Source organism: Paracoccus solventivorans (assembly GCF_900142875.1).
Lineage (GTDB): Bacteria > Pseudomonadota > Alphaproteobacteria > Rhodobacterales > Rhodobacteraceae > Paracoccus > Paracoccus solventivorans.
This window is the reverse complement of sequence record NZ_FRCK01000003.1, coordinates 337,820-423,937: the sequence shown is the minus strand read 5'-3', so window position 1 is coordinate 423,937 and position 86,118 is coordinate 337,820. Positions and strand designations below refer to the sequence as shown.

General features: G+C 69.0%; 79 protein-coding genes (1 of these 79 running past the window's edge). 28 read left to right on the top strand and 51 right to left on the bottom strand.

Going from position 1 to position 86,118, the window contains the following annotated elements; genetic code table 11:
- The first annotated feature begins 990 nt into the window (after nt 1-990).
- The 3 genes from BUB57_RS07770 to BUB57_RS07760 are packed head-to-tail and all read left to right on the top strand — an operon-like array spanning nt 991 to nt 3,219.
- Nucleotides 991-1,758, top strand: coding sequence for a pyrimidine 5'-nucleotidase (locus BUB57_RS07770; RefSeq protein WP_084732023.1), 768 nt, complete (start codon nt 991-993; stop codon nt 1,756-1,758).
- Nucleotides 1,759-1,774: 16 nt separating this feature from the next.
- The gene (locus BUB57_RS07765) at nt 1,775-2,014 is read left to right on the top strand and encodes a hypothetical protein (RefSeq protein WP_073064663.1); all 240 of its coding nucleotides are present in this window, start codon (nt 1,775-1,777) and stop codon (nt 2,012-2,014) included.
- Nucleotides 2,015-2,022: 8 nt separating this feature from the next.
- Nucleotides 2,023-3,219: a UbiH/UbiF family hydroxylase gene (locus BUB57_RS07760; protein WP_073064660.1), complete on the top strand. Its 1,197-nt coding sequence runs from the start codon at nt 2,023-2,025 to the stop codon at nt 3,217-3,219.
- A 279-nt stretch (nt 3,220-3,498) separates the two neighbouring features.
- On the opposite strand, the gene BUB57_RS07755 is transcribed toward BUB57_RS07760, so the two are convergent.
- On the bottom strand, nt 3,499-3,957 hold the full coding sequence (locus tag BUB57_RS07755) for an Lrp/AsnC family transcriptional regulator (protein WP_073064657.1): 459 nt from the start codon (nt 3,955-3,957) through the stop codon (nt 3,499-3,501).
- Nucleotides 3,954-4,409 (bottom strand): Lrp/AsnC family transcriptional regulator, encoded by a 456-nt coding sequence (locus BUB57_RS07750; RefSeq protein WP_073064654.1) that lies wholly within the window; start codon nt 4,407-4,409, stop codon nt 3,954-3,956. Before BUB57_RS07750 ends, BUB57_RS07755 begins: the two co-directional genes overlap by 4 nt.
- A gap of 124 nt (nt 4,410-4,533) precedes the next feature.
- On the opposite strand from BUB57_RS07750, the gene ilvC reads away from it, so the two are divergent.
- Nucleotides 4,534-5,556 carry a ketol-acid reductoisomerase gene (gene ilvC, locus BUB57_RS07745; protein WP_073064651.1) on the top strand — a complete coding sequence of 341 codons (1,023 nt, stop codon included), beginning with the start codon at nt 4,534-4,536 and terminating at the stop codon, nt 5,554-5,556.
- Between the two features lie 87 nt (nt 5,557-5,643).
- Here the strand turns inward: ilvC and BUB57_RS07740 are convergent, their stop codons facing one another.
- Together BUB57_RS07740 and dnaE are read right to left on the bottom strand one after the other, a co-directional pair.
- Entirely contained in the window at nt 5,644-5,901 is a 258-nt protein-coding gene (locus BUB57_RS07740) for a DUF333 domain-containing protein (RefSeq protein ID WP_073064647.1), read from the bottom strand.
- A gap of 67 nt (nt 5,902-5,968) precedes the next feature.
- Nucleotides 5,969-9,442, bottom strand: a complete 3,474-nt coding sequence (gene dnaE / locus BUB57_RS07735) for a DNA polymerase III subunit alpha (RefSeq protein ID WP_073064644.1) — start codon at nt 9,440-9,442, stop codon at nt 5,969-5,971.
- 192 nt (nt 9,443-9,634) lie between these two features.
- Between dnaE and BUB57_RS07730 the strand changes: the two genes are divergently transcribed.
- The 4 genes from BUB57_RS07730 to BUB57_RS07715 are packed head-to-tail and all read left to right on the top strand — an operon-like array spanning nt 9,635 to nt 14,222.
- Nucleotides 9,635-11,155, top strand: a complete 1,521-nt coding sequence (locus tag BUB57_RS07730) for an ABC transporter ATP-binding protein (protein WP_073064640.1) — start codon at nt 9,635-9,637, stop codon at nt 11,153-11,155.
- The gene (locus BUB57_RS07725) at nt 11,142-12,218 is read left to right on the top strand and encodes an ABC transporter permease (protein ID WP_073064636.1); all 1,077 of its coding nucleotides are present in this window, start codon (nt 11,142-11,144) and stop codon (nt 12,216-12,218) included. Before BUB57_RS07730 ends, BUB57_RS07725 begins: the two co-directional genes overlap by 14 nt.
- Nucleotides 12,215-13,096, top strand: a complete 882-nt coding sequence (locus BUB57_RS07720) for an ABC transporter permease (RefSeq protein ID WP_073064633.1) — start codon at nt 12,215-12,217, stop codon at nt 13,094-13,096. Before BUB57_RS07725 ends, BUB57_RS07720 begins: the two co-directional genes overlap by 4 nt.
- A 25-nt stretch (nt 13,097-13,121) precedes the next feature.
- Nucleotides 13,122-14,222, top strand: a complete 1,101-nt coding sequence (locus BUB57_RS07715) for a BMP family ABC transporter substrate-binding protein (protein ID WP_073064630.1) — start codon at nt 13,122-13,124, stop codon at nt 14,220-14,222.
- Between the two features lie 236 nt (nt 14,223-14,458).
- Here the strand turns inward: BUB57_RS07715 and dps are convergent, their stop codons facing one another.
- From dps to BUB57_RS07685, 6 genes are all read right to left on the bottom strand, one after another.
- Nucleotides 14,459-15,007 carry a DNA starvation/stationary phase protection protein Dps gene (gene dps, locus BUB57_RS07710; protein ID WP_084732038.1) on the bottom strand — a complete coding sequence of 183 codons (549 nt, stop codon included), beginning with the start codon at nt 15,005-15,007 and terminating at the stop codon, nt 14,459-14,461.
- A 68-nt stretch (nt 15,008-15,075) separates the two neighbouring features.
- Entirely contained in the window at nt 15,076-15,312 is a 237-nt protein-coding gene (locus BUB57_RS07705) for an acyl carrier protein (protein ID WP_073064624.1), read from the bottom strand.
- 138 nt (nt 15,313-15,450) lie between these two features.
- Nucleotides 15,451-16,188: a 3-oxoacyl-[acyl-carrier-protein] reductase gene (fabG, locus tag BUB57_RS07700; protein ID WP_073064848.1), complete on the bottom strand. Its 738-nt coding sequence runs from the start codon at nt 16,186-16,188 to the stop codon at nt 15,451-15,453.
- 61 nt (nt 16,189-16,249) lie between these two features.
- Nucleotides 16,250-17,176, bottom strand: coding sequence for an ACP S-malonyltransferase (gene fabD, locus BUB57_RS07695; RefSeq protein WP_073064621.1), 927 nt, complete (start codon nt 17,174-17,176; stop codon nt 16,250-16,252).
- Between the two features lie 191 nt (nt 17,177-17,367).
- On the bottom strand, nt 17,368-17,790 hold the full coding sequence (ndk, locus tag BUB57_RS07690; RefSeq protein WP_073064618.1) for a nucleoside-diphosphate kinase: 423 nt from the start codon (nt 17,788-17,790) through the stop codon (nt 17,368-17,370).
- 181 nt (nt 17,791-17,971) lie between these two features.
- The gene (locus BUB57_RS07685) at nt 17,972-18,178 is read right to left on the bottom strand and encodes a cold-shock protein (protein WP_073064615.1); all 207 of its coding nucleotides are present in this window, start codon (nt 18,176-18,178) and stop codon (nt 17,972-17,974) included.
- A gap of 192 nt (nt 18,179-18,370) precedes the next feature.
- Between BUB57_RS07685 and BUB57_RS07680 the strand changes: the two genes are divergently transcribed.
- Both BUB57_RS07680 and BUB57_RS07675 read left to right on the top strand, forming a co-directional pair.
- Complete coding sequence (locus BUB57_RS07680; protein WP_073064844.1) at nt 18,371-20,218, top strand: ABC-F family ATP-binding cassette domain-containing protein; 1,848 nt, start codon at nt 18,371-18,373, stop codon at nt 20,216-20,218.
- Between the two features lie 248 nt (nt 20,219-20,466).
- Nucleotides 20,467-20,826, top strand: a complete 360-nt coding sequence (locus BUB57_RS07675; RefSeq protein WP_073064612.1) for an SUF system Fe-S cluster assembly protein — start codon at nt 20,467-20,469, stop codon at nt 20,824-20,826.
- A 388-nt stretch (nt 20,827-21,214) separates the two neighbouring features.
- Here the strand turns inward: BUB57_RS07675 and BUB57_RS07670 are convergent, their stop codons facing one another.
- A complete protein-coding gene (locus BUB57_RS07670) occupies nt 21,215-21,835 on the bottom strand; it encodes a DUF1523 family protein (protein WP_234952013.1) in 621 nt (206 codons plus the stop codon).
- A gap of 173 nt (nt 21,836-22,008) precedes the next feature.
- On the opposite strand from BUB57_RS07670, the gene BUB57_RS07665 reads away from it, so the two are divergent.
- The 4 genes from BUB57_RS07665 (at nt 22,009) to BUB57_RS07650 (ending at nt 26,281) form a co-directional block, all read left to right on the top strand.
- Nucleotides 22,009-22,302 carry an FtsB family cell division protein gene (locus tag BUB57_RS07665; protein ID WP_073064839.1) on the top strand — a complete coding sequence of 98 codons (294 nt, stop codon included), beginning with the start codon at nt 22,009-22,011 and terminating at the stop codon, nt 22,300-22,302.
- 162 nt (nt 22,303-22,464) lie between these two features.
- On the top strand, nt 22,465-23,508 hold the full coding sequence (gene pdhA, locus BUB57_RS07660; RefSeq protein ID WP_073064606.1) for a pyruvate dehydrogenase (acetyl-transferring) E1 component subunit alpha: 1,044 nt from the start codon (nt 22,465-22,467) through the stop codon (nt 23,506-23,508).
- A 15-nt stretch (nt 23,509-23,523) separates the two neighbouring features.
- Entirely contained in the window at nt 23,524-24,933 is a 1,410-nt protein-coding gene (locus BUB57_RS07655; protein WP_073064603.1) for a pyruvate dehydrogenase complex E1 component subunit beta, read from the top strand.
- 13 nt (nt 24,934-24,946) lie between these two features.
- A complete protein-coding gene (locus tag BUB57_RS07650; protein ID WP_073064599.1) occupies nt 24,947-26,281 on the top strand; it encodes a pyruvate dehydrogenase complex dihydrolipoamide acetyltransferase in 1,335 nt (444 codons plus the stop codon).
- A 149-nt stretch (nt 26,282-26,430) separates the two neighbouring features.
- Here BUB57_RS07650 and BUB57_RS07645 read toward each other — a convergent pair whose 3' ends face one another.
- From BUB57_RS07645 to ffh, 10 genes are all read right to left on the bottom strand, one after another.
- Nucleotides 26,431-29,487 (bottom strand): efflux RND transporter permease subunit, encoded by a 3,057-nt coding sequence (locus BUB57_RS07645; RefSeq protein WP_073064596.1) that lies wholly within the window; start codon nt 29,485-29,487, stop codon nt 26,431-26,433.
- Entirely contained in the window at nt 29,484-30,797 is a 1,314-nt protein-coding gene (locus tag BUB57_RS07640; protein WP_073064593.1) for an efflux RND transporter periplasmic adaptor subunit, read from the bottom strand. Before BUB57_RS07640 ends, BUB57_RS07645 begins: the two co-directional genes overlap by 4 nt.
- A gap of 107 nt (nt 30,798-30,904) precedes the next feature.
- Complete coding sequence (locus tag BUB57_RS07635; protein ID WP_073064590.1) at nt 30,905-31,684, bottom strand: division plane positioning ATPase MipZ; 780 nt, start codon at nt 31,682-31,684, stop codon at nt 30,905-30,907.
- Between the two features lie 158 nt (nt 31,685-31,842).
- Nucleotides 31,843-32,064, bottom strand: coding sequence for a 50S ribosomal protein L31 (rpmE, locus tag BUB57_RS07630; protein ID WP_073064586.1), 222 nt, complete (start codon nt 32,062-32,064; stop codon nt 31,843-31,845).
- Nucleotides 32,065-32,075: 11 nt separating this feature from the next.
- Nucleotides 32,076-32,468 carry a 50S ribosomal protein L19 gene (gene rplS, locus BUB57_RS07625; protein ID WP_073064583.1) on the bottom strand — a complete coding sequence of 131 codons (393 nt, stop codon included), beginning with the start codon at nt 32,466-32,468 and terminating at the stop codon, nt 32,076-32,078.
- On the bottom strand, nt 32,465-33,268 hold the full coding sequence (gene trmD / locus BUB57_RS07620; protein WP_234952012.1) for a tRNA (guanosine(37)-N1)-methyltransferase TrmD: 804 nt from the start codon (nt 33,266-33,268) through the stop codon (nt 32,465-32,467). The genes rplS and trmD overlap by 4 nt, the downstream gene beginning before the upstream one ends.
- Nucleotides 33,261-33,773 (bottom strand): ribosome maturation factor RimM, encoded by a 513-nt coding sequence (gene rimM, locus BUB57_RS07615; RefSeq protein ID WP_073064576.1) that lies wholly within the window; start codon nt 33,771-33,773, stop codon nt 33,261-33,263. The genes trmD and rimM overlap by 8 nt, the downstream gene beginning before the upstream one ends.
- 60 nt (nt 33,774-33,833) lie before the next feature.
- Nucleotides 33,834-34,244, bottom strand: coding sequence for a 30S ribosomal protein S16 (gene rpsP, locus BUB57_RS07610; protein ID WP_073064574.1), 411 nt, complete (start codon nt 34,242-34,244; stop codon nt 33,834-33,836).
- Nucleotides 34,245-34,292: 48 nt separating this feature from the next.
- Nucleotides 34,293-34,589, bottom strand: a complete 297-nt coding sequence (locus BUB57_RS07605) for a chorismate mutase (protein ID WP_073064571.1) — start codon at nt 34,587-34,589, stop codon at nt 34,293-34,295.
- A gap of 48 nt (nt 34,590-34,637) precedes the next feature.
- Complete coding sequence (gene ffh / locus BUB57_RS07600; RefSeq protein ID WP_073064568.1) at nt 34,638-36,134, bottom strand: signal recognition particle protein; 1,497 nt, start codon at nt 36,132-36,134, stop codon at nt 34,638-34,640.
- Nucleotides 36,135-36,373: 239 nt separating this feature from the next.
- On the opposite strand from ffh, the gene BUB57_RS07595 reads away from it, so the two are divergent.
- Nucleotides 36,374-36,955, top strand: a complete 582-nt coding sequence (locus BUB57_RS07595; RefSeq protein ID WP_073064565.1) for a peroxidase-related enzyme — start codon at nt 36,374-36,376, stop codon at nt 36,953-36,955.
- Here BUB57_RS07595 and BUB57_RS07590 read toward each other — a convergent pair.
- Entirely contained in the window at nt 36,924-37,733 is an 810-nt protein-coding gene (locus BUB57_RS07590; protein ID WP_073064836.1) for an aldolase/citrate lyase family protein, read from the bottom strand. The two genes, BUB57_RS07595 and BUB57_RS07590, sit on opposite strands and share 32 nt — an antisense overlap.
- Nucleotides 37,734-37,878: 145 nt before the next feature.
- Nucleotides 37,879-39,837, bottom strand: coding sequence for a protein meaA (locus BUB57_RS07585; protein ID WP_073064563.1), 1,959 nt, complete (start codon nt 39,835-39,837; stop codon nt 37,879-37,881).
- 286 nt (nt 39,838-40,123) lie between these two features.
- Here BUB57_RS07585 and ccrA point away from each other — a divergent pair, with 286 nt between their 5' ends.
- Complete coding sequence (gene ccrA / locus BUB57_RS07580; protein WP_073064832.1) at nt 40,124-41,416, top strand: crotonyl-CoA carboxylase/reductase; 1,293 nt, start codon at nt 40,124-40,126, stop codon at nt 41,414-41,416.
- Nucleotides 41,417-41,481: 65 nt separating this feature from the next.
- Here ccrA and BUB57_RS07575 read toward each other — a convergent pair whose 3' ends face one another.
- Nucleotides 41,482-41,784: a hypothetical protein gene (locus BUB57_RS07575; protein ID WP_143159654.1), complete on the bottom strand. Its 303-nt coding sequence runs from the start codon at nt 41,782-41,784 to the stop codon at nt 41,482-41,484.
- Nucleotides 41,785-42,010: 226 nt separating this feature from the next.
- Between BUB57_RS07575 and BUB57_RS07570 the strand changes: the two genes are divergently transcribed.
- The gene (locus BUB57_RS07570; protein WP_073064561.1) at nt 42,011-43,579 is read left to right on the top strand and encodes an ATP-dependent DNA helicase; all 1,569 of its coding nucleotides are present in this window, start codon (nt 42,011-42,013) and stop codon (nt 43,577-43,579) included.
- Between the two features lie 66 nt (nt 43,580-43,645).
- Here BUB57_RS07570 and BUB57_RS07565 read toward each other — a convergent pair whose 3' ends face one another.
- Nucleotides 43,646-44,461, bottom strand: coding sequence for an EcsC family protein (locus BUB57_RS07565; RefSeq protein WP_073064560.1), 816 nt, complete (start codon nt 44,459-44,461; stop codon nt 43,646-43,648).
- A 56-nt stretch (nt 44,462-44,517) separates the two neighbouring features.
- Nucleotides 44,518-45,054, bottom strand: coding sequence for a GNAT family N-acetyltransferase (locus BUB57_RS07560; RefSeq protein WP_073064559.1), 537 nt, complete (start codon nt 45,052-45,054; stop codon nt 44,518-44,520).
- A gap of 138 nt (nt 45,055-45,192) precedes the next feature.
- Between BUB57_RS07560 and BUB57_RS07555 the strand changes: the two genes are divergently transcribed.
- Nucleotides 45,193-45,792 carry a flavin reductase family protein gene (locus BUB57_RS07555; RefSeq protein ID WP_073064558.1) on the top strand — a complete coding sequence of 200 codons (600 nt, stop codon included), beginning with the start codon at nt 45,193-45,195 and terminating at the stop codon, nt 45,790-45,792.
- Here the strand turns inward: BUB57_RS07555 and recO are convergent.
- Nucleotides 45,789-46,709, bottom strand: a complete 921-nt coding sequence (gene recO, locus BUB57_RS16285) for a DNA repair protein RecO (protein WP_234952011.1) — start codon at nt 46,707-46,709, stop codon at nt 45,789-45,791. The two genes, BUB57_RS07555 and recO, sit on opposite strands and share 4 nt — an antisense overlap.
- Before the next feature lie 65 nt (nt 46,710-46,774).
- On the opposite strand from recO, the gene ade reads away from it, so the two are divergent.
- Nucleotides 46,775-48,559 carry an adenine deaminase gene (ade, locus tag BUB57_RS07540; RefSeq protein ID WP_073064557.1) on the top strand — a complete coding sequence of 595 codons (1,785 nt, stop codon included), beginning with the start codon at nt 46,775-46,777 and terminating at the stop codon, nt 48,557-48,559.
- 25 nt (nt 48,560-48,584) lie between these two features.
- On the opposite strand, the gene recF is transcribed toward ade, so the two are convergent.
- From recF to mutM, 6 genes are all read right to left on the bottom strand, one after another.
- The gene (recF, locus tag BUB57_RS07535) at nt 48,585-49,661 is read right to left on the bottom strand and encodes a DNA replication/repair protein RecF (RefSeq protein WP_073064556.1); all 1,077 of its coding nucleotides are present in this window, start codon (nt 49,659-49,661) and stop codon (nt 48,585-48,587) included.
- Nucleotides 49,658-50,776, bottom strand: coding sequence for a DNA polymerase III subunit beta (gene dnaN, locus BUB57_RS07530; RefSeq protein ID WP_073064554.1), 1,119 nt, complete (start codon nt 50,774-50,776; stop codon nt 49,658-49,660). Before dnaN ends, recF begins: the two co-directional genes overlap by 4 nt.
- Nucleotides 50,777-50,877: 101 nt before the next feature.
- Complete coding sequence (gene dnaA / locus BUB57_RS07525; RefSeq protein ID WP_073064552.1) at nt 50,878-52,254, bottom strand: chromosomal replication initiator protein DnaA; 1,377 nt, start codon at nt 52,252-52,254, stop codon at nt 50,878-50,880.
- Between the two features lie 538 nt (nt 52,255-52,792).
- On the bottom strand, nt 52,793-53,062 hold the full coding sequence (gene rpsT, locus BUB57_RS07520) for a 30S ribosomal protein S20 (RefSeq protein WP_073064549.1): 270 nt from the start codon (nt 53,060-53,062) through the stop codon (nt 52,793-52,795).
- A gap of 157 nt (nt 53,063-53,219) precedes the next feature.
- Nucleotides 53,220-53,996: an enoyl-CoA hydratase gene (locus tag BUB57_RS07515; protein WP_073064546.1), complete on the bottom strand. Its 777-nt coding sequence runs from the start codon at nt 53,994-53,996 to the stop codon at nt 53,220-53,222.
- A gap of 108 nt (nt 53,997-54,104) precedes the next feature.
- Nucleotides 54,105-54,950 carry a bifunctional DNA-formamidopyrimidine glycosylase/DNA-(apurinic or apyrimidinic site) lyase gene (gene mutM, locus BUB57_RS07510; protein ID WP_073064543.1) on the bottom strand — a complete coding sequence of 282 codons (846 nt, stop codon included), beginning with the start codon at nt 54,948-54,950 and terminating at the stop codon, nt 54,105-54,107.
- Nucleotides 54,951-55,007: 57 nt separating this feature from the next.
- Between mutM and ubiE the strand changes: the two genes are divergently transcribed.
- Together ubiE and ubiB are read left to right on the top strand one after the other, a co-directional pair.
- Nucleotides 55,008-55,760, top strand: coding sequence for a bifunctional demethylmenaquinone methyltransferase/2-methoxy-6-polyprenyl-1,4-benzoquinol methylase UbiE (ubiE, locus tag BUB57_RS07505; RefSeq protein WP_073064540.1), 753 nt, complete (start codon nt 55,008-55,010; stop codon nt 55,758-55,760).
- Nucleotides 55,761-57,287 carry a 2-polyprenylphenol 6-hydroxylase gene (gene ubiB / locus BUB57_RS07500; RefSeq protein WP_073064539.1) on the top strand — a complete coding sequence of 509 codons (1,527 nt, stop codon included), beginning with the start codon at nt 55,761-55,763 and terminating at the stop codon, nt 57,285-57,287.
- Between the two features lie 240 nt (nt 57,288-57,527).
- Here ubiB and BUB57_RS07495 read toward each other — a convergent pair whose 3' ends face one another.
- The 6 genes from BUB57_RS07495 to BUB57_RS07470 all read right to left on the bottom strand — a co-directional run bounded on the left by BUB57_RS07495 (nt 57,528) and on the right by BUB57_RS07470 (nt 60,826).
- Nucleotides 57,528-58,349, bottom strand: coding sequence for a DUF1217 domain-containing protein (locus tag BUB57_RS07495; protein ID WP_073064538.1), 822 nt, complete (start codon nt 58,347-58,349; stop codon nt 57,528-57,530).
- Nucleotides 58,346-58,747: a flagellar biosynthesis repressor FlbT gene (gene flbT / locus BUB57_RS07490; protein WP_073064537.1), complete on the bottom strand. Its 402-nt coding sequence runs from the start codon at nt 58,745-58,747 to the stop codon at nt 58,346-58,348. Before flbT ends, BUB57_RS07495 begins: the two co-directional genes overlap by 4 nt.
- Before the next feature lie 93 nt (nt 58,748-58,840).
- Nucleotides 58,841-59,206: a flagellar biosynthesis regulator FlaF gene (gene flaF, locus BUB57_RS07485; protein ID WP_073064536.1), complete on the bottom strand. Its 366-nt coding sequence runs from the start codon at nt 59,204-59,206 to the stop codon at nt 58,841-58,843.
- A gap of 71 nt (nt 59,207-59,277) precedes the next feature.
- Nucleotides 59,278-60,111, bottom strand: a complete 834-nt coding sequence (locus BUB57_RS07480) for a flagellin N-terminal helical domain-containing protein (protein ID WP_073064535.1) — start codon at nt 60,109-60,111, stop codon at nt 59,278-59,280.
- A 176-nt stretch (nt 60,112-60,287) separates the two neighbouring features.
- Nucleotides 60,288-60,602 carry a hypothetical protein gene (locus tag BUB57_RS07475; protein ID WP_073064534.1) on the bottom strand — a complete coding sequence of 105 codons (315 nt, stop codon included), beginning with the start codon at nt 60,600-60,602 and terminating at the stop codon, nt 60,288-60,290.
- The gene (locus tag BUB57_RS07470; protein ID WP_234952010.1) at nt 60,599-60,826 is read right to left on the bottom strand and encodes a hypothetical protein; all 228 of its coding nucleotides are present in this window, start codon (nt 60,824-60,826) and stop codon (nt 60,599-60,601) included. Before BUB57_RS07470 ends, BUB57_RS07475 begins: the two co-directional genes overlap by 4 nt.
- 122 nt (nt 60,827-60,948) lie before the next feature.
- Here BUB57_RS07470 and BUB57_RS16280 point away from each other — a divergent pair, with 122 nt between their 5' ends.
- The 4 genes from BUB57_RS16280 (at nt 60,949) to aroC (ending at nt 67,577) form a co-directional block, all read left to right on the top strand.
- Complete coding sequence (locus tag BUB57_RS16280) at nt 60,949-62,151, top strand: flagellar hook-length control protein FliK (protein WP_084732021.1); 1,203 nt, start codon at nt 60,949-60,951, stop codon at nt 62,149-62,151.
- Between the two features lie 9 nt (nt 62,152-62,160).
- Nucleotides 62,161-62,835: a flagellar hook capping FlgD N-terminal domain-containing protein gene (locus BUB57_RS07460; protein ID WP_073064532.1), complete on the top strand. Its 675-nt coding sequence runs from the start codon at nt 62,161-62,163 to the stop codon at nt 62,833-62,835.
- 254 nt (nt 62,836-63,089) lie between these two features.
- Nucleotides 63,090-66,428: a carbamoyl-phosphate synthase large subunit gene (gene carB, locus BUB57_RS07455; RefSeq protein ID WP_073064531.1), complete on the top strand. Its 3,339-nt coding sequence runs from the start codon at nt 63,090-63,092 to the stop codon at nt 66,426-66,428.
- Between the two features lie 24 nt (nt 66,429-66,452).
- Nucleotides 66,453-67,577, top strand: coding sequence for a chorismate synthase (gene aroC, locus BUB57_RS07450; RefSeq protein WP_073064529.1), 1,125 nt, complete (start codon nt 66,453-66,455; stop codon nt 67,575-67,577).
- On the opposite strand, the gene BUB57_RS07445 is transcribed toward aroC, so the two are convergent.
- The 3 genes from BUB57_RS07445 to recA all read right to left on the bottom strand — a co-directional run bounded on the left by BUB57_RS07445 (nt 67,557) and on the right by recA (nt 72,371).
- Nucleotides 67,557-68,351, bottom strand: a complete 795-nt coding sequence (locus BUB57_RS07445; RefSeq protein WP_073064526.1) for a class II glutamine amidotransferase — start codon at nt 68,349-68,351, stop codon at nt 67,557-67,559. The two genes, aroC and BUB57_RS07445, sit on opposite strands and share 21 nt — an antisense overlap.
- Before the next feature lie 142 nt (nt 68,352-68,493).
- A complete protein-coding gene (alaS, locus tag BUB57_RS07440) occupies nt 68,494-71,151 on the bottom strand; it encodes an alanine--tRNA ligase (RefSeq protein WP_073064523.1) in 2,658 nt (885 codons plus the stop codon).
- 149 nt (nt 71,152-71,300) lie between these two features.
- Nucleotides 71,301-72,371: a recombinase RecA gene (gene recA / locus BUB57_RS07435; protein ID WP_073064826.1), complete on the bottom strand. Its 1,071-nt coding sequence runs from the start codon at nt 72,369-72,371 to the stop codon at nt 71,301-71,303.
- 217 nt (nt 72,372-72,588) lie between these two features.
- Between recA and BUB57_RS07430 the strand changes: the two genes are divergently transcribed.
- The 3 genes from BUB57_RS07430 (at nt 72,589) to BUB57_RS07420 (ending at nt 77,617) form a co-directional block, all read left to right on the top strand.
- A complete protein-coding gene (locus BUB57_RS07430) occupies nt 72,589-73,740 on the top strand; it encodes an RsmB/NOP family class I SAM-dependent RNA methyltransferase (RefSeq protein WP_073064520.1) in 1,152 nt (383 codons plus the stop codon).
- Nucleotides 73,741-73,795: 55 nt separating this feature from the next.
- Complete coding sequence (locus BUB57_RS07425) at nt 73,796-75,862, top strand: ATP-binding protein (RefSeq protein ID WP_073064516.1); 2,067 nt, start codon at nt 73,796-73,798, stop codon at nt 75,860-75,862.
- A gap of 132 nt (nt 75,863-75,994) precedes the next feature.
- Nucleotides 75,995-77,617 (top strand): CHASE domain-containing protein, encoded by a 1,623-nt coding sequence (locus BUB57_RS07420; RefSeq protein ID WP_143159653.1) that lies wholly within the window; start codon nt 75,995-75,997, stop codon nt 77,615-77,617.
- A 15-nt stretch (nt 77,618-77,632) separates the two neighbouring features.
- On the opposite strand, the gene BUB57_RS07415 is transcribed toward BUB57_RS07420, so the two are convergent.
- The 9 genes in view from BUB57_RS07415 to BUB57_RS07375 are tightly spaced (at most 59 nt apart) and all read right to left on the bottom strand, a layout consistent with a single transcriptional unit that may run on beyond the window.
- Nucleotides 77,633-78,454: a lysozyme family protein gene (locus tag BUB57_RS07415; protein WP_073064511.1), complete on the bottom strand. Its 822-nt coding sequence runs from the start codon at nt 78,452-78,454 to the stop codon at nt 77,633-77,635.
- Nucleotides 78,455-78,513: 59 nt separating this feature from the next.
- Entirely contained in the window at nt 78,514-79,725 is a 1,212-nt protein-coding gene (locus tag BUB57_RS07410) for a cysteine desulfurase (protein ID WP_073064508.1), read from the bottom strand.
- The gene (locus BUB57_RS07405) at nt 79,722-80,300 is read right to left on the bottom strand and encodes a Yip1 family protein (RefSeq protein WP_159435565.1); all 579 of its coding nucleotides are present in this window, start codon (nt 80,298-80,300) and stop codon (nt 79,722-79,724) included. The genes BUB57_RS07410 and BUB57_RS07405 overlap by 4 nt, the downstream gene beginning before the upstream one ends.
- Before the next feature lie 26 nt (nt 80,301-80,326).
- Nucleotides 80,327-80,815 carry a hypothetical protein gene (locus tag BUB57_RS07400; protein ID WP_073064502.1) on the bottom strand — a complete coding sequence of 163 codons (489 nt, stop codon included), beginning with the start codon at nt 80,813-80,815 and terminating at the stop codon, nt 80,327-80,329.
- Nucleotides 80,816-80,818: 3 nt separating this feature from the next.
- Nucleotides 80,819-82,153, bottom strand: a complete 1,335-nt coding sequence (locus tag BUB57_RS07395; RefSeq protein ID WP_084732020.1) for a SufB/SufD family protein — start codon at nt 82,151-82,153, stop codon at nt 80,819-80,821.
- Nucleotides 82,146-82,907 carry a Fe-S cluster assembly ATPase SufC gene (sufC, locus tag BUB57_RS07390; protein ID WP_073064499.1) on the bottom strand — a complete coding sequence of 254 codons (762 nt, stop codon included), beginning with the start codon at nt 82,905-82,907 and terminating at the stop codon, nt 82,146-82,148. Before sufC ends, BUB57_RS07395 begins: the two co-directional genes overlap by 8 nt.
- Before the next feature lie 57 nt (nt 82,908-82,964).
- Nucleotides 82,965-83,759, bottom strand: coding sequence for an FkbM family methyltransferase (locus tag BUB57_RS07385; protein WP_073064497.1), 795 nt, complete (start codon nt 83,757-83,759; stop codon nt 82,965-82,967).
- A 21-nt stretch (nt 83,760-83,780) separates the two neighbouring features.
- On the bottom strand, nt 83,781-85,307 hold the full coding sequence (gene sufB / locus BUB57_RS07380) for a Fe-S cluster assembly protein SufB (RefSeq protein ID WP_073064495.1): 1,527 nt from the start codon (nt 85,305-85,307) through the stop codon (nt 83,781-83,783).
- Nucleotides 85,308-85,309: 2 nt separating this feature from the next.
- Nucleotides 85,310-86,118, bottom strand: the 3' portion of a protein-coding gene (locus BUB57_RS07375; protein WP_073064493.1) for a cysteine desulfurase family protein. Its footprint extends 238 nt past the window's final position; 809 of the gene's 1,047 nt are visible here — the last part of the coding sequence; the start codon falls outside the window, past its right edge; the stop codon is at nt 85,310-85,312.

Genomic DNA, 86,118 nt, shown 5'->3' with positions numbered 1-86,118 from the left:
CCTACCGCGCCTACCGCGCCCTACCGCGCCCTACCGCGCCCTACCGCGCCCTACCGCGCCCTACCGCGCCCTACCGCGCCCTACCGCGCCCTACCGCGCCCTACCGCGCCCTACCGCGCCCTACCGCGCCCTACCGCGCCCTACGGGTTGCGGCGCTCTCGCGGGATGTCAACACTCGGGCCTGGAGTGTCGCGTCTGGCTCTTCCAGCCACTATGCGCCGCTTTTGAAACGAGGTCTCCGGTCTGCTCCCCGAGCAGCCCCGGACACCCGTTTACGACTGCGCATTTTTCACGCTTCCCTCCGGCGGTCCCACGGGCCGGCGCCGTCACCCCGGATGCCCCTAACGCGACCCATTTTTACGCTAGCCTCAAACGTTTTCCGCTTCCCGGCGGTCCCGCAGGCCGGCGCCCTCGCCGTGAACGACCCGTCACGCCGCCCCATTCTCACGCCTGCCCCACGCCGTGCCTCGCTGGCCGGCGCCCCTGCCCCGAGCAACCCATCACGCCCACCCGCTTTTCCATGCTCCCGCCCATAGAGGAGCGCCCTCTCCAATCTGGACCTCGGAGCAACCGGCGCAGTTCTTCTCGTGACCGCCAATGCCCCGTCCTGCATGAAAACCCGGTGCGACCGGCCCCTCTCAGAGCATTATCTCCGCTAAACCTCGCAACTCTTTCATCTTGCTATAAATATCCCGAAAGCTCCCGAGCAGTAGAAGCAGGAGACGGATCGGAGAACCCCGCGACGCAGTTTCACGGACCAACCCGGCGCACCGTTTTCCACGAGCATGGCCGGCCACGCCCGGCTCCGCCCGCGCCGCCTGAACCGCCGCCGAAAACCTCGACCGCGCGGCTCCTCGCGCTACGGCATCGCCACCCGCCGGGCGATCACCACGCGCCGGGCCCGCCTGCCGACACGGCGAGAGGACAACCCACAGCGCCCGCGTCTTCGTCAGGATTGCCCCCGTCGCCGCGACCGGCTAGCCCGGCAGCATGAGCATCGTTTCCGCACCGCCGCGCCCGCCTGTTCCAGGGACTGCCGCTTCCGATCCCGAGCTGCTGCGCCGCGGCTTTGCCGGGGTGGACTGCTGGATCTTCGATCTGGACAACACGCTCTACGCCCCTGAACTCCAGCTGTTTTCCCAGATCGAAGCGCGGATGACCGCCTATGTCGCCCGGCTGCTGTCGGTGGATGCGGCCGAGGCCAGCCGGCTGCGCGCGCATTACTGGCGCGAGCACGGTACCACCCTGGCCGGGCTGATGGCGCTGCACCGGATCGACCCCGAGCACTACCTGGCCGAGGTGCATGACATCGACCTCGACGCGCTGGCGCCGGACCCGGCGCTGACTGCCGCGCTGTCGGCGCTGCCGGGGCGGCGAATCGTGCACACCAATGCCGATTCCGCCTATGCCGGGCGGGTTCTGGCCCGGCAGCAGCTGGTGTTCGACGCGATCCACGGCATCGGCGAGACCGGTTATCACCCCAAGCCCGACCCGCGGTCCTTTGCCGCAGTGCTGGACGCGCACGGGCTCGACCCCGCGCGCTGCGCCATGTTCGAGGACGATCCCCGCAACCTCGAGGTGCCGCATTCCCTTGGAATGCGGACGATTTTGGTAGGGGACGGCCGCCAAGGCCCCGACGCGCTGGCGGGGCGGGATCCGGGGCGGCATGTGCACTGGCGGACCCTGAATCTTGCCAGCTTCGTCGCGAGTCTTGCCGCCGCCCTTGCCGGCGTGGCAAGTTCGCGGCCGACCCTTTGATCGATCGAGGTTTCCGATGTCCCAGTCCGATTCTTCCGCCGCGGCCGCCGTCAACGACGCCCTGACCGGCGACGAAGACCTGCAGTCGCACGACGAGCGCGTGGTCGCCGGGCGCATCCTGATGATCCTGGCCATGGTGGTGGTGCTGGTCGGGGTGGCGGTGGCGCTGTTCGGCCTGCCGGCGCTGACCATGGCCGCGCTGGCCGCCACGGTCGTCGTCATGGGGCTGCTGATCGCCTACGCGGCCGGATTCTAGGCGCGCCGGTGGCGGCTACGCCGGACACCGTCGATGTCCTGGTCTCTGGCGGCGGCGTCGCCGGGCTGACGGCGGCTGCCGGTTTCGGGGCCGCCGGGCTGCGGGTGCTCTGCGTCGATCCGGCCCCGCCGGTCACCGAGGAAAGCGGTGCCGGCGCCGATCTGCGCACCACCGCGTTTCTGCAGCCCTCGATCGCGCTGTTCCGTCGCATCGGCCTGTGGGATCGGCTGCAGCCCCATGGGGCGCCGCTGCAGGTGATGCGGATCGTCGATGCCGGCGGCGCCGAGCCGCGGCCGCGGCTGACCCGCGCCTTTGACGCGGGCGAGATTTCCGACCAGCCCTTTGGCTGGAACCTGCCCAACTGGCTGCTGCGGCGCGAGATTTCGGCGCGGCTGGCCGAGCTGCGGGGGGTCGAGTTCCGCCCCGGTACCGCCACCGCGGGGCTGACCGCGCGCGAAGATGCGGCGCTGGTCGAGCTGTCGGACGGGTCGCGGCTGCGGGCGCGGCTGGTGGTGGCGGCGGACGGGCGCAATTCCCCCGTGCGCCAGGCGCTGGGGATCGGCGTGCGCACCATCCGTTACGGGCAAAAGGCGCTGGCCTTCGCGGTGACGCACGAGATCCCGCACCAGAATGTCTCGACCGAGATCCACCGCTGCGGCGGCCCCTTCACGCTGGTGCCCCTGCCCGACCGGGGCGGCAAGCCCTCGTCGGCGGTGATCTGGATGGAGCGGGGGGCCGAGACCGCACGGCTGCGCGCCCTGCCGCGCGAGGCGTTCGAGGTCGAGCTGAACGACCGCTCGGCCGGGGTGCTGGGGCGGCTGCAGCTGGCCACCGGGCTGACGGAATGGCCGATCATCAGCCAGATCGCCGACCGCTATACCGGCCCGCGCACCGCGCTGATGGCCGAGGCCGCCCATGTCGTGCCGCCCATTGGCGCGCAGGGGCTGAACATGAGCCTGGCCGATCTGTCGGCGCTGCTGGACCTGATGACCCCGGACCCGGGCGACGCCGCGGCGCTGGCCCGCTATGAGCGCGAGCGCCGCCCCGAGGCGCTGGCGCGGCTGATCGGCATCGACGCGCTGAACCGCGCCAGCATGATGGCGCCGCGACCGCTACGCGACCTGCGGGCGGCTGCGCTGGGGGGGCTTTACGCGCTGGCGCCGGTGCGGCGGGCGATGATGCGGGCAGGACTGGGGACGCGCTGAGGGCGGGGGACCACGCACCCTACCCTTCCGTCAAAGTTTCCGCCCGTACCTCACACACACCCATCCCCACCGTTCCAGCCCGCCGTGCGCGTGGGTCCCACGCACCGTCCCCATCCGTTACAGCTCCCGTAGGGTGCGTGGTCCCCACGCACCCTCCATCCCCACCGTTCCCGCCCACCGCGCGCGTAGTTCCCACGCACCTTCCCCATCCTGCACCGTTCCCGCCATCCTGCCGCCACAAACCACCCGTCGCGTGGTCCCCACGCACCGACGCCCCCCTTATCCCAGCGGGCCGGAGCGGCGTTCCTCGGACAGGACCACGTTGGCCTCGACCTGGCCCACGCCGGGCAGGGTCATGATGCGGCGGCGCAGGATGCGTTCGAAATCGGGGATGTCGCGGGCGATGATCCGCAGCCGGTAGTCGAAGCGGCCCAGCACATGCTGCACCGTCTGCACCTCGGGGATGGCGGTGACCGCGCGTTCGAAGGTTTCCAGTTCGGGGCGGCCCCGCGCGGCCAGCCGGATGCCAAGGAAGACCGAGACGGTGAAGCCCAGCGCGGCCTGATCCACGACGATGCGGCGGCCGGCGATGATCCCGCTGTCCTGCAGGCGGCGGATGCGGCGCCAGACCGCGGGCTGGGTCAGGCCGATCTCGCGCCCGATTTCGGCCGCGCCCAGCGTGGCATCGCGGGCCAGCAGCCGCAGGATGGCAAGGTCGGTGGCGTCGGTGTCCGTCATAGCGCCAGCTCTGCCGTGTCCTTGATGGTCGCGACCAGCATCAGCGGCTCAATGTCGGTGACATGGGGCAGGCCGAGGACGCGGTCGCGGTAGATGCGCTGCCAGTCCTCCATGTCGCGGGCGATGACCGACAGGCGGATGTCGACCGAGCCGAGGAAGGTCTGGATCTCGATCACCTCGGGCAGTTGCCGGGCGGCGGCGGTGAAGCGGTCGAAGGCGCGCGGCTCGGTCTTGTCCAGCGTGAAGCGCAGCGAAACCTCGACCGCATAGCCGAGCGCGCGCCAGTCGATCCGCGCCTCGGTCGCGCGCAGCACGCCGCGTTCGCGCAGCCGGTCCAGCCGGCGCCATAGCGTGGCGGTGGTGACGCCGGCGCGGTCGGCCAGCGTGGCATTGTCGGCCTGCGGGTCGGCGAGCAGGTGGCGCAGGATGCGACGGTCGGTATCGTCGAGCATGATTTTTTCAGTATAAGGTTTATATCCGCATGGATTTCGCAAGTATTCTGCTGATTTCGCGAAAATTGCAACCTCTGCACCTGAGCAGCGCGCTAGAAAGCCACCAGCAACCAAGGAGACCCCGATGCGCGTTTACTACGACCGCGATTGCGACGTGAACCTGATCAAGGACAAGAAGATCGCCATCCTCGGCTATGGCAGCCAGGGCCACGCCCATGCGCTGAACCTGCGCGATTCGGGGGCGAAGAACCTGGTCGTGGCGCTGCGCGACGGCTCGCCCTCGGCGGCAAAGGCCGAGGCCGAGGGGCTGAAGGTGATGGGCATCGCCGAGGCCGCCGCCTGGGCCGACCTGATCATGTTCACCATGCCCGACGAGCTGCAGGCCGAGACCTACAAGAAATACGTCCACGACAACCTGCGCGACGGCGCGGCGATCGCCTTCGCCCACGGGCTGAACGTGCATTTCGGCCTGATCGAGCCGAAGCCTGGCGTCGACGTGATCATGATGGCGCCGAAGGGCCCCGGCCACACTGTGCGCAGCGAATACACCAAGGGCGGCGGCGTGCCCTGCCTGGTGGCCGTCCACCAGGACGCGACCGGCCGCGCCATGGACATCGGCCTGTCCTACTGCTCGGCCATCGGCGGCGGGCGTTCGGGGATCATCGAGACCAACTTCCGCCAGGAATGCGAAACCGACCTGTTCGGCGAGCAGGCGGTTCTGTGCGGCGGGCTGGTCGAGCTGATCCGCATGGGCTTCGAAACCCTGGTCGAGGCCGGGTATGAGCCGGAAATGGCCTATTTCGAATGCCTGCACGAGGTGAAGCTGATCGTGGACCTGATCTACGAAGGCGGCATCGCCAACATGAACTATTCGATCTCGAACACCGCGGAATACGGCGAATACGTCAGCGGCCCGCGCGTGCTGCCCTATGAGGAAACCAAGGCGCGGATGAAGGAAGTGCTGCGCGACATCCAGACCGGCAAGTTCGTGCGCGACTTCATGCAGGAAAACGCCGTCGGCCAGCCGATGTTCAAGGCCACCCGCCGCCTGAATGACGAACACCAGATCGAGCAGGTCGGCGAGAAGCTGCGCGCGATGATGCCCTGGATCTCCAAGGGCAAGATGGTGGACAAGGCGCGCAACTGATCGCGTCGCTGCCGGACCGGGGCTCTGCCCCGGACCCCGGGATATTTACAGACAGAAGATCAAGGGGCGCTTCGGCGTCCCTTTTTCTTACAGGTCGTTGTGGGCGTTCAGCAGCTCGGCGGCGCTGACGGTGCGGCCGGTGGGCAGGCGGCACAGATCGGCGCGGCGGCCCTTGTCCATGCGCAGGATGACGGTGCCGCCGCTGCGCTGGCAGTAATGCGCCGCCGGGTCGACCAGCGCCGCCGCCGCCCCGGTGGCCGGGGGTTTCGGCGCGGGCGTGCCGCAGGCGGCAAGCAGCAAAAGCGCCGGGGTCAGCGCGGCAAGCGGTGTCGGCAGGCGGGTCATGGCGGTGATCCTTTCGTCGTGCGCGGCCCAGACTGCCGCCCCCGGGGCGGCGGGGCAAGATGCGCGGCTATTCCTCGGTCACGTCGATCACGCCCTCGACCGCGCGCAGCGCCTGCCGCATCCGCGGGGTGACCGGGACATTCTCGGCCACCTCGACGTCATAGACGGTGTTGCCGTCGCGCACCCGCATCAGCAGCGGCCCCCTGCCCTTGGCCGAGACCGCGATTTCCGCGCTGGCCTCGCGCAGCCGGTCGAGCACCGCCAGCGCGGTGCGCGCGTCCCCCACCTCGACCGCCAGCTGGCCGGAACCCGCGTCGGCCACCGCATCCTCGAGCGCCTGCACCCCGCGCGCCAGCATCTTGACCTGATCGCCCGAGGGTTCCGCGTTCACGGTCAGCAGCACGTTCATGCCGGGTTCCAGCAGCGACCGATGCGCGTCGAGCACGTCGGAGAACACCGTCGCCTCGTAGAGCCCGGTGGGGTCCGACAGGGTGACGAAGGCATAGCGCGTGCCCTTGGCGGATTTCTTTTCCGCCCGCGCCGCCACGGTGCCGGCGATCTGGGCGACCAGCGGGCCGTCGGCGGCCGCAGCCTCGACCTCGGCCAGCGTCATCGCGTTCTTGCGCTTCAGCGCCGCCAGATAGTCGTCCAGCGGGTGGCCCGAGAGGTAGAAGCCGACCGCCAGCCGTTCCTCGGCCAGCTTCTCGGCCGGCATCCAGACCGGGGCCAGCGCCGGGCGCGGCGGCGGCAGATCCTCGCCGCCCCCGAACAGCGAGGACTGGCTGGACTGCGCGGCCTCTTGCACGGCCGAGGACCAGGCGACCAGCCCGTCCAGCGATTTCAGCACCCGCGCCCGGTTCGGCTCCAGCATGTCGAAGGCCCCGGCGCGGGCCAGCATCTCCAGCGCCCGCTTTCCGATCTGGCGCATGGGCACGCGGCGGGCAAAGTCGTGCAGATCGGCAAAGGGCCGGTCGCCGCGGGCCGCGACCAGCACGCGCATCGCCTCGACCCCGACGTTCTTGAGCGCGCCCAGCGCATAGACGATGCGCCCCTGGACCACGCTGAAGCGGGGCTGGCTGCGGTTGACGCAGGGCGGGATCACCTCGATCCCCATGCGGTCGACCTCGCGCCGATAGATCGCCAGCTTGTCGGTCAGGTGGATGTCGCAGTTCATCACCGCGGCCATGAACTCGACCGGGTGGTTCGCCTTGAGCCAGGCGGTCTGGTAGCTGACCACCGCATAGGCCGCGGCGTGGGATTTGTTGAACCCGTAGTTGGCGAATTTTTCCAGCAGGTCGAAGACTTCGCCGGCCTTCTTCTCCTCCACCCCCTGCGCCTTGGAGCCCTGGACGAACTTGGGACGCTCCTTGGCCATTTCCTCGGCGATCTTCTTGCCCATGGCGCGGCGCAGCAGGTCGGCGCCGCCAAGGCTGTAGCCGGCCATGACCTGCGCGATCTGCATCACCTGTTCCTGATAGACGATGATGCCTTGGGTTTCGGCCAGGATATGGTCGATCGACGGGTGGATGGATTCCAGCGGCCGCAGCCCGTTCTTGACCTCGCAATAGACCGGGATGTTTTCCATCGGGCCGGGCCGGTAAAGCGCCACCAGCGCCACGATATCCTCGATGCAGGTGGGGCGCATCCGGCGCAGCGCGTCCATCATCCCCGAGCTTTCCACCTGGAACACCGCGACCGTGCGGGCGCTGGCGAACAGGCGATAGGTGGGCTCGTCATCCAGCGGGATGGCGTTGATTTCGTCGACGGCGCCCGCGGGGGGCTCGTAAAGCCGGCGCCCGTCGGCCGCGACATGCAGGTGCCGGCCGCCGGCGCGGATCAGGTCGACGGCGTTCTGGATCACCGTCAGGGTCTTGAGGCCCAGGAAGTCGAACTTGACCAGCCCGGCCTGTTCCACCCATTTCATGTTGTATTGCGTGGCCGGCATGTCCGAGCCGGGGTCGCGGTACAGCGGCACCAGCCGGTCGAGCGGCCGGTCCCCGATCACCACCCCGGCCGCGTGGGTCGAGGCGTTGCGCAGCAGCCCCTCGACCTGGGCGGCATAGTCCAGCATCCGGGCGACGTTTTCCTCGGCGTCGCGGGCTTCGCGCAGGCGCGGCTCGTCGGCCAGCGCCTTGGTGATGGACACGGGCTTGACGCCCTCGACCGGGATCATCTTGGACAGCTTGTCGCGCTGGGGGAAACCCATGCCCAGCACGCGGCCCACGTCGTGCACCGCCGCCTTGGACAGCAGCGCGCCAAAGGTGATGATCTGGCCCACCTTGTCGCGGCCGTATTTCTCCTGGACGTAGCCGATCACCTCTTCGCGCCGGTCCATGCAGAAGTCGATGTCGAAGTCGGGCATCGACACCCGTTCCGGGTTCAGGAAGCGTTCGAACAGCAGCGAATAGCGCAGGGGATCAAGGTCGGTGATGGTCAGCGCATAGGCCACCAGCGAGCCCGCGCCCGAGCCGCGGCCGGGGCCCACGGGAATCCCCTGCCCCTTGGCCCATTTGATGAAGTCGGCGACGATCAGGAAATAGCCGGGGAAGCCCATCTGCTCGATGATCCCCAGCTCGAAATCCAGCCGTGCGTGATAGTCCTCGACAGTGACGGCGTGGGGAATGACGGCCAGCCGGGCCTCCAGCCCCTCGCGCGCCTGGCGGCGTAGCTCTTCGACCTCGTCATCGGCGAAGCGCGGCAGGATCGGCTTGTGACGGCTGACCGCAAAGGCGCAGCGGCGGGCGATCTCGACGGTGTTGGCGGTGGCCTCGGGCAGGTCGGCGAACAGGGCCAGCATCTCGGCCGCGGATTTGAAGTCGTGGTTGGCGGTCAGGCGGCGGCGGGGCGCGGACTGGTCCACCATCGCGCGTTCGCGGATGCAGATCAGCGCGTCATGGGCGCCGAACATCGCGGGATCGGGAAAATACACGTCGTTGGTGGCGACCAGCGGCAGGTCCAGCGCATAGGCGAGGTCGATCATCCCCCCTTCGCTGGCGGCCTCGGCCGGCATCAGCTGGCCGTTGTCCTGCATGTGGCGCTGCAGCTCCACATACAGCCGGTCGCCGAACATCCCCGCCAGATCGCGCAGATGCGATTCGGCATCCGCCAGCTTGCCCCCCGCCACCAGCTGCCCCAGCGGCCCGGTCGCGCCGCCGGTCAGGCAGATCAGCCCGGCCGAACGCTCGGCCAGCTCTTGCATGGTGACATGCGGGAAATCGCGCGGCGGCGTCACGTAAAGGCAGGTGGACAGCGCCATCAGGTTCATCCAGCCCGCCTGGTCCTGCGCCAGCAGCACCACCGGCGCGCAGGCCGCCCCCGCGTCCAGCGTGATCTGGCAGCCGACGATGGGCTGCACGCCCTCGTCCAGCGCCTTGACCGAGAACTCCAGCGCCGCGAACAGCGCGTTGGTGTCGGTCAGCGCCACCGCCGGCATCCCCTGCTTCGCGGCCATCCCCGGCAGTTTCTTGACGGGAATCGCCCCTTCCAGCAGCGAATGTTCGGAATGGCAGCGCAGGTGGATGAATTTGGGCTGGTCGGTCATGGCGGCGAACCTAGCACCTGCGGGCCGCGCGTGCGAGGTGGCGCGCGCGCTTTCCCTGCGCTATGCGGGCGCGGCGATTTGGCCGGAACCGGCGAAGACAGTCTAAACCGCAGCCGGGGTAATGCGGTGCGGATTGGGCGATTGTGCAAGGGCGGAAACAGGCTAACCTGCCAAAAACACAACGGGGATGGCGTGACTGACGAACTGTTCCGGGCCGAGGGCCTGTCCAAGACCTACCCCGGGGTGCGCGCGAACGACGAGGTGTCGTTTTCCGTCGCCGCGGGGGAAATCCACGCGCTTCTGGGCGAGAATGGCGCCGGGAAATCGACGCTGGTCAAGGCGATCTACGGGCTGATCCGCCCGGATGCGGGGCGGATGTGGCTGGGGGGCGTCCCCCATGCGCCGTCAGACCCCCATGCGGCGCGCGCGGCGGGCGTGGGCATGGTGTTCCAGCATTTCAGCCTGTTCGACGCGCTGACCGTGGCGGAAAACATCGCGCTGGGGATGGATGCGCCGCCGCGCCGCGCCGACCTGTCGCGCCGCATCGCGCAGGTCAGTGCCGCTTATGGCCTGCCGCTGAACCCGGCGCGGCGCATCGAATCCCTGTCGGCGGGCGAACGGCAGCGGGTCGAGATCGTGCGCTGCCTTCTGGGCAATCCGCGGCTGCTGATCATGGACGAACCGACCAGCGTGCTGACCCCGCAAGAGGCCGAGATCCTGTTTGCCACTCTGCGCCAGTTGGCCGCGCAGGGCACCGCGATCCTCTATATCAGCCACAAGCTGGACGAGATCCGCACCCATTGCGACCGCGCCACCATCCTGCGGCAGGGCCGCGTGGTGGGCACGGTGAACCCGCGCGACCATTCCGCCCGCGAGCTTGCGGCGATGATGGTGGGCGCCGAAATGCGGCTGGTCGACCGCTCCGGCCGGCAGGCGGGCGCGGTGGTGCTGACGGTCGCCGGGCTGACCTCGGCCCCCGCGACCGAGGGGACCTCGCTGCAGGATGTCGGCTTCCAGATCCGCGCAGGCGAGATCCTCGGCATCGGCGGCGTCGCCGGCAACGGGCAGGAGGAGTTGATCGCCGCGCTGTCGGGCGAGACCACCGGCCGCCCCGGCACCGTGGTGCTGGACGGCCACGACCTGTCCGCGCAAGGCCCCGAGCCGCGCCGCCGCGCCGGGCTGCTGGCCGCGCCCGAGGACCGGCTGGGCCATGCCGCCGTCCCAGAGATGAGCCTGACCGAAAACGCCATCCTCACCGGCGCCACCCGCCAGCAGCTGCAAAGGCGCGGCGTCATCGACCACCGCGCCGCCCGCCGCTTTGCCGAAACCATCATCGCCGATTTCGACGTGCGCACCCCCGGCCCCGCCACCGCCGCCGGGGCGCTGTCGGGCGGCAATCTGCAGAAATTCGTCATCGGCCGGGAAATCCTGCAGGCACCGCGGGCGCTGGTGGTGAACCAGCCGACCTGGGGGGTGGACGCGGGCGCCGCCGCTGCGATCCGGCAGGCGCTGCTGGACCTGGCCGGGCGCGGCGCCGCGGTCGTCGTCATCAGCCAGGACCTTGATGAACTGCTGGAGCTGTCGGACCGTTTCGCCGCGCTGAACGCCGGCCGGCTGTCGGCGCCGGTCGCGACCGAGGGGCTGACGCTGGAACAGATCGGCCTGATGCTGGGCGGCGCCCATGGGATGGAGGTCGCCCATGTTGCGGCTTGAACCCCGGGCCGCGACGCCGTGGTGGCTGGCCGTCGCCTCTCCGCTGATGGCGGTGGTGGCGACGATGGTGGCGGGGGGCGTGCTGTTCGCGCTGATGGGTTTCGACCCGGTGGCCTCGATCCGCACCATCTTCTGGGACCCGCTGTTCGGCCCCGCCTCGGGCTATTCCCGCCCGCAGCTGCTGGTCAAGGCCGGGCCGCTGATCCTGATCGCATCGGGCCTCGCCATCGGCTTCCGCGCCGGCATCTGGAACATCGGGGCCGAGGGGCAATACATCATCGGCGGCATCTGCGGCGCGGCGGTGGCGCTGGCCGCCTATCCGGCCGAAGGGGCGTGGATCTTTCCGGCCATGGTGCTGGCGGGCGCAGCCGGGGGCTGGGCCTGGGGGATGATCCCGGCGACCCTGCGCAACTGGACGGGGGCCTCGGAAATCCTGGTGTCGCTGATGCTGGTCTATGTGGCGCAGCGGGTGGCGGCGTGGATGGCGTTCGGCCCGATGCGCAGCCCCGAGGGCTTCGGGATGCCCGGCTCGCGCAACCTGCAGCATTACCCCTCGGCCGCGAACCCGGAACTGATGGCGGGCACCGGCGCGCATTGGGGGGTGGTCGCCGCGGCGCTGGCGGTGCTGGCCACCTGGTTCCTGATGAGCCGCCATATTCGCGGTTTCCGCATCCGCGTGGCCGGGCTGGCGCCGCGGGCCGCGCGCTTTGCCGGCGTGCGCCCTGAAACGCTGGTGGCGTTCTGCCTTGGCCTGTCGGGCGCGCTGGCCGGGATGGCGGGGCTCTTCGAGGTCTCGGGCCCCGGCGGGCAGATCACCGACAGCTTCGGATCGGGCTACGGCTTCACCGCCATCATCGTGGCGTTCCTGGGCCGGCTGCATCCGCTGGGGATCCTGCTGGCCGGGCTGCTGCTGGCGCTGACCTATATCGGCGGCGAGCTCGCACAGCTGATGCTGCAGCTGCCCGCCGCCACCGTGCAGGTGTTCCAGGGGATGCTGCTGTTCTTCCTGCTGGGCTTCGACACGCTGACCCGGTACCGCCTGCGCTGGAGGGGAACGAAATGATCGGCTGGACCACCTTGCTGCTGCTGATGTCGGCGGCCACCCCGATCCTGTTCGCCGCCCTGGGCGAGGCCATTGCCGAGCGCTCGGGCGTACTGAACCTGGGCGTCGAGGGGATGATGATCACCGGCGCGCTGGCAGGCTTTGCCGCCGCCCATGCCACCGGCAGCCCGCTGGCCGGCTTTGTCGCGGGGGCAGCCGCGGGGGCGGCGATCTCGCTGATCTTCGGGGTGCTGACCCAGTATCTGCTGACCAATCAGGTCGCCACCGGGCTGGCGCTGACCATGTTCGGGCTGGGGCTGACCGCGATGTTCGGCCGCCCGTACGAGGGCGTGAAAGCACCCTCGATGCCCGGCGGGCCGCTGGGGGTGAACTGGGCGATCTGGCTGGGGCTGGCGCTGGTGCCGCTGACCTGGTTCGTGCTGAACCGCACCCGCCGCGGGCTGATCCTGCGCGGGGTCGGCGAAAACCACGACGCCGCCCATGCGCTTGGCTACAAGGTGCGGCTGGTGCGGCTGGTGGCCATCGCCATCGGCGGCGCCATGGCCGGGATCGGCGGCGCCTATGTCTCGATCGCCACCGTGCTGCAATGGACCGAGGGCATGACCGCCGGCGCCGGCTGGATCGCGCTGGCCATCGTGGTCTTTGCGGGGTGGAGCCCGTGGGGCGTGCTGGCCGGGGCCTGGCTGTTCGGCGGCGTCGCCGTGCTGCAGCTGCGGCTGCAGGCGGCCGGGGTGGCGGTGCCGGTGCAGCTGCTCAGCATGGCGCCCTATCTTGCCACGATCGTCGTGCTGGTGATCATATCCGCGCGGCAGAAATACCGCGGCCGCGGCAGCGCCGCGCCCGGCTCGCTGGGGCGGCCGTTCCACGCTACAAGATGACAACGACCCGACAGAGGAGACTCCGATGAACCGCAGAACCCTTTTGGCCTCGGCCGCCGCACTGGCGCTGATGGCGATGCTGCCCCCCCTGCCGGCACGGGCGCAGGGCACCCCCATCCCCGAGGGCGAAAAGCTCAAGGTCGGGTTCATCTATGTCGGCCCGGTCGGCGACGGCGGCTGGTCCTATCAGCACGACCTGGGCCGCAAGGCGATCGAGGCGCATTTCGGCGACCGGATCGAGACCAGCTATATCGAGAACGTCCCCGAGGGCGCCGATGCCGAGCGCGCGCTGACCCAGCTGGCGCTGGCCGGCAACAAGCTGATCTTCGCCACCAGCTTCGGCTTCATGGACGCGGTGATCAACACCGCCGCCAAGTTCCCCGACGTGAAGTTCGAGCACGCCACCGGCTACAAGCGCGCCGAGAACGTCGCCACCTATGACGCCCGCTTCTACGAAGGCCGCGCCGTCATGGGCACCATCGCCGGGATGATGACCAAGACCAACAAGATCGGCTTCATCGGCTCGTTCCCGATCCCCGAGGTGATGCAGGGCATCAACTCGACCTTCATCCACGCCCGCAAGGTGAACCCGGATGTCGAGCTGAAGGTGGTCTGGGCCTATACCTGGTTCGACCCCGCGAAAGAGGCCGACGCCGCATCGGCGCTGCTGGCCGAGGGCGTGGACGTGATCCTGCAGCACACCGATTCCACCGCCCCGCTGGCCAAGCTGCAGGAAAAGGGCGGCATCGGCTTTGGCCAGGCCTCGGACATGGCGGCGTTCAAGCCCACCCCCCGGGTCAGCGCCATCATCGACAACTGGGAGCCCTATTACATCAAGCGCGTGGGCGAGGTGTTGGACGGCACCTGGGCCTCGCACGGCGTCTGGCTGGGGATCAAGGACGGCGAGGTCGGCATCGGCGAGATCACCGAGGCAGTCCCCGCCGAGGTCAAGGAAGCAGCCGAGGCCGTGCGCGACCAGATCGCCGGCGGCTATCACCCGTTCACCGGGCCGCTGAACAAGCAGGACGGCAGCGCCTGGTTGGCCGAGGGCCAGACCCCCACCGACGAAGAGCTGGCGTCGATGGATTTCTTCGTCGAGGGGATCACCGCCCAGATCCCGCGCTGATCGAGCAGAGGGAATGCAGAAAGGGCGGGCCATCGCGGTCCGCCCTTTTTCGTTCGCCCCGAGCGTAGCGGCCCTTGCAGCGTTGCGACGGGGGGCTGTCTGCCCCGCGCGGCCTGCGGCCTGTCGGGCTCTGCCCCTTGGCTCACTGAAACGGTCCACCGAACCGTTTCCGGGCGTTCGCCAGACCCGAGGATATTCGAGACCGCCCGAAGCCGCTGCCGCGGCCAAGAACTGCGTCAGTCCAGATGCGACTGGATGAACCACAGGTCCTTGTCGACCTGGCGCGAGACCTCGGTCAGGATGTCGGCGCTGTCTGCGTCGCCGGCCTCGTCCACCGTGTCGATTGCGCCGCGCAGCCGTTCACCCAGGGCGCGCATCCGGGCCGACACCTCCTTGAGATGGTCGGCGACCTTGGTCACGTCGGTCGGATAGGGCGGCAGCGCCGTAGCCTTGGCGACCTCCTCAACGGTGCCGACGGCGGTGCCGTCCAGCTGCTGGATGCGCTCGGCCATCGCGTCGACGCCGGGGTCCAGCCGCGCCTTGACCTGGTCCATCAGCTCGTGCACCGCGATGAAATTGGGGCCGCGCATGTTCCAATGCGCCTGTTTCAGCGCCATCGACAGCGCCAGCCCGTCGCTCATGCAGGCTTGCAGTTCGGTGATCGCGGTCTTGCGGGCGTTGTCTTCCAGCCCGGCCAGCTTCACAGCCATCTCGGTCTCCTTGCGGTGAACATCTTCGCAAGGACAACATGGGGTTGCGGCAATGGTTCCACCCGCTGGCCGCATGGCCCCCATGCGAAAACGGCGCCCCCGCAGGGACGCCGTTCGGAAATGCCGGACATGGTGGTCCGCGATCAGGCAGTGGCCTGCTGGATGAACTTCACGGCGTCGCCGAAGGTCTGGATCGTCTCGGCCGCGTCATCGGGAATCTCGATGCCGAACTCTTCCTCGAAGGCCATGACCAGCTCGACGGTGTCCAGCGAATCGGCGCCCAGATCGTCGATGAACGAGGCGGTCTCGGTGACCTTTTCCTCTTCGACGCCCAGATGCTCGACAACGATCTTCTTCACGCGATCAGCGATGTCGCTCATGTCTCGTTCCTCAGTTACGGGCACTCCGCCCGGATGCAGCCGGGCGGACCCGGCGACAAGCCGCGGGCGGGTCCCGACGGCCTTGAAGTGGGGATATAGCAACGCGGTCGTGATCCGCAACCGGTTTCGCGCGCCCCGTCAAACCATCGCCATGCCGCCGTTGACGTGCAGCGTAGCGCCGGTGACATATGCCGCCTCGGTGCTGGAAAGATACAGCACCGCGGCGGCGATTTCCTCGGGGCGGCCCATGCGACCGGCGGGAATCTGCCCAAGGATCCGCGATTTCTGCTCGTCGTTCAGCGCATCGGTCATCGCCGTCTCGATGAAGCCGGGGGCGACGCAGTTGACGGTGATGCCGCGGCTGGCGACCTCATAGGCCAGGCTTTTCGACATGCCGACCAGCCCGGCCTTGGCGGCGGCGTAATTGCCCTGCCCCGGGTTGCCGGTCTGCCCCACCACCGAGGTGATCGAGACGATCCGCCCCCAGCGCGCCTTCATCATCCCGCGCAGCACCCCGCGCGCCAGCCGGAAGGACGAGGTCAGGTTCACCTCGAGCACCTGCGCCCATTCCTCGTCCGACATCCGCATAAACAGATTGTCGCGGGTGATGCCGGCGTTGTTGACCAGGATATCGACCGAGCCCATCGCCGCCGCCGCCTGTTTCGGCAGCGCCTCGACCGCGGCCGCATCGCCCAGATTCGCCGTCACCACATGGGCGCGCGACCCCAGCCGCGCGGCCAGCTCCTGCAAGGGCGCCTCGCGCGTGCCCGACAGCGTCACCGCCGCGCCCGCCGCGTGCAGCGCCGTGGCGACGGCCGCGCCGATCCCGCCCGAGGCGCCGGTGACCAAAGCGTTCTTCCCGGTCAGATCAAACATCGAAAGCCTCATCTTCTGTCTCGAAATATCCCGGGGTCCGGGGCAGCGCCCCGGTCCGGCCTCAACCGTTGAGCGCCTCGATATCCGCAGGCGTCCCGATCGCCCGGGTCACGGCCCCCGGCGCAATGCGCTTGATCATCCCCGACAGCGCCTTGCCGGCACCGATTTCCCAGAACTCGGTGACGCCCTGCCCGGCCATCAGCTGCACCGACTCGCGCCAGCGGACGGCGCCGGTGACCTGTTCCACCAGCAGCTGCCGGATGGCGCCGGGCTGCAGCACCGGCTCGGCGCGGACATTGGCGACCAGCGGCACGGCGGGCTCGTGGATATCGACCCCGGCCAGCGCTTCGGCCATCACGGTGGCGGCGGGCTGCATCAGCGCGCAGTGGAAGGGCGCGGACACCGGCAGCATCAGCGCCCGCTTGGCGCCGCGTTCCTTGGCCAGCGCCGCGGCGCGTTCGACCGCGGCCTTGTGCCCAGAGATCACCACCTGCGCCGGGTCGTTGTCGTTGGCGGCCTGGCAGACCTCGTCCCCCGCCGCCTCGCGGGCGATCTCGTCCACCTGCGCCAGATCCAGCCCCAGGATCGCGGCCATGGCGCCGACGCCCACCGGCACCGCATCCTGCATGGCGGTGCCGCGGATGCGCAGCAGCCTTGCGGTATCGGCCAGGCTGATCGCGCCGGCGGCACACAGCGCCGAATATTCGCCCAGCGAATGCCCGGCGACATAGGCGGCGTCGGTGATGGCAAAGCCCTCGGCTTCCAGCGCGCGCATCGCCGCGACCGAGGTCGCCATCAGCGCCGGCTGGGCGTTGCGGGTCAGGGTCAGGGTGTCGGCGTCGCCTTCCCAGATCAGCGCCGAGAGGTTTTCGCCCAGCGCCTCGTCCACCTCGTCAAAGACGGCCTTGGCGGCGGGCCAGGTCTCGGCCAGCGCGCGGCCCATGCCGATGGTCTGGGCACCCTGCCCCGGAAAGACGAAAGCCCGCATGATCGGTCCCGTAGCTGCTGCATTTGGGCCGGGATAGCCCGGCGGGGGGCGGCATGGCAATTGGAACCGGGGAAAAAACGGGGCTTCGCCCCCGCCGGCCAAGGCCGGCTCCCCCAGGATATTTAAGTGATGAAGAAGAAAGCCGCCCCGTTGCGGGGGCGGCCCTGAAGCTTTCCGGGGATGCGAGGCGGTCAGCCGACCAGTTCAAGCCCCGAGAAAAAGAAGGCGATTTCCTGCGCCGCGGTTTCCGGGGCGTCCGAGCCGTGGACCGAGTTTTCGCCGACCGACAGCGCGAACTCCTTGCGGATGGTGCCTTCATCGGCCTGCGCGGGGTTGGTCGCGCCCATCACTTCGCGGTTCCTGGCGATGGCGTTTTCGCCCTCGAGCACCTGCACCACGACGGGTTCCGAGGCCATGAACTCGACCAGCTCGCCGTAGAAGGGGCGGTCCTTGTGGACTTCGTAGAACTTGCCGGCCTGGGCGGGCGACAGGTGGATGCGCTTCTGCGCGACGATGCGCAGGCCCGCGTCCTCGAACTTGGCATTGATCTTGCCGGTCAGGTTGCGGCGGGTGGCGTCGGGCTTGATGATGGAAAGCGTGCGTTCGATGGCCATGAGATTCCTCGGGTCCGAAGGTTGTTCGATTGGCCGGGCGGCTATCATGCCCCCCGCGCGATGAAAACCCCGTGGCAGCGGGCGCAAGGTGACAACGGCAGGGACGCGAGGTCGGGAATGCAAAAAGGGCAGCCCGTCAAGGCTGCCCCGATCATCGTCGCAGGTCCGTGGACCGCTGCGATCAGACGAACTGGATGTTCGTCGCCGATTCGCGCCCGTCGCGGCCGCTTTCCAGCTCGTAGCTGACTTTCTGCCCGTCGGCCGGAGCGTGCAGGCCCGCGCGCTCAAGCGCCGAGACGTGCAGGAACACGTCGCGGTTGCCGTTTTCCGGCTGGATGAAGCCGAAGCCTTTGGTCGAGTTGAACCATTTCACGGTGCCGTTGGCCATCGTGAGATCTCCTGTCATGTTGCCATCCGCGGAAATGCGATGGCCCGGCGCAGTCAGTCGAAAAGCATACTGAAGCCGGGTAACCGAAGACAGGTAGCAGATAGATAACGTTGCCCGACCTACCTAGGCGCTTTGCGGCGGCAATACAAGCGCCGCGTTGACGAATGCCGCCGGCTGCTGCAATCCCCCCCCATGCTGCGCATCGACGACATCTCCTATTCCATCGCCGGACGGCCGCTGTTCCAGAACGCCAGCGCGGTGATCCCGGACGGGCACAAGGTCGGGCTGGTCGGCCCGAACGGCGCCGGCAAGACCACGCTGTTCCGGCTGATCCGGGGCGAGCTGTCGCTGGACGGCGGCGCCATCACCCTGCCCGCCCGCGCCCGCATCGGCGGCGTCGCGCAGGAATCGCCCGCGACCGGGATCAGCGTGCTGGAGACGGTGCTGGCCGCCGACACGGAACGTCACGCGCTGCTGGCCGAGGCTGCCACCGCCAGCGACCCCCACCGCATCGCGGAAATCCAGACAAGGCTGGCCGACATCGACGCCTGGTCGGCCGAGGGGCGCGCGGCCGCGATCCTGCAGGGGCTGGGGTTCTCGCCCGCCGATCAGGCCCGGCCCACCGGCGATTTTTCGGGCGGCTGGCGGATGCGCATGGCGCTGGCGGGGGTGCTGTTCGCGCGTCCCGACCTGCTGCTGCTGGACGAGCCGACGAACTACCTCGACCTCGAAGGGGCGCTGTGGCTCGAAGGGTATCTGGCCCGCTACCCCCATACCGTCATCGTCATCAGCCACGACCGCGGGCTGCTGAACCGGGCCGTGGGGTCGATCCTGCACCTGGATGACCGCAGGCTGACGCTGTATTCCGGCGGCTACGACAGTTTCGCCCGCATCCGGGCCGAGCGCCGGGCCCTGCAGGCCGCCGAGGCCAAGAAGCAAGAGACCCGCCGCGCCCATCTGCAAAGCTTCGTGGACCGTTTCCGCGCCAAGGCCAGCAAGGCCGCGCAGGCCCAGTCCCGCCTGAAGGCGCTGGCAAAGATGGAGCCGATCACCGCCCCCGAAGAGGCGAAGTTCCACCGCTTCACCTTCCCCCAGCCCGACCAGCTGTCGCCGCCGATCCTGTCGCTGGACGGGGTCTCGGCGGGTTATGGCGAGCGCGCGGTGCTGCGGCGGCTGAATCTGCGCATCGACCAGGACGACCGCATCGCACTGCTGGGCCGCAACGGGCAGGGGAAATCCACCCTCTCCAAGCTGCTGGCCGGGCGGCTGCCGGCGATGGAGGGGGCGGTCGCGCGCTCGTCCAAGCTGCGGGTGGGGTATTTCGCCCAGCACCAGGTGGACGAATTGTCGCTGGACGAAACCCCGCTGGACCACGTCCGCCGCCTGCGCCCGGACGAGGCCCCGGCGCGGCTGCGCGCCCGGCTGGCCGGCTTCGGACTGATGGAGGCACAGGCGGACACCAAGGTGCGTGCGCTGTCGGGCGGGCAGAAATCGCGGCTGTCGCTGCTGCTGGCCACCATCGACGCGCCGCATCTGCTGATTCTCGACGAGCCGACCAACCACCTGGACATCGAATCGCGCGAGGCGCTGACCGAGGCGCTGAACGATTATACCGGCGCGGTGGTGCTGGTATCCCACGACATGCACCTGCTGGAACTGGTCGCGGACCGGCTGTGGCTGGTCGCGGACGGCGCGGTGCGCCCCTATGCCGACGACCTCGACAGCTACCGCAGGTCGCTACTGACCCCCGACGAACCCGAGCGCCCGCGCGAGGCGGCGAAACCCGCACCGAAACGCGCCAGCCGCGACGAGATCCTGGAACTGCGTGCCGAAGTCCGGCGCGGCGAGGAGCGGGTCGAAAAGCTGACCGCCATGCTGGAAAAGATCAGCGAAAAAATGGCCGACCCCGCGCTTTACGACGACCCCGCCGAGGCCGAGAAATGGGGCCGCAAGCACGCCGAGGCGACGCAAGCCCTGCCCCGCGCCGAGGCGCTGTGGCTGGACGCGCTGGAACGGCTGGAGGCGGCTGAGCGGGGCTGAGGCGGCGGTTGCGCGTGGGTGCGTGACCTCGGGGTGGGTTATCCGGGCCGAATGCTGCTGGCCGGATCAGATGCGGGCCTATGACAGCCGCCGCCGCATCGGGTCCACCGGGTCACCCTCCATGCCGACCGGACACGGCTGATCGGGCACCAGCCGGACCGGGCCCGGCCGTCCCGACGCGGGCGCGCGCCCTTTCCTCTGCCTCCCGGACCGCCTATATGCAGCACATGACTTCACCGGAGAATGGCATGACCCAGCCGCAGACAACTGAAGGCGAGCCGCTGATCGCGCCCTCGTCCGTCGACCACCCGCTTTACGAAAGCGTGGTCGAGGCCTGCCGCACGGTCTACGACCCGGAAATCCCGGTCAACATCTTCGACCTCGGGCTGATCTACACCATCGCCATCGACGACACCAACGCGGTGCGCATCATGATGACGCTGACCGCCCCCGGCTGCCCGGTCGCAGGAGAGATGCCGGGCTGGGTCGCCGATGCGGTCAGCGCGCTGGCCGGCGTGCGCCAGGTCGACGTGGACATGACCTTCCAGCCGCCCTGGGGAATGGAAATGATGTCCGACGAGGCGCGGCTGGAACTGGGCTTCATCTAAGCCCTGCACTCTCGCGCCACACCACCACAGAAATCCCGCACCGTCCGACGGCCCGTCGCTGCCACCTCCGTTCCCGGCGGCAGGCAACCCCAAGCGGCTTGCCTCCCCCGCGACCATTTTAGCCACCTCCGGCGCAGGCGGCCTGCCTCTCCCGCGCCAGCGTCTTCTTTCTGGTCTCAACACCCATCCGCCCGGCGATAAATCTCGCGGCCGCTTGCCCAGGCCCAACGTGCCTTCCCGCACCAGCCGCTTCTTTCCGGCTCAAATACCCATAGCCCCAGCGACGCAAACCCCGCGCTCGCCCACTTAAGCCCCGCACCAGCCGCTTCTTTCTGGCCCAAATACCCATCGCCCCAGCGACGCAGGACCCGCGCCGCCCATGGCCGCGTTAGCGGCCCAGCCAGCGCCGGAACCGGCCCCGCATCCGGTCGGCCCGCGCCTCGGCCCGCTCGACCGCCGGCTCCAGGCGGCGGGCGGCAAAGCGGTTCCACCGGCTCCAGAACAGGAACAGCGCCAGCCCCATCACCGCCAGGATCACCATCGCCAGCCAGTTCATCGGCCGGTCCTGCGGTCCCGCCACCGGGCGGATCGAGATCGCGTTCGGGAAGATGGTGATCAGGTCGTTGCGCCAGCCATAAGAGGTGATGCTGACCCAGCGCGGCTGCCCGGCGGTCGAGCGCATGTCCCCCGCGATCGCGTGCAGGTCCGAGCTGTCGTATTTGAAATACGGCGGCCAGATCAGGCCGGTGTCCTCGTTGCGATAGACCCGGGGGCGCCCGTTCGGCCGCACCGTGTCGATATAGCGCACGTCGCGCCGCCCTTCGGCGGTCTCGACCGCGCCGGTAGAGGCCGCGGCGTAGAAGATCCGGTTCCAGCCCAGGTCGGTCAGCTTGTTGTAGGTGTTGGTGATCCGCACCGTGTCGCGGCTGGGCAGCGAATAGTCGAGGAACAGGAACAGCAGCACGCCGAAGGCCACCCCCAGCACCACCTGGATGTTGCGCATGGACATCGCCTCTCCTTGCATCTTGCCTGCCCGGGCACTCTACCGGCCCCGCCCCCGGGGCGCGAGCAGGAATGTCGGGGAGTGCCGCCGGGTTCCGCCGCGGCCCCGCGGGGGCGCGTCGCGGGCAATTCCCCTTGCCCGTCCGCCGTGGCAGGATGGCGGAAAACGGACCCGAGAACATGAACCGAACCCTGCCCATCGGCGCGCTGGTCTATGTGCTGCTTGCGCTGCTGCTGTCGCTCTACTTCGCCTTCGCCGCCGTGCAGGGCCCCTCGGGGATCCTGCGCCGGGTCCAGCTCGAGGCCGAGACCGCGCAGCTGGTGGCCGAGCGCGACGCGCTGGCGGCCGAGGTGGCGCGGATGAAGAGCCTGACCCGGCGGCTGTCGGACGAATACCTCGATCTCGAACTGCTGGACGAACGCGCCCGCGACGTGCTGGGGCTGGTGCGCGGGGACGAGCTGATCGTCCGCTGATCCCGCGGCGTCCTGCCGCGTCTCCGCCAGCGTTCTCTGCCCATCTTCGCCGGCCACGCCCCCGGGCGCAGAATGCGCCTTGCGCCCGGCGAAATCCCGATTCTAAGATAGTTCAACGCTGAACCATTTTTTCGGCAGCATCCACGAACCCGGAGAACGCAGATGGCGAGAAAACCGGCCGAGACGGCCCAGCCCCCGCAGCAGCCCAATGTCTCACGCGACGAGCTGCTGAAATACTATCGGGAAATGCTGCTGATCCGGCGATTCGAGGAAAAGGCCGGCCAGCTTTACGGCATGGGGCTGATCGGCGGGTTCTGCCACCTCTACATCGGGCAAGAGGCCGTGGTGGTCGGGCTCGAAGCCGCCGCGAAAGAGGGCGACAAGCGCATCACCAGCTACCGCGACCACGGGCACATGCTGGCCTCGGGGATGAAGGCGCGCGGGGTGATGGCGGAACTCACCGGCCGCATCGGCGGCTATTCCAAGGGCAAGGGCGGCTCGATGCACATGTTCAGCCGCGAAAAGCATTTCTACGGCGGCCACGGCATCGTCGCGGCGCAGGTGCCGCTGGGCGCAGGGCTGGCATTTGCCGACAAGTACAAGGGCAACGACAACGTCACCTTTACCTATTTCGGCGACGGCGCTGCCAACCAGGGCCAGGTCTACGAGACCTACAACATGGCCGAGCTGTGGGAACTGCCGGTCGTCTTCGTGATCGAGAACAACCAGTACGCCATGGGGACCAGCATGAAGCGGTCCACCAAATCCACCACGCTGTTCGGCCGCGGCGAGGCCTTCGGCATCCCCGGCGAGCAGGTCGACGGCATGGACGTGCTGGCGGTCAAGGCCGCCGGCGAAAAGGCCGTGGCCCACTGCCGCGCCGGCAAGGGTCCGTATATCCTTGAAATGATGACCTATCGCTATCGCGGCCATTCCATGTCCGACCCGGCGAAATACCGCACCCGCGAAGAGGTGCAGAAGATGCGCGACGAGCGCGACCCGATCGAACACGTCCGCCAACTGCTGCTGCAGGGCGGGCACGCGGCCGAGGACGACCTCAAGGCGATCGACAAGGACATCAAGGACATCGTGAACGATTCCGCCGATTTCGCCCGCGAAAGCCCCGAGCCACCGCTGGAAGAGCTGTGGACCGACATCTACGCCGACGACGTGCCGCAGCAGTCGTCGCAAGACGTGAACGCCTGAGAGAGGGGCTGACAGATGGCAACCGAAATCCTGATGCCCGCGCTCTCTCCGACGATGGAGGAAGGCACGCTGGCCAAATGGCTGGTGAAAGAAGGCGACACCGTGAAATCCGGCGACATCCTCGCCGAGATCGAGACCGACAAGGCCACGATGGAGTTCGAGGCGGTGGACGAGGGCGTGATCGGCCGCCTGCTGGTGGCCGAGGGCGCGCAGGGGGTCAAGGTCAACACCCCCATCGCCACGCTGCTGGCCGAGGGCGAATCGGCCGACGCCGCGCCCGCGCCCGCAGCGGAAAAACCGCCTGCCGAGAGCGAGGCCAGCCGCGACAAGGCGTCCGAGGCGGCCGAGGCGCCCGCCCCCGCCCCCGCCGCCGCCAAATCCGCGGTCGAATCGGTTCACACCCCGGAACCCGACGAATCCCCCGACTGGCCCGAGGGCACCGAGCTCAGGCAGATGACCGTCCGCGAGGCGCTGCGCGAGGCCATGGCCGAAGAGATGGAGCGCGACGAATCGGTGTTCCTGATGGGCGAGGAGGTCGGCGAATACCAGGGCGCCTACAAGATCAGCCAGGGGCTGCTGGACCGTTTCGGCCCGCGCCGGGTGGTGGACACGCCGATTTCCGAACATGGTTTCGCCGGCATCGGTGTCGGCGCCGCCTTTGGTGGGCTGCGCCCGATCGTCGAGTTCATGACCTTCAACTTTGCCATGCAGGCCATCGACCAGATCGTGAACTCGGCCGCCAAGACGCTGTACATGTCGGGCGGGCAGATGGGCTGCCCCATCGTGTTCCGCGGCCCGAACGGCGCCGCCGCCCGCGTCGCCGCCCAGCACAGCCAGGATTACGCGGCGTGGTATGCGGCGATCCCCGGCCTCAAGGTCGTGCAGCCCTATTCCGCCGCCGACGCCAAGGGGCTGCTGAAGACCGCGATCCGCGACCCGAACCCGGTGATCTTCCTGGAAAACGAGATCCTCTATGGCCGCAGTTTCGACGTGCCGGTGCTGGATGATTTCACCGTCCCCTTCGGCAAGGCCAAGGTGGCGCGCAAGGGCTCTGACGTGACCATCGTCAGCTTCGGCATCGGCATGGCCCATGCGCTGGAAGCGGCCGAGAAGCTGGCCGAGGGCGGGATCGAGGCCGAGGTGATCGACCTGCGCACCCTGCGCCCCATCGACTATGCCACGGTGCTGAAATCGGTGCAGAAGACCAACCGCTGCGTCACGGTGGAAGAGGGCTTCCCCGTTGGTTCCATCGGCAACCACATCAGCGCCTGGCTGATGGAAAACGCCTTTGACTGGCTGGACGCGCCGGTGATCAACTGCACCGGCAAGGACGTGCCGATGCCCTATGCGGCCAACCTTGAACGGCTGGCGCTGATCACGGCCGACGAGGTCGTGCAGGCCGTCCGCAACGTGACCTATCGGTAAGGGGGCGCGAGACATGGCAACCGAAATCCTGATGCCCGCGCTTTCCCCGACGATGGAGGAGGGCACGCTGGCCAAATGGCTGGTGAAAGAAGGCGACACCGTGAAATCCGGCGACATCCTCGCCGAGATCGAGACCGACAAGGCCACGATGGAGTTCGAGGCGGTGGACGAGGGTGTGATCGGCAAGATCCTGATCGCCGAGGGCACCCAGGGCGTCGCCGTCAACACCCCCATCGCGGTGCTGGTCGCAGAGGGCGAAAGCGTCGAGGATGTCGGGGGGGCAAGTCGCCCCTCCGCACCCAAATCCGAGACCGCGGCGGACGCACCCGATGAAAAGCCCGCTGCAAAACCCGATGCCGCAGCCCCGGCCGCGGGCAAGGCGCAGGCACCTGCAGCCACGGCAAGGGACAAGGGCAACCGCATCTTCGCCTCTCCGCTCGCGCGGCGGATCGCGGCGGAACGCGGCATCGACCTTGCCGGCATCACCGGCAGCGGCCCGAAAGGCCGCATCGTCAAGGCCGACGTGGAACAGGCCCAGCCCGGCGCGGCCAAACCCGCCGCCGCCGCCGAGGCCCCGAAACCCGCCGCAGCCCCGGCGGCCGCAGCCGCCGCCCCGCAGGGCATGGGCTACGAGACCGTGCGCAAGATGCTGGAAGGGCGCGAGACCACCGAGATCGCGCTGGACGGGATGCGCCGCACCATCGCCGCGCGGCTGTCCGAGGCCAAGCAGACCATCCCGCATTTCTACCTGCGCCGCTCGGTGAAACTCGACGCGCTGATGGAGTTCCGGGCGACGCTGAACGCGCAGCTGGAATCGCGGGGCGTCAAGCTGTCGGTCAACGACTTCATCATCAAGGCCTGCGCGCTGGCGCTGCAACAGGTGCCGGCGGCGAATGCGGTCTGGGCCGGCGACCGGATCATCCAGCTGAAACCCTCGGACGTGGCGGTCGCCGTCGCGGTCGAGGGCGGGCTGTTCACCCCGGTACTGAAGGACGCCCACCAGAAAACCCTGTCGGCACTGTCGGCGGAAATGAAGGACCTCGCCGCCCGCGCCCGCTCAAAGAAACTGGCGCCCCATGAATACCAGGGCGGCAGCTTCGCGATCTCGAACCTCGGCATGTTCGGGATCGAGAACTTCGACGCGGTGATCAACCCGCCCCACGGCGCCATCCTCGCCGTCGGCGCCGGCATCCCCACCCCTGTGGCCGAGGGGGGCGAGGTCGTGATCCGCAACCTGATGTCGCTGACCCTCTCGGTGGACCACCGGGTGATCGACGGCGCGCTTGGCGCGGAACTGCTGGCCGCCATCATCGCCCATCTGGAAAACCCGCTGGGGATGCTGGCCTAGACTGACAAGGGCGCCGCACCCCGGCGCCCCCGTTTCTTCCTTGCCCCAAGGCATGTGAGCCCCGGCAGCCGCCACACCCGCGCCGGAATAGCCCCTTCTTCCTTGCCCGAATATCGCCGGGCGGCGCGAAGCGCCGGGGGCAGCGCCCCCTACTCCGCCGCCGCCTCGGCGGCCCGGTTCAGTCCCAGCCGGCGCCCGATCCAGCCGCCCAGCCGCGCCTGCGCGCCATGCAGCAGTGAAAACAGCGACGGCACGAACAGCAGCGACAGCAGCGTCGACAGCAACAGCCCGCCGATCACCGCCACCGCCATGGGCGAGCGGAACTCGGACCCCTCGGCCGTGGACAGCGCCGAGGGCAGCATCCCTGCCGCCATGGCGATGGTGGTCATGATGATCGGGCGGGCGCGCTTGTGCACGGCGTCGAGGATCGCGTCGCGCTTTTCGGCGCCCCGCTCCATCGCCTGGACCGCGAACTCGACCAGCATGATCGCGTTCTTGGTGACGATGCCCATCAGCATCAGGAAGCCGATCACCACCGCCATGCCGATGGCGTTTCCAGTGATGTAAAGCGCCAGGATCGCGCCCCCGATGGCCAGCGGCAGCGACAGCAGGATGCTGATCGGGGTGACGAAATTATGAAACAGCAGCACCAGCACCACATAGACGAACATCACCCCCGCCCCCATGGCGAGGCCGAAGGCGGAAAACACCTCGCCCATGATCTCGGCATCGCCCGAGGCCTGGAACTCGGTCCCCGGCGGCAGTTCCAGCTCGGCCTGCGCCGCCTGCACCTGCGCCGCGACCGGGCCCAGGATCGCGCCATCGGCCAGGTTCGCCGACACGGTGGTGCGATAGCGCTGGTCATAGCGGGCGATCTGGGTGGCGCCGGCCGACAGCGTGACCTCGGCCAGGGCGCCCAGCGGCACCTGCCCGGCCGAGGACGGCACCCGCAGGTTGCGCAGCTCCATCAGGTCGCCGCGCGCCTGTTCGTTCAGCCGCACCATGATCGGCACCTGCTCGTCGCCGGCATTGAACTTGGGCAGGTTCGATTCCGCATCCCCCAGCGTCGCCACCAGCAGCGTCTGCGCCATGGCGGCGGTAGACACGCCCAGCTGCGCCGCCACCCCTTCGCGCGGGGTGATCTGGATTTCCGGGCGTTGCAGCGCCGACGACGAGGTGACGTTTTCCAGCTGCGGCATCTCGCGCATCCTTGCCACCAGCAGCTCGGCCGCCTGCGCGGCGCCGTCCTCGGTGTCGCCCATGACGCTGACGGTCAGGTCGTTGCCGCCGGCCTGATTCTGGAAATTGAGCCGCACGTCGGCCACGTCGGCCAGCATCTGCTTCAGCCCGGCCTCGATCTCGGCCTGAGAGCGGTCGCGGCTGGCCTTGTTGCCATAGTTGATCATCAGCCGCGACTTGGTGGGCTCGGACGTGCCGCCCATGACAAAGACCGACTCGACCTCCGGGATGGTGGCGATGCGGTGCGACAGGGCGCGCATCACCGCCTCGTTGTCCTCGACCAGCGATCCGGGGGGCAGCTCGACCTCGATCTGGCTGCGGCCGACGTCGCCCTCGGCGATGAACTCGGTCGGCAGCAGCGTGGCGGAATAGATCGAGCCCGCAAACACCCCCAGACCCAGCAGCAGGGTCAGCCCGCGGTGGCGCATGGTCCAGCCCAGCACCCGCATCAGCCCGCGCATCGCCACCCCGTCGCCCGAGCTTTCGGCGTGGCCGCCGCCGCGGATGAAATAGGCGGCCAGCATGGGCGTGATGATCCGCGCCACCAGCAGCGAAAACAGCACCGAGACCGCCACCGTCAGCCCGAACTGCTTGAAATACTGCCCGGCGATCCCGGACATGAAGGCCACCGGCGCGAACACCGCCACGATGGAAAAGCTGATCGCGATCACGGTCATGCCGATCTCGGCCGCGGCTTCCTCGGCCGCCTGATAGGGCGGGCTGCCCTCGTGCATGTGGCGCACGATGTTCTCGATCTCGACGATGGCGTCGTCGACAAGGATGCCGGTCACCAGCGTGATCGCCAGCAGGCTGATGCCGTTCAGCGTGAACCCCAGCCACTCCATCACGAAGAAGGTGGGGATCACCGACAGCGGCAGCGCTGTGGCGGCGATCAGCGTGGCGCGCCAGTTGCGCAGGAACAGCAGCACCACGATCACCGCCAGCGCCGCGCCTTCGTACAGCGTGTGCATGGCGGTGTCGTAGGATTGCAGCGTATAGGTGGTGGCGTCGTCGATCAGGGTAATGCGCAGGTTCGGATAGCGCGCGCCCAGTTCCTCCAGCCGCGCCTTGGCGTTGTCGCCCGCCACCAGGTCCGAGGCGCCCGAGGCGCGGTAAACGCCGAACGCCACCACCGGCTCGGCCCCCAGCAGCGCAAAGCTGCGCTCGTCGGTGGCGCCGTCGCTGACCGTGCCCAGCTGGTCCAGCCGCACCGTGCGTCCGCCGGCGATGGAGATGGGCGTGCCGGCCAGCTGCGCCACCGTGTCGGCGGACCCCAGGGTGCGGATGGAATATTCCCGCCCCGCCAGATCGCCGCGGCCGCCGCCCATGTTGATATTGCGCTGCCGCAGCTCGGACGACACCTCGGCTGCGGTCAGCCCGTGCGCCAGCAGCCGGTCGGGGTCCAGCGCCACCTCGATCTGGCGGTCGGCGCCGCCGATCCGCTCGATCGATCCGATGCCGGGCAGCGCCGACAGCTCGCGCGAGATCACGTCGTCGACGAACTTGGACAGCCCTTCCAGCGAGCGCGAGGGGTCGCTGACCGCATAGGTCAGCACCGGCATCCCGGTCACGTCCAGCCGCCGCACCAAGGGCTCGGTGATCGATTGCGGCAGGTCGGCGCGGACGCTGGCCACCGCGTCCTTGATGTCGTTCAGCGCCCGGTCGCTGTCGGTTTCCAGCTCGAACTCGATGGTCAGGCTGGCAGCCCCGTCCGAGGCGGTGGCGCTGACATGGCGCACCCCCTGCACATTGGCGATGGCATCCTCGATCGGGCGCACCACCTGCGAGGTCAGCTCCGTCGGCGCCGCCCCGGGCTGGCCGATGCTGACCGAGATGATCGGCAGATCCACGTTCGGCATCGCCGTGACCGGCAGCCGCATGAAGCTGACCAGCCCCAGCACCACCAGCACCATGAAGATGGCGATGGGCGGGACCGGATGGCGGATCGACCAGGTGGAAAGATTCATGGCCGCGCCCCGGTCTCGGCCGCCTGCGCGGCAAGGGGCGCCGCGGCTTCCGAGGCGGTGGAAGCCTGCTCCCCCGGGGTCCCGGAAGCGGCGGCGGGCCGGGTCTGGCCGGGATTGTCCGCCATGGCCCCGTCGGGGGGCGCATCCTGCGGCTCGGTCGTGGCGCTCACCCGGTCGCCGCTGCGGAAGAACGCGCCGGCGCGGGCGATCACGGTCTCGCCCGCGGCCAGCCCTTCGGCGATCTCGCGCTGGCCCTGCCACAGCAGCCCGGCGCGCACGGCGCGGGTTTCCACGACGCCGCCCTCGACCACCTGCACCCGCTCGCCCGAGGCGTCGGCCAGCACCGCGGTGGCGGGGACGGTCACCGCCTCGCGCCGCTCGGTGACGATGTCGCCGCTGACGAACAGCCCGATCAGCAGCCGCTCATCCGCGGGCAGCTCGACCCGGACCAGCCCCAGCCTTGTGGTGGCATCGACCGCGGCGGGCAGTTGCCGCACCCGCCCGGTGATGCGGCCGACGCCGGCCACGTCCAGCTCGGCCGCCTGGCCGAGGCGCAGCGCGGGCAGCGCGGTCTCGATCACCTCGCCCTCGAACTCGATCGAGCCGTCGGCGATCAGGGTGAACATCGGCCCGGCGCTGGCGGTGGCGATCGCGCCGATCTGCGCATTGCGGCTGGAGACGCGGCCCGCCACCGGGGCGGTGATGCGGGTGCGGTCGACGTTGATCTGGGCGATGTCGCGGGCGGCGCGGGCCTGCGCCGCGGCGGCGCGGGCGACCGCCAGCCCCTCGCGCGAGCTGATGGCGGCGGCGCGGGCGCCGGCCTCGGCCGCGATGGCCTGATCCAGCGCCGCCTGGGTGCCGCTGCCCGACTGCCGCAGGCTGCGGGCGCGTTCCAGCGCGGCCACGGCCTGGGTCAGCGCGGCCTCGTTGCTGGCGATCTGGCTTTCCGCCTGCGCCACCCCCGCGGTGGCGCGCTGCAGTTCCGCGTCGGCCTGCGCCAGCTGCGCCCTGAGCGTCACGTCGGACAGCAGCGCAAGCTCCTGCCCCTGCTCCACCCGGTCGCCGGGCTCGGCGCCAAGGGTCAGGATCTCCTGCCCCTCGATGCGGGGGGTGACCTGCACCACCTCGCGCGCGACCAGCGTGCCCGACAGCGGCACCCGCGCCTGCACCTCGGCCCGCACGGCGGGGGCGACGGTGACGGTGGGGGCGGTCGCCTCGGCCGCGGGGGGTGCGGGCGGGGGGTCACCCATGGCCAGCGCCGTCCCCGGCCCCAGCAGGGCCAGCGTCAAGAAAAAGGAAAAGCGCCGCATGGTCAAAGGCCCTGATAACATCGCTGCCACATAAGCAACGCCGCCGGCTGCGACAACGTGCCATGGCAAGCCGGTGATCGGCGCCGTGAGCTGCGCCGGGGGCGCGGCTAGACTTGCACCTTGACGCCCGGCAGGCGCAATTCCGCCAACAGGTCGCGCAGTTCCTGCCGGGCGGCGATGTTCGACATCGACAGCTGCTGGGTGCCGATGTCGCGCAGGTCCAGCAGGGTCAGCCCGCGGGGAAACAGCTCGCGGTAGATCACCCGCTCGGCGAACCCCGCCGCGACGCGGAAGCCGATGCGGCGCGACAGCCGGGTCAGCGCCTCTCCGACCCGGCGTTTGTTGTGCATTTCGGTGGTGCCCAGCCGGTTGCGCAGCACCACCCAGTCGATCGGCCCGGCCCCCGCCTGCCCGCGCAGCTGCCGCGCCGACCAGACCATTTCCGAATAGATCGAGGGCCCCAGCACCTCGCCCTCGGGCGACATCCGCGCCAGCAGGTCAAAGTCGATGAAGCTGTCGTTCATCGGGGTGACCAGCGTGTCGGCCAGCGTATGCGCCATCTGGCTGAGCTTCGTATGCGAGCCGGGGCAGTCGATCACGATGAAGTCATGTTCGGGGTCCAGCGCCCCCACCGCCGCCGACAGCGGGTCCACGCCCTCGACGTCGCGGGGCAGTTCGCCCAGCGTGGGGGTGGGCAGCGCGATCCCCTCGCGCGCCAGGAACGCCATGCGGTTTTCCAGATAGCGGCCGAAGCTGCGCTGGCGCACATCCAGGTCCAGCGCACCGACGCGGTGCCCCATCCGGGCCAGCGCGGTCGCGATATGCATCGAGGTCGTGGATTTCCCCGACCCGCCCTTTTCATTGCCGACGACGATGATATGCGCCACGAATCGCCTCCGCTTGCCGGCGCAATCTAGCGGCTGCGCGCCCCCGAGTCATGGCCGCGCCGCGATTGAGCTGTGGACAACCCGCGAGAATGTCTCGAAAAACCAATGCAAAACGCCGCCCGGCAAGGGCGGCGTCGCTTTTCCTGCAACAGTCGGGATCAGAAGCCCAGACCGGCGTATTTGTTCTTGAAGCGCGAGACGCGCCCCCCGGTGTCCATCAGCTTGGCCGAGCCGCCGGTCCAGGCGGGGTGCGAGGTCGGATCGATGTCCAGCGACATCGTGTCGCCCTCTTTGCCCCAGGTCGAGCGGGTCTGATAGGTGGTCCCGTCGGTCATCTTGACGGTGATCATGTGATAGGCGGGGTGGATTTCGGCTTTCATGGCGCGCGACCTCAGGCTTGGGCGTCGGCCTTGGCGGCCTTCGGCTTGTAGTTGGACATCTCGGCGATACGGGCGGATTTGCCGCGGCGCTCGCGCAGGTAGTACAGCTTGGCGCGGCGGACGCGGCCACGGCGGACGACCTCGATCGATTCGACGTTGGTCGAATACAGCGGGAACACCCGCTCGACCCCTTCGCCGAACGAGATCTTGCGCACGGTGAACGAGGCGGCCAGCGTGTCGCCGCCGCGGCGGCTGATGCAGACGCCTTCGTACATCTGCACGCGGGTACGGGTGCCCTCGGTCACCTTGTAGCCGACGCGCACGGTGTCGCCGGCCTTGAAATCGGGGATGGTCTTGCCGAGAGCGGCGATCTGCTCGGCTTCCAGCTGGGCGATCAGGTTCATCGCATTTCGTCCTTGTCATGCTCGCGGCGGTCCCGCGATTGGTCTGATGCGCCCGAGAGCTGCGTCCTTCGGTCCGGGTCCACATGCCGTCCGGCATATGCCCGCCACAGGTCGGGGCGGCGTTGCTTGGTCAGGCTTTCGGCCTGTTCTTCCCGCCAGCGCGAGATTGCCGCGTGATTGCCCGACAACAGCACGTCGGGGACCCTGCGACCCTCCCATTCGGCGGGTTTCGTGTATTGCGGGTGTTCAAGCAGGCCGTGGGCAAAGGATTCCTCGGCCAGAGAATCCTGATTCCCCAGCACGCGCGGTATAAGGCGGACCGTCGCGTCGATCAAGACCTGAGCGGCGATCTCGCCCCCGGTCAGGACGTAATCGCCGATGCTGATTTCCGTGACGTCATGGGCGTCCAGCACCCGCTGGTCCACCCCCTCGAACCGGCCGCAGATCAGCGTAACGCCGGGGCCCTGCGCCAACTCGCGCGCCAGCGCCTGGGTCAGCGGGCGGCCGCGGGGCGACAGATAGACCACCGGCAGTTCCGGTGCGGCGGCTTTCGCCGCCTGCAGCGCGGGGCCCAGCACATCGGGGCGGATCACCAGCCCGGCGCCGCCGCCGGCGGGCGTGTCGTCCACATTGCGATGCCGGCCCAGGCCGAAATCGCGCAGCTGGATGGTGCGCAGCGCCCAGATCCCGTCGGCCAGCGCGCGGCCGGTCAGCGACAGGCCCAGCGTGCCGGGAAACGCCTCGGGGAACAGGGTGACGATCTGCGCGGTCCAGGGGGCCGCAGGCGCGGGGCTATTCATCGCTGTCCGGCGGATCGGCGACGATGCGCCCGGCCGCGACATCCACGGTCGGCACCGCCGCGCGGGTAAAGGGGATTAGCAGCGCGCCCCCCGGCCCCTGCACGTCCAGGATATCGCCGGCGCCGTGGTCGTGGATCGCGCGCACCCGCCCCAGCACCGCGCCGCCGGGGTCCACCACCTCGAGCCCGATCAGGTCGGCATGGTAGAATTCATCCTCGGGCAGCGCCGGCAGCGCCGCCCGGTCGGCCCACAGCGTCGCGCCCTTCAGCGCCTCGGCCTGCTCGCGGGTCTCGAGCCCGGACAGCCGCGCGGCCAGCCCGCCGGTGACCGGGCGGGTCAGCCGCACCGTGAAGCGGCGCGTGCCGTCCTCGGTCGCAAGCGGGCCATAGGTGGCGATGTCCTCGGCGGTGGTGCAGAAGCTTTTCAGCCGCACCTCGCCACGAACGCCGAAAGCGCCGGCGATGGCGCCGACGCAGACAGTTTCAGCCTTGGCGCCTTCGGTCATGGGCGGCCTTTCGCTGGACAGACGGGCTGCGGCGGGACCCTGCCCCGCCGCAGCCAGGGATCATTCGCTCGCGGCTTCCTCGGCCGGAGCTTCGGCCGGGGCGGCCTTGGCTTCCTCGGCGGCGGCGCGGGCGGCCTCTTCGCGGTCGAGGCGCTTCTGCGCGCGCTCTTTCGCGGCCTTGCCCGGCTCGCCCTTCTTCAGGTTCTGGCGCTCGGTCTTTTCCTTCACGCCGGCGGCTTCCAGGAAGCGCGCCACCCGGTCGGTCGGCTGCGCGCCGTGGCTCAGCCAGTACTGCACCCGGTCAAGGTCGATCTTGACGCGGTCTTCCGAATCCTTGGGCAGCAGCGGGTTGTAGACGCCCAGCTTTTCCAGGAAGCGGCCGTCGCGCGGCATCCGCGAATCCGAGGCCACGATGGCGTAATGGGGGCGTTTCTTGGACCCGCCACGGGCGAGACGGATTTTCATGGCCATTTGGTTGTTCTCCTTTGGAAATGGCGTGTTGCGACGCGCGGGCGCGCCTCAGGACTGAAGGATCTCGTGGTGCCGGATCACCTCGGCGATCACGAAGTTGAGGAACTTGCGCGCGAACTCGGGGTCGAGATCGGCCTCGCGCGCCAGCCGTTCCAGCCGCTCGATCTGCTGCGCCTCGCGCGCAGGGTCCGAGGGCGGAAGATCATGTTCGGCCTTGAGCCGGCCGACCGATTGCGTGTGCTGGAACCGCTCGGCCAGCGTATAGACCAGGATCGCATCCAGCCGGTCGATGCTGGCGCGATGTTCCCGCAGCAGGGCGGCGGCGCGGTTCTGGGCGTCACTCATCCAGGGGCTCTCTTGCGGTTGCGGATTGCGCGGTCATGGGGCGGGCGGTCATTTCTTGCCGAACAGCCCCGAGAGCCCACCCGGCAGGTTCATGCCGCCCAGCTGCCCGCCCAGGCCCCGCGGGTCCTGCAGCATCTTCGCGGCCTCGGCCATCTTGGCCGGATCGGCCTCGGCCAGATCGGGCAGCCCGCCGCCCTTGCCGGACATGGCGCGCATCGCCTGTTTCAGCATCGCGCCCTTGCCCATCTTGCTGACCTTTTTCATGGTGTCGGCCATCTGCCGCTGCATCTTCAGCAGCTTGTTCAGCTCGGCCACCTCCATGCCCGCACCGGCAGCGATGCGCTTCTTGCGGCTGGCCTGCAGCAGCTCGGGGTTGGCGCGTTCCTTCTTGGTCATCGAGTTGATCAGCGCGATCTGCCGGCGCAGCATGGTATCGTCGATCCCCGCCGCCTCGGCCTGTTTCGCCATCTTCCCCATGCCGGGCATCATGCCCATGATGGACTGCATCCCGCCCATCTTCTGCATCTGCTCCAGCTGGTTGCGCAGGTCGTTCATGTTGAACAGACCCTTGGCAAACCGCTTCATCATGCGCTCGGCCTGCTCGACCTCGAGCACCTGCTGCGCTTTCTCGACCAGCGCCACGATGTCGCCCATGCCGAGGATGCGGCCCGCGACCCGCTCGGCATCGAAGCTTTCCAGCGCGTCCATCTTTTCGCCAAGCCCGACGAAGCGGATCGGCTTGCCGGTGATCTGGCGCATCGACAGCGCCGCGCCGCCGCGGCCGTCGCCGTCCATCCGGGTCAGCACCACGCCGGACACGCCGACCTTGGCATCGAACTCGGTCGCGACGTTCACCGCATCCTGCCCGGTCAGCCCATCGACGACCAGCAGCGTCTCGCGCGGGTTCACCACGTCGCGGACGGCCTGCACCTCATCCATCAGCACCTGGTCGATATGCAGCCGCCCGGCGGTGTCGAGCATGTAGACGTCATAGCCGCCGAAGCTCGCCTGCTGACGCGCACGGCGCGCGATCTGGACGGCATTTTCGCCCGGCACGATCGGCAGCGTGTCGACGCCGATCTGCTGGCCCAGGATCGCCAGCTGCTCCATCGCGGCGGGGCGGTTGGTGTCGAGGCTGGCAATCAGCACGCGCTTTTTCTCGCGCTCGGTCAGGCGCTTGGCGAGCTTGGCGGTGGTGGTGGTCTTCCCCGAGCCCTGCAGACCCACCATCAGGATCGGCGCGGGGGGCGTGTCGATCTTCAGCGTGTCGGGGGCGTCGTCGCCCTGCAGGGTGCGGATCAGCTCGTCATGGACGATCTTGACCACCTGCTGGCCGGGGGTGATCGACTTGGTGACCGCGGCCCCGGTGGCCTTGGCGGTGACCGCGCGCACGAAGCTGCGCACCACCGGCAGCGAGACGTCGGCGTCCAGCAGCGCCTGGCGCACCTCGCGCATGGCGGCGGTGACGTCATCCTCGGTCAGGGCGCCCTGCCGGGTCAGGCGGTCGAAGACGCCGCCAAGACGGTCAGAAAGGCTCTCGAACATCGCGACCTCCGGCTATCGCCGCATCAAAACCAGTATGGCCCCCGTGGGCGCATCCGCGCTGACGGGGGGCGATCCCCGAACAGGCGGGGACCGGAAGGATGACCTTCCGGGGAATCCGGGTGGACATTTCAGATCGCGGGGCCAGAGTCAACCTTGCCTGCGCAGATGGGGGCGCAGATGGGGGCTCCGCCCCCGCCGCGTTGCGGCTCCCCCGGGGTATTTGAGCCAGAAAGAACACCATGAACCCACCGATCAGCCGCTTTGCCATCCCGAATCTGCGCGCCCTGCCCACCGATATCCAGGAAATGATCCGCGCCGTGCAGGAGAAATCCGGCTTCGTGCCGAACGTGTTCCTGGCGCTGGCGCACCGCCCGGCCGAGTTCCGGGCCTTCTTCGCCTATCACGAGGCGCTGATGGACAAGGACGAGGGCCTGTCGCGGGCCGAGCGCGAGATGATCGTGGTCGCCACCAGCGGGCTGAACCGCTGCCAGTATTGCGTGGTGGCGCATGGGGCGATCCTGCGGGTGCGGGCCAAGGATCCGCAACTGGCCGACCGGCTGGCGGTCAACTGGCGCAAGACGCCGCTGAGCGACCGCCATTACGCCATGCTGGATTATGCCGAGCTGGTGGCAATGGAGGCCGAGAACGTCACCCAGGACGATTACGAGGACATGATCGAGGCGGGCTTCACTCCTGACGAGATCTGGGACATCGGCGCCATCGCCGCCTTCTTCGGCATGTCGAACCGGATCGCGAACATGGCGGACATCCCCCCGAACGAGGAGTTCTTCATGCTGGGCCGGGTGCCGCGCCAGCAGTGACCCGCTCGCGCAGGGCCTTGCCGGCGCTGGCGGCGCGGCGCAGCGCCCCGGCGAGGGTGATCACATCGATGGCGGTGGCCACGAAGCGTGCGCCCTCGGCGATGGCGCGGCTGGCGTTCGGCTCGTCGGTCCAGATGATGCCGGGGGCCTTGCCCGCCGCCGCGATCCGCCTTGTCGCGTCCGAGATCGCCGCCAGCACCTCGGGGTGGTCGAGCTGGCCCAGATACCCCATGTCCGCCGACAGGTCGGCCGGGCCCAGGAACACCCCGTCCACGCCCTCGACCGTCAGGATTTCGTCCAGCGCCGCCAGCCCGGCGCGGGTCTCCACCTGCACCCCCAGCCAGATCTGCGCATCGGCCGTGGCCAGGTAATCGGGGATCCCCGAAAACCGCGAGGCCCGCGCCAGCGCCGAGCCGACCCCGCGCATCCCCCGCGGCGGATAGCGCACGGCGCGGACCAGCGCCTGCGCCTGCGCGGCGCTGTCCACCATCGGGATCAGCAGCGACTGCGCGCCAAGGTCCAGCGCCTGCTTGATCGCCCAATCCTCGCCCATCGGCAGCCGCACCACCGGGCTGCTGCCCGAGGCCTCGACCACGCTCAGCTGCGCGAGGATCGAGCGCAGGTCGTTCGGCGCGTGCTCGCCGTCGATCAGCAGCCAGTCGAAGCCGGCGGTGGCGGCGATCTCGGCGGCATAGGGGTCGGCAAGGCCCAGCCAGGCGCCGATCAGCACCTCGCCTGCGGCAAGCCGGGATTTGAAATTGTTCTGGGGGGCGGGCATCTTCAGGCTCTGCTGGTGGAACGCCGGCAGCATGGCCCGCGCCGTCTCCCTGCACAAGCGGGCTTCTTTCTGGCCCAAATACCCATGCCGCCGCGCCGCAAGGGCCAGCGGCGACACCCTGCCGCCGCTGCGCCCAGGCGCCCGTTCAGGCGGCCCGCGCCTCGGGGTCCACCAGCGCCACCAGATCCATCATGATCCGGTTCAGCTCGAAATCCTTGGGCGTATAGACCCGCGCCACCCCCATCGCGCGCAGCTGCGCGGCGTCGTCCTCGGGGATGATGCCGCCGACGATCACCGGGATGTGGCCCAAGCCCGCCGCGCGCATCCGCTCCATCACGTCGCGGACCAGCGGCAGGTGGCTGCCCGACAGGATCGACAGCCCGACCACATGCGCATGCTGTTCCTGCGCGGCCGCGACGATCTCGGCCGGGGTCAGGCGGATGCCGTCATAGGTGATGTCCATGCCGCAGTCGCGAGCGCGGAAGGCGATCTGCTCGGCGCCGTTGGAATGTCCGTCCAGCCCCGGCTTGCCGACCACGAACTTCATCCGCCGCCCCAGCCGGGTGCTGACCGCATCCACCGCCTCGCGGATCGGCTCGAGCCCTTCGGTCCGGTTCGAGGGCGAGGGCGAGACGCCGGTGGGGCCGCGGTATTCGCCGTGGACCGCGCGCATGACGCCCGCCCATTCGCCGGTGGTGGCCCCGGCCTTCGCCGCCGCGATCGAGGCGGGCATGATATTGCGCCCCTCTTGCGCGTCCGCGCGCAAGCGCGACAGCGCGGCCTCGACGGCCGCGTTGTCGCGGGCCTGGCGCCAATCGTCCAGCCTTGCGATCTGGTCCTGTTCCACCGCCGGATCGACGACCAGGATGCCGCCGTCGCCCGAGGTCAGCGGCGAGGGCTCGCCCTGCTGCCAGCGGTTGACGCCGACCACCACGGTCTCGCCATCCTCGACCCGGTTCAGCCGGGCGGCGTTCGATTCGACCAGCCGCGATTTCATGTAGTCGATGGCCGCGATGGCACCACCCATCTCGTCCAGCAGCTTGAGCTCGGCGCGCGCCCCGTCCTTCAGCGCCTCGACCTTTGCGGCCACCGCCGGGTTGCCGTCGAACAGGTCGCCGTATTCCAGCAGGTCGGTCTCATAGGCCATGATCTGTTGCATCCGCAACGACCACTGCTGGTCCCAGGGGCGCGGCAGGCCCAGCGCCTCGTTCCAGGCCGGCAGCTGCACGGCGCGGGCGCGGGCGTTCTTCGACAGCGTCACCGCCAGCATCTCGATCAGGATCCGGTAGACGTTGTTTTCCGGCTGCTGCTCGGTCAGGCCCAGGCTGTTGACCTGCACCCCGTAGCGGAAGCGGCGGTATTTCTCGTCCTCGATGCCGTAGCGGTCGCGGCAGATCTCGTCCCACAGCTCGGTAAAGGCGCGCATCTTGCACAGCTCGGTGACGAAGCGGATGCCCGCGTTCACGAAGAAGCTGATGCGGCCGACCATGGCCGGGAACGCCTCGGGCGCGACCTTGGTTTTCAGATCGTCCAGCACCGCGATGCCGGTGGCCAGCGCATAGGCCAGTTCCTGTTCCGGCGTCGCCCCGGCCTCTTGCAGGTGATAGGAACACACGTTCATCGGGTTCCATTTCGGCAGCTGCTGCGCCGTATATGCGGCAACGTCGGTAATCATCCGCAGGCTGGGCTTGGGCGGGCAGATATAGGTGCCGCGCGACAGGTATTCCTTGATGATGTCGTTCTGCACCGTGCCCTGCAGCTTCGAGACATCCGCCCCCTGCTCTTCGGCCACTGCGATATAAAGCGACAGCAGCCACGGCGCGGTGGCGTTGATGGTCATCGAGGTGTTCATCTGCTCCAGCGGGATCTGGTCGAACAGCGTGCGCATGTCGCCCAGATGGCAGACGGGAACGCCGACCTTGCCGACCTCGCCCCGCGCCAGCACATGGTCCGAATCATAGCCGGTCTGCGTCGGCAGGTCGAACGCCACCGACAGCCCGGTCTGCCCCTTGGCGAGGTTGGTGCGGTAAAGCTGGTTGGACTTCGCGGCGGTGGAATGGCCGGCATAGGTGCGGAACAGCCAGGGTTTGTCCTTGGGGGCCACGGCGAATCCCTTTCGCAAGATTCTTTCGGTTGGGGTCAGTTAGCGGACATAATGCTGCGCCGTCAATTCGCTGCGGCGCGGCACTGCTCTTGCGTGACGGCGGGAGCCTCCGGCGGGGATATTTGGGCCACGATGAAAGCCGCGCTCTCAGGACGCGGCGACGAGAGGGACATAATATTGCGCGACCTATGCGGGACACTATTGCAATGTTGCGCGCGGCTCTTTAGCGATTGGGACCGGACGCCGCGATTCTGCGCTGCGGCATGATTACGCAAGGACTATGGCCATGGCCCTCGACAACCCCAGCCCCATCGCCCCCTATGACGCACCGCAAAAGGATCTCTACGAAATCGGAGAGATGCCGCCCCTGGGCCATGTTCCCAAGCAGATGTACGCTTGGGCGATTCGCCGCGAGCGGCATGGCGAGCCCGACAAGGCCATGCAGGTCGAGGTCGTCGACACCTGGGAGATCGACAGCAACGAGGTGCTGGTGCTCGTGATGGCCGCGGGCGTCAACTACAACGGCATCTGGGCGGGGCTGGGCACGCCGGTCAGCCCCTTCGACGGGCACAAGCAGCCTTATCACATCGCCGGCTCGGACGCCTCGGGGATCGTGTGGAAGGTCGGCGACAAGGTGCGCAACTGGAAGGTCGGCGACGAGGTCGTGATCCACTGCAACCAGGATGACGGCAACGACGAGGAATGCAACGGCGGCGACCCGATGTATTCGCCCAGCCAGCGCATCTGGGGCTACGAGACCCCGGACGGCAGCTTCGCCCAGTTCACCCGCGTGCAGGCCCAGCAGCTGATGCCGCGCCCGCGCCACCTGACCTGGGAGGAATCGGCCTGCTACACGCTGACGCTGGCCACCGCCTATCGGATGCTGTTCGGGCACGAGCCGCATGAGCTCAAGCCCGGCATGAACGTGCTGGTCTGGGGCGCCTCGGGCGGGCTGGGGTCCTTCGCGATCCAGCTGATCAACGCCGCCGGCGCCAACGCCATCGGGGTGATCTCGGAAGAGGACAAGCGCGAGTTCGTGATGAACCTGGGTGCCAAGGGCGTCATCAACCGCAAGGATTTCAACTGTTGGGGCGCCCTGCCCAAGGTCAACAGCGAGGAATACAAGCAGTGGTTCAACGAGGTCCGCAAGTTCGGCAAGGCGATCTGGGACATCACCGGCAAGGGCAACAACGTCGACATCGTCTTTGAGCACCCGGGCGAGGCGACCTTTCCGGTGTCGACCTTCGTCTGCAAAAAGGGCGGCATGGTGGTGATCTGCGCCGGCACCACCGGCTTCAACTGCACCTTCGACGTGCGCTACATGTGGATGCACCAGAAGCGCCTGCAGGGCTCGCATTTCGCGCATCTCAAGCAGGCCTCGGCCGCGAACCGGCTGATGCTGGAACGCCGCATCGACCCGGCCATGTCCGAGGTGTTCCCCTGGGCGGACATCCCGCAGGCGCATCTGAAGATGCTGCGCAACCAGCACAAGCCGGGCAACATGGCGGTGCTGGTGCAGGCGCCCGAGGCCGGGCTGCGCACCTTCGAGGACGCGCTCGAGGCCGGCCGCAGGGGCTGAGCGCCCATCCCCGGAACGCGGAAGCGCGCCCCTTTTGGGCGCGCTTTTCGTTGGTGCGGTGCGGCTCAGTAATTCCCGGGCGGGTCGCTGGACGGGAACGAGGCGTCGCTGGCCTCGTCCACCGCGTCCCAGCGCCGCGGCGGGTCGCGCATGGCGCCGCGCCCGGCGGGGCGGACGAAATCGCAGTCCTCGGTCGCCTCGCCCTCGGCCGCGGCCTTGTCGGAAATCGCCGCCAGCCGCCCGCGCCGATGCAGCCGCCGGTGCGAGTGGTGCCCCTTACGGCAGAACATCGCGGCGGCCCAGCCCAGCACCCCGGCCAGCGCCACATAGGGCAGGATCGAACCGGCCCGCTCATGGTGATGTGTCATCTTGCTTTGCTCCGTTGCAGCCCGGCGGCGCCCTGCGGCAACCGCGGTCGCGACCCCAACGCGCCCGGCCGCCGCGCGGATCCACGCAGCCACTGCCGCCGGCGCTTTCATCGTGGCCCAAATATCCCCGCCGGAGGCCCCGGCCGCGCCACCCTGCGGGCCGCCCCCGCCTGTTCCCCGAATGCCGCCGCTTGGCCCCACCCGCCGCCGCGGCTAGGATGGCGCGATGCAGCCGACGCTTCGCCTCGACGCCCCCGCCGAACGGCCCGATCCGCCGTCGCTTTCCGCCGATCAGGCCGAGGCCTGGGACCGGCTGGCCGAGGCGCTGGCCGCCGCCGGCGTGGACCTCATGTCCGAGGAAATCGTGCCCCCCGCGCCCGGCAAGGCGCAGGTGCTGGCGGTGCTCGGCAAGGCGGGGTCGGGCAAGACGCTGCTGCTGGCCGAGATCACCCGGGCGCTGGTCGCAGCCGGGGTGCATGTGGTCAGCGGCGATTACGAGGGCAAGCGCCGCAAGGACGCCCGCAGCGTGGCGATTCTGGCGCCCACCAACAAGGCGGCCTTTGTCCTGCGCACGCGGGGCGTGCCCGCCACCACCATCCACCGGATCCTTTATACTCCGGTCTACGATCCCGAATACGAGCGCCTGGCCGAGTGGCTGGCCGGCACCGGCGAGCGCCCGGTGATCGCGGCGCTCAGCGACGAGGCGATGGACCGGGCGCTGCTGTTCTATCAGCAGCACGGCTCGATCCCCGGGGCGCTGGCGGCGGCGGGGCTGCGGGGCTCGGATTTCATCACCGGCTGGAAACGGCGCGAGGACCCGCTGGACATCGGGCTGATCGACGAATCCTCGATGCTGGACGAACGCCAGTTCGAGGATCTGCGCGAGATCTTTCCGCTGCTGGTGCTGTTCGGCGATCCGGCGCAGCTGGCCCCGGTGGGGCAGTCGGGACAGATGGTGTTCGACCGGCTGGCGGCGCCTCAAAAGCTGATGCTCAGCCGTATCCACCGGCAGGCGGGCGACAGCCCGATCCTCGACCTCGCCCATGCGTTGTCCGACCCGGCGGTGGATTTCCCGGGCTTTGAACGGCTGGTGCGTGACGCTGCCAGCCGCGACGACCGGGTGGTCTGGGCGGAACGCATGGACAGCGACCTGATGGCGCGCTCGCCCGCGCTGGTCTGGCGCAACGCCACGCGGGTGCGGCTGATCACCGCCTTTCGCGCCGCCCATGGCGCGCCGGGCGATGCGCTGCTGCCGGGCGAGCCGCTGGTCTGCGACGGGATCGAGCTGCCGCTGAAGCACCGCAAGAAGCGCATCGATCTCGAGGCGCGCGGGCTGATCAAGGGCGCGCAGGTGATCTATCTGGGGCCGGGCAAGAAGCCGGGGTTTTCGCGGCTGCACGTCATCGGCGTCCCCGAGCCGCGGCTGTGGGCCGCCAGCATCATCAAGATCGAGACGCCGGACGTCGAGGAACCCTTCATCCCCTATGCCGCCCGCATGGGCGCGGCCTTCCTGCACGGCGCCGCGGTGACGATCCACAAGGCACAGGGCTCGCAATGGCCCGAGGTGCAGCTGTTCGGCCCCGACATCTCGGCCGCCGCCTGGGCGAACCGGACCGAGGCCGGGCTGCCGCTGTGGAAGCGGCTGGCCTATGTCGCGATCACACGCGCGCAGGAGCGGCTGTTCTGGGTCACCCGCGCGGCGCTGGCGCGGCCGAAATCGGGGCTGTCGGTCAGCGACCTGACGGTCGAGGCCGCGGCGCTGGAGCTGGCGGCGCCCGAAGCCGCGCCCGAATGAGCGTGGCGCGGCCGGAGCCTCCGGCGGGGATATTTTCGCCACGATGAAAAGCGGGAAAGACCGGGATCAGCCGCGAGCGGGTTTGTGCAGTGCCTTGCCGCTGCGTTGTTCCATGCGGTCGACCAGCGCCTCGGTCAGGGCCTCGCGCGGGATGCCGGTTTCGCGCGCAAGCCGCAGCAGCCCGAAATGCACGCGGGCGATTTCCTGATAATATCCGGCAAAGGCGAAGTTGATCGAGGCGCCGGCCACCGCACCGAACACCGGCGTCGCCTGCGCCGCCAGCTTCTGGCCCAGCACCGCCGCCAGCCGCGGCGCGATGCGCGCGATCAGCCCCTGCACGGTCTGGCCAGTGATCGTCACCTTGGCCGCCAGCAGCCCCAGGTCGGTGCCGTCGTCGTCCGACATCGGCCCGGCGGCGGCAAAGACCCGGATCGCCTCGATCCGGGTTTCCTCGGCGTCGGGGTCGAAGCCGTGTTCGGCGGCGATTTCCAGGATCGCGCGCAGCAGCATGGACACGGTCAGCGGCAGTTCCACCATCGCGCCCGGCAGCCCGGCCGCGCCGCCGGCGGCGCCGGAGACGGTCGTCGCCAGCCGGTTGAACCAGTCGCCGCGGTCGCGGACATAGTGGCGCGAGCGGCTGGCCGCGTCGAAGGCGCGGTTCAGCGCCGCCAGGGTGATCCCGTCCAGACGGTGGCGCACGAAGCCCGGCAGCCGGTCCAGCAGCCCCTGCGCGCCGCCGCCGATGCTGACCAGCAGATCCATCACCAGCCCGCCGGCATCGAGGTATTTCCCGGCCAGCCGGTCGATCTGCAGATGCACCGAGGGGTCGTCGATCGGCGGCAGGATCGCCTGCCGGGGGATGGTCGTGGGCGTGGCTGCCATGGGTCCGTCCTTGCTTGGCGCGACATTTCCACGGAAACGCGCCCCGCCCGGCGCTGTCAAGCGCCCGAGGGGCAGGCGTTCGCGGCCGCGGTCTCGCGCGTGACCGTGCCGCGCAGGTCAACCCATGCGCCGGGTTCCAGTTCCAGCCCCAGCACCCGGTCGGGGTTGGTGGGCGGCGGCATCTCGACCCCCTCCAGCCGCGAAAATCCGAAGCGGCTGTAATAGGGCGCATCGCCCACCAGCATCACCCGCTGCCAACCCATCGCCGCCGCGAGCGACAGGCTTTCGCGCATCAAGAGCCCGCCCAGCCCCTCGCCCTGCGCGGTCGGGTGGACTGCGACCGGGCCCAGCAGCAGCACCTTTTGCCCCGCCACCCGCACCGGCCAATAGCGGATCGCGGCCAGTAGCACGCCCGCGCTGCCGTCGCCGTCACTGGTGCCGGCGCGCAGGGTCAGGCACAGCTCGCGCACCGGCGCCACGCCTTCGCGCAGCCGATAGGACGACAGCGCCGTCCGCCCCGGTGCGAAGCACAGGTCCAGCAGGGCCTCGACCTCGGGGGTGTCGGCGTCGGTTTCGGGGGACAGGCTATACATCGGACCTTTGCGCCGCGGATCGGGCGCGGGCTTAACACCCTGCGCCCGCGCAGGAAAGACCGCGCCGGGTGCTTGCCCCGGGGCCGCGATGTCCCCATCATGCGCTCCCCGCCCTCTCTCCAGCGAAAGGCCGCATCCATGTTCTATCGACCCGAGGCGGGGCACGGCCTGCCGCACAACCCGTTCAACGCCATCATCGCGCCGCGCCCCATCGGCTGGGTGTCGACGCGCGGGCGGCAGGGGGACAACCTCGCGCCCTATTCCTTCTTCAACGCCACCGCCTATGTACCGCCGCAGGTGATGTTCGCCTCGACCGGGGACAAGCCGGACCGGCCGGGCACCAAGGACAGCGTGGCGCAGATCGCGGAAAGCCGGGTGTTCTGCATCAACATCGCCGACGGGGCGCTGAAGGACGCGATGAACGCCAGCTCTGCCCGGCTGCCGGCGGGGGTGAGCGAGTTCGAGGCCGCCGGGCTGACGGCGGCGGATTGCGAGACCATCGACTGCCCGCGGGTAGCCGAGGCGGCGGCGAGCCTGGAGTGCCGGATGACCAGGATCATCCGGCTGGCGGGCAAGGCCAACCACATGGTGCTGGGGGTGGTCACCGGCATCCACCTGCGCGACGATTGCGTGGTCGAGGGACGGTTCGACCTGCGCCGCACCGGCTGGCTGTCGCGGCTGGGCTATCGCGACTACGCCATTACCACCGAGCTGTTCGAGATGCAGCGCCCGGATTAGGCGCCGCTTTCCGGGCTCCCTGTCCCCAGCCGGGCCAGCAGCCGCGCCCTTGCAGGGGGCAGTGGTCGGCCCACCTGCCCCTCGGCCAGCCGCGCAGCCAGGAAATACCCCGTCAGCGCCAGCGCCTCGGCCAGCCCCCCTGCCCGCTCAGGCCCGCCGAGGATCGCGGGCAGGGGCAGCAGCCGCGGCGCCCATTCCCCCGCCGCGGCCCCTGTCACCGCATGGCCGGTGCGGGGGGAAACCCAAGCCAGCCCCTCGCGCGCGCCGCTGACCGCGCAGCGATCCAGCGACAGACCGAACCCCAGCTCGTCCAGCAGCAGCAGCTCCCACCGCAGGTAATCGGCGGCCCAGGGCGTGGTTTCTTCATCACCGAAATATCCTCGGGGCTCTTGAGCGCCCGGGATAGGAGGCGGATCAGAAAACAGCCCACGAGGCTGTTTTCCCGCCGGATGGTTCGGTGGACCGTTTTCAGCGAAGCAGGCCACGGAAGTGGCGCGGGGGGCAGACAGCCCCCCGGCTCCGGCCGCACCATCTGGCACCGCGGTTCCTGCTTCGATCGCGTCCAGCAGGGCCTCGGTCGCGTCGGTCAGCCGCGGGTGCGGGTCGCGTTCGGGCAGCGCCCAGCGGATCAGCGCGGTGATCGCGTTCAGCCCGGCCAGCGCATCGGCATCGGCCATCAGCCCCGGCCGCGCCCGCGCGGGTTCCGCCGAGAAACTGCCCAGCTGGTCGTCCAGCCGCGCCCGCCAGCGCAGGCTCAGCCGGTTGCCCGGTTGCAGCATGGCGGCGCGCTTGACGCTGGCCCCGCCCGGCACCACCCCCGAGATCAGCCCGGCATCGCGCGCCAGCACGGTCAGGATCACCGCGTGTTCGCCGTGCCTGCGCCGCGCGATCACGGTTGCCTCGCCCTGCCACTCCATCCGTCTTTCCTTCCGGTGCCGCCTGCCGCAATCTGGGACATTATCCGGCGAAGAAAGGGCGCGCGATGTTGAAATCATGGATCGAGGCACAGGCGCGGCTGGTCGAGGTCGCCGCGGGACGCGCCCCCGCCGACATGGTGATCCGCGGCGGGCAATGGGTGAACGTGCACACGCGCGAGGTGCTGGCAGGTCACGACATCGCCATCGCCGACGGGCGCATCGCCTGCGTGCTGGCGGATGCATCAGCCAATATCGGCCCCGACACGCAGGTGATCGAGGCGCAGGGCCGCTACATGATCCCCGGGCTGATCGACGCGCATATGCATGTCGAATCGGGGATGCTGACGCCGGCCGGTTTCGCCGCCGCGGTGATCCCGCACGGCACCACCACCATCCTGCACGACCCGCATGAGATCGCGAACGTGATGGGGTTGGAGGGGGTGCGGCTGATGCGAGACGAAAGCCTGCGCCAGCCGATCACCATGCTGACCCAGATGCCCAGCTGCGCGCCCTCGGCCCCCGGGCTGGAAACCACCGGCCACCCGATCACGGCGGGCGAGGTCGCGCAGGCGATGGGCTGGGAAGGCATCGTGGGTCTGGGCGAGATGATGAACTTTCCCGGCGTGGCGGCGGGTGACCCGGCGATGCTGTCGGAAATCGCCGCGACTCGCGCCGCGGGCAAGGTGGTCGGCGGGCATTACGCCAGCCCCGACCTGGGGCGCAGCTTTGCGGCCTATGTCGCGGGGGGCGCGGCCGACGACCACGAAACCGTGGCCGAGCATCAGGCCATCGCCCGGGTGCGGCAGGGGATGGGGGCGATGCTGCGGCTGGGCTCGGCCTGGCACGACGTGGCGGCGCAGATCACCGCGATCACCGAAAAGGGGCTGGACCCGGCCGGCTTCATGCTGTGCACCGACGATTGCCACGCGGGCACGCTGGTCCACGACGGGCATATGGACCGGGTGGTGCGCCATGCCATCGACTGCGGCTGCGACCCGCTGATCGCGATCCAGATGGCCACGATCAACACCGCCCGGCATTTCGGGCTGGAACGAGAGCTGGGCTCGATCACCCCGGGGCGGCGGGCGGATGTGATCCTGAGCAGCGACCTGCGGGCGCTGCCGGTCGAGCTGGTGATCGCGCAGGGCCGCGTGGTGGCGGAATCCGGGCGGCTGCTGGTCGACTGCCCGCAGATCGACTGGCCCGAGGCGGCGCGCAACTCGGTGCATCTGGGGCGCCGGCTGGCGGCGGCGGATTTTCGGGTGCCGGCCGCGGGCAACCGCGCGACGGTGCGGGTGATCGGCGTGGTCGAGAACCAGGCCCCGACACGGGCGCTGACCGCCGATCTGCCGGTCCGCGACGGGGCGGTGCAGCCCGAGGGCGACTTGGCGCGGATCGCGCTGGTGGAACGCCACCGCGGCACCGGCGGCGTGGTCAACGGATTCGTGCAGGGCTTCGGCTATCAGGGCCGGATGGCGGTGGCCTCGACCGTGGCGCATGACAGCCACCACATGATCGTCGTCGGCACCTGCGGCGACAATATGGCCGCGGCCGTCGCGCGGCTGGGCGAGCTGGGCGGCGGCATCACCGTGTTCCGCGACGGCGTGGAGCTGGCACATGTCGCACTGCCCATCGCCGGGCTGATGTCCGACCGCCCGGCCCCGCAGGTCGCCGCAGCCGCGGAAGCGGTCAACCAGGCGATCCGCGACTGCGGTTGCAGCATGAACAACGCAGTGATGCAGCATGTGCTGCTGGCGCTGGTGGTGATCCCCGAGCTGCGGATTTCCGACCTGGGGCTGGTGGATGTGACGCGGTTCGAGCTGGTCGATGTGGTGATGTCGTCGGCGTAGAATGGGTATTTGAGCCAGAAAGAAGCTATTCCTCGGTCGCCACTGAGGCGCCGCCGTCGCGGTGGATCGACAGGTAGCGGGCGCGGGGGCCGAAGGCGGAAAACAACTCGCGCCCGGTGCTGGTCAGGAAGGATTGTGCGGGTAGCGCGGTGATTTCATCGTAAAGCGCGGCGCGGCGGTCGGCGTCGAGGTGGGCCGCGACCTCATCGAGCAGCAGCACCGGGCGCTCTGCCGCCAGCGCGCGGGCGTTGGCGAGGATGAGGGACAGCAGCAGCGCCTTTTGCTCTCCGGTAGAGCTCAGCGCGGCCGGCATGTCCTGCGGCCCCCAATGCGCGCCCAGATCGGCGCGATGCGGGCCGGTCAGGGTGCGGCCGGCGGCCATGTCGCGGGGGCGGGTCGCGGCCAGCCGCGCGGCGATGCTGTCCGGGTCGGGGTCGTCGGCGTGGCCCTCGCCCGGCAGCAGCGCCAGCGTTGCGGCGGGAAAGCCGGTAGCGGCGCTAGCCTGCGCGGCGTGGATGCGGTCCAGCGCCGCCAGCCGGTTCGCGGTCAGCTCTGCCCCCGCCTGCGCCATGCGGGTTTCCAGCGCCCGGAACCAACGGTCGTCGCGGATCTCGTCGCGCAGCAGGCGGTTGCGTTCGCGCATCGCGCGCTCGTAAGCCAGCGCGGTTTCCGCATGCGAGGGGATCAGGCTCAGCGTCAGCCGGTCGAGGAACCGCCGCCGCGATTCGGGCGGGTCGGTCCACAGCCGGTCCATCGCGGGGGTGACCCAGATCAGCCGCAGCAGCCGCCCCAGCGCCACCTGCGGCGCGGGCTTGTCGTCGATGGTCAGCTTGCGCGATTCGCCGGGACTGGCGCCGGTTTCCACCTGATGGTCGCCGATCACCGCCCGGATCCGCCAGCCCGCATCCGGCCCCTGCCGCGCCTGATCGCCGGGGGCGGTATTGCGCAGGCCGCGGCCGGGGGACAGCATCGACAGGGCTTCAAGGATATTGGTCTTGCCCGCGCCATTCGGGCCAAAGATCGCCAGCGGCCGGTCGTCGAGGTCCAGCCCCAGCCGGGGCCAGGACCGGAATTGCGCAAGCTCCAGCCGGGTGAGCGTCACACCCGCATCGGCATCACGACATAAACCGCCGATTCGTCCCCGCCCTCGCGGATCAGGGCGGCGTCGCCCGAGCCGTTGAACAGGAACACCGCGTTCTCGCGGTCGATCTGGGCGGCGATTTCCTGCAGGTATTTGGCGTTGAAGCCGATCTCCAGTGGCTCGTCGGCATAGGCCACGGCCAGTTCCTCGTCAGCCGCGCCGGCATCGGGGGCGTTCACCGACAGCACCAGCCGATCCTCGTCCAGCGCCAGCTTGACCGCGCGCGAACGCTCGCTGCTGACGGTGGCCACCCGGTCCACGGCGCGGGCGAAATCGGCGGCATCGACCTCGAGCCGGCGGGTGTTGCCGCGCGGGATCACCCGGCTGTAGTCGGGGAAGGTGCCGTCGATGACCTTGGAGGTCAGGGTGATCGTCGGCGTCGCAAACCGCACCTTGGTTTCGCCGACGGACACCGCGATCTCGGCCTCATCGTCGTCCAAGAGCTTGCGCAGCTCGGCCACGGTCTTGCGCGGCACGATCACGCCGGGCATCGATTCAGCCCCCGCGGGCAGGGCCGCATCGACGCGGGCCAGCCGGTGGCCGTCGGTCGCCACGCAGCGCAGGGCCCGGCCGCCCTCGGTCTCGGCCACATGCATGTAGACGCCGTTCAGGTAATAGCGGGTCTCTTCGGTCGAGATCGCAAACCGCGACTTGTCGAACAGCCGCCGCAGCACCGGGGCGGGCGCCGCGAAATTGGCGGCGTATTCGGTCGAGGCCATCACCGGGAAATCCTCGCGCGGCAGCGTCGCGAGGTTGAAGTTCGAGCGCCCCGCCTGCACGGTCAGCCGCGCGGTGGCGGCATCGGCGGCGATGTTGACCAGCGCCCCGTCGGGCAGCTTGCGGGCGATTTCGTTCAGCAGCGCCGCGCTGACCGTGGTGGCGCCGGGGCGTTCCACCATGGCGGGGGCGCGGTCCACGATTTCGGTGTCAAGATCGGTGGCGCGGAAGCTGACGCCATCCGCCCCCGCCTCGATCAGCACGTTGGCCAGAATCGGGATGGTGTTGCGGCGCTCGACCACCGACTGGGCCTGGTTGGCCGCCTTGACGAGCACCGCGCGTTCGATCGAAAATTTCATGGTTCCCTGGCCCCGTCTGTCGTCAGCGCGCCGATGCCGGCCGGCAGGCGCGCGCGCCACGTTCCGTCAATGCGCGGCGGCGGTCAAGCATTTGCCGAGCCTTACATCTCGAGCGCGCGGCGCAGCAGGTCGATATCCTCGGCCATGCTGCGATCCTCGCGCCGCAGCTCCTCGATCTTGCGCACCCCGTGCATGATCGTGGTGTGGTCGCGCCCGCCGAAGCGGCGGCCGATTTCCGGCAGGCTGCGGCTGGTCATCTGCTTGGCCAGATACATGGCGATCTGCCGCGGCCGGGCCAGCGTGCGCACCCGCTTGGGTCCCACCAGATCGGACAGGCGGATGTTGTAGTGTTCCGCCACCTTGCGCTGGATTTCCTCGACCGAGACCTTGCGGTCCGAGGCGCGCAGGATGTCGGCCAGGCTTTCCTGGGTCATGTCCAGGTCGATGTCGTGCCCGGTCAGGCTGGCAAAGGCGAACAGCCGCTGCAGCGCCCCTTCGAGCACGCGCACGTTCGAGGTGATGCGGTGGGCCAGAAACTCCAGCACCCCGTCGCAGAGCGTCAGCCCCGGATAGGTGGCGCGGAACAGCTCGGTCTTGGATTGCAGGATCGACAGGCGCAGCTCGTAATCGGTGGGGTGCAGGTCCACGATCAGCCCGCAGGACAAGCGCGAGCGGATACGTTCCTCCATGTCCTTGATCTCGCCGGGGGCGCGGTCGGCGGAAATCACGATCTGCTTGCCCTGGTCGACCAGCGCGTTGAAGGTATGGAAGAACTCTTCCTGCGTGGAATCCTTGCCGGCGATGAACTGCACGTCGTCGACCATCAGCAGGTCGACGGTGCGGAACAGCTCCTTGAAGTTCATCACCGTGCGCTCGCGCAGGGCGCGGACAAAGCGGTACATGAACTGTTCGGCCGACAGGTAGAGCACCCGCGCCTCGGGGTCGCGGGCCTGGCGTTCGCGGGCGATGGCGTGCATCAGGTGGGTCTTGCCCAGCCCGACGCCGCCGTAAAGGAACAGCGGGTTGAAGGTGACGGGGCCGCCCTCGGCCACGCGGCGGGCGGCGGCATGGGCCAGCTCGTTGGGCTTGCCGACGATGAAATTGTCGAAGGTGAAGCGGGAATCGAGCGGGGCCGACATCTCGTCATCGCCCATGATGCCGCGGGCGGGGACACGCGCCGCGGGCTGTTCGGGCGCCGGTGCCGGCGAAGCGGAGGCGGCGGGCGCGGGGCGGGCGGCGCCGGTGGCGATGGTGAAGTTCAGCCGCTCGACCTCGGCGCCCTGATTGCTGAGCGCGTCGAGAATCGGGCGGGCATAGTGGCGCGACACCCAGTCGGACAGGAACCTGGTCGGGCAGGCGATGTCGGCAGAGCCGCCCTCGATCGCGCGCAGATCCAGCGGTGCGATCCAGGTCGCGAAATTATGCGTCCCCACCCGCGCCTCAAGCTCTGACCGCACGCCCGCCCATAGTTCGTTCATCGACTTGTCCCTTCTGTCCCCGGTTCCCGCCGTTGCATCGGCAGGACATGCGGCCGCCCGCGGCAGGGGACGAGCGGAACAGAACCATCCACGCGCGCCCCGGGCTGCGGGGCGCGAGCCGGGCCTTGCGGCCCCGTCGGTCTGTTCCCGGGTCGGCCGGTCCGGTGGCAGCCGGATCGACCTGCGGCGCGCCGCGACGGCCCGGTGGCAGCCGGAACGTTGCGGCTGGCGCCTGCCCGGACGCGGCGAAATGGCCTGTCCGGGTGATCGCCCCCTGTCGCGAGTGAATCGCTGCGACAAGGCTAGCGGCAAGCGCGGCGGGGCTGCAACCGAACTATGCGCTTGACAGCACCTTTGCGCCCCGAATCTGCGCGACTGTGGCAGATGGGTGATTTTCCAGTTTTTACAGGAATTTGGACGGCTTCCACAGGACGGAAAGCCCCATGAAAAACGCCCCGGAACAACCGGGGCGTGCTGGATATTCCGGCGCTTCCGGCCCGTCGAAAGGGCCGTAAATCCGGGGCCGCAGAGGGGTGAATCAGGCGGTGGTCATCGCCTTCACGCGGGCCGACAGCCGCGACATCTTGCGCGCGGCGGTGTTCTTGTGGACCACGCCCTTGGTCACGCCCCGCATCAGTTCCGGCTGCGCCGCCCGCAGCGCCTCGGCCGCGACCTGCGCGTCACCGCCGGCGATCGCTTCCTCGACCTTGCGCAGGAAGGTGCGGATGCGCGAGCGGCGGGCCTTGTTGACGGCGGTGCGGCGCTCGGTCTGGCGGGCGCGTTTCTGGGACTGGGGGGTATTGGCCATGGGTGTTCGTTTTCTCTGTCGGTCTGTTGCGGTTGTGTCTGTGCGCAAAAGACCCGGCAAACCGCCCCAAAAGGAGCGGTGCTGATTCTTGCCTAAGCGGGCCCACGCGCATGTCAGCGGGGCCTATAGACCAGCCCGCGCCGAAAGGAAAGCCCGCTCAGCGGTCGCGGAACTGCGCCTCGCGCTTTTCGGCGAAGGCGCTCATCCCTTCCTTCTGGTCCTCGGTCGCGAACAGCGCGTGGAAGGCGCGGCGCTCGTACAGCAGCCCCTCGCGCAGGGTGGTCTCATAGCTGCGGTTCACCGCTTCCTTGGCGACCATGGTGGCCACGGCGGATTTCGAGGCGATCTTGCGCGCCGCCGCCATCGCCTCATCCACCAGCTTGTCGACCGGGACCACGCGGCTGACCAGGCCGGAACGCTCGGCCTCGGCCGCATCCATGAAACGCCCGGTCAGGTTCATGTCCATCGCCTTGGACTTGCCGACGAAACGGGTCAGGCGCTGGGTGCCGCCGATACCGGCGATCACGCCCAGATTGATCTCGGGCTGGCCGAACTTGGCGTTTTCCGCGCAGATGATGAAGTCGCACATCATCGCCAGCTCGCAGCCGCCGCCCAGCGCGTAGCCCGCGACCGCGGCGATGATCGGCTTGCGGACGCGGTTGATCCGCTCGATCTCGGGGCCGAACAGGTCGCCGGTCAGCACGTCCACATAGGATTTCGCCGCCATTTCCTTGATGTCGGCGCCGGCGGCAAAGGCTTTCTCGCTGCCGGTCAGCACGATGCAGCGAATCGCCGGGTCGGCATCGGCCGCCGTCACCGCCGCCGCCAGCTCGGAAATCAGCTCACCGCTGAGCGCGTTCAGCGCCTCGGGCCGGTTCAACCGGATCAGGGCGACTCGGTCGTTGTTCTCGACGATCAGGGTCTGATAGGCCATGCGAAACTGTCCCTCGGGTTAGGCGGCATCGCGCGCTTGTTACCAAAGCCCACGCCCGCGTGCCAGCCGGTCGATGCCGCGCCAGCGCGCGGGGGCCGACGCGCAGGGTCAGTGCTGGCACTGCGGGCAGAACCAGCTCGACCGGCCCGACTGCGCAATCCGGGCGATCACGCCGCCGCAGCCCGGGGTCGGGCAGGCCCCGCCCTCGCGCCCGTAGACGCGGAACTCGTGCTGGAAATACCCCATCTCTCCCGAGGCCTGCCGGTGGTCGCGCAGCGAGGAGCCGCCGGCCAAGATCGCCTCGGCCAGCACGTCGCGGATATGGCCCCACAGCGGTGCGATCTCGCCCGCGGCAAGCGCGCCGCCGGGGCGCGCGGGATGGATGCCGGCGCGAAACAGCGCCTCGCACACATAGATATTGCCCAGCCCGGCGACGATGCGCTGGTCCAGCAGCAGCGATTTCACCGGCGCCTTGCGCCCCGCAAACGCCGCCGCCAGCACGCCGGGGGTGAAGTCCTCGCCCAGCGGTTCCGGCCCCAGCCGGGCCAGCAGCGGGTGATCCTGCCCCGGGCGCACCAGATCGACCGCCCCGAAGCGGCGCGCGTCGTTCAGCGTCACGGTAACACCCGCATCCGTGGTCAGCACCAGATGGTCGTGCTGCGCGCGCAGGCTGGCGTCGTGGTGGAACCCGCCCAGGATCCCGCCTTCGACCCGGATGCGGCCGGACATGCCCAGATGCAGCAGCATGGCCGCATCGCGGTCGAGGTCGATCAGGATGTATTTCGACCGCCGCCGCAACCCTTCCACCCGCGCGCCGGTCAGCACCTGCACCAGATCCGGCGGCATCGGCCAGCGCAGGTTGGGGCGGCGCTGGTCCACCCGCACCAGCCTGTGGCCGGTCAGATGCGGCTCGAGGCCGCGGCGCACGGTTTCCACCTCTGGCAGTTCTGGCATTTCCCGGCTTTCCGCTGCATGGTGCCGCCCGGACCGGCGACCCTGGATGGCAGACCTATGAACGACAAGGCGCGTAATCAAACCCATTTCGGCTTCCGGCAGGTCGCAGAGGATGAAAAGGCCGGGCTGGTGCACGGGGTGTTTTCCCGCGTCGCCTCGAAATACGACGTGATGAACGACCTGATGAGCGTCGGCATCCACCGGATCTGGAAGAACGCGATGATGGACTGGCTGGCGCCGCAGTCGGGCCAGCATCTGCTGGACGTGGCGGGCGGGACCGGCGACATCGCCTTTCGCTTTCTGGGCCGCGCACCGGGGGCGCGGGTCACCGTCTGCGACATGACCGAATCGATGCTGGTCGAGGGGCGCAAGCGCGCCGAGGCCGGGCGGCTGGCCGACCGGCTGGCCTGGGTGACGGGCGACGCCATGGCTCTGCCCTTTGCCGATGCCAGCTTCGACCGCTACACGATCAGCTTCGGCATCCGCAACGTCACCCGCATTCCCGACGCGCTGGCCGAGGCCCATCGCGTGCTCAGGCCCGGCGGCCGGCTGATGGTGCTGGAGTTTTCGCAGATCCCGGTGCCGGCGCTGCAATGGGCCTATGACCGCTATTCCTTCAACGTGATCCCGCCGCTGGGGCAGCTGGTGGCGCAGGACCGCGACAGCTACCAGTATCTGGTCGAATCGATCCGCCGCTTCCCCGACCAGCAAACCTTTGCCGCGATGATCCGCGACGCCGGGTTCGAGCGGGTGCAGTATCGCAACCTGTCCATGGGAATCGCGGCGCTGCATTCGGGCTGGAAGCTCTGAATGCGGGGACCTCACAACATCTGGCGGCTGATCCGCACCGGCGCGACATTCCAGCGCACTGGCGCCATGGGGGCGGCGCTCGACGCGATGAACGCGCCCGCGCGGGTGCGGGCGGCGGCGCGGCTGCTGGGCTGGCCCTTCGCCTGGCTGGGCTATCGCGGCGACCCCGACCTGCCGCCGATCACCCGGGCGCTGACCGCGCTGGGGCCGGCCTATATCAAGTTCGGGCAGATCCTCTCGACCCGGCCCGATGTGGTGGGGGTGGAAATGGCCGGGCATCTGCGGATGCTGCAGGACCGGCTGCCGCCATTCCCCGACGAGATCGCCCGCGCGCAGATCGAGCAGGATCTGGGCGCGCCGGTGGCGACGCTGTTTTCCGAGTTTTCCCCGCCGGTGGCGGCGGCCTCGATCGCGCAGGTGCACCGGGCGCGGCGGGCGGACAGCGGCGCCGAGGTGGCGGTCAAGGTGCTGCGCCCCGGCATCCTGGCCGATTTCCGCCGCGATCTCGACGCCTTCCACCTGGCGGCCTCGCTGATCGAGTTCCTGTCGCCCTCGTCCCGTCGGCTGCGGCCGCTGGACGTGGTGGGACATTTCGAATCGGTGGTGCTGGGCGAGCTGGACCTGCGGCTCGAGGCCGCCTCGGCCTCCGAGTTCGCCGAGAACACTCGGGGGGACGAAGAATTCGCCGTCCCCCGCCCGCATTGGGACCTGAGCAGCCGCCGCGTGCTGACCAGCGACTGGGCCGAGGGCATTCCGATGTCGGACGTCGCCGCGATCCGGGCCGCGGGCCACGACACCAGCCGCATCGCCGCCCGGCTGCTGCAGCTGTTCCTGTCCCACGCGCTGCGCGACGGGTTCTTCCACGCCGACATGCACCAGGGCAACCTGCGGGTGGCGGCGAACGGCGACATCGTCGCCTTTGACTTCGGCATCATGGGCGAGATCGACGAATACACCCGCCGGGTCTATGCCGAGATCCTCTATGGCTTCATCCAGCGCGATTATCACCGCGTCGCGCGGGTGCATTTCGAGGCGGGCTATGTGCCCTCGGACCGCAACATCGCCCAGTTCGCGCGCGCCCTGCGGGCGGTGGGCGAGCCGATCTTCGACGCCGATGCCAGCCGCATCTCGATGGCCAACCTGCTGGCCTATCTCTTCGAGGTGACCGAGCGTTTCGGCATGGCCACGCGGACCGAGCTGATCCTGCTGCAGCGGACCATGGTGGTGGTCGAGGGCGTGACCCGCACGCTGGACCCGCAGATCAACATCTGGGCGACGGCGCGGCCGGTGGTCGAGACCTATATCCGCAGCAACATCGGCCCCCGCGCGCTGCTGCGCGATGGTCTGCGCGTGCTCGAGGCGCTGGGTCGGCACGGGCCCCTGCTGCCCGAGATCGTGGACCGGCAGATGGACCACCTGTCCCGCCCGCAACCGCTGCCGGTAGTCGTGGACCGCCGCCCGCCGCTGTGGCTGGTGGCAGTCGCGCTGCTGTCGGCCGGAACCGCCCTGGGTGCGCTGCTGTCCTGACGGGGGGCGCCCGGGCCGGCGGGTGCCCCGTGTGCGCCCGCTGACCGCTGCACGTAGCCGCCCGGCACCGCTGCGGTCGATCACCGCTGCGCGCCTATTCCCTCGCTCACTCCGCGCCATTGCGCGAGCCGTTGAACCGTCAAGCGGGGCTGCCTCAGTCAAGTCCTTTATCCCCGCGCAATTTCTACACGCGCCCGCTGGCAACAGCCCCGCATCGTGCAGCCTTCCCCCCTTCCTGCTTCAGCCGTAGCGGTAGCCAGGCAGGCCCGTGGCGGAGCGGCCGGCGCTGCTCGACAGCAGCAGCAGCGCCGCATTGTAGGAGGATTGCGCCGGGCTGACCGTCTCGGCACGGATCAGGAATCTCTGGATGATCTTTTCCAGATTCGCCGGCTCGGCGAAGACGGAGGGCGAGCCCGAGCCGAACAGCCCAGCGGTGCGCTGCTTCAGCTGCTCAAGCTGCTTTTCCACCGGGAAATTGGTGAAATCGGAGGTCAGGCCCAGCGCGCCCTCGATCACCTTCCGCAGCGGTGCCGAGCCCAGGATGTTGTACCAGCGGATATTATCCGAGGCCGCGGATTCGCCGATCTTGGCCAGTTCCCTCTGCGCATTCATCGCCAGGCGCAGATTGCCGTCGACGGTCCCCACCCGCCGCTCCAGCTCAGCGGCGACATGGCGCTCGGCGACTTCATCGGCCAGCTGCTGGTCCGGCCCCGCACCGGAGCCGAAGCCGAAAGCCTGGGCGAGCGCGAGATAGCGCTTGTCCCCCAGGCGGTTGGCAAGGCTCTTGGGATCGCTCAGGTCCGATTCGAGCACCTTGCGGATGAAGAAGCGATTGTTGATGTCGTCCTCGAGGCCAAAGGCGCTCAGCGCGGCGTTGCGCAGCCGGTAATCCGCCACCAGCGCCTCGGCAGTCCCGGTGCTGCCCAGCCGTTCGCGGACATAGGCGACATCGCGGGCGACGGCAGGTTCCCGCGCCACCAGCGATCGCTGCAGATCGCCGGTGCGCTGTAGCAGCCGCCAGCCTGCATAACCGCCCTGCCCGACAACCGGCTGGAAGATCATGACAGATGCGCGAACAATCGCGCCTCCCGCGGCAACAGGCTGCGCAGCTGGCGAAGCGCGCGGTAGATGTTGCCGTCGATCACATCGGCGGTGGCACTGTTCAGGGCCAGCCGGCTGTCACGGTCGTCGAAGACCTGCGACAGCTGCTCGATTCCGCGCAGCAGATTGCGGCGTCCCCGGGTTTCGTCCACGTCCCCCGACAGCATCAGCTGCGCGTCGTAGCAGACTCGCGCCACGGGGGTGGAGACGTCATCGGGGTGGATGGCCTCCTTCAGCCGCAGGATACTGGCATTGGGGGTCTTGATCGAGATCTTGCAACGCCGGTCCCCGTTCTCGATGACGGCGCCATTAATCAGCACGCGTTCATTCGGCGCGAGTTTCAGGATGAGTCCGCTCATGTGATGTTCCGCTCCGGCCGCAGGGCGGCCAATATCATTGGACCGACAGGATCTGCCCGATATACGGGGAAAGGGTTGCAGCCGTCCGATGCGTCAGCCCGGCTGCTCGAAAAGTCCCCGCGCAATCGAGCGGTTGATCTCGATCAGCGCGTCCGCATCGCCGCTGCCGTCCAGCACCCGGCCGGTTTCGCGTTCCACGAATTGCGCCAGGGACAGAAGCTGCGCGCGCAGCGCCTGCGGCAGCCCGTTGCCGTTGCCGGCCAGGTCCTGCGCCGCGGCCCGCCAGAAACGGCGGTTTTCGTGGACCGCAGCCGCCAGCAGCGCAAAGCCGCCTTTGCCACGTTCGGACGCCTGGATCATGCCCGCGGCAAGGCGCGAGAGGATAAGCGCCTCGGCCCGGCGGGGGTCGGAATCGGCCAGGGCGGTTGCCGCGTAGCCGACGGGAACCTGTGCGTTCAAATCCGGTCCTTTCGATGGAATGGGGACGAGGTCGGGGGTTCCGGGGCCCCGAAGGGCCCCGGATCAGCTCATCAGCCGCGGAACAGCGACAGCAGGGTCTGCGGCGCCTGGTTGGCAATCGACAGCGACTGCGTTGCCAGCTGCTGCTGGACCTGCAGCGCCTGCAGGCGCGCCGAGGCCTCCTCCATGTCGGCGTCGACCAACGCGCCGATGCCCGAGGTCATCGCGTCCGACAGCTTCTTGACGAAATCCGACTGGATCTCGATCCGCTTGGCGACCGAGCCGAAGTTGGCGGCAGCGGTGATCGAGGTCTGAAGCTGGGTCTCGATCCCCGCCAGTGCCGTGGCCGCGCCGGCTGCGGTGCTGACGTCGTAGGCCGCCACCGCCGTCTGCACCGCGGTCAGGTTCTGGGGGGTGATCGCGATGCTGGCGGTGGTCACCGTCCCGTCCGAGGCTCGGTCGAGCGAAGCCAGGACGTTCACCGCCGCGGTCTCGCTGTTGTTGACCAGATTCAGGCCGTTGAACTGCGCGGCGCTGATGATCGAGCCGATTTCCGTGGCCATCGCGGTCAGATCCGTCTGGATCTTGGTGCGATCGACGTTTTCTTCCTGCGCCGAGATGATCAGCTGCTTCATCTCTTTCAGCAGGTCGGTCACCGACTCGGACGCGGCACGCGCCACGCCGACGGTCGACTGCCCCAGGGCCAGGCTGTCGCCGACGGACTTGAAGCTGTCGACATCGGCCTCCATCGTCTTGGTGATCGCCCAGACGGCGGCATTGTCCTTGGCGGAAGCGATCGATTTGCCGGTCGAGATCTCGTCCTGGGTCTTGGCCAGGTTCGAGTTGATGCCGCGAAGGGTCTGCAGCGCAACCATTGCGCTGTTGTTGGTCAGAATGCTGGACATTATATCCTCCGGTATTTCCGGGCTAGTTATATCCACCCGGGTTTCATGGGTTTCGGCCTTTCTGACCAGCGGGAATTACCCGGCGTCAACTTGACGCAATCACCTTTTACGGCGGTGGCCCCTAAGGAATAGTGAATTTCCGCCTCGGTGCCAAAGCCGGAATCCGGCGCATTTTATCAAAATCGCTGCGCGCGGGCGGGAAGGCCGGTGCTGACCCGCTGCCGCCCGGCCCGGTCATATACGTCCAGCCCGCCCAGCACGGCCGACAATTCGCGCAGCCAGTCGCGCGAGGCGTCAAGCCCGTCTGCCGCGGCCGCGGCCAGCCCCTTCAACCGCTCGAGTTCGCGGGCGCAATCGGCGCGGGTCTCCGGCTCAAGGGGTTCGCGCTCGACGCGAGCCCGGAATCGCTCGAGCAGCCTTTCGCAAGCGGCCGAATCACCGGCAAGCATGGCTTGGCAGGCCGCGTCCAGAATCCGGATCGGATCGGTCATGGCGTCACCTCCAGCCGCGAATCGAGCCGCAGGTCGATCCGTGCCGCGATCGCCGCGGCGTGCTGTTCGACCAGGAACGACGCGAATTGCGATTCGCCCGCCCCGCCGTGGAAGGGCGTTCCGCTTTGGTCCGGCATGGCGATCTTCAGCATCTCGGTCAGGAATGCCGTCTCCAGCCGGTCGCCGCTGGAGGGCGCAGGCGGCAGCGGCCTGGGAGTCATCATCTGGATCTTCACCGAAACACCTCCGATTAAATTGCTGTGCTTTGTCCAATATCGGACGGCGGTAAATATTTGGTAACGAGAAGCGGATAAAACAGAGGAAAGTGATTCTCAAAGGGCGAGCCATGCCGGCACTCAATATCCCTGCTCAAATGACTGCGCCCCGGCCGGGGATGGTGACGGGACGGGAACCGGCGCGGGATCGCGGCGGCGCCGATTTCGGGGAATGGATGGCACGAACAGCAACTGGCGGCAGGCATCAGGCGGCCACGGCAGCCGGGGAATCCGGCGCCGCCGCGGCGTCGAGGTTCCAGAAGGATCCTGCCGATTCGCCCGCTCTGCACGACGCAGCGGAAGACGAGGCGGGCGAAATCTCGACGGCTGGGACCGACGCGCCGCAGGAGGAGGGTGTTCTTCTCGAAACCGACATCCTCCCGGCGGCGCCGATTGCTGTGCCCGAGACGCCATCCCCGCTGCCCGGTCCGCCTCAATGGACTCTGCCACCGGCGGAAGCGCCGTTGGCCCAGACAGAGCCGCGGGCCGTTTCATCTGCGGAAGTGACCGAGGGGGAAGGCGATCTGGTCACATCAAGATCGAATCCGGCGCCCGCTTCCCATGAGCTCGCCACGTTGCGCGCTTCCGGCGCCGCCGGAACGGCGCCTGGCAGTCTGGATACCGGGAAAGCCGCGCCCGATCCGGCCGACGCGGCGAAATTCGCGGAAATCACCGCGCCAGAGGCGCCGCCGCACGATGCCCCCGACAGCACCACGCCGGAGGCCACAGGCACGGCAGGCACGGCAGCGCCTCGAGATGCGGCGGGCCAGGCGTCCCAGGCGACGGCCGATCCGGACATGCCCGGGGCACTGGCGGCACCGCTTGCGCGCGACACCGCCGCTGCCTCGGCGGACCAGTCCCTTACGTTCCGCCTGCCGCCGCTGGCCGAACCCTACCGGCAGATCGCCGACGCCATCGTGCGCACCAGCTCGGGACAGGTCGAGATCACGCTCGATCCGATCGAGTTGGGGCGGGTGACGGTGCTGCTGGGCGAGGACGGAAACCCCGGCCGCCTGGCGCTGCTGGTCGAGCGCCCCGAGACGCTCGAGCTGATTCGCCGCCACAGCGACCAGCTGCTGCGGGATCTGCGGGAAAACGGGATGCCCGACGCTTGGCTCGAGGATCTGCGGCAGGACGACTCCGCCAACCAGCGCGACAATCCGCCGCAGACGTCCGGTCAACCTGAGGGCGAAAGCCCCAGTGCCATTCAACCCCTACTTGCAGCCGAGACGGCGCGGCCGGTTGCGCTCGGGCAACTCAATATTCGCTTTTAGGAAAGCCCCATGACCAGTTCCATCGCTGCAACCACCCCAAGTATCCTCGCCGCCACGCCTAACGCGGGGAAGGATGCCACTACGCAGGCGGCCAGCTTCGCCGGCGGCGATTTCCAGACCTTTCTCAAGATGCTGACCACGCAGATAAAGCATCAGGACCCGCTGAACCCGATGGAGGGCTCGGACTTCGCCGTCCAGCTCGCGACGTTTTCGGGGGTCGAGCAGCAGGTCAGGACGAACCAGCTGCTGGAGCAATTGGCGGGCGAGCGCAGCGGGGGCTTGGCCGCGCTTGCCGACTGGATCGGCCGGGAGGTGCGGACCACCGCCCCGGTTGCCTTCGACGGCACCCCGATCACCCTCGACATCCAGCCGGATCAGGGCGCGGACCGGGTCGAGCTGGTCACGCTCGACCCTCGCGGCCGCGAGATCATGCGCGAGGACATCGGCTTGGGCAGCGGCGAGATCGACTGGATGGGACGGACCGAGGACGGGCCGCTGCCCGCCGGAACCTACAGCTTCAAGCTGGTGAGCTATCGCGGCGACGAGATTCTGGCGACCGGTGCGGTCGGTGCCTTCACCCGTGTCACCGGCGCCGAGCTGACGACGGAAGGGGCCCGGCTGTCCCTGCACGGCGGCGCAACCGCACTGGAGAGCGAGGTGACGGCCTTACGCGAGTTGCGATGATGCCCCGGGCGCGCGGCGTAATGAGATTCAGAAGTTGCGTGCCTGATATGGAAACCCGATGTCTTACCGCTACAAGAACCCGTAAAGAAAGGAAAAAATTCCAGCAAATCCATTCTATCCACCCCCGCATCGACCGCCGGTTCAACAATTTTACGCACCGTCCATCCCGTCTGGACGCGCGGCTGCCCTTGCAGAACCGTTGTCGGTGTCTATAACCCCGGGCGATTTGGACACCGCGATCGCCAGGGGACCCCATGCCGAAGAGAACCGATATTTCCTCGATCCTCATCATCGGCGCCGGACCCATCGTCATCGGACAGGCCTGCGAGTTCGATTATTCCGGCGCCCAGGCCTGCAAGGCGCTGCGCGAGGAAGGTTACCGGGTCATCCTGGTCAACTCGAACCCGGCAACGATCATGACCGATCCGGGGATGGCCGATGCGACCTATATCGAGCCGATCACCCCGGAAGTCGTCGAAAAGATCATCGCGACCGAGCGGCCCGACGCGCTGCTGCCGACCATGGGCGGCCAGACCGCGCTGAACACCGCGCTGGCGCTGGACGACATGGGCGTGCTTAAGAAATACGGGGTCGAGATGATCGGCGCCCAGCGTGCCGCCATCGAAAAGGCCGAGGACCGCGCCCAGTTCCGCGACGCGATGGAGCGGATCGGGCTGGAGAACCCGCGCGCCACCATCATCACCGCCCCCAAGGCCGCCAGCGGCAAGTTTGACATCAACGCCGGCGTCGCCCTGGCCATGGAAAAGCTGGACGAGATCGGGCTGCCGGCCATCATCCGCCCCGCCTTTACCCTGGGCGGCACCGGCGGCGGCGTCGCCTATAACCGCGACGACTATCGCGCCATCGTGCGGTCCGGGCTCGACGCCAGCCCTGTCGCACAGGTGCTGATCGACGAAAGCCTGCTCGGCTGGAAAGAGTTCGAGATGGAGGTCGTCCGCGACAAGGCCGACAACGCCATCATCATCTGCTCGATCGAGAATATCGACCCGATGGGGGTCCACACCGGCGATTCGATCACCGTCGCCCCCGCGCTGACGCTGAGCGACCGCGAATACCAGCGGATGCGCAGCGCCTCGATCGCGGTTCTGCGCGAGATCGGGGTCGAGACCGGCGGCTCGAACGTGCAGTTCGCGGTGGACCCGGCGACCGGCCGCATGGTGGTGATCGAGATGAACCCGCGGGTCAGTCGCTCGTCGGCGCTCGCCTCCAAGGCGACGGGGTTCCCGATCGCCAAGATCGCCGCGAAACTCGCGGTCGGCTATACGCTGGACGAGCTCGACAACGACATCACCCGGGTGACCCCGGCCAGTTTCGAGCCCTCGATCGACTATGTGGTGACCAAGATCCCGCGTTTCGCCTTCGAGAAGTTCCCCGGCTCCAAGCCCGACCTGACCACGGCGATGAAATCGGTGGGCGAGGTGATGGCGATCGGCCGCAGCTTCCACGAATCGCTGCAAAAGGCGCTGTGCTCGATGGAAAGCGGGCTGACGGGCCTGGACGAGATCGAGATCGAGGGCGCGGCCGAGCAGGGAAAACCCGCCTATATCAAGGCGTTGTCGCGTCAGACCCCCGACCGGCTGCGCGTCATCGCCCAGTCCATGCGCGACGGGCTGACCGACGAGGACATTCAGCGCGTCACCAGTTTCGACCCCTGGCTCCTGGCCCGCATCCGCGAGATCGTCGAGGCCGAGGCCGGGATCCGCGCCTCGGGCCTGCCCACGGACGCCGCCGGGCTGCGCCGGATCAAGATGATGGGGTTCTCGGACGCGCGCATCGCCGCGCTGACCGGGCGCAGCGAAACCGACATCCGCCGGGCCCGCCGCGCCACCGGCGTGCTGCCGGTATTCAAGCGCATCGACACCTGCGCCGCCGAGTTCGAGGCGCAGACCCCCTATATGTATTCGACCTACGAGGCCCCGGCGATGGGCGAGGTCGAGGACGAGGCCCGGCCCTCGGACCGCAAGAAGGTGGTGATCCTCGGCGGCGGTCCCAACCGCATCGGCCAGGGGATCGAGTTCGATTACTGCTGCTGCCACGCCTGTTTCGCGCTGACCGACGTCGGCTATGAAACCATCATGGTGAACTGCAACCCGGAAACCGTGTCGACCGACTACGACACCTCGGACCGGCTGTATTTCGAGCCGCTGACCCTGGAACATGTGCTGGAAATCCTGCGGGTCGAACGGGAAAACGGCACGCTGCACGGGGTGATCGTGCAGTTCGGCGGGCAGACGCCGCTGAAACTCGCCAATGCGCTCGAGGCCGAGGGGATCCCGATCCTGGGCACCTCGCCCGACGCCATCGACCTGGCCGAGGACCGCGAGCGCTTCCAGAAGCTGCTGCAGGATCTGGGGCTGAAACAGCCGGTCAACGGCATCGCCTCGAGCCCCGAACAGGCGCGCGAAATCGCTGCGCAGGTCGGCTTCCCGCTGGTCATCCGCCCCTCTTACGTGCTGGGCGGCCGCGCGATGGAGATCGTGCGCGACATGGACCACCTGAACCGCTACATCACCACCGCGGTGCAGGTTTCCGGCAAGAACCCGGTGCTGCTGGACAGCTACCTGTCGGGCGCGATCGAGGTCGACGTGGACGCGCTCTGCGACGGCAACAACGTCCATGTCGCCGGAATCATGGAACATATCGAGGAAGCCGGCGTCCATTCCGGCGACAGCGCCTGTTCCCTGCCCCCCCATACGCTTAGCGCCGCGACGCTTAAGGAGCTGAAGTCCCAGACCGAAAAGATGGCGCGGGCGCTGAACGTGGTCGGGCTGATGAACGTGCAGTTCGCGATCAAGAACGGCGATATCTACGTGCTCGAGGTGAACCCGCGCGCCTCGCGCACCGTGCCCTTCGTGGCCAAGGCCACCGACAGCGCCATCGCCTCGATCGCCGCGCGGCTGATGGCGGGTGAGCCGCTGTCGGCTTTCCCGACCCGCGCCCCCTACCCCGCCGGGCTCGGCCCCGACGATCCGCTGCCCTTCGCCGACCCGCTGACCCTGGCCGACCCGGTGACGCCGTGGTTCTCGGTCAAGGAAGCGGTGCTGCCCTTTGCCCGTTTCCCCGGCGTCGACACGCTGCTGGGCCCGGAAATGCGCTCGACCGGCGAGGTGATGGGCTGGGACCGCAACTTCCCGCGCGCCTTCCTCAAGGCGCAGATGGGCGCCGGCACGCATCTGCCCGAATCGGGGCGGGTGTTCCTGTCGATCAAGGACGACGACAAGACGCCCGAGATGGCCGCCGCCGCCCGCGATCTGGTCGAGATGGGCTTCACCCTGATCGCCACCCAAGGCACGGCCGAGTTCCTGCGCGCCGCGGGGGTCGAGGCCGAGTTGGTCAACAAGGTCTATGAGGGCCGGCCGAACATCGTCGACCGGCTCAAGAACGGCGACGTGGCGATGGTGCTGAACACCACCGAGGGCGCGCAAGCGATCGCCGATTCGCGCGACATCCGCTCGGTCGCGCTGTACGATCGGATCCCGTATTTCACCACTGCGGCCGGCTCGATTGCGGCGGTCGCGGCGATCCGGTCCCGGGAAGAGGGCGAGGTCGGGGTGCGCACCCTGCAGGGCTGAGCCGCGCGGCAAGTGGAATAACGCATGAGTTTCAACAGCTTCGGCCGCATCTTCACCTTCACCACCTGGGGCGAAAGCCACGGGCCGGCGCTGGGGGTGACGGTGGACGGCTGCCCGCCCGGCGTCGCGCTGGATGAGAGCTTGATCCAGCCCTTCCTCGACCGCCGGCGGCCGGGGCAGTCCCGCATGACCACCCAGCGGCAAGAGCCGGACCAGGTGCGCATCCTGTCGGGGGTGTTTCAGGGGCGGACCACCGGCACCCCGATCCAGCTGATGATCGAGAACACCGACCAGCGCTCGCGCGATTACGGCGACATCGCGCAGGCGTTCCGACCGGGCCACGCCGACATCGCCTATCACCTGAAATACGGCATCCGCGACTATCGCGGCGGCGGGCGGTCGAGCGCGCGGGAAACCGCGGCCCGGGTCGCGGCCGGGGCGGTGGCCCGCGCGGTGCTGGCGGAACTGGCGCCGGGGCTGTCGATCCTGGGCTATATGGTGCAGATGGGCGAGCTGACGCTCGACCGCAGCCGCTTCGACGCGGCCGAGATCGAGCGCAACGATTTCTTCCTGCCCGATGCCGCTGCGGTCGCGGAATGGGCCGAGTATCTGTCCCGGATCCGCAAAGAGCAGGATAGCATCGGCGCCGCGGTCGAGGTGCTGATCCGCGGCTGCCCCCCGGGGCTGGGGGCGCCGGTCTATGCCAAGCTCGACACCGATCTTGCCGCCGCGATGATGTCGATCAACGCGGTCAAGGGGGTCGAGGTCGGCGAGGGGATGGCGGCGGCGGCGCTGCGCGGCACCGACAATGCCGACGAAATCCGCATGGGGGTAGAGGGGCCGCAGTTCCTGTCGAACCACGCCGGCGGCATCCTGGGCGGCATCTCGACCGGGCAGGACATCGTGGTGCGGTTCGCGGTCAAGCCGACCAGCTCGATCCTGACCCCGCGCCGCACCATCGACGCCGCGGGGCGCGAGATCGACCTGGTGACCAAGGGGCGCCACGACCCTTGCGTCGGCATCCGCGCGGTGCCGGTGGCCGAGGCGATGGCGGCCTGCGTCATCCTTGACCAGCTGCTGCTCGACCGCGCGCAGACCGGCGGCCGGCGCGGGGTGATCGGCCCGGGCTCAGGCGGCGAGCCGGTCTGATACCACCACAAAGGGCGCGATCGTCACCGATTCGCCCTCGAAGATGCAGAGCGATCCCGGCGGCACCTCGGACCAGTCGAGTTCGTCGCTTTCCAGCGGCTCGGATACCACCGCCCAGCCGTGGCGCGTTTCCGACCAGCGGTAGTAAAGCGTCGGCGCCTGGTCGTCCGTGGCATAGCGCGCCGCGTAAAGCCGCACCCCGTCGGAAAAGGCGCAGGTCAGCCGCACATGCGGCGCGGTTCCACGCTGCCGGGCCAGCGCCTCGAACCGGGCGGTGGCGCGGGCCAGCGCCCCGCCGGGTTCCTGCGCCAGCCCCTCGCCGAGCGCGCACAGGAACAGCGCCTCGCTGTCGGTGGCGCCCTTGCGGTGGCCATAGGCATCGTCGGGGATCAGCAGCTCGGCCGAGCGGCGCCAGGAATCATAGCCGCCGAACTGCCCGTTGTGCATGAAGCACCAGCGGCCGACCGCAAACGGGTGGCAGTTGTTGCGGCTGGTCGCGGTGCCGGTCGAGGCGCGGACATGCGCCATGAACAGATGCGATTTCACCGTCGCGGTCAGGCTGCGGAGGTTCGGGTCGGACCAGGCCGGCATCACGTCGCGGTAAAGCCCCGGTTCCTCGCGGTCGCCGTACCAGGCAAGGCCGAAGCCGTCGGCGTTGACCGAGGTGGCGCAGCGCGTGGCGCCGTGGCTTTGCCGCACCAGCGAATGCCCCGGCCGGCTGACGATATCTTCCAGATAGATCGGCCTGCCCAGATAGGCCGCCCAGCGACACATTTCCCTGCCCCTCTTGCCGGTTTTTCCGAAATCTAGCAGGCAAGCGCCCGGATTTCATCCGTTTTTCGCCGCGGGACGCCGGCAGGAAAGGACACATCTGCGCGATGGGGCGGATCACTCCGCCCCCCCCCCGAGGCCGCGGTCAGGCCGCGTCCGCGATTGTCCGCTCGACCGCCTCGACCGCCTTGTCCAGCGCCGCGAGTGAGGGGGCGCCGCCCTGCGCCCGGTCGGGACGGCCGCCGCCACCCTTGCCGCCAAGCGCCGCAACCGCAGCCTGGACCAGCGTCACCGCGCTGATCCGCTGCGACAGCTCGGGCGTCACCGCGGCGGCGACCGTGGCCTTGCCGTTGTCCTCGGTCATCACCACCACCGCACCATTGGCCAGACCGGCGCGCATCTGGTCGGCCAGCGCCCCCAGCTCCTTGCCGGACACCCCGTCGACGCGCCGCGCAATCAGCTGCACGCCGGCGATCTCCTTGGGCGCGGCCTCGGCACCGCCCCCCATCGCGAGCTGGCGCTTGAGTTGGGCGATCTCGTTCTGCATCGCCTTGCGGTCGTCGATCAGCGCCTTGACCCGCGGCACCACATCGCCGGCCTGCGCCTTCAGCATCCCCGCGATCTCGGTCAGTTGCCGCTCGATATCGCGCAGATGCGCCAGCGCCGGCTCTCCGGTCAGCGCCTCGATCCGCCGCACCCCCGCCGCCGAGGCGCTGTCGCCCAGCAGCACAAAGGCGCCGATATCGCCGGTGCGGCCGACATGGGTGCCGCCGCAGAGCTCGATCGAATAGATGTCGCGATTAGCGCCCTTGCCCGAGCCCTCGCGCCGGCCCATCGAGACCACCCGCACCTCGTCGCCGTATTTCTCGCCGAACAGCGCCTGCGCACCCATCTCGCGGGCATCATCGGGCGCCATCACCCGCGTCTCGACCGGAGCGTTCTGGCGGATGATCGCGTTGACCTCGGCCTCGACCGCGGCCAGCTCCTCGGCGGTCAGCGCCTTGCCGTGGCTGAAGTCGAAGCGCAGTCGGTCGGCGGCGTTGAGGCTGCCCTTCTGGACCACATGCTCGCCCAGCGTACCGCGCAGCGCCTCGTTCAGCAGGTGGGTCGCCGAATGGTTGGCCTGGATCGCGCTGCGCCGGGCGCTGTCGACCGACAGCGCCGCACCCTGGCCACGTTCCAGACGGCCCAGGGTGACTTCGGCCACGTGGATGAAAAGATTGCCGGATTTCCGCGTGTCGGTGACCCGCGCCGCGCCGGTTTCGGTCTTGATCAGCCCGGTATCGCCGACCTGGCCGCCGCTTTCTGCATAGAAAGGGGACTGGTTCAGCACGATCTGGACCTTGTCACCTTCGGCCGCGGCCTCGGTCTCGGTCCCGTCGATGACCAGCGCGAGGATGGCACCCTCGGCCTGCTCGGTGTCATAGCCGAGGAACTCGGTCGCCCCGAAGCGGTCGGCCAGGTCGAACCAGATCGCCGCGTCGCGGGTTTCGCCCGAGCCGGCCCAAGCGGCGCGCGCCTTGGCCTTCTGCTCGGCCATGGCGGCGTCGAAGCCCGCGACCTCGACCGCGCGGCCCTGCTCGCGCAGCGCGTCCTGGGTCAGGTCGAGCGGGAAACCATAGGTGTCGTAGAGCTTGAACGCGGTCTCGCCCGGAAGATCGGCGCCCTCGGGCAGGCGCGAGAGCTCGTCCGAAAGCAGCCGCAGCCCGCGGTCGAGGGTCTGGCGGAAGCGGGTCTCCTCGCCGCGCAGGGTCTCCTCGATCAGGGGCTGGGCCTGCACGAGTTCGGGGTAGGCCGCGCCCATCTGCCGGACCAGCGCCGGCACCAGCCGGTGCATCAGCGGGTCCTGCGCACCCAGCATATGCGCGTGGCGCATGGCGCGGCGCATGATGCGGCGCAGCACATAGCCGCGGCCCTCGTTCGAGGGCATCACCCCGTCCGCGATCAGGAAGCTGGTCGAGCGCAGATGGTCGGCGATGACCCGGTGATGCACCTTGCCCGGCCCGTCGGGATCCGCACTGGTCGCATTGGCCGAGGCCTCGATCAGCGCCCGCATCAGGTCGGTGTCGTAGTTGTCGTGCTTGCCCTGCAGCAGCGCCCCGATGCGTTCCAGGCCCATGCCGGTGTCGATCGAGGGGTTCGGCAGCGGCTTCATCGAGCCGTCCTCGAACTGCTCGAACTGCATGAACACCAGGTTCCAGATCTCGATGAAGCGGTCGCCATCCTCGTCCGCGCTGCCGGGCGGGCCGCCCCAGACCCCGGGGCCGTGGTCATAGAAGATCTCGGTGCAGGGGCCGCAGGGGCCGGTCGGACCCATCTGCCAGAAATTGTCGCTGGTGGGGATGCGGATGATCCGCTCGTCGGGCAGCCCGGCGACCTTCCTCCAGATCTCGGCAGCCTCGTCGTCGGTGTGGTAGACGGTGACCAGCAGCTTGTCCGCCGGGATGCCGAATTCCCTGGTCAGCAGCTCCCAGGCATAGGGGATCGCCTGGTCCTTGAAATAATCGCCAAAGCTGAAATTGCCCAGCATTTCAAAGAAGGTGTGGTGGCGGGCGGTATAGCCGACATTGTCCAGGTCGTTGTGCTTGCCGCCGGCGCGCACGCATTTCTGCGCGGTGGTCGCGCGGGTATAGTCGCGATGTTCCAGCCCGGTGAACAGGTTCTTGAACTGCACCATCCCCGAGTTGGTGAACATCAGCGTCGGGTCGTTGCGCGGCACCAGCGGCGAGCTGGCCACCCGCCGGTGGCCGTTCCGGTCGAAAAAGTCGAGAAAGGTCGAGCGGATGTCGTTCAGACTGGCCATGGGGGTGTTCCTGCGGGAAATGCTGCCGGGCAGAGATAGCCGCGCCCGCCCCGTCTGTCCAGAATGGGACGGGCGGCAGCCGGGCTTTCCCGGCCGGCTTTGCGGCCCGGGGGACCAGCCCGACGGGGCCGATCCCGGGGCGGCGCCGATCAATCCTCGGTCAGCGCGCCGTCCTCCTCCGTGCCGGCGGCGAAATCCAGGCCGTGGCTGGCGCGGATCCGGTCCTCGATCGCATGAGCGACCTCCGGGCGGTCGCGCAGGAACTGCTTGGCATTCTCGCGCCCCTGGCCGATGCGCTCGTCGCCATAGGAGTACCAGGCGCCAGATTTTTCCACGACCCCGGCCTTGACCCCCAGGTCGATCAGCTCGCCCACCTTGGAAATCCCCTCGCCATACATGATATCGAACTCGACCTGCTTGAACGGCGGGGCGACCTTGTTCTTGACCACCTTGACCTTGGTGGTGTTGCCGACCACCTCATCGCGGTCCTTGATCGAACCGATGCGGCGGATATCCAGCCGCACCGAGGCGTAGAATTTCAACGCGTTGCCGCCGGTGGTGGTTTCCGGGTTGCCGAACATCACCCCGATCTTCATGCGGATCTGGTTGATGAAGATCACCATGCAGTTCGAGCGGCCGATGGAGGCGGTCAGCTTGCGCATCGCCTGGCTCATCAGCCGGGCCTGGCTGCCCATCTGCATGTCGCCCATGTCGCCTTCGATTTCCGACTTGGGCGTCAGCGCCGCGACCGAATCGACCACCACCAGGCTGACCGCGCCCGAACGCACCAGCGTATCGACGATTTCCAGCGCCTGCTCGCCGGTGTCGGGCTGGGAGATCAGCAACTCGTCCAGGTTCACGCCCAGCTTGCGGGCATATTGCGGGTCCAGCGCGTGCTCGGCGTCGACAAAGGCGCAGACGCCGCCTTTCTTCTGCTCTTCCGCCACCACATGCAGCGTCAGCGTGGTCTTGCCCGAGCTTTCCGGCCCGAAGATCTCGATGATGCGGCCCTTGGGCAGCCCGCCGATTCCCAGCGCGATGTCCAGCCCCAGCGAGCCGGTCGAGGTCGCCTCGATCTCGGCCACAGGGTTGTCGGCCCCGAGCTTCATGATCGAGCCCTTGCCGAACTGCCGTTCGATCTGCGCCAGTGCGCTGTCGAGCGCCTTTTGCCGGTCCGCGCTGCGTTTGTCGTCCATTTTCAGAATGCTCGCCCCAGACATTTCTTTCACCTTATTGCGCGGCATCGCCCGGCACAACGATGGCCGGAGACAATCGCATGTTCTTCAACTGTTCTATCCCTGTTTGCCCTGCTGCGCCAGTCCTCGCAAGTGCCATCCCGGGATTTGCATAGAGGACAGAAGTTAACAAACCGTTGACCGGCTTGCGGCAGGACGCCGGTGCGGCCATCTTGCGCCCCATGCCAGCGATTTGCCCCCCATGACCCCCGCCGCCCGCGCCGCCGCCGCCATCGAGATTCTGGACGCGATCAACGCCGGCGCCCCGGCCGAGGCGCAGCTGACCCGCTGGGCCCGCGCCAGCCGCTTTGCCGGCTCGGGCGACCGGGCGGCGGTGCGCGACCTGGTGTATGCGACCCTGCGCCGCCGCCGCAGCCGAGCGGCGCTGGGGGGCGGCGACAGCGGCCGGGCGCTGATCCTGGGGGCGCTGCGCGAGGCGGGGGTGGACCCCGCCACGATCTTCGACGGCACCGGCCACGGCCCCGCCCCGCTGACCGTAGAGGAAAGCGTTGCTGGCCGCCCCCCGACTGCTGCCGAGGCGCTGGACCTACCCGATTGGATTTCTCAGCGATTTCAGCATGATTTTGGCGAAAACTTCCCACAGATCGCCGCGACGTTGCGCGAGCGGGCGCCGGTCTGGCTGCGCGCCAATCTCGCCCGCGCGACCGCAGCTCAGGCACAGTCGGCGCTGGCCCGGGACGGGATCGAAACCGCCATCGATCCCCGCTGCGACACCGCGCTTTGCGTGACCGCGGGCGAGCGGCGGCTGCAAGCCTCGGCCGCCTGGCGCGAGGGGCTGGTCGAGCTGCAGGACTTGTCGCCGCAGATCGCCTGCGCGGCGCTGGAGCTGACGCCAGGGACGCGCGTGCTTGATCTTTGCGCGGGCGGGGGCGGCAAGGCGCTGGCGCTGGCCGCCCGCGGCGCGCAGGTCACCGCCTGGGACGCAGCGCCGGCGCGGATGCGCGACCTGCCCCGGCGGGCCGAGCGGGCCGGGGCGAGGATCACGCTGGCCGATCCCTCGGGGCCGCAGGGGCTCTATGATCTGGTGGTCGCGGATGTGCCCTGTTCGGGCTCGGGGACCTGGCGGCGCACGCCAGATGCGAAATGGCGGTTGACCCCCGAGAATCTTGTCGCGCTGGAACGCACGCAGGCAGCGATCCTGACCCGGGCCGCGACTCATGTCCGTACGGGCGGCCGGCTGGCCTATATGACCTGCTCGCTGCTACGGTCCGAAAACGAGGCGCAGGTGGCGGATTTCCTGTCCGCGCACCCGGATTTCCGGTTGGAAACCAGTCGGCGGATGTCGCCGCTGACGGAAAGCGACGGATTTTTCCTCGCGGTGCTCAGGCGTTAATCCCCGCTTAACGCCTCGTCCGCTATGCTGGGGCGAATCGAGGGACGAGGCCGGGATGAAGGACAACGCACTGCTGCTTTCCCGCGGGCTGGCGGCCGTGCCCCTGCTGGTGCTGCCGATGGCCTTGGGTGCCTTGTGGCTGGCGCTGCAACCGCAGGCGGTGCCGCCGCGAGTACTGATCATCGGGGGCGCGGTAGCGGTGGCTTGGTATCTGCTGGCCGGGCTGATGGTCGGGCAGCAGCTGGTGCAGCATGCGCGCACCCGCCGGCAGCTGCGCGCCTCGCGGCAAATGCTGGCCGAACAGCCCGGTTGCGCCTGGATCGTCGATGCTGAGGGCGCGATCCGCGCCCAGTCTCCGCAAGCCGAACAGCTGCATGACCTGACGGGGCGCGATGTGGCGGTCCTCCTGTCCCGCCATCGCGCCAGCCCGGCCACCACGGCGCAGAAACTGCTGCTGCGGCTCGCGGACGGGCGGCCGTGCGAGCTGCCGCTGGCCGACGGCACCCGCCTGCTGGCCCGCCGCATTCCGGGAACCGGGCTGCAACTATGGCGGATCGAGGCGCCGGTCCCTGCCCCGCCGCCAGCGGCACCGGCAGCCGCGGACCCGCCGACAAACCCCGGCTATCAGGACCTGCCGATCGCGATTCTCGAGTTCGACCCCGAGGGCCGGGTGATCGAGGCGAACCCGGCCGCAGAGGCGCTGCTGGGCCCGGTCCAGCCCGGCAGCCCCCTGGGGACGCTGATCGACGGGCTGGGACGCCCGCTCGACGACTGGATCGCCGAGGCGCACGAAGGCCGCGACAATGGCCGCGCCGAGGTGCTTCAGACCCGCGGCGAGGTCGAGCGCAACCTGCAAGTCAGCCTGGTCGCGACCGCGGATCCCGGGCGGATGGTGGCGGTGCTGACCGATGTCAGCGCGCTGAAATCGCTCGAGGCGCAGTTCACCCAAAGCCAGAAGATGCAGGCCATTGGCCAGCTTGCCGGCGGAATCGCGCATGATTTCAACAATCTGCTGACCGCGATCAGCGGGCATTGCGACCTTCTGATGGCGCAGCGCGACCATGCCGACCCCGATTACGCCGACCTGCACCAGATCTCGCAGAACGCCAACCGCGCGGCGGCGCTGGTCCGGCAGCTGCTGGCGTTTTCGCGCAAGCAGACGCTGACCCCGGAACTCATCGACCTGCGCGATTCCCTGTCGGATCTCAGCCATCTGCTCAACCGGCTGGTCGGGGAACGGACGGTGGTGACGGTCACCCACGACCCGGCGCTGCGGCCGATCCGGGCCGATGCACGGCAGCTCGAGCAGGTGCTGATGAACCTGGTGGTCAACGCCCGCGATGCCATGCCGGGCGGCGGCGAGATCGCGATCCGCACCGAAAACGTCACCCTCGACTCGGGGCTGACCCTCGAGCGGGTGAATATCCCCAAGGGGGAATATGTCCGGATCACCGTCACCGACGAAGGCAGCGGCATTCCCGCCGAGATCTTCGACAAGATCTTCGACCCGTTCTTCACCACCAAGAAACAGGGCGAGGGCACCGGGCTGGGCCTGTCCACCGCCTATGGCATCGTCAAGCAGACCGGCGGCTATATCTTCTGCCACAGCGTCCTGGGCGAGGGCACCAGATTCACCCTGTATTTCCCCGCCCAACGCCCGCGCCCCGCCGCGCCCGCCCGCCGCCAGGCCGCGGCGGTCGACGATCTGCCCGACGACCGCCGCCGCACCATCCTGCTGGTCGAGGACGAGGCCCCGGTCCGCGCCTTTGCCAGCCGGGCGCTGCGGCTGCACGGCTACGAGGTGATCGAGGCCGACAGCGGCGAGCGCGCGCTCGAGATCCTCGCCGACCCGGCGCTGGCGGTGGACCTGTTCGTCACCGATGTGGTGATGCCGGGACTGGACGGCCCGAGCTGGGTTCGCGAGGCGCTGCGCAAGCGCATGAACACCCCGGTGATCTTCATGTCCGGCTATATGGAGACGCCTCCCGGCGCCGGCAGCGAGACGTTTCCGGGGGCGGTGTTTCTGGCCAAGCCGTTCTCGCTTTCCGAGCTGGCCACGACCGTCGCCGGCCATCTGGCGGCAGGACTGGGACGGAGCGCGGGCGGCAGTCCGGGCGCCTGACGGCGCTGGCTGCGCGGCCCTCGCCACGCTGGACAGAGAACATTGCGCGGCCTAGGAACGGTTTCTGGCACGGTGCTGCTTCGGGCGCGTTGCCGGCATCGACGCTGCGTTGCTTTGGATACCGGCCCCGACATGACCTCCGCCCGCAAGACCGTGTTGATGCTTGTGGCGGTGCTGTTCACCGTGGCCCTGGGTCTCGGCATGACCGCGGCGACCATGCGGCTGGAAAACCGCGCCGCCGCCATCCGCTTCGAGCGGCTGGCCGATTCCGTCGCCAACCGCATCCACCAGCGGATGGTCCAGCATCTGGCGCTGCTGCGCGCCACCCGCAGTCATTTCGATGCCAGCGAGCAGCCGGTCTCGGTCACCGAGTTCCGCCGCTTCGTCGACGGGCTGGCGCTGCAGCGCGACTACAGCGGCATCCAGGGCATCGGCTACGCCGCCCTCACCCCGGTCGGCGACAGCGGCCGCGCCAGTGCCCGGATCACCCAGGTCCAGGGGATGCCGATCGAGGTCCATCCCCGCAGCGACCAGAACCTGATCGGGCCCATCGCGCTGCTGGAACCCATGGACGCGCGCAACAGCGCCGCCATCGGCTATGACATGTTTTCCGAGCCGGTCCGGCAAGAGGCGATCACCGCCGCGCTGGCCAGCGGAGAGCCGCACGCCACCGGCCCCGTCCAGCTGGTGCAGGAGATCACTGCCGAGAAACAGGCCGGCTTCCTGATCTATACCCCGACGCGCGAAGGGCTTTTCCAGCATTTCCCGGCCCGGGAGCAGGGCGGGCTCGTCTATGCCGCCTTCCGCGCCGGGGACCTGCATCACGCGGTGCTCGAGACTTTTCCCGACCCTCCGGTGCTGCTGCGCACCATCGACCGGGCGGCGCCTGAGCAGCCGCTGTTCGACAACCACCCCGCCGGGCTGCCCGAGTGGCTGACCCGCCACAGCGTCCAGCGCGAATTCGACATCGCCGGGCGCAGCTGGCAGGTGACCCTGACCCCGCGGGCCGAGTTCCTGGGGGCAGACGACCGCCGGGCCAGCGCCATCGTCGGGGCACTGTCGGCGCTGCTGGTGCTGGCGGTGGTCGCGGCGGTGCTGACGCTGTTCCGGGCGCTGGCCGAGACCGAACGCAGCGCCCGCCAGTCGGCGCAGCAGGCCGAGGAACGCGCCCTGCTGCTGCGCGAGATGCAGCACCGCATCAAGAATCACCTGGCGCGGATCCAGGCGATCGCCCGGCAGACCGCCCGTTCGACCGCGGATCTGGAAGAGTTCGAGCAGGTGTTCGGCGCGCGGCTGTCCGCGATGGCCAAGGCGCAGGACGCCGTGACCCGCGGCCAGCGCGATTCGGCCGATCTGCGCGAGCTGCTGCAGGGCGAGATCGGCAGCATCGCCCGGAAAAGCCCGGCAGGCGGCATCCTGTCCGGCCCCGAGGTGCAGCTGGACGGGCGCGAGGCGCAGGCGGTGGGGCTGGTGGTCTATGAGCTGGGCACCAACGCCATGAAACACGGGGCCGGCAGCTCGGGCCCGGTGGTGCAGTGGCGGGTCGAGCCGCGCGAAAACCGCCGCTGGCTGGTGCTGGACTGGTTCGAGGCCGGCGCCACCCTCTGCCCCGATTCCGCCGAGGCCCCCGCGGGCGGCTTCGGTTCGCAGCTGATCGAGGCGCTGGTCGAGGGCGATCTCGAGGGGCGGTTCACCCGCGACTTCGACAGCTCGGGGATGAGGATCGCCATCGAGTTTCCGCTGTCGCTGGCCTGAGCGGCGTCCGCCACACTAAAGCTCATCCAGCATTCCGGCCGGAATCTCGGACGGAAGTTCGGGCGGCTCGGCCTCGCGCCGGCCGAACAGCGCCCCGCGCGCTCCGCCCAGCAGCGGCCCCCGCCCCTGCGCCACCACCGCCAGCGACGCCGGGGTGCCGGTCCGGGTCGAGCCCAGCGGCGCGCCCAGCAGCGTCAGCCGCTCGCGCGCGCGGGCGACCTTTTCGGGCGCGACCGGGGCGGCGAGGGCAAAGCTGTTGTAGGTTTCGGGCGCGTCCGCCAGCCCCTCGAACCCGCGCGCCCGCAGCCCGGCGCGCAGCTGGTCGAACCGCGCCAGATAGCGCGTCGCATGGACCGGGGTGCGCGAATGGAACGCCCCGGCCGCCAGCCGCCAGTCGCCCAACTCGGCATGAAGCTCGCGCACGAAACGCGCGGCATAGCGGGCGTTTTCCAGCGGGTCGAACATCGCCACCAGCGAGGGGAAATTGGCGCCGTGCCAGCGGTAGTTCAGCTGGAAACAGCCGATGTCAAGGTTCAGCCGCCCGGCCTCGACCCGATCTTCGGCAAAGGCCAGCGCCTCGGCCGGGTCGTCGAACCAGCTGCCGGCGCCCTCGGCATTCACGCTCCACGCCCAGGGGCGAACGAGGCCGCCACGCCGGCGCCCGGTTTCGGTCAGGGTCAGCGCGCCCATGATGTCAGGCGGCACCCCGGTTTCCGCAGCGGCGGTCAGCGCTGCCCATTCGCAGACCGCGGCCGGCTGGTCGGCGGGGGCGCCCGACGCCCATGCCGGGCCGGCCAGCGCGCCGCAGACCACCCAAAGCAATGCGACCAGCCGCATGGTTTCCCCCGTCAAGACAAGGGGGACGCTAGCAGCCGCTGCCTAAGATTCGGTTAAGTTCAGCCGAAAAGCTCGTGGCAGAAGTTCAGACCGTCGACCAGCGCATCGACCTCGGCCCTTGTGTTGTACATCGCAAAGCTGGCGCGTGCCGAGGCCGCCAGCCCGTAATGCTGCATCAAGGGCATGGCGCAATGCGTCCCCGCCCGCACCGCAATGCCGCGCTGGTCGAGGATCGTGGCGATGTCATGGGCGTGCGCGCCTTGCATCGTCATCGAGAAGATCGCCCCCTTGTCCGGCGCATTCCCCTGGATATTCAGCCAGTTGAGCGCGCCCAGCCGTTCGTTGGCATAGTCGCGCAGCCCGGCCTCATGCGCGGCGATGTTCTCCATCCCCAGCGCCATCAGATAATCCAGCGCCGCTCCCAGCCCGATCTGGTTGACGATGCCGGGGGTGCCGGCCTCGAACCGCAGAGGCGGGTCGGCATAGCTGACCGCATCGCGCGAGACCTCGCGGATCATGTCGCCGCCGCCCAGGAACGGCCGCATCTCGGCCTGGCGCTCGGGCCGGATCCAGATCGCACCGGACCCCGAGGGGCCGTAAAGCTTGTGCCCTGTGATCACATAGAAATCGCAGCCCAGCGCCTGCACGTCGACCGGCATGTGCACCGCCGCCTGGCTGCCGTCGACCAGCACCGGCACGTCGGTGCCGCGCGCGATGGCGCCGACGTCGACCACGGTGCCGGTCACGTTCGACATATGGGTGATGGCGATCAGCCTGGTGCGCGGGCCCACCGCCTCCAGCACCTTGTCGGCGGGCAGGCTGCCGTCGGGATCGGGCTCGACCCAGCGCAGCACCACCCCCTGGCGTTCGCGCAGGAAATGCCAGGGCACGATATTGGCGTGGTGCTCCAGCACCGACAGCAGGATTTCATCCCCCGGTTGCAGCCGCGGCGCCGCCCAGGCATAGCTGACCAGGTTGATCCCCTCGGTCGAGCCGCTGGTGAACACGATCTCGTTTTCGTCGCGCGCGCCCAGAAAGCGGGCGATGATGCCGCGCACGGCCTCATACCGGTCGGTGGCGAGGTTGGACAGATAGTGCAACCCCCTGTGAACGTTGGCGTATTCCCCCGCATAGGCGCGCGAGACCGCGTCGATCACCACCTGCGGCTTTTGCGCGCTGGCGCCGCTGTCCAGATAGACCAGTGGCCGCCCGTGCACCTGCGTGGACAGGATCGGGAAATCCGCGCGGACCTTGTCGATGTCGAAGCTCATGCCGGACCCCCGGGAAAAAGGTTGAGGGTGGCGGCAAGGACCGACAGCAGGAAGCTGGCCAGCATCACCGTGCCCAGAATCCCCATCACCACCAACAGCGGGTTGCGAAAACCATGGACGGCCATGGTCAGGCCGACCATCAGATAGGCGGCCAGCAGCAGCGAGGCGATGCCGACCAGCGCGCCCAGCGGGGGCAGGATCAGCGTCGCCAGCAGCTGCACGACCTGAAAGGCGACCATGATCGCCTCGATCCAGCCGACCGCCAGCAGCGCGTCGGGAAACCGCCCGGTGCCGCCGAAGACGCGGCCGACCTCGGACAGCAGGAACGCGCCCAGCGCCGCCGAGGCCACCTGGACCCCCGCCATCGACATGGGCGACGCCGCCAGCACCGCCAGCAGCCCGGCCTCGCCCCCGCTCGCCGGCAGCAGCTGCGCCCCCAGCCAGGACAGGATCGCCGAGGCGGCCGCGGTCGCGAACACCAGCCCCCAGCGGTCGGCGAGGGTCCAGTTACGGGCCGCCAGCACCAGCCACCCGCCCAGCGGGTTGCGGATCGTCAGCCTTATCAGTTCGAACATGCCGCCTGCCTTCATGCCGCCCGCCGTCATGCGGGCCGTCTGGTGCCCGAGAGTTCCCGCAATCCCGCGATCCAGAACAGCAGGAACGCCGCCCCGGCCAGAATGTTCACCACCGTCACGGCCGGGCCGGGCCCGACGAACCCTTGCACCAGCCCTTGCAGCAGCATCACCGGCACCGCCGCCGCCAGCGCCCAGATCAGCGCCAGCCGGGACTGCCGCCCGTCGAGTCTGGCGCCCAGCAGCCGGGCGGCGCCCTGCGCCAGCCAGGCCAGCGCCAGGACCAGCAGCGGCATCAGGAACATCGTGGCCAGCAGCGCGCCGCCCAGCCGCGCCTGCAGCGGCACGGACGGATCCAGCGCCGCTGCCCGCGCATGCGCCGGCCATTGCGCGACGAAATACAGCGCCATCGTGCCGATCAGCAGCGCCAGCAGCGCCGGTTCCGACATCAGCGCCACCTCCCGCACCGCGCGGCCGGGCGCGCGCCAGGTCAGCAGGATGCGGGGGATCAGCCCCATGGGTCAGCCCTTGGCCCGGGCGGTCAGCCACTCTTCCAGCCGGTCCGAGATCTCGGCGCGCAGCGCCTCGTCCTCGACCTCTTCCAGTGCGTCGGCCAGGAAGCTCAGCACCAGCAGCACCACCGCCCGTTCCCGCGGTACCCCGCGCGAGCGCAGGTAGAACAGTGCGGTTTCGTCCAGCGCGCCGGTGGTCGAGCCGTGGCTGCATTTCACGTCATCGGCGTAGATTTCCAGCTCGGGCTTGGCAAGGTACTGGCTGTTTTCGTCCAGCAGCAGCGCCTGGCTGATCTGGTAGCCGTCGGTCTTCTGCGCGCCGGGGCGGACGAGGATCTTGCCCTGAAAGACGCCGGTGGCGCCGTTCTTGAGCACCTTCTTGAACACCTGCCGGCTTTCGCCGCGCAGCCCGGTGTGGGTGATGAACACGGTGTCGTCCTGATGGACCGCGGCGCCGTCGCCCAGCATCGCGCAGGCGACATGGGCCACCGCATCGTCACCCAGCAGCTCGATCACCGATTCCGTGCGCAGATGCCGCCCGTCCACCGACAGCGCGAAGGACTTGAGCGAGGCGCCCTCGGCCACCCGGCCGAACAGGTGGATGTTGGACACCCGCGGCACCCCGGCGCGATGGGCGGCGACGTGATGCAGCTTGGCGCCGGCGGCCAGATCGGCCTCGATCACGATATTGCCGCGCGCGCCCACCAGCCCGTTTTCCAGCAGGGTCAGGTCGGCGCCCGGTTCCAGCCGCAGCACGTGGTGGATGGTCACGTCCGCCGCCGGGTCGGAACGGCGATAGAGGATCTGCACCGGCTTTGCCGCCTGCCCGGTGACGCGGATCACCGCGCCGTCGGTGGCAATCGCGGTGTTCAACGCCGCAAAGGGGCGGGAAACGGGGGACTGCCCCTGTTTTTCCAGCGCGCCATAGGCATCGCCGACCCAGTGGTCGGCCTGGGCGTCGGCCTGCGACAGGGGCGCGACCTCGACCCCCGCCAGCGACAGATCGTCGGAGGCCGCGGCGTCGAAACGCCCGTCCACGAACACCAGCCGCAGCTTGTCCACGCCGGCAAACAGCGTCGGATCGCCCGTGACCGCATCCAGCGGCACCGGATCGGGGGCGGCGGCGTTGAAGGGCGCCGGGTCGGTATAGCGCCAGTATTCATGGCGCGGGCCGGGCAGGCCCTGCGCGCTCAGCCGGTCCAGCGCATCGGTGCGGGCGGCGTCAGTGGCACGGGCGCGCGGGCGCGGCGTGGCGGCCAGCCGCGCCTGCAGCTGCTGGGCGGCGGGGCTGGGGCGCGGCGCGCCCTCGACGGCGGGGGTCTGGATCAAGGCCGCTTCAGGCATCTGCGACCTCGGCCAGGATGTCGGCATAACCGTTCTGCTCGACCTCGAGCGCCAGTTCCGGCCCGCCGGATTTCACGATCCGCCCGTCGAACATGATATGCACCACGTCGGGGACGATATGGTCCAGCAGCCGCTGGTAATGCGTGATCACAAGGAAGCTGCGGTCCGGCGCGCGCAGCGCGTTCACCCCCTGCGCGACCAGCCGCATCGCATCGACGTCAAGACCCGAGTCGGTCTCGTCCAGGATGCACATCCGCGGCTCGAGCATCGCCATCTGCAGGATTTCGTTGCGCTTTTTCTCGCCGCCCGAGAAACCGACGTTGACCGGGCGCTTGAGCATCTCGGCGTCGATGTCCAGCGCCTTGGCGCGTTCGCGCACCAGCTTCAGAAACTCGCCGGCCGACAGCTCTTCTTCGCCGCGGGCCTTGCGCTGCGCGTTCACGGCGGTGCGCAGAAAGGTCATGTTGCCGACGCCCGGGATCTCGACCGGGTACTGGAACGCCAGGAACAGCCCGGCGGCGGCGCGCTCTTCGGGCTCCATCTCCAGCAGGTCGTGGCCTTCCAGCGTGGCCTGGCCTTCGGTCACCTCATAGCCGTCGCGGCCCGACAGCACATAGGACAGCGTGGATTTCCCCGAGCCGTTCGGCCCCATGATCGCATGGACCTGCCCGGCGGGGACGGTCAGCGTCACGCCCTTGAGGATCTGCTTGCCCTCGTCCTCGAGCGCAACGTGGAGATTGTTGATTTGCAGCATCGTCGTTCCTTTCCTCGGCGCCGGTCCGGGTCCGGCTGGGGGCTGCGGCCCCCGGTGTCACGTCAGGCGGGCGTCATCCCGCGCGGATTCGATCAGGTAATTCGCATTGCTCTTGCTGACCCGCCAGTCCTTGAGCGGGCGATAGCCTGCCGCGGCCTGCCAGTCCAGAAAGCCCGGCAGATTGGCGTCGTCGACCTCGACCAGCATCAGCGGGCGGGCGCGGGCGATGGTGGCCGACAGGCCTTCCAGCACCTCGAGCTCCATCCCCTCGACGTCGATCTTGATCAGATCGGGGCTCTCGCCCGCCAGCAATTCGTCGCCGGGCAGCATCGGGATGCTGCCCTCGGCCGGACGCAGGCGGGTCGCGCCCAGGTTACGGTCGTGGCGCCGCATCCCGTAGCCCTGCCCCGGTGCCGCCCCCAGCGCCACCCCCAGGTGGTCCAGGCAGATCACCCCGGACAACCCGTTCAGCAGCACATTGGCCATCAGCGGCGCCGCCGCCAGCGGGTTCGGCTCGAACACGATGACGCGGGCGGCGCGCATCCGGCGGGCAAAGAACACCGCGTGGTTGCCGATATTGGCGCCGATATCGACCACCACCGCCCCCGGCCCCAGCAGCCCCTTGAGCGCGCGCAGCTCGCGCGCCTCGTAGAAGCCGCCGGCGCGCAGGGCGTCCTGCACCGGGTCGCGGCGGAAGTTCAGCGCAAAGCTCATCCCGCCCCAATGCACCAGGTCCAGCGGCGGGAACGCCACCACGGCGCCCGAGGCCAGCGCAGCCCGTGCCGCCGCCACGTCGAAATACGACGCGTCGGTGGTCTCGGGCCGCGGCAGGGTGACCGGCTCAGACTGCATGGCGGGGCAAGGGCTTTCGCATCAGCCGACGCTGCCTTCCAGGCTGATCGCGACCAGGGCCTGCGCCTCCATCGCGAACTCCATCGGCAGGGCCTGCAGCACGTCGCGGCAGAAGCCGTTGACGACCAGCGCCACCGCCTCTTCCTCGTCCATGCCGCGGGCGCGGCAATAGAACAGCTGATCCTCGTCCACCTTGCTGGTGGTGGCCTCGTGCTCGACGCGCGAAGAGCTGTTCTTGACCTCGATATAGGGCACGGTATGCGCCCCACAGCGGTCCCCGATCAGCAGGCTGTCGCATTGGGTATAGTTGCGGCTGTCGGTTGCGCGCGGGTGCATCGAAACCAGCCCGCGATAGGTGTTCTGCGCTTGCCCCGCGGAAATCCCTTTGGAAACAATGCGAGAGCGGGTGTTCTTGCCAAGATGGATCATCTTGGTGCCGGTATCGGCCTGCTGGAAGTTGTTGGTGATGGCGATCGAGTAGAACTCGCCCTGGCTTTCCTCGCCCCGCAGGATGCAGGAGGGGTATTTCCAGGTGATGGCGCTGCCGGTTTCCACCTGCGTCCACATCACCTTGGCCCGCGGCTCGCGGCAATCGGCGCGCTTGGTGACAAAGTTGTAGATGCCGCCACGGCCTTCCTCGTCGCCGGGGAACCAGTTCTGCACGGTGGAATATTTCACCTCGGCGTCTTCGAGGATGACGATTTCCACAACCGCCGCGTGCAGCTGGGCGGTGTCACGCTTGGGCGCGGTGCAGCCTTCCAGATAGCTGACGTAGCTGCCCTTGTCGGCGATGATCAGCGTGCGCTCGAACTGGCCGGTGTTTTCGGCGTTGATGCGGAAATAGGTCGACAGCTCCATCGGGCAGCGCACGCCCGGCGGCACATAGACGAAGGACCCGTCCGAGAACACCGCCGAGTTCAGGGTGGCGAAGTAGTTGTCCGACTGCGGCACCACCGAGCCGAGGTATTTCTTGACCAGCTCGGGGTGTTTGCGGATCGCTTCCGAGATCGGGCAGAAGATCACCCCCGCCTTGGCCAGCTCGTCCTGGAAGGTGGTGCCGACGCTGACGGAATCGAACACCGCATCGACCGCGACCTTGCGCACGTCGGCGGGGGCAGCCTCGGCGCCCTCGACCCCGGCCAGGATCTCCTGCTCGCGCAGCGGAATCCCCAGTTTCTCATAGGTGGCCAGCAGCTTCGGATCGACCTCGTCCAGCGATTTCGGCCGCCCCGCCATGCTTTTCGGGCGGGCGTAGTAATACTGGTCCTGAAAGTCGATTTCGGGATAGTTGAGCATCGCCCAGCTGGGCTCGGTCATGGTCTGCCAGCGGCGGAATGCCGCCAGCCGCCACTCGGTCATCCACTCGGGCTCCTCGTTCTTCTGGCTGATCAGCCGAACGATGTCCTCGTTGATGCCCTTGGGGGCGTATTCCATCTCGATCTCGGTGTCCCACCCGTATTTGTAGGAACCCATGCTCGCGACGGTTTCGACCGTCTCGCGGTCAACGCCTTCGCGGACTTCGATCTCGGGCGCGTCCTGAACGGTCATATCTACCTTCCCTGCTTGCCTTGCCAGCGGGCGCGGGCGGCAAGCCACGCGTCGGCAAAGCGGTCCAAATCCTCAAGCGTCGTCGTTCCCCCGAACGAGACGCGCAACGCGCAGCCGGCATCCGGGCCGGCCACGCCCATCGCGCGCAGGACCCCGCTTTCCCGGACCTTGCCGGAAGAACAGGCGGACCCGGCGGAAACGGCAAAGCCGGCCAGGTCCATCTGCATCACCTGCGTCTCGCCCTTCCACCCTGGGGTCAGGATGGACAGCGTCTGCGGCAGGCGCGGGGATTCGCGCCCCGGAAACATAGTAATTCCCTCGGCATTTTCCAGCCTGTCGAGCAGATGATCGCGCATTTCGGCCAGACGCTCGGCCATTCCCCCGGCCAGGTCGCGCTGCGCGGCCCCAGCGGCGGCGGCAAACCCGGCGATGGCGGCCAGGTTTTCGGTGCCGGCGCGGCGGCCGCTTTCCTGCCCGCCGCCGCGCAAAAGCGCCTCGCGGTCCTCTCCGGCCGCCAGCACCAGCGCACCGATGCCGCGGGGGCCGCCCAGCTTGTGGGCGCTGACCATGCCGGCGCGGATCCCCAGCCAGTCGAAGGCAAAGGGGACCTTGCCGAATCCCTGCGTCAGGTCGCTGGCCGCCAGCCCCTGCGGCAGGGTCTGGATCACCCCGGTTTCACTGTTGGCCAGCTGCAGGGTGGCGCTTGCGGGATCGGGGGGGGTGACCTGCCCGTCCGGGCCGGTCGCCAGCGTCTCGTCGCACCACGCTCGCACGCAGTCATGCTCGATCCCCGTGCAGGCAAGCCCGCGCC

Coding starts and splice junctions, on each gene's coding strand:
- BUB57_RS07590 (WP_073064836.1), bottom strand. CDS start 37,733: ATGCCCGCCCCCCAGAACAATTTCAAATCCCGGCTTGCCGCAGGCGAG.
- BUB57_RS07665 (WP_073064839.1), top strand. CDS start 22,009: ATGAACCGAACCCTGCCCATCGGCGCGCTGGTCTATGTGCTGCTTGCG.
- BUB57_RS07705 (WP_073064624.1), bottom strand. CDS start 15,312: ATGAGCGACATCGCTGATCGCGTGAAGAAGATCGTTGTCGAGCATCTG.
- BUB57_RS07430 (WP_073064520.1), top strand. CDS start 72,589: ATGACCCCCGCCGCCCGCGCCGCCGCCGCCATCGAGATTCTGGACGCG.
- ubiE (WP_073064540.1), top strand. CDS start 55,008: ATGAACGACAAGGCGCGTAATCAAACCCATTTCGGCTTCCGGCAGGTC.
- BUB57_RS07395 (WP_084732020.1), bottom strand. CDS start 82,153: ATGCCTGAAGCGGCCTTGATCCAGACCCCCGCCGTCGAGGGCGCGCCG.
- mutM (WP_073064543.1), bottom strand. CDS start 54,950: ATGCCAGAACTGCCAGAGGTGGAAACCGTGCGCCGCGGCCTCGAGCCG.
- BUB57_RS07475 (WP_073064534.1), bottom strand. CDS start 60,602: ATGACCGATCCGATCCGGATTCTGGACGCGGCCTGCCAAGCCATGCTT.
- pdhA (WP_073064606.1), top strand. CDS start 22,465: ATGGCGAGAAAACCGGCCGAGACGGCCCAGCCCCCGCAGCAGCCCAAT.
- ndk (WP_073064618.1), bottom strand. CDS start 17,790: ATGGCCATCGAACGCACGCTTTCCATCATCAAGCCCGACGCCACCCGC.
- BUB57_RS07685 (WP_073064615.1), bottom strand. CDS start 18,178: ATGGCCAACGGCACCGTGAAATGGTTCAACTCGACCAAAGGCTTCGGC.
- rpsP (WP_073064574.1), bottom strand. CDS start 34,244: ATGGCCATGAAAATCCGTCTCGCCCGTGGCGGGTCCAAGAAACGCCCC.
- ffh (WP_073064568.1), bottom strand. CDS start 36,134: ATGTTCGAGAGCCTTTCTGACCGTCTTGGCGGCGTCTTCGACCGCCTG.
- BUB57_RS07515 (WP_073064546.1), bottom strand. CDS start 53,996: ATGGCCTATCAGACCCTGATCGTCGAGAACAACGACCGAGTCGCCCTG.
- rplS (WP_073064583.1), bottom strand. CDS start 32,468: ATGAACCTGATCGCCCAGCTGGAAGCCGAGCAGATCGCCGCTCTCGGC.
- dps (WP_084732038.1), bottom strand. CDS start 15,007: ATGCGGCCAGCGGGTGGAACCATTGCCGCAACCCCATGTTGTCCTTGC.
- BUB57_RS07750 (WP_073064654.1), bottom strand. CDS start 4,409: ATGCTCGACGATACCGACCGTCGCATCCTGCGCCACCTGCTCGCCGAC.
- ccrA (WP_073064832.1), top strand. CDS start 40,124: ATGGCCCTCGACAACCCCAGCCCCATCGCCCCCTATGACGCACCGCAA.
- BUB57_RS07410 (WP_073064508.1), bottom strand. CDS start 79,725: ATGAGCTTCGACATCGACAAGGTCCGCGCGGATTTCCCGATCCTGTCC.
- BUB57_RS07445 (WP_073064526.1), bottom strand. CDS start 68,351: ATGTGTCGCTGGGCGGCCTATCTGGGCAGGCCGATCTATCTGGAAGAT.
- BUB57_RS07470 (WP_234952010.1), bottom strand. CDS start 60,826: ATGATGACTCCCAGGCCGCTGCCGCCTGCGCCCTCCAGCGGCGACCGG.
- carB (WP_073064531.1), top strand. CDS start 63,090: ATGCCGAAGAGAACCGATATTTCCTCGATCCTCATCATCGGCGCCGGA.
- fabG (WP_073064848.1), bottom strand. CDS start 16,188: ATGTTTGATCTGACCGGGAAGAACGCTTTGGTCACCGGCGCCTCGGGC.
- sufC (WP_073064499.1), bottom strand. CDS start 82,907: ATGCTGCAAATCAACAATCTCCACGTTGCGCTCGAGGACGAGGGCAAG.
- BUB57_RS07670 (WP_234952013.1), bottom strand. CDS start 21,835: ATGTCCATGCGCAACATCCAGGTGGTGCTGGGGGTGGCCTTCGGCGTG.
- ade (WP_073064557.1), top strand. CDS start 46,775: ATGTTGAAATCATGGATCGAGGCACAGGCGCGGCTGGTCGAGGTCGCC.
- BUB57_RS07675 (WP_073064612.1), top strand. CDS start 20,467: ATGACCCAGCCGCAGACAACTGAAGGCGAGCCGCTGATCGCGCCCTCG.
- rpsT (WP_073064549.1), bottom strand. CDS start 53,062: ATGGCCAATACCCCCCAGTCCCAGAAACGCGCCCGCCAGACCGAGCGC.
- dnaN (WP_073064554.1), bottom strand. CDS start 50,776: ATGAAATTTTCGATCGAACGCGCGGTGCTCGTCAAGGCGGCCAACCAG.
- BUB57_RS07400 (WP_073064502.1), bottom strand. CDS start 80,815: ATGGGGCTGATCCCCCGCATCCTGCTGACCTGGCGCGCGCCCGGCCGC.
- recO (WP_234952011.1), bottom strand. CDS start 46,709: ATGGAGTGGCAGGGCGAGGCAACCGTGATCGCGCGGCGCAGGCACGGC.
- BUB57_RS07755 (WP_073064657.1), bottom strand. CDS start 3,957: ATGACGGACACCGACGCCACCGACCTTGCCATCCTGCGGCTGCTGGCC.
- BUB57_RS07570 (WP_073064561.1), top strand. CDS start 42,011: ATGCAGCCGACGCTTCGCCTCGACGCCCCCGCCGAACGGCCCGATCCG.
- BUB57_RS07680 (WP_073064844.1), top strand. CDS start 18,371: ATGCTGCGCATCGACGACATCTCCTATTCCATCGCCGGACGGCCGCTG.
- BUB57_RS07565 (WP_073064560.1), bottom strand. CDS start 44,461: ATGGCAGCCACGCCCACGACCATCCCCCGGCAGGCGATCCTGCCGCCG.
- BUB57_RS07605 (WP_073064571.1), bottom strand. CDS start 34,589: ATGAGTGACGCCCAGAACCGCGCCGCCGCCCTGCTGCGGGAACATCGC.
- fabD (WP_073064621.1), bottom strand. CDS start 17,176: ATGCGGGCTTTCGTCTTTCCGGGGCAGGGTGCCCAGACCATCGGCATG.
- rimM (WP_073064576.1), bottom strand. CDS start 33,773: ATGACCGAAGGCGCCAAGGCTGAAACTGTCTGCGTCGGCGCCATCGCC.
- BUB57_RS07725 (WP_073064636.1), top strand. CDS start 11,142: ATGTTGCGGCTTGAACCCCGGGCCGCGACGCCGTGGTGGCTGGCCGTC.
- BUB57_RS07420 (WP_143159653.1), top strand. CDS start 75,995: ATGACCTCCGCCCGCAAGACCGTGTTGATGCTTGTGGCGGTGCTGTTC.
- rpmE (WP_073064586.1), bottom strand. CDS start 32,064: ATGAAAGCCGAAATCCACCCCGCCTATCACATGATCACCGTCAAGATG.
- recA (WP_073064826.1), bottom strand. CDS start 72,371: ATGTCTGGGGCGAGCATTCTGAAAATGGACGACAAACGCAGCGCGGAC.
- BUB57_RS07575 (WP_143159654.1), bottom strand. CDS start 41,784: ATGACACATCACCATGAGCGGGCCGGTTCGATCCTGCCCTATGTGGCG.
- BUB57_RS07595 (WP_073064565.1), top strand. CDS start 36,374: ATGAACCCACCGATCAGCCGCTTTGCCATCCCGAATCTGCGCGCCCTG.
- trmD (WP_234952012.1), bottom strand. CDS start 33,268: ATGAATAGCCCCGCGCCTGCGGCCCCCTGGACCGCGCAGATCGTCACC.
- BUB57_RS07385 (WP_073064497.1), bottom strand. CDS start 83,759: ATGCAGTCTGAGCCGGTCACCCTGCCGCGGCCCGAGACCACCGACGCG.
- BUB57_RS07645 (WP_073064596.1), bottom strand. CDS start 29,487: ATGAATCTTTCCACCTGGTCGATCCGCCATCCGGTCCCGCCCATCGCC.
- BUB57_RS07650 (WP_073064599.1), top strand. CDS start 24,947: ATGGCAACCGAAATCCTGATGCCCGCGCTTTCCCCGACGATGGAGGAG.
- BUB57_RS07720 (WP_073064633.1), top strand. CDS start 12,215: ATGATCGGCTGGACCACCTTGCTGCTGCTGATGTCGGCGGCCACCCCG.
- ubiB (WP_073064539.1), top strand. CDS start 55,761: ATGCGGGGACCTCACAACATCTGGCGGCTGATCCGCACCGGCGCGACA.
- BUB57_RS07425 (WP_073064516.1), top strand. CDS start 73,796: ATGAAGGACAACGCACTGCTGCTTTCCCGCGGGCTGGCGGCCGTGCCC.
- BUB57_RS07480 (WP_073064535.1), bottom strand. CDS start 60,111: ATGTCCAGCATTCTGACCAACAACAGCGCAATGGTTGCGCTGCAGACC.
- dnaA (WP_073064552.1), bottom strand. CDS start 52,254: ATGAACGAACTATGGGCGGGCGTGCGGTCAGAGCTTGAGGCGCGGGTG.
- aroC (WP_073064529.1), top strand. CDS start 66,453: ATGAGTTTCAACAGCTTCGGCCGCATCTTCACCTTCACCACCTGGGGC.
- BUB57_RS07555 (WP_073064558.1), top strand. CDS start 45,193: ATGTTCTATCGACCCGAGGCGGGGCACGGCCTGCCGCACAACCCGTTC.
- BUB57_RS07655 (WP_073064603.1), top strand. CDS start 23,524: ATGGCAACCGAAATCCTGATGCCCGCGCTCTCTCCGACGATGGAGGAA.
- BUB57_RS07740 (WP_073064647.1), bottom strand. CDS start 5,901: ATGACCCGCCTGCCGACACCGCTTGCCGCGCTGACCCCGGCGCTTTTG.
- sufB (WP_073064495.1), bottom strand. CDS start 85,307: ATGACCGTTCAGGACGCGCCCGAGATCGAAGTCCGCGAAGGCGTTGAC.
- dnaE (WP_073064644.1), bottom strand. CDS start 9,442: ATGACCGACCAGCCCAAATTCATCCACCTGCGCTGCCATTCCGAACAT.
- ilvC (WP_073064651.1), top strand. CDS start 4,534: ATGCGCGTTTACTACGACCGCGATTGCGACGTGAACCTGATCAAGGAC.
- BUB57_RS07770 (WP_084732023.1), top strand. CDS start 991: ATGAGCATCGTTTCCGCACCGCCGCGCCCGCCTGTTCCAGGGACTGCC.
- BUB57_RS07460 (WP_073064532.1), top strand. CDS start 62,161: ATGACCAGTTCCATCGCTGCAACCACCCCAAGTATCCTCGCCGCCACG.
- flbT (WP_073064537.1), bottom strand. CDS start 58,747: ATGAGCGGACTCATCCTGAAACTCGCGCCGAATGAACGCGTGCTGATT.
- BUB57_RS07765 (WP_073064663.1), top strand. CDS start 1,775: ATGTCCCAGTCCGATTCTTCCGCCGCGGCCGCCGTCAACGACGCCCTG.
- BUB57_RS07415 (WP_073064511.1), bottom strand. CDS start 78,454: ATGCGGCTGGTCGCATTGCTTTGGGTGGTCTGCGGCGCGCTGGCCGGC.
- BUB57_RS07405 (WP_159435565.1), bottom strand. CDS start 80,300: ATGTTCGAACTGATAAGGCTGACGATCCGCAACCCGCTGGGCGGGTGG.
- BUB57_RS07495 (WP_073064538.1), bottom strand. CDS start 58,349: ATGATCTTCCAGCCGGTTGTCGGGCAGGGCGGTTATGCAGGCTGGCGG.
- BUB57_RS07640 (WP_073064593.1), bottom strand. CDS start 30,797: ATGCGGCGCTTTTCCTTTTTCTTGACGCTGGCCCTGCTGGGGCCGGGG.
- BUB57_RS07715 (WP_073064630.1), top strand. CDS start 13,122: ATGAACCGCAGAACCCTTTTGGCCTCGGCCGCCGCACTGGCGCTGATG.
- BUB57_RS16280 (WP_084732021.1), top strand. CDS start 60,949: ATGCCGGCACTCAATATCCCTGCTCAAATGACTGCGCCCCGGCCGGGG.
- alaS (WP_073064523.1), bottom strand. CDS start 71,151: ATGGCCAGTCTGAACGACATCCGCTCGACCTTTCTCGACTTTTTCGAC.
- BUB57_RS07560 (WP_073064559.1), bottom strand. CDS start 45,054: ATGTATAGCCTGTCCCCCGAAACCGACGCCGACACCCCCGAGGTCGAG.